Raw genomic sequence first — 111,520 nt, 5'->3', positions numbered from 1 at the left:
GTCCGCCGCCTCGTACAGCTCGCGCGGCACCTGCTTGAGACCGGCCAGGAAGATGACCATCGGGGCGCCGAACTGCCAGACGGTCAGGGCCACCAGGCTGTAGATGATCAGGTCCGGGTCGCCGGTCCAGCCGCCGGCGTCGATCCCGAAGAGCTGTTGCGTACGGTCGACGACCGCGTCGTCGGAGAAGATCGCCTTCCACACGATGGCGACGGACACGCTCGCGCCGATCAGCGACGGCGCGTAGAAGGCGGCCCGGTAGAAGGCCTGTCCGCGCCGCTTCTGCGCCAGCAGCAGGGCGACGCCGAGCGCCGCGATCAGCTTGATCGGGGTGCCGACGACGACGTACCACAGGGTGACCTGGACCGAGTGGCGCCAGCGCGGGTCGCCGAACATCTCGGAGAAGTTGTCCAGGCCGATCCACCGGGGCGCGTCGAACAGGTTGTAGTCGGTGAACGCGAAGTAGAGCGATGCGGCCATCGGCCCCGCCGTCAGCAGCAGGAATCCGGCGATCCAGGGGGACATGAAGAGATACCCGGCCAGGTTCTCCCGGCGGCCCCGCCGCTTCAGTTCGGCGGGGCGCGCGGGCTTCACCGGCCCGTGCCGCGGCTCGGAGCCCTTGGCCAGGTCCTCCATCGCAGGGGCGTGTGTCACGGCGGTCCCCATCAGCCGGCGAGAGCCGTCTTCGACTCGGAGAAGAACTGCTTCACGGCGTCCCCGACGGACCGCTCGCCGAGCGCCATCTCCTCGGCGATGCGCAGGAAGGCGGCCTCGCAGATGTCGGCACCGTTCGGGTGCGGGGTGATCGTCTCCAGGACGCCCGCCTCGACGAGGGACTCCTCGTAGGCGGCGATCGCCTTGTTGACCGGGTCGGTCGGCCGGTACGCGTCGTACTGGGCCTGCGTCGTCGGGACGCCGCGGTCGTAACCCATGATCTTGGCGACCTCGGGGTCGTGGACCATGAAGTCGATGAACTGGGCGACTTCCTTGGGGTGCTCGGTGCGCTTGTACCCACTGAGCATCAGGGAGCCGAGGTACTGGCCGGTCTTCTCGCCGTCCGTGGTGGGGATCGGCGCGAGACCGTACTCGCTCTTGCCCTCGGAGGTGTAGCGGACGGTGAAGTTGTCCCAGGTGAACTCGCTGCCGGCGAGTTCGGCGGAGAGCGCCGACTTGGGCTTGATCTGGGCGACCTTCTTGGGGTCGGCGAACAGTCCGGACTTCACGCCCTTCTCCGCCTTCGTCCACCACTGGGTCAGATCGGCCTCGGAGAAGCCGAGTCCGTCCTTCGTGAAGAAGGCCTTGCCGTTCTGACGCAGGTACAGGTCGTAGAGGTACATGACGCCGTACATGCCGCTGTCACCGGCCCGGCCCGTCCTGTCACGGATCTTCGTCATCGCCTCGTCGAAGTCGTCCCAGGTCCAGCCCTGTTCGGGCTTGACACCGGCGCGGGTGAAGACGGGCTTGTCGATGACCAGGGCCATCGAGTTCGAACCGACGGGAACGCCGAGGAGTTTGCCGTCGATCTCACCGAACTTCTCCAGTCCGGCCCGGAAGCCCTCCATGGAGAGGTTACCGGCCTCGACCTGCGCGCTCAGATCGAGCAGGACGTTCTTCGCGTCGTATTTGCGGAGAAATCCGATGGCATTCTGGAAGACGTCCGGCGGATTCCCTCCGGAGGCCTGGGTGTTGAACTTCTTCCAGAAGTCGGTGTACGGCTGGAAGTCGGTCTTGACCTTGATCTTCGGGTACTTCTTCTCGAAGAGCGCAATGGTCTTGTTGATGCGTTCGGCCCGATCCTCGGCACCCCACCAGGAGTAACGGATCGTCACCGTTCCGTCCCCCGAGCCGCTGCCGCCGCCGCACGCGGTGGCCGTCGCCCCCAGCCCCGCGACGGCCAGCGAGGCTCCCGCCGCTTTGAGGATCGTCCGCCTCTCCACATTCCCGCCCTGCTGCATATGAGCCTCCCCGCGACGTTGCGTCCGCTTCGTGAATCGTTTCAAGTAAGCGCTTGCTGGCACAAGTTACGGAGGGCCCAGGGGCGCGTCAATGATTCGGACAGGAATTGATGGGCGCCGGGCGCGGACGACAGAGCCGGCCGCTGCGGACACGCCGCCCGCCACGAGGGAAAATCCACAGGTCGGCGCGGTGTGGCCGACGGACCGAACACCGGCGAGCCCGGCGGGGCGGGCGGCACGGAAGGTCACGGTTGGGTGAAGAGACGCTCAAACGGAAGGGCCGCGCGGTCGGCCGGGGCGGGTGGCGCAGTCGACCCGGACAGGCGGCACGGACGGCCGGGGCGGGTGGCGCAGTCGACCCGGACAGGCGGCACGGACGGCCGGAACGGGTGGCACGGCGGGCTCCGAGCGCGTCGCACGGGCCCGTGAAGCCGCCACTGAAGCCGCCGCACAGCCCTTGACCCGAAGCCGCCGCACGACCTCGAGGCGACCGCGCGGGGACCCCGGCAGGCGCTCGGGACCGCCCTGGCGCAGCCACGACAAGGCGGCCCGGCTCACGATGGTGAGCCGGGCCGCCTGATGATCCGGTGGGCGATACTGGGTTCGAACCAGTGACCTCTTCGGTGTGAACGAAGCGCTCTCCCACTGAGCTAATCGCCCGGACGCAGGAAGAACATTACCCCATGTCAGGGGGTGCCCGTGACCAGCGGGGGCCGGGTCGCCGCACCCCCGCGTCGGATCACTGGTCCTCGATCTTCCAGGGCATCTCCAGCCCGAACTTGTACAGGTAGACCCCGGCCAGCACGGCCACGATCACCACGCCGATCGCGGTGAGGGTGAGGTTCCGGCGCCGCACCTTGGGATCGAGGGCACGCTGCGCCGCCTCGGTGACCTTGCGCTTGGTCCAGCGCAGGACGATCTGGGCCCAGACGAACTCGGTCGCCCAGATCGCCATGCCACCGAAGATCACCACCCAGCCCGGTCCGGGCAGCACCAGCATGGCGGCGCCGGCCACCACGACCGCGAGGCCGACGATGAAGACGCCGACCTGCCAGCTCAGGTGCAGGGCACGGCGCGCCTTGACGAAGTCCGGTGCCCGCGAACCGAGCGCACGCCCGGCCGCGGCCTCGTCCGTCCCCGAACGGTCTTCCGCCACGGCCGCCTCGCCGGGCTTGTTACTCCCCGTGTTCATACGGCCAAACACTACCGGAGCGAAACCTGTCACCGGAATGGACGCACGGCCCGAGCGATCTCTCGGCCGGAAGAGTTACGTAAACACACGCAAAACACTCAGAGGGGTTTACAACGGCACCGTAGGTGGCATGTCGATTTCGCCGACGTGCGAATCCCCGAGCGCACACTGAGCGAAAGGCCCTGGCGCTTATGAACACCACGGTCAGCTGCGAGCTGCACCTGCGCCTCGTTGTGTCGAGCGAGTCCTCCCTGCCTGTCCCCGCAGGCCTGCGGTACGACACGGCCGACCCCTACGCCGTGCACGCCACCTTCCACACCGGAGCCGAGGAGACCGTCGAGTGGGTGTTCGCCCGCGACCTCCTCGCCGAAGGTCTCCACCGCCCCACCGGCACCGGCGACGTCCGCGTCTGGCCGTCCCGCAGTCACGGCCAGGGCGTCGTGTGCATCGCCCTGAGCTCTCCGGAGGGCGAAGCGCTGCTCGAGGCCCCGGCACGGGCCCTGGAGTCCTTCCTGAAGCGCACAGACGCCGCCGTGCCGCCCGGCACGGAACACCGGCACTTCGATCTCGATCAGGAGCTCTCGCACATCCTGGCGGAGAGCTAGGGCGAAGCCCCGTGAAGCCGCCCGTCGCCGTCGACTCGGGGTGACGGCACGGGCCCGGACAACCGCATACGGCACACACCGGCGTCGCCGCCGCGGATCTCCGCGCCGGCGGCGCCGGTGCGTGTGCGGCGGCGGAGCCCCTCACGGCCGACGTCCCTGGCGCCTCCCGCCGCCTCCCGCCGCCTCCCGCCAGGGAACCAAGGCCGGCCGGTCTCCGTTGTTACCGGCAACCGACGGCCGGGACCGCGCTCGGAGCCGGTTGGCCCGGCGCGGAAGCCACTACCATCGGCCAGCATCGGCGGGCGCCCGCCCGACCCCAGGCCAGGGAGCGAAATGTGCTGATCACCCACGACACCCGGTGCGCCCTCGACACCGTGGTGGATCTGGTGAACACCATGCCGGAGGACGAATCGGCGCCGGACGGGCTGCCGGATGTCGCGGGCCTCCAGGAATTCGTGGGAACGCACGAAATCAGCGACGTCGGTGTGCTCTCCGAGCTCGATCTCTCGGCGGTGCGCAAGATCCGTGGCCGGTTCGCGGCGGTCTTCGCGGCCCCCGAGGCGCGGGCCGCGGCGGGACTGATCAACGACCTGGTCGCCGCTGCCGGGACCACGCCCCGGCTCACCGACCACGACGGCTACGACTGGCACATCCACTACTTCGCGCCCGGTGCCTCCGTCGCCGACCACCTGGCCGCCGACTGCGGAATGGCCCTCGCGTTCTTCGTGGTCGCCGGGGAGCAGGAGCGGCTACGCCGGTGCGAGGCACCCGACTGCCGCCGCGCCTTCGTCGACCTCTCCCGGAACCGGTCGCGGCGGTACTGCGACAGCCGCACGTGCGGAAACCGCTTGCACGTGGCCGCGTACCGGGCACGACGCAAAGAGGCGGCTCGCTGACGCCGTCCTCTCCCGCGGGCGCGCCACCTGTGTCCTGGGGTGACGCGGCCCCCGGCGGGTGGCGCCGGGGAACGCGGGTACGGCTCACAGCAACAGCAGATCGTGCAACGAAGCCATGAGCAGCAGACACCCGATCACCGCAAGGAAGATCATGAGCGGTGGCTGGGAAAGGGCGAAGAGGCAGCCACGCGGTTCGCACTGCGCCCGCGCGGTTTCGCTCTGTCTCGTGTCCGGCTGGGTATCCAGCCGAGTGGTGTCCGGCATCTCGCCGCGATGATGACGCAGTACGCGGGGCCTACGCGATCAACACGCTCGTAAGGACCGGGAGTTCGTTGAATGTCGCAATGTCCGGTCGGATCGTGATCACTCCGGAGCGCGCGCTGACGCCCTCGGACCGCTGTGTCGTTTCAGTGCGGGACCCTCCGAGGACAGCAGGCGGTCCGTCGGCGTCAGGTCAGATCCCGTGCTTCTTGAGGATCGCCTCGATGTCGCTGAAGTCGTCCTCACCACGGGAGGTCGTCGCGGGCCGGGAGGCGGGCCGGGCGGCCGGAGGGGTACCGGAGCCCAGTGAGGGGTCCGAGGCCGCCGGGGCGACCGCGTCGCGCTGTGCGGCGGCGCGGGCCTCCTTGCGCTCCTTGCGGGTGCCGCCGCGGCGGCGTTCCACGGTGCGCGTGGTCATGAACAGCACCCAGGACACGCCCAGCACGGCGAAGCCGGCCCAGGCCACGGGGCTGAAGGCCGTGTCGGCCAGCCACTCGACGACCCCCGTCATCACCAGGCCGACCGGGACGAGGGAGTAGGCGGCGATGCGGGTCGCGGTGAGGAAGCGCCTGCGGTACGCGGTGACCGCCGCGATGCCCAGGCCCGCCGCGGACACCGCGGAGCAGACGGTCTCGGCAATCATCCGGTCCTCCAGGCTGGGCTCGGTCGGGCATGAGTACTTCTGTCCCTTCCATCCTGCACCGTCCGGACGCCTTGAGGCCATGCTCCGGCCCGAGATCAGGGTGATCTCCGGGTCGGCTCCTCCCCAGGTGCCGGTGACCGTCCTGCGACCGGGTGCGGGTGACCGTCTCACGACAGGTGCCGGTGACCGTCTCACGGCGGTGGTCCGGGTGCCGTCCCGCGGGCTGGGAGAATGGCCCCCATGAGCGACTCCTCCCCCGTCCGTCCCGCCGCGCCCGTCCTCGACGTCTGGTGCGAGCTCCAGTGCCCGGACTGCCACACCGCCCTGGACGACATCCGCGCCCTGCGCGCCCGCTACGGCGACCGTCTGGAGCTGCGGCTGCGGCACTTCCCCCTGGAGAAGCACAAGCACTCCTTCGCCGCCGCCCAGGCCGCCGAGGAGGCGGTGGCACAGGGACAGGGGTGGCAGTACGCCGAGGCCGTGCTGGACCGGGTCGCGGAGCTGGACCGTGCGGGAGAACCCCTCCTGGTGTCGGTGGCCCGGGAACTGGGACTGGACGCGGAGGAGTTCGACACCGCGCTGATCGACGGCCGGCACATCCTGATCGTCGATGCCGATCAGGCCGAGGGCAAGGCCATCGGCGTGACCGGCACCCCCACCTATGTGATCGGCGGCGAGCGCCTCGACGGCGGCAAGAGCCAGGAGGGGCTGCGCGAGCGCGTCGAGGAGATCGCGGACCGGCTGCTCGCCGAGCAGCGGGACTGATCCGGGAGGACCCCCGGCCGGCCCTGCTGCCGTCCCGCCCGCTGCCGGAGCAGCGGTTCGCAGGGGGTCAGAGCAGCGGTTCGCGCAGAAGGTCAGAGCAGCGGTTTGTAGAAGCTGTACCGCGTGGTCGCGTAGCCGAGCGACTCGTAGAGCCGCTCGGCCGCGGTGTTGCCCGCGAAGACGTTGAGCCCGATCAGCGGCCGGCCGGCGGCGATCGCCTGCGCCTCGGCCAGCAGCATCAGCGTGCGGCCGTGCCCACGGCCCCGGTGGGCGGCGTCGACCTCGACGTCGAAGACGAAGGCCCGGTCCTCGCGCAGCGCCAGCCACAGGACGCCGACCCGCGTCCCCTCCTGCTCCACCACGCTGAACAGCATGTTCTCGGTGTCCAGCCCTTGCGGCAGGAGCACCTCGTGATCGCTGCGCGCCTTCGCGTACGCCTCGGCCTCGGGCACTCCCCGCTCGATCCAGGTACGGGCGTACTGCTCCGACTCGTACTCCTGCCACAGGTCGAACTCGTGTCGCGTCATGGACCGCGCGCGGCTGCCCGCGGGCAGGGCGGGCGGGGTGGCGCCGAGCGGCTTGGTCATGCCGCGGGTGCGCAGGACGTAGCCGAGCGCCTGGGTGAGCCGCAGGCCCGCCTCGGCGTCGGGGGCGACGCTCGCCTCGATCTGCCGGCAGCCCCAGCCCCGAGCGACCTCCTCGGCCGCGAGGGCGGCCACCGTGCCCCGGCCGCGCCGGCGGTCGGGTTCGTCGACGCGCAACTCGTGGATCACGGCCACCGAGTCGCCGAAGGCTCGCGAGGTGCCGAGGTGTATCGCGCCGACGGGACGGCTGTTCACGCACACCTGGTAGCGGCGTGAACGCGTCCCGTCGGCGGCGCGCTGAAGCGGCTCGGTCGGCCGCAGGGTCGTGGTCATCACGGGTGTTCTACCCGCCGCGGAGGCGAAGGGCAGCCGAATATCCGGCAGCCGTGCGTCCACGGTGGTCCGTTGCCCCCGGTCGTGCCCCCGGTCACGGATCCAGGTCGTCCCCGGACCGCTCCTCGAAGATCCGCATGGCCTTCGCGGTCACCGGCCCCGGAGTGCCCGGCAGCTCGCGGTCGTCGACGCGGTGCACGGCCTGCACGTCCCGCAGCGTGGAGGTCAGGAAGACCTCGTCGGCGCGGTCCAGGACGTCCAGCGGGAGGTCGGTCTCGCGGGCGCCGGTCCACTCGACGGCCAGGGCCCGGGTGATCCCGGCGAGGCAGCCGGAGGCGACCGGCGGGGTGTGGATCTCGCCGTCGAGGACGACGAAGACGTTCGACCCGGTGCCCTCGCACAACTGCCCCACCGTGTTGCCGAACAGCGCCTCCGACGCGCCCCGTTCGCGGGCGCGGGCGAGGGCGACGACGTTCTCGGCGTAGGAGGTGGTCTTCAGGCCGGTGAGCGCGCCGCGCTCGTTGCGGGTCCAGGGCACTGTGATCACGGCCGTGGAGTCGGGGCGGCGGCCGGTCTCGCCCAGGGCGACGACGAGGGTCGGGCCGTGCTCGCCGCGGTCGGAGCCGAGCGGGCCGTGGCCGCCGGTGTAGGTGACGCGCAGCCGGCCCAGCGGCATGGGGTTGACCTCGAGGACGGCGGCGCAGGCGCGGCGCACCTCGTCGAGGTCGGGATCGGGCAGCCCCAGGCCGCGGGCCGAGCGGGTCAGCCGGTCGAGGTGCCGGGTCAGCGCGAACGGCCTGCCGTCCACCGCCTTCACCGTCTCGAAGATGCCGTCGCCCACGGTCAGCCCGTGGTCGAGGACGGAGACGCGGGCGGACTCGATGTCCTGCAGCCCGCCGTCGAGCCAGATCTTCACGTCAGTAGCGCCTCTCCGCTTCCGTTCGCCTCGTACGCGCCCGACGCTACCGCGAGCAGCCGGGACGCCTTCAGTTCGGTCTCCCGCCACTCCCCCTCGGGATCGGAGCCCCAGGTGATGCCGGCGCCGGTGCCGAAGCGCAGCAGTCCCGCGGCACGGTCGGCCCAGAAGGTGCGGATGCCGACGGCCAGCTCGCCGGTGCCCCGGTCGGCGTCGACCCAGCCGATGCCCCCGCAGTACGGGCCCCGGGGCGCGGTCTCCAGCGCGTCGATGATCCGCAGGGCGCTCGACTTGGGCGCTCCGGTGACGGACCCGGGCGGAAAGGCCGCGTCGAGCAGCTCCGGCCAGCCGGCGCCCGCGCGCAGCTCGCCCCGTACCGACGACACGAGGTGCACGAGACCCGGATGTTTCTCGACCGCGCACAGGTCGGGCACCGTGACGGTCCCCGTGGCGCAGACCCGGCCGATGTCGTTGCGGACCAGGTCCACGATCATCACGTTCTCGGCGTAGTCCTTCTCCAGCAGGTCGGCCTCGGTCCGCCCGGTGCCCTTGATCGGCCCGGACTCGACGATCCTGCCGTCCCGGCGCAGAAAGAGCTCGGGCGACGCGGTGGCGATCTCGACGCCGTGCCCGGGCAGCCGAATCGTTCCGGCGTACGGCGCCGGGTTGCCGCGGGCCAGCAGCGCGGTGAGGGCGTCCACGTCGGCCCCTGGCGCGACGGGCGCCGAGAGCACCCGGCACAGGTTGGCCTGGTAGACCTCCCCGGCGGCTATGTGCTCGCGGATGCGGCGTACGGCCGCCGTGTACGCGGCGCGGTCGAGCGAGGACGTCCAGTCACCGACGGCGGGCCCCCGCCACCGGCCCGGGGCGGGCGCCGGCACCGGCCGCGTCCGGGTCTCGGCGAAGCGTGCGCAGGTCAGGCGCCCCTCGAAGTCCGCGCAGACGGCCCAGAAGCCCTCTGATTCCAGAGCGGAGGGGTCGTTCGTGACGTCGAGGAGACCGGTGGCGAGGCGGTCGCCGAAGCGGGCGAGGGGAGGGTGGTCGGGCACGCTGTCGAGTCTAGGCCGGTGTCCCGGAGGCGACCCGGACCTGTCCTTCCGGTGCCCTGACCAGGTCCACGAGCGGACGCACCGCAGCACGCTGCACAAACGCGTTTTTGTACTGGCCCCGGAATCCGCTAGAGTTCATGACGTCGCCGGGACGCGGAAGCGGACCGAACCGACAGGCGGACGTAGCTCAGTTGGTAGAGCGCAACCTTGCCAAGGTTGAGGTCGCGAGTTCGAACCTCGTCGTCCGCTCGCAGGAAGAGGGGGCCTCCCGGGTCCCCGCACTCCTGGTGGAGTGGCCGAGAGGCGAGGCAACGGCCTGCAAAGCCGTCTACACGGGTTCAAATCCCGTCTCCACCTCCAAGGACGATTAGCTCAGCGGGAGAGCGCTTCCCTGACACGGAAGAGGTCACTGGTTCAATCCCAGTATCGTCCACTGATCCGCGAGGATCCCCGCGCGATTAGCTCAGCGGGAGAGCGCTTCCCTGACACGGAAGAGGTCACTGGTTCAATCCCAGTATCGCGCACGCAGTGTTCGCAGCACTCCCAGGACGATTAGCTCAGCGGGAGAGCGCTTCCCTGACACGGAAGAGGTCACTGGTTCAATCCCAGTATCGTCCACATCACCGGAGCCCCCGGCCGTCTCGTACGGTCGGGGGCTCCGTCGTGTCTGCGCTCTGCAGGAGCTACTGGAACCGCTGGATCAGCTCGAGAAGAGCATGCGGCCGAAGCCCTTCTGACGGTGGTGGCCGTGGTGGCCGTGGTGGCCGTGCGGGGCGCCCCAGGCGGGGGCCGGAGCGGCCGGGTAGGCCTGCGGGGCGGCGGGCGGGGCCGGCGGCGGAGCGGACTGGGACCACTGGGCCTCCAGACGGGTCAGCGACTCGAGCTCGCCGTAGTCGAGAAAGATCCCGCGGCAGCCGCTGCACTGCTCGATCTGAACGCCGTTGCGGTTGTAGGTGTGCATCGGTGCGTGACACTTGGGGCACTGCATGCTCGGCTCAACTCCTCGCCGGTCGGTCCTGCTTCGCGTATCGCCAGGACAGACTCTGTCCGGCCGCGGGTCGGTTGCACCCTACTGCGGGAAACTTCGGCTCAGCCGCGTGGGGCGGAGGGGCCGGCGGAGGCTATCCGGGCGCAGGCGTCGACCAGGGGCTGTTCCACCTCGTCCAGGGGCCGGCCCGCCGCGACCGCCTTGGTGACGGCCCGGGCGGCGGTCTGCGTGGTGAGGGCGCGGGCCGGGGCGTCGAGGGCGGGCCAGGGATCGCCGTGCGACGGGACGGCCGGGCCGCCGGCCGCGCGGTAGGCGGTCAGGAAGCGGTGCCAGTCGTCGGGCGGGAGCAGACCGCAGGCGTACCAGGCAGCCGGGCGGGCCAGGTCCCAGCCCGGGACGCCGGTGCCGAGGTCGTCGACGTCTATCAGCAGCCAGGGGCCTTCGGGCGCGGGGTGGCGTATGAGCTGGCCGAGGTGGAGGTCGCCGTGGCAGAGGGTGGTCGTGTCCGGCATCGGCGCCTCGCCGCGTGCCCAGGCGGGGAGGGTGGCCCAGGCGTGCAGCACGGGGGCGGTGGCGGGGTGGTGCGGGGCGGCGGTCCGGAGGCGGGCGACGGCCTGCGCGGCCTTCGCGGGGCCGCGCATGGGGGGTACGGCGGCGGGGGCGGGCGTCCGGTGGAGGCGGGCGAGGAGGGTGGCCGCTGACTCCCAGGGCGCCGCGTCCGGGTTCTCCGGGTCCACGGGGGTGCCGTACGGCCAGTACGTGACGAGCCGTCCGTGCACGGTGACGGGCGCCGGGCCGAGCGGGGGCAGGAGGATGCCGGGGAGCCGGGCGGCGACGGTGACACGGAGGGCCAGCTCGGCCGGGTCGGCGTCCGCCGCGTGGGCCTTGGCGACGGTGCCCGCGTGCCGGACGACGGTGGAGTCGGGGCGGTCGGCAAGGGTCGCGTCGGGGCCATCCGCGGCGGTGGCGTCGGTGCGGTCCGCGGCGGTGGATGCGGCGCCGTCCGTGAGGGTGGAGACGGGACGGTCCGCGACGGTGAAGGCAGCGCCGACCGCGACGGTGGAGGCGGCGCCGTCCGTGAGGGTGGAGACGGGACGGTCCGCGACGGTGAAGGCAGCGCCGTCCGCGACGGTGGAGGCGGCGCCGTCCGTGAAGGTGGAGACGGGACGATCCGCGACGGTGGAGGCAGCGCCGTCCGCGGCGGTGGAGGCAGCGCCGTCCGCGGCGGTGGAGACGGGACGGTCCGCGGCGGTGGAGGCAGCGCCGTCCGCGGCCGTGGCCGCGCCGCAGGGGCAGGCCGGGGTGCGGGCGTGCGCCGTTGCCCTGACGCGGGCTGTCAGGGCGGGCAGGAGGTGGTCCGTTGTCACGGGGTGAGGGTACGCAGGGGTCGTCCGCCCGCCCTCGCCCCGCGGGCCCGGGAGGCCGTCAGCCCTGGAGGCCGTGAGCCCGAAGGTCCTCGGTCCGGGGAAAAGCAATGCCGGCGCAGCTCCCCAGCTACGCCGGCATTTTGCCGTCCGCCGCACCCCCGTCCCCACGGGGTTTCATGGGTGGATGTCCCCGCCCGGACCGCTCTTCCGGGCCTGGGGTCGCCGCTCAGCGCCCCAGCATCACACCCACGGACGACGCCTGTGTGGCCACTGTCTCCCACCCGTCGAAGACGAGGAGGAGCAGGGCCGCCAGGGGCAGGGCCATGAGCGTCGCCACCACGGGGTGGCGACGTCCCTGACGGCGGCTTTGCCGTGTGCGGACCAGCGTCCGCGGTGCCGTCTGGGCCATGGTCCCTCTCCTGACCGGTTCCGTTGTCTTTGGCAGCGGCGGGCGTCTGACCTCGGGGGACGAGTGCTGCACCCGCCGCTTGACCTCAAATCTAGGCGTCCGGCGCTCCCCGGACGTCATGCCCTCGTACCGATTGCCGGGCCTCCCGGAGGATGAGCCATGACCAGCGGTGTACTCCCCTGGGTGGAGACCGGGACCTGGGTCTCGGGGTCTTCCCGGAGGGGGCGCCCGCCGTGCCCCGGTATCTCCGCGCCGTCCGGTGACTTCGCTCACTTCCGCCGGTTCCGTACGCACCCCCGTCTCCGCCCTGTGCACGGCCTCGTCGGCCACCACGCCGCAGGCACGGGGCGCCTCCCCGGCGTCCTTTGGCGCCGCCACCAGCTTCTCCTCTCCCGGTCCAATCGCCGCCCCATGGGGCGCGGTTGGGGAACCGTGCGGGTCGGGGCAAGCTCGCCCTTCCGTTCCCTGACCGCCCCTCAACTCTCGCACCCGGCACTGACAATCCGTCGTTGCGAGAGGGCGCGGCCTCTGCGCGCGGGCGGCTGTGGAAACGTAAGCTGTGGCTCGTCACAGGGACCGGGCAGCGGGGATGAACATGGCGATGATGCGCCTGAGGCGCGAGGACCCGCGCGTCGTCGGCTCGTTCAGGCTTCACAGGCGGCTCGGCGCGGGTGGGATGGGCGTGGTCTACCTGGGCTCCGACAAGAAGGGGCAGCGGGTCGCGCTGAAAGTCATCCGGCCGGACCTGGCCGAGGACCAGGAGTTCCGGTCGCGGTTCGCCCGTGAGGTCTCGGCGGCACGGCGGATCCGCGGTGGCTGCACCGCGCGGCTGGTCGCCGCGGACCTGGACGCGGACCGGCCCTGGTTCGCCACGCAGTACGTGCCCGGCCCCTCCCTGCACGACAAGGTCGTCGACGGGGGCCCGCTCGGCGCGGCTGACGTCGCCGCCGTGGGCGCCGCCCTCTCCGAGGGACTGGTCGCGGTGCACGAGGCCGGGGTGGTGCACCGGGACCTGAAGCCGTCCAACATCCTGCTGTCCCCGAAGGGGCCGCGCATCATCGACTTCGGCATCGCCTGGGCCACGGGGGCCTCGACGCTCACGCACGTCGGCACCGCGGTCGGCTCCCCCGGGTTCCTCGCGCCGGAGCAGGTGCGCGGGGCGGCGGTCACACCGGCCACGGACGTGTTCTCGCTCGGGGCCACTCTGGCGTACGCGTCGATGGGCGACTCGCCCTTCGGGCACGGCAGTTCCGAGGTGATGCTGTACCGCGTGGTGCACGAGGAGGCCCAGCTCCACGGGGTTCCCGACGCCCTCGCGCCGCTGGTGCGGGCATGCCTGGCCAAGGACCCCGAGGAGCGCCCCAGCACGCTGCAGTTGTCGCTGCGGCTGAAGGAGATCGCCGCGCGGGAGGCCCAGGGGCTGGCCGACGTACGGCCGCCCGCGCCGCGCAGCGCGGAGGCGGACCTGCCCACGGGACGGCTCGCCGACACCTACCCGGAGCGTACTCAGCGGCGTCCGCAGGGCCGGCCGGGCGCACCGGGCACCCCCGCGCCGCGGAGCACGTCGGGGGGCCGGGGCCCGGCGTCCGCGCGCGGCGGCGCACCCTCCCGCGGTGGCACGCCGTCCCGCAACGGATCCGCGGGCCGGGGCGACAGCGCCTCGCGCGGCGGTGGGGCGCGGTCCGGGTCCCGGCCCACGCCCGCGTCCCGCGACACCACCGGCCGGAACACCTCCCGCAACAGCGGCGGCAGGCCCGCGCCGCGCAGCGGAGCCGGCCGTACGGCGCCGAGGACCACGGGGACCCGTTGGCGACGGCCCGCGAATCCCCGGCTGTTGCGGCAGCGTCTGTTCGTGTTCGTGGTCGTGACGCTGCTGGTCGCGCTGGGCATCGCCGCCGCGCAGGGCTGCCAGGGGCCGGCGCGGGGCCTCGGCGGCAACGACCGGGACGGCGTACGGACGCAGCAGGGGCAGGAGCGGGTGCTACAGGTGGACGTGCGGAGCGACGCTCCCGGACGCCGGGCGCCCGGGCTGTAGGCGCGTCGCGGACGTGGCCGACGGCCGCCCACCGGCCGGACGCCAGGCACGTCGGCCACGCGGGCGGGCTCCTCTGATGGGGGAACGGCTCGTCGGCACACGCTCGGCCGGGGTACGGCGCGGTGGCGCACCCCGGGCTGAGGGAACGGCTCGATGGCACCTCCGCGGCCGAGGGAACGGCCCGCCGGCACACCCCTCGGTCACGGCAACGACCGGACGGGCACACCCTCGGCCGTCCAACCGCACCCACGCCGGGAGAAGGCCCGCCGACACACCCTTCCGTCACGGCAGCGACCGGACGGGCACAACCCCGACGCGTCCAGCACGCCGCCGCAACCGGGACAAGGCCCGCCGACGAGCCCCGCGCCCGCGCCCCGCGCCCGCGTGCAATCCGGCCCGGCGGACGGGCCCTACGCCGAAGGCCGGCCCGTCGCCACCGCGTAGAAGGCGACCGCTGCCGCCGCGCCCACGTTGAGGGAGTCGACGCCGTGGGACATCGGGATGCGGACCCAGTCGTCGGACGCCGCGAGGGCCCGCCGGGACAGGCCGTTCCCCTCGGCGCCCAGCATGAGGGCCACCCGGTGCATCCGGTGCGGGGCGACCTCGTCGAGGGCCTTGGCCCGGTCGTCGGGGGTGAGGGCGAGGAGCGTGAAGCCCGCCTCGCGGACCGTCTCCAGGCCGGCCGGCCAGGTGTCGAGGCGGGCGTACGGGACGGAGAAGACGGCGCCCATGGAAACTTTCACGCTGCGCCGGTACAGGGGGTCCGCGCAGTCCGGGGAGAGCAGGACCGCGTCCATGCCGAGGGCGGCGGCGGAGCGGAAGATCGCGCCGATGTTGGTGTGGTCGTTGACCGACTCCATGACGACGACGCGGCGGGCGGACACCAGGAGGCCGGCCGCCGTCGGCAGCGGCTTGCGCCGCATGGAGGCGAGCGCGCCGCGGTGGACGTGGTAGCCGGTGACCCGTTCGGCGAGCGCCGGGTCGACGACGTACACCGGGGCCGGTGCCTCGTCGATGATGTCGCGCATCGTGTCGACCCACTTGGCGGAGAGCAGCATCGACCGCATCGCGTAGCCCGCCTCGCCGGCGCGCCGGATGACCTTCTCGCCCTCGGCGATGAACAGGCCCTCGGCGGGCTCGCGCCTGCGGCGCAGTTCGACGTCGGTCAGGCCGGTGTAGTCGTGCAGGCGGGGGTCGTCGGGATCGTCGATGGTGATGGGGCCGGCCATGTCACGCCGTCCCGTGCGGGCCGACGCCGACGACCTCGCCGACGACGATGACGGCGGGCGGCCTGACCTCCTGCGCGACGACCGTCTCGGCGACCGTGGCGAGGGTGGCGTCCACCCGGCGCTGCGCGGCCGTCGTGCCCTCCTGGACGAGGGCGACCGGGGTCCCGGGCGACCTGCCGTGTGCGACGAGGGTCTCGGCGATCTTGCCGATCTTGTCGACGCCCATGAGGATCACGAGCGTGCCGGTGAGCTTCGCCAGAGACGACCAGTCGACCAGGGAGCGCTCGTCGTCGGGGGCGACGTGCCCGCTGACCACGGTGAACTCGTGGGCGACGCCCCGGTGGGTGACCGGGATGCCGGCCGCGCCGGGGACCGAGATGGAGCTGGAGATGCCGGGGACGACGGTGCACGGGATGCCCGCCTCGGCCAGTGCCCGCGCCTCCTCCATGCCCCGGCCGAAGACGAACGGGTCGCCGCCCTTCAGCCGTACGACCGCCTTGCCCTGCTTGGCGTGCTCGATCAGCGCGTTGTTGATGGCCTCCTGGGCCATGAAACGGCCGTACGGGATCTTGGCCGCGTCGATGACCTCGACGTGCGGCGGCAGCTCGGCGAGCAGGTCGCGCGGGCCCAGCCGGTCGGCGATGACGACGTCGGCCTCGGCGAGCAGGCGGCGGCCGCGGACGGTGATCAGGTCCGGGTCGCCGGGTCCGCCGCCCACCAGGGCGACTCCGGCGGTGCGGGTGCGGTGGTGCGGGGCGACGAGGGTGCCGTCGCGCAGTCCCTCCACGACCGCGTCGCGGATGGCGGCGGTGTGGCGGGGGTCGCGGCCGCGCGCGTCCGTGGTGAGCACGGCGACCGTGACGCCCTCGCTGTGGCCGGTCGCCGGGGTCCACGCCGTGGCCTGGTCGGCGTCGTCGGAGCGCACGCACCACACGCGGTGCCGCTCGGCCTCGGCGGAGGCGGCGGCGTTGGCGTCGGTGTCGCTGGTGGCGATCAGGGCGTACCAGGCGTCGGCGAGGTCGCCCTCCGCGTAGGGCCGCCGCTCCCAGGCGATCTCGCCCGCGTCCGCCATGGCCTCGACCGAGGGGGTCGCCTCGGGGGAGACGAGGCGGACGTCCGCGCCCGCCGCGATCAGGGCGGGCAGGCGGCGCTGGGCGACCTGGCCGCCGCCGAGGACGACCACGCGGCGGCCGGTGAGGCGGAGGCCTACGGGGTAGGCGGGGTGTTCGGCCATGAGGGAGGGCTCCTCGTCCTGGCGGTGCGGTGGGCGCTGCGGCTCTGGAGCGGCCCTGACGTGGGGATACGTGCGGATTCTAGGAGACGTGCGGAGGTGGCACGAGGTCGGTCCAGCGTACGGCGGGGTGCGGGACGCGTACGGCGGGGCGGAGCGCGGGACTCGATGGCGGGGCGAGGACAGGGCGGCGGCGACGGTCTCCGATCTCCGCCGCGCCGCTCCTGCCCCGCCGCCGGGCTACTTCTCGGTGACGCCCGCCGAGTCGAACGTCGCCACCTCGTGCATCGCCCGCGCGGTGCTCTGCACCATCGGCAGGGCGAGCAGCGCGCCGGTGCCCTCGCCGAGGCGGAGGTCGAGGTCGACCAGCGGGCGCAGGCCCAGCCTGTTGAGCGCGGCGACGTGGCCGGGCTCGGCGCTGCGGTGGCCGGCGATGCAGGCCGCGAGGACCTCGGGGGCGATGGCGCGGGCCACCAGGGCGGCCGCGCCGGCGCTGACGCCGTCCAGGATCACCGGCGTACGCAGGGACGCGCCGCCGAGCAGCAGACCGACCATGGCCGCGTGCTCGAAGCCGCCGACCGCGGCGAGGACGCCGATCGGGTCGGCCGGGTCGGGCTGGTGCACCTCGATCGCCCGGCGCACGACCTCGGTCTTGCGGACCAGGGTCTCGTCGTTGATCCCGGTGCCGCGGCCGGTGACCTCGGCCGGGTCCGCGCCGGTGAAGACGGAGATGAGCGCGGCGGACGCGGTGGTGTTCGCGATGCCCATCTCGCCGGTGAGCAGCGCCTTGTTGCCGGCCGCCACCAGGTCGCGGGCGGTCTCGATGCCGACCTCGATGGCCTGCCTGGCCTCCTCGCGGGTCATCGCGGGGCCCGTGGTCATGTCGGACGTGCCCGCGCGGACCTTGCGGGGCAGCAGGCCGGGCGTGGCGGGCAGGTCGGTGGCGACTCCGACGTCCACGACGCACACCTCGGCGCCGACCTGGGTGGCGAAGGCGTTGCAGACCGCTCCGCCGCCCAGGAAGTTGGCCACCATCTGGGCGGTGACCTCCTGCGGCCAGGGGGTGACGCCCTGGGCGTGCACCCCGTGGTCGCCGGCGAAGACCGCGACGGCCGCGGGCTCCGGGATCGGCGGCGGGCACTGGCGGGACAGGCCGGAGAGCTGTGCGGAGATGATCTCCAGCATGCCGAGCGCCCCGGCCGGCTTGGTCATGCGCTTCTGCCGCTCCCAGGCCTCGCCGAGCGCCTTGGCGTCCAGCGGGCGGATCTGTGCGACGGTCTCGGCAAGCAGGTCGTGGGGGTCCTCTCCGGGCAGGGCGCGTCGGCCGTACGTCTCCTCGTGCACGACCCACGACAGCGGGCGGCGCTTGGACCAGCCCGCCTGCATCAGCTCGGGCTCGTCCGGGAACTCGTCGACGTAGCCCACGCACAGGTACGCCACGACGTCCAGGTGCTCGGGCAGGCCGAGGGCACGGACCATCTCGCGCTCGTCGAAGAAACTGACCCAGCCGACGCCGAGGCCCTCGGCGCGGGCGGCGAGCCAGAGGTTCTCGACGGCGAGCGCGGAGGAGTACGGCGCCATCTGCGGCTGGGTGTGCCGGCCCAGGGTGTGCCGGCCGCCGCGCGTGGGGTCGGCGGTGACGACGATGTTGACCGGGGTGTCGAGGATGGCCTCGATCTTCAGTTCCTTGAACTGCTTGGCCCGGCCCTTGGGGAGGGACTTGGCGTACGCGTCGCGCTGGCGCATCGCCAGTTCGTGCATGGCGCGGCGGGTGTCGGCGGAGCGGATGACGACGAAGTCCCAGGGCTGCGAGTGGCCTACGGAGGGCGCGGTGTGGGCGGCCTCGAGGACGCGGAGCAGCACCTCGTGCGGGATGGGGTCGCTGCGGAAGCCGTTGCGGATGTCGCGGCGTTCGCGCATGACCTTGAGGACGGCTTCGCGTTCGACGTCGTCGTAGGCGGGCGCCGCCGGGCCGGTGGACTGCCGTACTTCCGCCGCGGGGGCCGTGCTCACGTCGTGCTGGTCTTCCTGGTCGGCGGCGCGGGTCTCCAGGTCGTCGGCGTTCTGGGCGACTTCCGGGTCGGCCTCGCGTGGCGCGGGGACCACGGCGACGTGGTCCGGCGCCTGCGCGTCGGCCTGGGGCTCCGGGGGGAGGAGTACGGACTCGGGCGGTGTCGGGGCGAGGTGCGGGGTGATGGGCACCTGCCCGCCGTCGACCGGCACGAACTGGCCGATGGGCTGGCCGGGGTGCTCGCCCACGGGCTGGTCGGACCGGGGCTCTGCCGCTGCTTCTGCTTCTGCTTCTGCTTCTGCTTCTGCTTCTGCTTCTGCTTCTGCTTCGACGGTGCCCGTCGGAGTCGCTTCGGGTCCCATGGGCTCGGGCACGTTGTGCGGCGCGTCCGCTTCCTGCGGTACGGCGGCATTCACGAGGGACTGGGGGCCCTGGGCGGGCTGTGGGGCGTCCGGGGCGGACTGGACGTCCGGCCGCGGTGCGGCGGCGGGCTGGGCATCGGGCTGCGGTACGGCGTCCTGAGCGGCGGGCTGCTCAGCAGGCTGCGGGTGTGCCGCCACCGACTGTGCGGGCTGCTCGCCGGGCTCGGGCCCCGCGTCCGGCTGCGGGCGTGCCGGTACCTGCACGGGCTGTTCGACCGTTTCCCCTGCCGCCGGTACCCGCACCGGCTGTTCGACCGTTTCCCGTGCCGGTGCGGGCTGCTCGGTGCCGGCCGACGGGACCGGCGGCTCCGGGGACGGCTCGGGTGCGGCGTGCTCGGAGGGCGCGGCCGTGTCGGGTGCCTGGGCGACTTCAGGTACCCCGGGTGCCTGGGCGGCCGCGGTCACCCCGGGTGCCTGGACGTCCGGGGTCACGTCGGGTGCCTGGACGTCCGGGGCCGCGGGTGCCTGGACGTCCGGGGCCGCGGGTGCCTCGGCGAGCGGGGGCTCGGGAGCTCCGGCCGGCTCGACACCCTGGACGGGCCCGGGCGCGGGCGCGGGTGCCTCGGTGGCGTCGGCGACCTGCGGGTTCACCGACACCGGCTGTTCGAGGACCTCTTGGACGGGCTGAACCGGTTGGCCGGGCTGAACTGCCTGGTCGGGCCGAACTGCCTGGACAGGCTCCGGCCCGGGCTCCGCAGTGACCGCTTCGGGGGCCGGTACGGCTGCCTCCTCGGGGTCGGGCAGGGTTCCCGGGTCGGTTTCGGCGAGCTGCTCCGCCTCGGCCTCGGGGGCGGGCGCATCCCCCGCCCCGGCCTCGGGCGCCACTACGACCTCTTGGCCCTCGCCACCGGCGTGGGGCGTCTCCGGGCCGGGCGTCGCCTCGTTGCCCGGCAGGGCGTCGGCACCGACGGCCCCGGCGGCGTCGCCGGTCACGGGCTCGGGCTCGGGCTCGGTCTCGGTCTCGGTCTCGGTCTCGGTCTCGGTCTCGGTCACAGGCTCGGTTACGGCGGGGGTTTCGGGAGTTTCGACAGCCGGCAGCCCCGCCTCACCGGATTCGCCGGATTCGCCGGACTCCCCGGCTTCCCCGCCCGTAGCCGCCACGGCGGCCTCCGTCGCCACGCGGGTCACGAGCGCCTGGGCCGCGCCCACCGGCTCGGGCACCTGATCCGGTGCCGGAATAACCGTTTCCGCATGCACCGCCCCGGCGTTCACCGGAGCCTCCGAAAGCGATGGGGCCTGCGGAGCCGCCTGCGCGCCCCACGGCGCCGCCCCCTGCGGCGGCATCGTGGCGGCCTGCGGGCCGTCGAGGTACTCGGGACCGGCGGCCGGCGGGCCGGCGGGCCGGGACGGCGCGTCGGCCGGGCCACGGTCGGCGAGGGAGCGGACCGGGCTCGCGGAGGTGTCGGGGATCGGCGGACCGAGGTGCAGGGGCCTGCGCGGCGGAACCGGCGCGGCCGCGGGTTCCGGTGCCGCTTCCGGCTCCGGCAGGCGGACGCCACCGAGGTCGACCGAACCGCTGTCCCGGCCGGACATCTCGTGCGGCCCCGGCTGGTGCACGGTCTCGACGACCGGCTCCGGCGCGGGCGGCGCGACCTCGTTGCCCCAGGCACTCTGGGCTCCCGGCAGCAACAGCAGGTCCTCGTCCTCGGCGGTGGTCTCGGAGAGGTAGGTGTACGCGCCGGGTGCGGGGACGCCCGGCTGCTCCACCATGCCTGCGTTCTCCGGCAGCCCCTCGCCCGGGATCTGGCCGGTGTCGGTCATGCGTAACCCCTCGCCCATCGGTTAGTGCTTCTACGACCAGCTACACCCGGGACGGCGCACCGACCGCCCCGTAGTGAAGAACGAGCGTGCGTGCCCAGCGGCACGAACGACCCGCCGGAAAAGACGACAAAGCCATTGAGTGGCATTGTCGCGGTCGTTCCCCCGTCACGACAGCTTGATCCGCGACAGCCCGCTGTGGACTGCGCCACGTTGCGCGTCCTCCGGTTCTGCCGTACCACACCCAGCCCGGATCGGACGGGTTTTTATGGACATTGGCCGACGAAGTGCCGGGTGTCCGAGTGCGGTACAACAATCCGCCAGCCTACCCCGCGCGGTACGACAACCCGATCACGGGGCGCGGTCCGGGAGAGCCCCGCTGAGCAGGAACGCGACGCTCCGCTCGGTCTCCGTCCAGGCCCGGGTATCGAGCCCGACGGACTGCAGCAGGGCACATTCGACCCGGTATCCGTGCTCCGACAGATCCCTGCCCACGAGTTCGGCCGCGTCGCGGGTCGCGGCATGCGCGACGATGCGCTGCGGCCGCCGGTCGGCGACCGCGGAGACCACGGCGGCTCCCCCGCCGCCGACCCGGACGACGTCGGGTTCGGGGAGGTTCTCCAGGATGTACGGAGCGGTGCCGTGCACGACCTGGAGCTGGGCGCCGAAGTGACGTGCGGTGGCCTCGGTGCGGGCGCAGGCGTCCGGGTCGCGGTCGACGGCGATGACCGCGGCGCCCGCGCGGGCGGCCTCGGTGGAGAAGGCCCCGCTGCCGCAGCCGATGTCCCACACCAGGTCGCCGAGGCGCGGGCCGAGCCGGGCGAGTTGGGCCGTGCGGAGCAGGTCGGTCTCACCCTCGCCGAGTTCACCGCCGTACGCCTCGGCGGACAGGGCCCAGCCGCGCGGCCCGGCGGCGGGGTCGCGTCCGGCGATCCAGCCCGTGCCGTCGGTCGTGATGCCGGGTCCGACGGTCCCGCCGGCGACGATGACGACGTTCGGGTCGCGCCAGGTGTGGTCGGCGGCCTTGTCGGAGGTGACGACGGTGACCCGTTCACGGGCGGTGCCGAGTTCCTCACAGATGACGAAGGTGCGGTGAATGCCCTCCATCAGCAGGCCGAGTTCGGCGGGCCCGGCGCCGGGAGAGGTGAGGACGGCGACCTTGGTGTGGGCCCGGCATACGTTCACCGCGCGTCGCAGGGTGCGGGGGTGGGCGACGACCACATGGGCGTCGTCCCAGGGCATACCGGCCCGGGCGAAGGCCGCGGCCACGGAGGAGACCGCCGGAACGACTTCGACCTCCAGGCCGAACTCGGGGGCGCGCAGCGTGCGTACGACGCCGAAGAAGCCGGGGTCGCCGTCGGCGAGGACGACCGCCGTGCCGCGGTGGGCGGCGATGCGGCGGGCGGCGAGGGCGACGCTGCCGAGGCGGATGCGTTCGGCGGCGGGCGGTACCTCGGGAAGTGCCAGGTGGTGGGCGGCGCCGGCCACCAGTGTGGCGGCGCCCAGAGCGGAGCGTGCCGCGGCGGTCAGCGGCGAACCGTCCCAGCCGATCACCGTGACCCGGTCGGCCATCGTCGTCAGTCTCCAGGGTTTCGCAGGTCGTGGTCGCGGAACCGTTCGCGGCGTGCCCCGAGAGAGTACCTGGTGCCGCCTCGTAGTGAGGCGGTGGCGCGGTCGGGGGCCGGGGGGATCAGTTCCAGTCGGTGAAGTTGGTGAAACCGTCGCTGTCGGCGAGCTGCCCGGTCGCGCCCTCGAGGTCCTCCGGCAGCAGGCTCCACACGATGAAGTCGGTGCGTACGTCCGTCCAGACACCGTCGTCGGTGCGGACGCGGGCTATGCAGGCGTTGCGCAGGACGCCCTCGCTGATGCAGCCGATCTTCTGGGCGACCTGCTGGGAGGCGGTGTTGTCGGCGGCGGTGCGCAGCTCGACGCGTTCGAACTTCTGGTCGCCGAAGAGCCACTGGGCGGTGGCGAGCGCCGCCTCGGAGGCGTAGCCCTCGCCCCGGGCCCAGGGGGCCACGATGTAGGACAGTTCGGTGGACCGTACATGCCAGTTCGTCTTGGTCAGTTGGATGATGCCGACCAGCCGCTGGGTGAGGAACTCGGTGACCGCGAGGTCGAGTCCCCGGCCGGACGTGCGCTCGGCGGGGGCGTACTCGTCGGTCCAGGCGCGGGCGGCCCGCTCGGTGAAGGGCTGCGGGACGTGGGTCCAGGCGCCGACCTGCTCGTCGTTCATCATGGCGGTGAGGGCGGGGACGTCGTCCTCGTCGAGGGGGCGCAGCACCAACCGCTCCGTGCTGATGGAGATGTTGGGGAAGGTGCTCGTCATGCGCCGCTCCGTAACCTGTGTAACCGTCAGGGCCTGCTCGAACTGCCCAGCATGCAGCATGAAAGCACTCAACCACACCACGGGGTCCGCCCCGGTGCGGAGCGGACCCCGTGCGCAGCGGACCCGTGTGGCGCGGACCCCGTCGGGGACCGGCGGTGTGCTCAGAAGGAGGGCAGGACGGCGCCGGCGTACTTGTCCTCGATGAACTTCTTCACCTCGGGCGAGGTGAGGAGCTCGGCGAGCTTCTGCACGCGCGGGTCGTCCTCCTGGCCCTCCTTGACGGCGAGGAGGTTGCTGTTCGGGTTGCCCTTGGCGGACTCCAGGACGAGGGCGTCCTCGGCCGGCTTCAGGTCGGCCTCGATGGCGTAGTTCCCGTTGACCACCGCGGCGTCGACGTCGTTCAGGGAGCGCGGCGTGGTGGCCGCCTCCAGCTCCTTGAACTCGAGGTTCTTCGGGTTCTCGGTGATGTCCGCGGGGGTCGCCGTGGTGCCGACGCCGTCCTTGAGGGTGATGAGCCCGTTCGCGGCCAGGAGCTGCAGGGCGCGGCCCTCGTTGACGGTGTCGTTCGGGACCGCGACGGTCGCGCCGTTCTTCAGGTCATCGGCCTGGTCGACCTTGTCGGAGTAGAGGCCGAGCGGCTCCAGGTGCACGTCGACGACGGACACGATGTGCGTGCCGCGCTTCTTGTTGAAGTCGTCGAGGTACGGCTTGGTCTGGAAGAAGTTGGCGCCCACCGAGCCGTCCTCCGTCGACGTGTTCGGCGTGACGTAGTCGGTGACCTCCTTCACCTCCAGGTCGAGGCCCGCCTTCTTCGCCAGGTTGTCCTTGACGTAGTTGAGGATCTCGGCGTGCGGGACGGGGCTGGCGGCGACGACCAGCGGACCTGAGGTGTCGGAGGCGGTGTCCTTGTCCGAGCCGCAGGCGGAGAGCCCGAGGGTGAGGGCTCCGGTGGCGAGGACGGCGGTGGTGATCTTGGCGGTGTTACGCACGAAAAGTGCCTTTCCTGAGGTGGTGCGACCCCGTCTCGGGTAGCTACGGGGGGTATGGGGGCGTGAGCGGCGGCTTACGCGACCTTGCTCACGTCGGCCGCCGCCGGCTCCTCGGCCTTGAGCAGCCGCAGCCGGGGCGCGGCGCCCGAGCGTCCGCCGCGGCGGTGCAGGGCCCGGGCGGTGGCGTCGCCGGCGAACTGGATGAGGGAGATGACGACGGCGAGGATCGCGACGGTCACCCACATCAGGCCGGACTCGAAGCGGTTGTATCCGTAGCGGACGGCGAGGTCGCCGAGGCCGCCGCCGCCGACGGTGCCGGCCATGGCGGAGTAGCCGATGAGGGCGATGATCGTGGTCGTGGTGCTCGCGATCAGGGACGGGAGCGCCTCGGGTACCAGGACCTTGCGGACGATGGTCCAGGTGTTGCCGCCCATGGCCTGCACGGCCTCGACGAGTCCGCCGTCGACCTCGCGGACGGCCGTCTCGACCAGGCGCGCGAAGAAGGGGATGCCGCCGATGGCGAGCGGCACGATCGCGGCCTCGCTGCCGATGGTCGTACCGGTGATCCAGCGGGTGAAGTTCATCAGCGCGACCATGAGGATGATGAACGGCAGCGAGCGGCCGATGTTCACGACCTGGCCGATGACCTTGTTCACCACGGTGTTCTGCAGCAGGCCGCCCTTGTCGGTCAGCACGAGCAGGATGCCGAGCGGGAGGCCGCCGACCACGGCGATCAGGGTGGACCAGCCGACCATGATCAGGGTCTCCTGACAGGCCTGCTCCAGCAGGGGCTGCATCTCGGACCAGGTCACTTGGCACCTTCCTTCACCAGCAGCGGCTGGTCCTCGTGCGCCGTGTCGCCGTTCAGCACGTCGATCTGCAGACCCTGTTCGCGCAGGAAGCCGACGGGCACCACGTTGTCCTCGTAGCGGCCGGGCAGTTCGATGCGCATCCGGCCGACCTGGAGGCCGCCGACGGTGTCGATGGCGGCGCCGAGGATCGATATGTCGATGTTGTAGGTACGGGAGAGCTGGGAGATGACGGGCTGCGTGGCGGCTTCGCCGTGGAAGGTGACGTCGAGGACGGTGCGGTCGTCGCCGGACGCGTCGCCGCCGACCGGGAAGAGGGCGGCGGCCAGCTCGGAGCCCGGGGTGGCGAGCAGTTCGCCGACCGTGCCGGACTCGACGATGCGGCCCTCGTCCATGAGGGCGGCCGAGTCACAGACGCTCTTGACGACGTCCATCTCGTGGGTGATGAGCAGGACGGTCAGGCCGAGCTGCCGGTTCAGGTCGCGCAGCAACTGGAGGATGGAGCGGGTGGTCTCCGGGTCGAGGGCGCTGGTCGCCTCGTCGGAGAGCAGGACCTGGGGGTCGCCGGCCAGGGCGCGGGCGATGCCGACGCGCTGCTTCTGGCCGCCGGAGAGCTGGGCCGGGTAGGCCCCCGCCTTGTCGGCGAGACCGACGAGGTCGAGGAGTTCCAGCGCCTTGCGGGAACGTTCCTTCCCGGATTTGCCGAGGATCTCCAGCGGTAGTTCGACGTTCTCCCGCACGGTCCGGGAGGAGAGCAGGTTGAAGTGCTGGAACACCATGCCGATACGGCTGCGCGCCTGCCGCAGCTCCTTGCCGGCGCGGGGGCCGCGGCCGGCGAGCGCGGTGAGGTCCTGGCCGGCGACGGTGACCGTGCCGGCGGTGGGGCGCTCCAGGAGGTTGACGCAGCGGATGAGCGAGGACTTGCCGGCGCCGGACTGGCCGATGACGCCGTACACCTCGCCCTCGCGGACGTGCAGATCGACGCCGTCCAGGGCGGTGACCTCGCGGCCGCCCGAGCGGTAGACCTTGGTGAGGCCCGATGTGGTGATCACGTGGGTTTCCGTCACTGTCGAGTGCGCGGCGCGGTGGTGTGCGCCGGGCACGGGGCGTTGTTCTTCGGGGTCTTGGGGGTCCTTCGGAACGCGGCACGGTTCTCGCGGTGGCGATGCGCGGTGGCGGTGGAACCGGGGAGAAACGTGTGCGCGGGGCGTGGCTCGGCCGCGCGCGCGGGGCGCTGTGGCGGATACGAGCGGCGCTCGCTTCGGGGCGCGAGACTCAGGTGGTGCAGGGGCCCTCTAGAAGGCGCACATTCGGCACATACAACGAGCACCGGGCGTCATCGTCGCCTCGGTCGCAGGGGTGCGGTCGCTCGTCGTGCTCATGCGAGCAGTAAAGCAGACGCGTGCTCCTGACCGGACACCGCTGTCCGCATGCTGGACAGCGATGGACGGTGGCCGGCCGGTGACCGGTCGCGGGGGCGCGGGTCAGCCCCGGACGGAGAGCTCCACTCCGGCACCGGTGACCAGTGCCGACAAGGCCGACAGGTCGGTGACCACCAGGTCGGCGTCGAGTTCGTCGGGCCGGTGGGTTGTGGCCAACGCCACGGTGGTCATGCCGGCGGCTCGGCCGGACTGGAGTCCGGCGGGGGCGTCCTCGAAGACGACGCAGGCGGCCGGGTCGACGCCCAGGGCGCGGGCGCCGAGCAGGTAGGGCTCGGGGTCGGGCTTGCCGCGGGTGATGTCGTCGGCGGCGACGAGCGTCTTGGGCAGGATGCCGACGGCGCCGAGCCGGGCCTCGGCGAGCCGGCGGGTCGCCGAGGTGACGACGGCCCAGCGGTCGGCCGGCAGCGCGTCGAGGAGCTCCCTGGTGCCGGGCAGCAGGTGCACGCCCCCGCCCGGTACGTCCTCGACCTCGAGCTGCTCGATCCGCGCGACGGCCTCGGGCACCACGCCCGCCGGCAGCAGGTCGGCGGCTATCTCCGCGGCCGGCCGTCCGTGCAGCTCGACCCGCGCGAACTCCTGAGCCGTGATCCCGTACTCACCGGCCCACCGCGTCCAGCAGCGGCGCACGGACTCGAGGGAGGAGACGAGGGTTCCGTCGTTGTCGAACAGGAGGGCCTGGGCGTGGATCTTCATGTCCCCGACCCTACGGCGCGCCCGGTCGTCACCGGACGGGGCCGGGGGCGGCGGGCCTTTTGGGCCGTAATAGGGTCACTGCCATGCTTGACGTCCTGACGCTGGTGACCGGGGTCGCCGCGCTGCTGCTCGCCGCCTGGTGCGGCTGGGCGGCCTACCGTGACCAGCCCACGAAGGACTGGCACTTCATCGGCATGGCCGTGGTCTCGGTGCTGGCGCTGATCCAGCTCGTGGTCGGGATCGTGCAGCTCGCGCGGGGCGAGGAACCGGGCCAGGGCACGACGATCTTCGTGGCGTATCTGCTGGGCGCCTTCGCCTGTGTCCCGGCGGCCGGGTTCATGTCGCTGGCCGAGCGCACCCGCTGGGGCTCGGTGACGGCCGCCGCCGGCGGTGTCGTCCTCGCCGTCCTCGAGGTGCGGCTGTATGACATCTGGGGAGGCTGAGGTGGTGGCCACGGAGGCGAAGACGGGCCGGAAGCGACTGATCGGCGGCCCCGGCATCCTGCTGGTGTGGCTGTACGGGGTGATGGTCGTCGGCGCCGTGTCGCGGTCCGCGTACCAGATCGCCACCGAGTTCGACCGGGCGCCGCTCCCCTATACGCTGTCGGCCGTCGCGGGCGTCGTCTACGGGTTCATCACCTACACCCTGGTGCGCGGCGGCGAGACGGCCCGCAAGGCCGCGCTGGTGTGCTGCGCCGCCGAGCTCGTGGGCGTCCTGACGGTCGGCACCTGGACGCTGGTGGAGCCGTCCGCCTTCCCCGACGCCACCGTGTGGTCGGACTACGGGATGGGGTACCTCTTCATCCCCGTGCTGCTGCCGTTGTCGGCCGTGTACTGGCTGCGCCGGGCCCGCACCGCGTAGCGGCGGCCGGGCCCGGCTCCCGCCGGAGCCTCAGGCCGTGGTCGCGTACGCCCCGGCCGGCTTCTCCAGGACGATCATGGGGACGCCGTCCGCGCCCTGCGCGGTGCCCACCGTCTCGTAGCCGACCCGCCGGTACAGCCGCAGGTGGCTCTCGCTGCGGTGCCCGGTGTGCAGGCGGAAGCGCTTGGCGCCGCGCTCCTCGACGAGCGCCGACTCGGCGGCCCGCAGCAGGCGGGCCCCGATGCCGTGTCCCTGGAGCCGCGGATGGACGCACAGCTTGCCGATGGACGCCGCCCCGTCCTCGGTGGCCCGGCCGTGCACCGAGCCGACGACCTCGTCGCCGAGGCGCGCCACGAAGACGCAGTCGGCACGGACCTCCTCGCGCACCGAGTCGAGGGTCTGGACGAGCGGGTCGATGCGGTAGTTGCCGTACAGCGCCGCCTCGCTCTGGAAGCAGAGGTACTGCAGCCGGAAGATCTGCTCGGCATCCTGGTCGGTCGCCGCCGAGATGGTCACACTCATGCCCATGTGTGCATGCCTCCCGCTCACCTGATCCGCTGTGGTCCCCCACTCCTATCCCCGCCCTCAGCGTGCCGCAACCTCCGGCGTCAGCAATCGCCGCAGACATCCCAGACATCGGGAGCGTTCCGGGCCAAGACTGCCTTGTGAGATACCCAACTCCCCCGCGATTTCCCGGTATGTGAGGTCCTGTGGTGACAGCAGGGCCTCCAGCAGCCGGGGGCAGCGGCCGGGCAGCCGGCGCACGGCGTCGCGCAGGGCGCGGTGCCGGGCCGCGGTGAGGGCCAGCTCCTCGGGCTCGTGTTCGGCGGCGCCGGCGGGTTCGGTCTCGTACGACCGCTCGTTGCGCGCCGTGCGCCGGGTGCGGCGGGCCTCGGTGCGCACGGCGCTGCGCAGCCAGCGGTGCGGGTCGTGCGGCGGGCCGTCGGCCTCCAGGCGTTCCAGCAGGCGCAGCCAGACCGCCTGTTCGAGATCGCCGGGCTCCGCCCCGGATGCATATGCCTCGGCCGATGCCTCGGCGGTGAGCAGCGGGCGCAGGGAGGTGACCAGGTCGTGCGTCATATGCGGGCTGACGCGGCCGCCCGGGCGGGCGGTTGCCCGGACGGCCGAAGCTCACCCCAACCGGGGTCGGCCCCTCAGTTGTTGACGAAGTCCTCGCGTGCCAGCACGCCCGTGTCCGGGTGGTCGGTGAAGACACCGTCGATGCCGGTGGCGAAGTAGGTCCGGAACGCGCCGAAGACGTCGCCGTAGGCGTCCGGGCCGCCGCCCTCACGGAAGTCCGCGGGGAGGAAGGGATTCTCGTTGCGCATCGTGTACGGGTGCAGGATCAGGCCCGCGCGGTGCGCGTCGCGGACGAGCGTGGTCGGCTCGGTGAGCCGGCCGGCGGAGTCCTTCGGGATGATCAGGTCCAAGGTGGGACCGATGCCCTGCGCGTAGGAGGCGATCTCCTTGAGGCCCTCGGGCGTGATGAGGTCGGCCGTGGTGCGCGGGTCGCCGGTCTCGACGAAGTCCCAGGGGCGGCTGTTCGCGCCGGACAGCAGGACGGCGAGGGGGTTGCCGACGAGCCTGTTCATCCGCTGGATGCTGGTGGGCTCGAAGGACTGGATGATGACGGGCGAGTTCTTCCGGTCCTTGCCGTACTTGCGCAGCAGCCGCGCGAGGCGCTCCTCCGTCCCCAGGCCCAGTTGGCGGAAGTAGGTGGGGTGCTTGAGCTCCGGGTAGATCCAGACCTGCTTGCCGCGCCTGCGGGTCTGCTCGTTCTGCCAGCGCAGCACCTCCTCGAAGGTGGGGATCTCCCAGCGGCCGTCGTAGAGGGTGTTGTGCGGCCGGTTGGCCGGGATGCGCTCGGTCGCGCGGAGCGTCTTGAGCTCGGCGAGTGTGAAGTCCTCCGTGAACCAGCCGGTGACGGAGACGCCGTCGAGCGACTTGGTGCGCCTGCGGTCGGCGAACTCGGGGTGGTCGGCGACGTCCGTGGTGCCGCCGATCTCCGGCTCGTGCCGGCAGACCAGGTGGCCGTCCCTGGTGGGGACCAGGTCACCGGCCTCGACGATGTCGGCGCCCATGTCGAGGGCCAGCTCGTAGGAGCCGAAGGTGTGCTCGGGGCGGTAACCGCTGGCTCCGCGGTGGCCGATGACCGTCGGCACGGGCAGGCTCCGCACGCCGCCGCGTCCGCCGCCGTGCCGGCTGTCGGCGGCTCTCGCCGTGCCGGACAGGCCGAGTACGGCTCCGCCCGCGCCGAGCACCGCCGCTCCGAGGAGCGCCCGCCGTCCGGTGCCGCCACCCACCTGCTCGTCCGACTCCTGCGTTCCCATCAGGGCCTCCTGTCGTTGACCGTCGGTGCGGGCCGATCGTAGGGGCGCGTACATGGCGAGCGGGAGACCACGGCCGGAACACGCGGGTGCCTGGGGATGTCGTATGGGCGCGGAGGCGCCGGTGGGGCGGGCGGGACGGTGGCGCGGGGCGGTGGCTGTGGCTGTGCTGTGGCGGAACAGGCAAGGCGGTGACGGGCGGGCCGGTGACGGAGCAGGCAGGACAGTGAGGCGGCGAACGGGCGACGACGCCTGACGGGGCGTCGGCGTGGCGGCCGCTGACGGAGTGTCGGCTTCACGACCGCCGGGCGGGGTACGCGGACAGTGACCACGGGCGTCGTCGCGGCGGTGCTCGACGAGGCCCGTGGCCACGGAGAAGGGGGCGGCGGCACGGCTCCAGCGGCGCGCCTCGCGCGGTCCGCGCGTCGCGTGTGCTTCGATCCGGGCCGTGTCCGGGCTCCCGGACCAACGACGCCGGTCCCTGCGGACCAGGACGGTGACGGCGGCGGCCATGACGACACGGAGCACGGCGAGTGCGGCGAGGATCGGCACGCGGTTCCCACCCCGGGGACGCGACCTGCCTCACATCCTCGCGTGGGTGTCACGGCGGCGCGGCACCCCCGCACCGCAGGTGAACGCACGTCAACACCGTGTAAGACCCGGGTGACCCGACGTGCGTGACACCCCCGGCCGCGAGTAATGTCCTCACCTGCACAGACTCATACCGCATCCCCGACACCGGAGGACCCGTTGTCCCGCTTCGCGCTCATCAAGGCAGTGCTCGGCCCGATCATGCGCCTGATGTTCCGCCCACAGGTGGAAGGCGTGGAGAACATCCCGGGCGACGGCCCGGTGATCCTGGCCGGCAACCACCTCACCTTCATCGACTCGGTCATCATGCCCCTGAGCTGCGACCGGCAGGTCTTCTTCATCGGCAAGGACGAGTACGTCACCGGCAAGGGCCTCAAGGGGCGGCTGATGGCCTGGTTCTTCACCGGCGTCGGCATGATCCCGGTCGACCGGGACGGCGGCCGGGGCGGGGTCGCGGCCCTGATGACCGGCCGCCGCGTGCTGGACGAGGGCAAGGTCTTCGGCATCTACCCGGAGGGCACCCGCTCCCCCGACGGCCGTCTCTACCGCGGCCGCACCGGCATCGCCCGGCTCACCCTGATGACCGGCGCCCCCGTCGTGCCGTTCGCCGTGATCGGCACCGACAAGCTCCAGCCGGGGGGCGCGGGTCTGCCCCGGCCGGGCAAGGTCACGGTCCGCTTCGGCGAGGCGATGGAGTTCTCCCGCTACGAGGGCATGGACCGCGACCGCTACGTCCTGCGGGCGGTGACCGACTCCGTGATGACCGAGGTCATGCGGCTGTCCGGGCAGGAGTACGTGGACATGTACGCGAGCAAGGCCAAGGCGGCGTAGGGCCGCGGGACTTCTGGACGGCGGGCCGCTTCCCGGGCGGCCCGCCGTCCGCGTCCCATCCGGCGGGTGCCGCCGCCGCGGGGCGGGACCGCCCGCCGGAGTGGGCCGCGAGTGCGGGGGAGGTCCGCCCTCCGCGGCCGGTCACCGTCGTACGGCACCTTCGGCGCCCGCCCCCCGACGTGCGCGTGCGGCTAGGGGTGCTGCACCCCGTCTTCCAGGCGCTGTCCCCGCAGCAGGAACCAGGAAGCCGCGGCGGCGGCCAGCAGGACGGCCGCGCCGACGCCCGCCGCGAGGGTCAGCCCGTCGACGAAGGCCTGGCGGGCGGCGTCCAGCAGGGCTCCGGCCGTGTGCGCGGGGAGGTCCGAGGCGGCCTCCACCGCGCCGCCCAGCGACTCGTGAGCCGCGGCCGGGGTGCCCGCCGGGCCGGTGAAGTCGCGGTAGACGCCGGTCACGATGGAGCCGAGCACCGCGATGCCGAGGGCGGCGCCGAGTTCGTACGCCGTCTCGGAGACCGCGGAGGCGGCTCCCGCCTGTTCGCCCGGCACGCTGGACAGGATCACGTCGGCGGTCACGGTGAACGAGAATCCGGCGCCCACACCGACGACGAGCAGGACCGCGCCGAGCAGCGGGTAGCCGGTGTTCTGGCCGACGACGGTCAGCGCGGCCAGCGCCAGACCGATGGCGGCCAGTCCGCCGCAGACCACGGCACGGACCGAGAAGCGCCGGGCCGCGCGACCGGCGATCAGGCCTGCCGCCACAGCTCCGACGGCTGCGGGCAGTTCGGCCAGACCCGCCTCGAGCGGCCGCCTGCCCTGCACCAGTTGCAGGTACTGGGAGAGGAAGAACACCAGCCCCGACAGGCCCAGGATGGTCAGCAGGTCGGCCAGCACCGCGCCGCTGAAGCCGCGGCTGCGGAAGAGCCGCATGTCGAGCAGCGGGGTCGGCATGGTGAGCTGGCGGCGGACGAATCCGTAGAGCGCGGCGGCGCCCAGCAGGCCCGCGGCGAGCGTGGCCCAGGCGAACCCGTGCGCGGCGGCCTCCTTGACGGCGTACACGACACCGACCATGCCGACCAGGGAGAGGGTGACGCTGAGCAGGTCCCAGGGGCCCGGGTCCGGGTTGCGGGACTCGGGCAGGAGTTTGCTGCCGACGACGACCAGGACGACCATCACGGGCAGGTTGATGAGGAAGACGGAGCCCCACCAGAAGTGCTCCAGCAGGAATCCGCCGACCACCGGACCGACCGCCGCACCGGCCGAGGCGGCGGCGCCCCAGATGCCCACGGCAAGGCTGCGTTCGCGCGGGTCCTGGAAGAGGTTGCGGATCAGGGCGAGGGTGGCGGGCATCAGGGTGGCGCCCGCGACGCCGAGCAGGGCCCGGGCGACGATCATCAGCTCGGGCGTGGACGCGTAGGCGTTGAGGACCGATATCGCGCCGAACGCCGTGGCGCCGATGAGCAGGATCCGCTTGCGGCCGATGCGGTCGCCGAGGCTGCCCATGGAGACGAGGAGACCGGCGATGACGAAGGAGTAGACGTCGCCGATCCAGAGCAACTGGGTGCCGGAGGGCGCGAGATCCTCACTGATGTAGGGGGTCGCGAGACCGAGAACGGTCGCGTCGACGGCCACCAGCAGCACGGCCAGCACGAGGACGGACAGCGCGAGCCAGCGGCCGGGGCGCTTCACCGCCTCGGTCGTGTGCGCCGACTGCAGGGTGCGGGTCATGGTTCCTCTCTTCGGACGGCGCCGCCGAGCAGCAGCTCGACGACCATGTGGGACATGTCATTGCGGGCCACCCGGCCCTCGGTCACGGCCCAGGCGCCGGAGGCCAGCAGGCCGTAGAGCGCCTCGGTGAGCCAGGCCGGGGTGAGGTCGATGCGGAACTCGCCGTTCTCCTGGCCGCGGCGGAACACCGCGGCCATCCGGGCGTCGAGGCGGGCCCAGCCCTCGTTCTGCTCCTCGCCCTCGAAGAGCTGGTTCTCGGTGTAGAGGAAGGCGAGCAGGCCGGCCGCGGGTTCGATCTCGCGCACGAGCCGGCGCACCGCGCCGGCCGCCGGTCCGTCGTCGAGGCGGGCCGCGTCCAGGGCGGCCTCGCACACGGCGATGCCGAGCGACTCCAGCGCCCGCACGAGGGCGTCACGCCCGGCGAAGTGCCGGTGCAGCGTGGCCCGGCTCAGTCCGGCCGCCCTGGCGACCTCGTCCATGGTCGCGGTGGGTCTGCGGGTCAGCAGGGCCGCGGCGCTGCGCAGTACCTGGTCACGATCAACAGCCATGAGACAACAGTAACCCACATGAGACAGCTTCGTCTCACACAGGGCATGCGTGACTCAGCTCACGGTGCGGTCACGGCTTCTCGGAGTCGGTGGCGGGGATGGCCGCCCGCTTCGACGGGGGCCGGCGCCGGGACGAGGGCCGCTGTCCGGACGGCCGCCCGCTTATTGGACGAGGGCCGGTGCCGGGACGGCCGCCCGCCTCGGCGGGGTCAGTGCCAGGGCAGCCGCGCGCGCCGCTCCCAGTAGGTGTGCGGGTCCTCGACGAGGGCGCCCAGGCGCGCCACCTGGTCCTCGTCGAAGTCGACCACGGCGGCGTGCAGGTTCGAGCCGAGCTGGTTCACGGTCGCGGCGCCGGAGAGGACGACTCCGGTCCAGGGCTGCCGCAGGACCAGCGCGAGAGCGACCGCGTCGCACCCCAGGGCGGTTTCCTCCGCCACGGCCTTCAGGGCTTCCGGCGCATGCGGCTCCGCGAGGCGCCCGTTGGCCATGCCCTCCTTGACGATCACGGTGAGCCCGGCCTCGTGCGCCTCGGCCAGCGCGGGCCCGGCGGAGGTCTCCAGCGCGTTGTACGTGGACTGCACCGTGCGGAAGAGGGGTTCGCCGTCGACGGTCACGGCGAGCGCGGCGCGGATGGCGTCGGCCTGGGCGGGTCCGCTGGTGGAGAAGCCGACGGTGACGCCCCGCGCGGCGGCCTCGGCCAGTTTCGCGTGCAGGTCCTTGTCGGTGAGCGCCGGGCTGTCGGGGGTGAGGGAGTGGATCTGGTAGAGGTCGAGCCGGTCGCCGAGCAGGGCGTCGGTCTCGGCGCGCTGCCGTTCGAACGTCGCGACGCCGTGGTCCTTGACCTCGTGCTGCTCGGCGTCGGCCGTCCAGTCGGCCGTGTAGGTGTAGCCCCACTTGCTGCCGACGACGACGTCGTCGACGTCGGGGCGCTCCCGGAGCCAGCCGGCGAGGAACTCCTCCGAGCGCCCGTAGGAGCGGGCCGCGTCGAAGTACCGGACCCCCTGCGCGTAGGCGGCGTCGAGGAGGTCGTGGGTGCGCTCGCGCATCGCCTCGACGCTGCGGTCGGCCGGCAGGTCCCGGTCACGGCCGAGGTTGATGTAGCCGGGGCGGCCGACGGCGGCGAGGCCCAGGCCGATGTGGCACGTGGGGGTCGTCGCCGCGGCCAGGCGGGCGAAGGGCATCGCGGGCTCCGTTCGGTCGGCTGTGAGAGCTGTTGACCAACGTAACCGCGATGCCCCTCGGGCACACCGGGTGCTACTTCTTCGCGCTCGCCCACGCGTGCTGGCCGGCCACGTCCGCCTTCACCTCGGCGAGCTGGACGGCGACCGCGCCGGGGGCAGTACCGCCGCGGCCGCTGCGGGAGGCGAGGGCGCCGGGGACGTTGAGGACGGTGCGCACCTCGGGGGTCAGGTGGGCGGAGATCTTCGCGAACTGCTCGTCGGTCAGCTCGTCCAGTTCCTTGCCGTCGGCCTCGGCCACCTTCACGCACTCGCCGGCGACCTCGTGCGCGACGCGGAACGGCACGCCCTGCCTGACCAGCCACTCGGCGATGTCGGTGGCGAGCGAGAACCCGGCCGGGGCCAGCTCCTCCATCCGCTCGCGGTGCACGGTCAGGGTGGCCATCATGCCGGTGAAGGCGGGGAGCAGGATCTCCAACTGGTCGATGGAGTCGAAGACCGGCTCCTTGTCCTCCTGGAGGTCGCGGTTGTACGCGAGCGGGAGGGCCTTGAGGGTGGCCATCAGGCCGGTCAGGTTGCCGATGAGGCGGCCGGACTTGCCGCGGGCCAGCTCGGCGATGTCCGGGTTCTTCTTCTGCGGCATGATCGACGAACCGGTGGAGAAGGCGTCGTGCAGGGTCACGAAGGAGAACTCCTTCGTGTTCCAGATGATGATCTCCTCGGCGATCCGGGAGACGTTCACTCCGATCATCGCGGTGATGAAGGCGAACTCCGCCACGAAGTCGCGGGAGGCCGTGCCGTCGATGGAGTTGCCGGCGCTGCCGTGCTCGAAGCCGAGGTCCTCGGCGACCGCCTCCGGGTCCAGGCCGAGGGAGGATCCGGCCAGGGCGCCCGAGCCGTACGGCGACACGGCCGTGCGCTCGTCCCACTGGCGCAGCCGCTCCGCGTCCCGGGACAGCGCCTGGACGTGGGCGAGGACGTGGTGCGCGAAGAGCACCGGCTGGGCGTGCTGGAGGTGGGTACGGCCGGGCATCGCGACGTCCGGGTGGGCCTCGGCGAGGCCGATCAGCGCGTCCTGGAGGTCGGCGATCAGGCCGCCGACGGTCCGGGCGTGGTCACGCAGGTACATGCGGAACAGGGTCGCCACCTGGTCGTTGCGGGAGCGCCCGGCGCGGAGCTTGCCGCCCAGGTCGGGGCCGAGCCGCTCCAGCAGGCCGCGCTCCAGGGCGGTGTGGACGTCCTCGTCGGCGATGGTGCCGGTGAAGGAGCCGTCGGCGACGTCCGCTTCGAGCCGGTCGAGCCCGGCGGTCATCCGGGCCAGCTCGTCCTCGGTGAGCAGCCCCGCCGCGTGCAACACGCGCGCGTGGGCACGCGAACCGGCGATGTCGTAGGGCGCGAGACGCCAGTCGAAGTGGACGGACGCGGACAGCTTCGCCAGTGCCTCGGCGGGCCCGTCGGCGAAACGGCCGCCCCAGAGCCGGACGTCACCGCTGTTGCTGCTCACTTGGGTCGCTCCTCAGGGCCGTTGATGTGCCACCGCCTCCGCACGGTACCTCCGGTGGCATGCATGAGTATGCAGAGCATTGCATGATTCGTCAATCTGGCGGGCGCCTGAACACGAGAGACCACCCTTCCGTACCCCTGGCCGGGGACTGGATCCCCCCGGCCGCCTGCACGCTCACCGAGTGACGTGACAGGCGCCGTGGCCGCCCCGTGGAACGCCGGCCGGGGCGGCCACGGGTGGGCCGGAGCGCGGAATCCGCGTCCGCATGGCGGGACCACCGGAGATTCTTCGGACAGGCGCTCGAGCGGCACCCATAATCCTTAGACATGGGAAAGACTTATGAACGCATAGACGGCAGACTCCGCACCTTCATCGAGGCGCAGCCCCTCTTCTTCACCGCCACCGCTCCCCTGGCCGGCGACGGCACGGTCAACCTGTCCCCCAAGGGCCTCACGGGCAGTTTCGCGGTGCTCGACGAACTCACCGTGGCCTACCTCGACTTCGCCGGCTCCACCGCCGAGACCGTCGCCCACCTGCGGGAGAACGGGCGGATCACCCTCATGTGGTGCGCCTTCCAGGGACCGCCGAACATCGTCCGGGTGCACGGCCGGGGCGAACCCGTCCTCCGCGACGACCCCCGTTTCCCGGAGCTGCTCACCCACTTCCCGGACATCGACGCCACCCCGCACGGGCTGCGCGCGATCATCGTCGTCACCGCCGAGCTCATCCGCGACTCCTGCGGTTACGCCGTCCCCTTCATGTCGTACGACAGCGACCGCGACCTGCACGGCAAGCGATTCGCACGCGAGGACGACGCCTCGCTCAGCGCGTACTTCGCCAAGAAGGACCACATCGCGACGAGCCTGGACGGCCTTCCCGGGCTGCCGTTGCCGCTGCCCCCGTCTACCGTCTGAGCCATGCGCCCCGGTGTCGTCGCCGCCCTCGTTTCCGCCACCCTCCTCGTGCTCGGTGCCGCGCCCGCCGGCGGGCCCCCGCCCCGGCCGCTGCCGGCCCGGATGGCGGAGACCGGCGGCGGCAGCCAGTTGATCACCGCGGTCGCGCCGGAGACCGGTTCGACCGAGGGCCGGGTCACCTGGTGGGACCGCAGGGGCGGCGCGAGCGGCGGGCGGTGGGTGCGGGCGGGTTCCGCGCCGGCCCGCTTCGGCGCCGGCGGACTGGCCGACGGGGCGACGCGCGTCCAAGGCACCAACACCACTCCGACCGGCCTGTACGACCTGCCGTACGCCTTCGGCATCGAACCGGCGCCGCGCGGGACGGCGTACCGGTACCGCCCGGTGCGCCAGGACTCCTGGTGGTGCCAGGACAACGCCTCCCGCTCCTACAACCGCTGGACCGAACCCCGCCCCGCCGACTGCCGCGCCGCCGAGGCCGAGCACCTGATCACCTACCCGGCGCAGTACGCGCACGCCCTGGTCGTCGGCTTCAACTACCACCGTCCGGTGCGCGGACGTGGCGCGGGCATCTTCCTGCACGTCGACGGGCGCGGGGCGACGGCCGGTTGCGTCTCGGTGCCCGCGGAGGCGATGCGCCGCGTCCTGCGGTGGGCCGACCCGGCGGCCCGGCCGCACATCGCGATCGGCACCTCGGGCGGGGCGACGGCGATCACTCGCTACTGAACAGCGGCGGGAGTACCGGCGGGGGCTGAACGCTCGGCAGGCGCGGCGCGTATCTGTGGGCCAAGGGTCAAGTCCCACGGAGGAACCGTGACCACCACGCTCGCCGGCGGCCGTGCCGCCCGCCGTCAGACGATGCGGCGCATCCGTCCGCGCCGCTCCCCCGCCGTCCCCCTGCTGCTCGCCGTGTGGGCGGGCGCGGCGGGCGTGTTGTGGCTGTGGTGGCGCAACACGCCCGCCATCTCCGACCAGACCGGCATGCTCCTGAACGCGGGCCGGATCACCGGCCTGCTCGCCGGGTACCTGATGGCGCTGGTGGTGCTCCAGATGGCGCGCGTGCCGGCGCTGGAGCGGCGGGTGGGCTCCGACCGGGTCGCCCGCTGGCACGCCATGACCGGCCGCTACACCCTGTGCCTGGTCCTCGCCCACGTCTTCCTGATCATGTGGGGGTACGCCGCCCAGGCCGGCAAGGGCCTCGGCGACATCGTGCAGCAGACGGTCGGCTCCGTGAACCAGTTGCCGGACATGGGCAAGGCCGCCGTCGGCACCGGGCTGCTGGTCCTCATCGGAGTGCTGTCCATCGGCCCGGTCCGGCGCCGGATCCCGTACGACGCCTGGTACCACGTGCACCTGCTCACCTACGCGGCGGTGTTCCTGACCTTCTGGCACCAGCTCACCACCGGTAACGACTTCGCCGTCGAGCCGGTCGCGAAGACCGTCTGGTACGCGCTGTACGGGACGGTGACCGCGCTCGTCCTCTGGTACCGGGTCCTGACCCCCCTCCGCCTCAACCTGCGGCACCGGATGCGGGTCGAGGCGGTGATCGAGGAGACGCCCGGGATCGTGTCGGTGCTGATCGGCGGGCGCAGGCTGCACCGGATGGGCGCGGAGGCCGGGCAGTTCTTCCGCTGGCGGTTCCTGGCACCGGGGATGCGGTTCAGCTCCCACCCGTACTCGCTGTCGGCGGCGCCGCGCCCGGACATGCTGCGGATCACCGTGAAGGCGATCGGCGACCACAGCGCCCGGCTGCGCGAGCTGGAGCCCGGCACCCGGGTGTGGGCGGAGGGCCCGTACGGCGCGCTGACCGCCCAGCGCCGCAGCCGGGGCAAGGTGCTGCTGGTGGCGGGCGGGGTGGGGATCACGCCGATGCGGGCGCTGTTCGAGACGCTGCCCGGCGCGTCCGGTGACATCACCCTGCTGTACCGGGCCAACAGCACCCAGGACCTGGCCCTGTGGGACGAGCTCGCCGGGATCGCCGAGGAACGCGGGGCCCGGCTGATGTACGCGGTCAACAGCCCGGACGGGGAGCGCCCCGACATCTCGGCGGAGAGCCTCAGCCGCAAGATCCCGGACGTCGACCGCCACGACGTCTTCCTGTGCGGGCCGCCCGGCTTCGCCCAGTCGGTGTACGAGGCACTGCGCGGCGCGGGAGTCCCCGCCCGCCGTATCCATCACGAGTCGTTCGAGATGTGAGCGACGGACATCAGGAGTCCAGGACAGATGAGGAAAAGCCACCCCGTTCGGCGTGCCGTGCTCGCCGGCGCCGCGACCGTGTCCGGGATCGTGCTGCTGCTGTCGTTGAAACCGGCGTCCGACCCGGGCTCCGCCTCGGCGGCGGGCGGCGCGGCCCCGCCCGTGGCCGCGCAGTCGCCGCAGGGCGGCCGGGGCGCGGGGGCCGGCACGGTGACGGGCGACGCGGCCAGTACCCAGTACGGCCCCGTGCAGGTCCGGCTCACGGTGAACGACGGGAAGATCACGGGCGCCGAGGCCGTGCAGGCGCCCAAGGGCGGGCAGAGCGACCAGGTCACCGCCGACGCCGTACCCAGACTCAACCAGGCCGCCGTCACCGCCGGCAACGCCGACATCGACGCCGTCTCCGGCGCCACCTACACCAGCGCCGGATACAAGCAGTCGTTGCAGTCGGCACTGGACAAGGTGGCCGCCGGATCCGCCGGACAGGGCTCGGGCGGACAGGGCTCGGGCGGTGCGGGCTCAGGCGGACCGGACGCGGGCGGTGCGGGCTCGGGCGGTGGCGCCCAGGGAACTCAGACGCTCACCGGCGCCGTCGCGCGCACCCAGTACGGGCCCGTACAGGTCCGGGTCACCGTCAGCGGCGGGAAGATCACGAACGCCGAGGCCCTCCAGGCGCCCGAGGGCGGGCAGAGCGACCAGGTCACCGCCGACGCCGTACCCAGACTCAACCAGGCCGCCGTCACCGCCGGCAACGCCGACATCGACGCCGTCTCCGGCGCCACCTACACCAGCGCCGGATACAAGCAGTCGTTGCAGTCGGCACTGGACCGGGCCGGTGGCTGACACCGTGACCGAGCCGGCACGGGCTCCCGCCGCGGTACGTCGGGTGGAGGAGACGATGGGGACCGTCTTCTCCTTCGACGTCCGCGGCGGGGAACCCACGGCCGTACGGGCGGCACTGGACGAGGCGGTCGCGGGGCTGCGCCGGGTCGACGAGGTGTTCAGCACCTACCGGGAGGGCAGCCAGGTGTCCCGTCTGGCGCGCGGCGAACTGACCGTCGACGCGTGCGCGCCCGAGGTCGCCGAGGTGCTGGAACTGGCGGCCGAGGCGGAGCGGGTCAGCGACGGCTGGTTCCGCACGTCGTACCGGGGCGGGCTGGACCCGACCGGGATCGTCAAGGGCTGGGCCGTGGAGCGCGCCGCCCGGCGGGTCGCGGCGGCGGGCGCGAGTGGCGTCAGCGTCAACGGGGGCGGGGACGTGCAGTTGCTCGGAACGCCGGGGACGGGGCGGCCGTGGCGGGCCGGTGTGTCGGACCCGCTGCGTCCGGGCGGGCTGGCGGCCGTCGTCTCCACCGCCGGGGCGGCCGAACTGGCCGTGGCGACCTCCGGCAGCGCGGAGCGGGGTGCGCACATCGTCGATCCGCGCACCCGGCGCTCCGCGGTGACCGACCTGGTGGCGGTGACGGTGGTGGCGCCGCGGCTGACGTGGGCGGACTGCTGGGCGACGGCGGCGTTCGCGATGGGTTCGCGGGAGGGGTTGCGGTGGCTGGAGTCCCTCGACGGGGTCGAGGGACTGTTGGTGACCGCGGGGGACGAGGTGCGGTGCACGGGGGGACTTGCGGGGTGGCTGGGGTGAGCGGCGCCTTGTGCGACCGTCGCCGCTGCTGACGTTCCGGGGTGCCGCTCACCCGCGTCGGCGGTGTGCCTCCCCCCGGAGCGGTACCCCCGGTTTCCCACCGCGCCACCCGTACCGCCCCGGGGCACCGCCTCCCGAGCCGTTCAGACAGTCGGGAAGGCACGACTGCCCGCGGCCGCGGGGGGCTCGGTCGGCCGTACCGCAACGCGTTCAGGGGCGCGGGGAGCCGCGCGACCAGCCGTGGACCGCCCGCGCCCGCCCGCGGCACGAGCCGCCGGGGCGCTCAATGCCCGTTCTGGGCCAACCTCAGCAGATGATCGGCCAGTGCCTGCCCGCCCGTCGGCTCCCTGCTGATCAGCATCAGCGTGTCGTCCCCCGCGATCGTCCCCAGGATGTCGTGCAGTTCCGCCTGGTCGATGGCCGAGGCGAGGAACTGCGCCGCTCCCGGAGGGGTCCGCAGGACCACGAGGTTCGCGGACGCCTCCGCGGAGATCAGCAGTTCCGCGGAGAGCCGCCGCATCCGCTCCTCCTTCACCGACTCCCCGAGCGGGGCCCGCGGGGTGCGGAAACCGCCCTCACTGGGCACCGCGTAGATGAGGTCGCCGTCGGTGTTGCGGATCTTCACCGCGTTCAGCTCGTCCAGATCCCGGGAGAGCGTCGCCTGCGTGACGGTCAGCCCGTCGTCGGCGAGCAGCTTGGCCAGTTGGCTCTGCGAGCGCACCGCCTGGCGGTTGAGGATGTCCACGATCCGGCGGTGGCGTGCGGTGCGGGTCTGCGGAAGGGCGGGCCCGGCCGTCTGCTCGTGCTCCTGCGCATGGCTCATCGTCGTCTCATTCTCCGGATCGTCCGTCCCCGTGGGCCGCGTCGGCGGCCTGGTCAAGGATGCCGGGCAGCGCCCCGAGGAACGCGTCCACCACGTCGTCGCCGAGGTTCAGCGCGGGCATCAGCCGTACGACATCGGGCGCGGGCACGTTCACCAGGATTCCGGCGTCCTGAGCCGCCTGCTGCACCTGGGGTGCGAGCGGCTCGGTGAGCACGATACCCAGGAGGAGACCCGCGCCCCGGACGTGGCCGACCAACGGGTGGCCGAGCGCCTCGACCCCGCCGCGGAGCTTCTCGCCCTGCCGCTTGACGTTGTCCAGCAGTCCCTCGCCCGCGATGGTGTCGAGGACGGCGAGTCCGGCGGCGCAGGCGACCGGGTTGCCGCCGAAGGTCGTGCCGTGCTGGCCGGGCTGGAGGAGGTCGGCGGCGCGGCCGAAGGCGACGGTCGCGCCCAGCGGCAGGCCGCCGCCGAGGCCCTTGGCGAGGGTGACGACGTCCGGCAGGACGCCCTCGTGGGCCTGGTACTCGAACCAGTGGCCGGTCCGGCCGACGCCGGTCTGCACCTCGTCCAGGACGAGCAGCGCGCCGGTGGCGGCGGTGATGGCCCGGGCCGCCTTCAGATAGCCGGGGGGCGGGACGACGACGCCGTTCTCGCCCTGGATCGGCTCGATGACGACGAGGGCGGTCTCCTCGGTGACCGCGGCGGCCAGCGCCTGCGGGTCGCCGTACGGTACGTGGGTGACGTCGCCGGGCAGCGGCAGGAACGGCTCCTGCTTGCCGGGCTGGCCGGTCAGCGCCAGGGCGCCCATGGTGCGGCCGTGGAAGCCGCCGTGGGTGGCGACCATGTGCGGCCGCCCGGTCAGCCGGCCGATCTTGAAGGCACCCTCGTTGGCCTCGGCGCCGGAGTTGCAGAAGTAGACCTTGCCGTCGCGGCCGAAGTGCTGGAGCAGCCGTTCGGCGAGCACGACGGGCGGCTCGGCGACGAAGAGGTTGGAGACGTGGCCGAGGGAGGCGATCTGCCGGCTCACCGCCTCGACCACCGCCGGGTGGGCGTGGCCGAGCGCGTTGACCGCGATGCCGCCGACGAAGTCGAGGTACTCCCTGCCGTCGGCGTCCCAGAGCCGGGAACCCTCGCCGCGTACCAGGGGCAGGCGCGGGGTGCCGTAGTTGTTCATGAGCGCGCCCCGCCACCGCTCGGTCAGTTCTTCGTTGCCCACGGCTCCCCCTGTGTTGCTCACGACTCCCCCTGTTCGTCCGGCACGACCATCGTGCCGATGCCCTCGTCGGTGAAGATCTCCAGCAGGATCGAGTGCTGGACCCGGCCGTCGATGACGCGGGCGGTGGTGACTCCGCCCCGCACGGCGTGCAGGCAGCCCTCCATCTTCGGCACCATGCCCGAGGAGAGGTCCGGCAGCAGCTTCTCCAGTTGGGAAGCGGTGAGGCGGCTGATCACCTCGTCGGAGTTCGGCCAGTCCTCATAGAGACCCTCCACGTCGGTGAGGACCATGAGAGTCTCGGCGTCGAGCGCCGCAGCGAGTGCCGCAGCCGCCGTATCAGCATTGACGTTGTAGACATGGTGATCGTCCTGGGAGCGGGCGATCGACGAGACGACCGGGATGCGGCCGTCGGCGAGCAGCGCCTCGATGGCGCCGGTGTCGATCTCGGTGATCTCACCGACCCGTCCGATGTCGACGAACTCGCCGTCGATCTCGGGCCGGTGCCTGGTGGCGGTGATGGTGTGCGCGTCCTCGCCGGTGAGGCCGACGGCGAACGCTCCGTGGCGGTTGAGCAGCCCGACCAGCTCGCGCTGCACCTGCCCGGCCAGCACCATGCGTACGACGTCCATGGCGTCCTCGGTGGTGACGCGCAGGCCTGCCTTGAACTCGCTGACGATGCCGGCCTTGTCGAGCGCGTGGCTGATCTGCGGGCCGCCTCCGTGCACGACGACCGGCTTGAGGCCCGCGTGGCGAAGGAAGACGACGTCCTGGGCGAAGGCGGCCTTCAGGTCCTCGTCCACCATGGCGTTGCCGCCGAACTTGATGACGACCGTCTTGCCGTGGTGCCGGGTCAGCCAGGGCAGCGCCTCGATGAGGATCTGGGCCTTGGGGAGCGCGGTGTGCTTCCTCGTCGTACTCATGAGCTGTACGCGCTGTTCTCGTGGACGTAGTCGGCCGTGAGGTCGTTGGTCCAGATGGTGGCGGTCGCGTCGCCGGCGGCGAGGTCGGCGACGACGTGCACCTCCCGGTAGCGCATGTCGACCAGCTCGCGGTCCTCGCCGACGCCGCCGTTCTTGCAGACCCAGACGCCGTTGATGGCGACGTTGAGGCGGTCGGGCTCGAAGGCGGCGGAGGTGGTGCCGATGGCGGAGAGGACGCGGCCCCAGTTGGGGTCCTCGCCGTGGATGGCGCACTTGAGGAGGTTGTTGCGGGCGATGGTGCGGCCCACCTGGACGGCGTCCTCCTCGGTCGCGGCGTTCACGACCTCGACCTTGATGTCCTTGCTGGCGCCCTCCGCGTCCCGGATGAGCTGCTGCCCGAGGTCGTCGCAGACGGTGCGTACGGCCTCGGCGAACGCGGCGTACTCCGGGGTGACGCCCGAGGAGCCGGAGGCGAGCAGCAGCACCGTGTCGTTGGTGGACATGCAGCCGTCGGAGTCGACGCGGTCGAAGGTGACCCGGGTGGCCGCGCGCAGCGCCCGGTCGAGCGCCTCGGCCTCCAGGTCGGCGTCCGTGGTGACGACGACCAGCATCGTGGCGAGGCCCGGCGCGAGCATGCCCGCGCCCTTGGCCATGCCGCCGACGGTCCAGCCGTCCTCGGTCACCACGGACGTCTTGTGCACGGTGTCGGTGGTCTTGATGGCGATGGCGGCCTTCTCACCGCCGTGCTCGGAGAGCTGAGCGGCGGCCGTCTCGACGCCCGGGAGCAGTTTGTCCATGGGCAGCGTTACGCCGATGAGTCCCGTCGAGCAGACGGCGACCTCGCCCGCGCCCGTCCCGAGCACCTCGGCGGCCTTCTCGGCGGTGGCATGGGTGTCCTGGAAGCCCTTGGGACCGGTGCAGGCGTTGGCACCGCCGGAGTTGAGGACGACGGCGGACACCTGCCCGCTCTTCAGCACCTGCTCGGACCACAGGACCGGCGCGGCCTTGACGCGGTTGGAGGTGAAGACGCCGGCGGCGGCGCGCCGGGGGCCGGTGTTGACCACGAGGGCCAGGTCGGGGTTGCCGCTGTCCTTGATCCCGGCGGCGATACCGGCCGCCGTGAACCCCTTTGCTGCCGTCACACTCACGGCGCGACTCCGATCGTCGTCAGTCCGGTGGTCTCGTCGAGACCCAGGGCGATGTTCATGCTCTGGACGGCACCGCCCGCGGTGCCCTTGGCCAGGTTGTCGAGGGCGCTGATGGCGATGATGCGGCCCGCGTCGGCGTCGTACGCGACCTGGACCGATACGGCGTTGGAACCGTGGACGGACGCGGTCGCGGGCCACTGGCCCTCGGGCAGCAGGTGCACGAAGGGCTCGTCGGCGAAGGCCTTCTCGTAGGCGGCGCGCACGGACTCGGCGGTGACTTCGGGCTTCGCCTTCGCGGTGCAGGTGGCGAGGATGCCGCGGGGCATCGGCGCGAGGGTCGGGGTGAAGGAGACGGAGACCGGTTCACCGGCGACCGCGCCGAGGTTCTGGACGATCTCGGGGGTGTGCCGGTGGCCGCCGCCGACGCCGTACGGCGACATGGAGCCCATGACCTCGCTGCCCAGCAGGTGCGGCTTGGCCGCCTTGCCCGCGCCGGAGGTGCCGGACGCGGCGACGATCACGGCCTCGGGCTCGGCGAGCGAGGCGGCGTAGGCCGGGAAGAGCGCCAGGGACACGGCGGTCGGGTAGCAACCGGGCACCGCGACGCGCTTGGACCCCTCCAGCGCGGCTCGGGCACCCGGCAGTTCGGGCAGGCCGTAGGGCCAGGTGCCGGCGTGCGGGGAGCCGTAGAACTTCTCCCAGGCACCGGCGTCCACGAGGCGGAAGTCGGCGCCCATGTCGATCACCAGCACGTCCGGGCCGAGCTGCTCGGCCACGGCGGCGGACTGCCCGTGCGGCAGCGCCAGGAACACGACATCGTGTCCGGCGAGGATCTCGGGCGTCGTCGCCTCCAGGACCCGGTCGGCCAGCGGCAGCAGATGCGGCTGCAGCGTGCCGAGCCTCTGACCCGCGTTGGAGTTGCCGGTCAGAGCGCCGATCTCGACCTCGGGGTGCGCGAGGAGCAGACGCAGCAGCTCACCGCCCGCATACCCGCTCGCTCCGGCCACCGCCGCACGTACTGCCATGACATCCTCCTCCTTGATGGCATGACTATACGTATCGCTGCACGTTTATGCAATCGAAGATCGGTGAAGAGTGCCCATGACGAACCACGGCGGACCACGGCGGACCACGGCGGACCACGGCGGACCGTGTCGGCCGGTCTCCGCGCGCCTGTCGCGCCGACGGCCCGGTCAGGACGGACTCAGCGGCCGGCCCCGGGTGACGACGGGGGAACGCGTGGTGCGGAGCCGCCCGGTTCCGGTGCCGTGCCGGGCGCCGGCGGCTGGACGGCCGCGGTGCGGATCTGCCGGTCCAGTCGGCGCCGCTCCTGCCGCGTGTACCGCGTCGTGTACTCGAGCGGGCCTTTCCGGGCCCCTCGCCACAGCCGGTAGGACCCGCGGGCCACCGGCTCCAGCACGAGGAGGACGATGCCGGCGCATGTCGCGAGGAAGCACCGCCTGGCCAGCCCCGGGTCCGGCTCGGCATCCGCCGTCCCCGCCCACGCCAGGATCTGCAACTGGTGCACGATCAGCAGCACGCAGACCACGCACCACACGCTGCCCGCGACGAGGTTGGCCGAGGTCCGTCTGCGCAGGTCTCGGCGTTGACTTCGGAGCTGGACGAGTGCCCCGGGCGAGGGCTCGACGCCCTGGCGCCGCTGTTCGATCAGGTGCCCCTTCGCGGCCGCCTGCTCTCGCTCGGACGAGAAGACCCGGTCCCCCACCCGCCTCGAGAGCCCTGTGTACTGCACGGTCCCGACCAACAGCACCGCGGCATTGACCGTGGTCAGGGTCGCCGCGTAGTCGTCACTCATCGCCCAGGCCATCCGTCCCCCGCCGCTCGACCGCCAACTGGCACAGTGGCCCTACGTATACCGGGTCCGAGCATCCCGCCGGCGCCCGGGACCGGTGACCGCGCGGGCCGGCCCGGCAAGGGGCCCGCACGGTCACCGGCCCCCGGGCTACCGCTGCTGCCTGATCCGCAGGAACGTCACCGAGTTCGCCGGGAAGGTGTACGTGAACTCGCTCGCCACCCCCGAGAAGGTCGACCGCACCGGGGTGACCGGCGTGTCCGTCTCGGTGTTGACCGCGTCCTGGCCGGCGGCCAGCGTGGTGACGCGGGCCTTGGGGGCGACCTTGGCGCCGCCGAGGTCGACGGCCGTGCGGGCCGCCGTGTCCTGGGCGTTGACGACCTTGACGATCAGCTCGCCGGTCCGCGCGTCCTCGGTGACGATCTGGCGGAACGGCTCGGCCGGCTTGTCGTCGGTGAAGCTGCCCCACTCCTCGCCGTCGAGGTACAGGGTCACCTGGCGGCCCCGCACCTTGATGTCGATGTCGTAGGCGCGGCCCGTCTCGATCGACCCGGCCTTGGAGATCAGCGTCGACTTGCCGCCGTCCGAGGCCTGTTCGACGGCGGACTGGGTGTTGTTCCAGCCGCCCAGGTTCCACCAGTAGTAGTTGCCGGTGTCCTGGACGCCGAAGGCGACGAGGAAGCCCTCCTTGCCGGACTTCTTCGTGGCCTTCACGTGCAGGTCGTAGTCCTTCCAGGCCGGGTCGCCCGCCGTGACCAGGGTGTTCTCGGCGGCGGCGTCGGTCTGGACGTACTGGCCGTCCTGGACGGTCCAGCTACCGGCACCCGAGTGGGTCCACTGCGACGCGTCACCGGAGAAGTCGTCGGTCAGGAGGCTCTCCCCCTCGGCCGAGGTGACCTTCACGTCGTCGTAGGCCGCGCTGGTCGCCCAGGTCGACAGGCCGACGGCGCCGGCGATGGGGCCGCTGACGGCCGGTGTACCGGTCGCCTTGGAGGGGACCACGTGGTCACCGGTGTTGTTCATGAAGAGCTTCTGGACCTCGTAGTTGGCCGAGTTCCAGGACGCGTGGTTGTTGAACCAGATCATGTCCGGGCTCCACTGCACGTAGTCCTCGTTGGCGAGCAGCGGGGCGTAGGAGGCGAGCTTGACGATGTCCGCGTTGCGCTCGAGGCCGGTCATGAAGGCGGCCTCGGACAGCGCGTTCTTCCAGGTGTTGCCCTGGGAGGCGTACTCGCCGAGGAAGACCTTGGGGCCGTTCCTGTCGTACGAGTCGTAGCGGTCGTTGTTCTGCAGGAACCACTGCGGGCTGTTGTAGTAGTGCTCGTCGACCATCTCGACGCCGGCCTCGCGGTTCAGCCGCCAGGCGGTGTCGAAGGTGGTGCCGGAGTCGTCCGGGCCGGAGTTGGAGACGACGGTGATGTCCGGGTACTTCGCCTCGATCGCCGCGCGGAACTCCTTGAAGCGGGCCATGAACTCCCGGGGCAGGTTCTCCTCGTTGCCGACGCCTATGTGGGTGAGGTGGAAGGGCTTGGGATGGCCCATCTCGGCCCGCAGGCCGCCCCACTCGCTGGTGCGGGGACCGTTGGCGAACTCGATGAGGTCGAGGGCGTCCTGGATGTGCCGCTTCAGCAGCGCGTCGTCGTCGGTGGCCTTGTTCTGGCCGCAGCCGGTGACCAGGGCGGGCACGACGGGCAGCGGCATGGCGCCGATGTCCTCGGCGAAGCGGAAGTACTCGTAGTAGCCGAGACCGTAGCTCTGGTTGTAACCCCAGAAGTTGGCGTTGGTGGCGCGCTCCTCGACCGGGCCTACGGTGTCCTTCCACTGGTAGCTGCGTTCGCGCTGCCAGCCGCTCGCCTCGCTGTAGTCCTCCATGGAGCCGGTGTTGACCAGGCAGCCGCCGGGGAAGCGCAGGAAGCCGGGGTTCAGGGCCTCGATCTTCTCGGCGAGGTCCTTGCGCAGGCCGTTGGGCTGGTTCCGGTAGGTGTCCCGCGGGAAGAGGGACACCATGTCGAGAGCGGCCGGCGCGGTGGTGGCGACGGCGAGGCGGCCGCGGTTGCTGGTGCGGGTCGCCTTGAAGGTGGCGGTGTACTTGCGCCACTCCCCCTTCGCGGCGACCTGGCGCACCTTGGCGAGCGTGCCCGCCGCGTCCCGGAGGGTGACGGTGAGGGTGGTGCCGCCCTCGGCCCGGGCCCACACCGAGAAGTCGTACTTCTCGCCCTCCTCCACCCGGATACCGGTGTTGTAGCCGGCGTTGGTGACGGACGAACCGGCGCCCAGGGAGAGGTAGTTGCGGTTGCGCTCGTTGAGGCGGCCGTCGTCGTTCACCACCTCGGCGGTGCCGTCGGCCGCCCAGGAGGTGAGCGGTGTGTAGGAGGCGTTGTCGGCGGTGGAGTACTCGAAGGAACGGTTCTGCACGAGTTCGGCGTACAGGCCGCCGTCGGCGGCGCGGTTGATGTCCTCGTAGAAGACGCCGTACATCGTGTCGTCGATCGCGGCGCCCTCGGCGGACGGGTCGACGGTGATCGCGTAGTCGGTGACGGCCTCCGCGTGCGCCGGTGACGGCAGCAGGGCCGAGGCGGTCAGGAGGGCGGTGACGCTGAGACCGAGTCTCCAGCGGGTGCGTGACATGGATACTCCGCGGCTCTCGCTAGGTCGTTCGAAATATCGGACATTGGTCAGCACTTCGAACGGCAAGATAGGGAGGGGGCCACGGCGCGTCAATGGGTCGCGCAGCAACCAGTGGGCCGGAGACGGAAAGCGGGTGGAAATGGGCGAGTTGTGGCCGGTGCCGGACGTGCTGGCGTTTCTCGCGGGCCGGTGGCGCACCGAGCGGTCGGTGCGGGATCTGGCGAGCGGCGCGGAGGGCCGCTTCGAGGGGACCACGGCGTTCGACGCGCTCGACGGCGACGGGCTGCTCGGCCGGGAGACCGGCGCCTTCACCTGGCAGGGCGTGACCCGCCCCGCCGAGCGGACGCTGCGCTACGCGCCGGGGCCCTCGCCCGGCATCTGCGACGTGTACTTCGCGGACGGCAGGCCCTTCCACGGCCTGGATCTGACCTCGGGCCACCACGTGGCCGACCACCCGTGCGCCGCCGACCTCTACCGCGGCGAGTTCACCGTCCGGGACGAGGACCACTGGCGGACCGTGTGGCGCGTGGGCGGCCCGGCGAAGGACCTGCTGCTCACGACGGACTACCTTCGCGAGACGCCGGATTCCTGAAAGCTCTGGGGTTCCCGGGACGCCAGGGCGACTGGGCCTCCACGGCTCCTGGACGCCTGGGGCTTCGCGGCCCCCAGGCCTCCGGGGCCACTTGAGCCACTTGAGCCACCTGGGGGTTGGTCCCTTGGACCTCTAAACCCTCTAGGCCTCTAGGCCTCTAGGCCTCTAGGCCTCTAGGCCTCTAGGCCTCTAGTATTGCTACGGTGTTTGTGCTGATTGCTGACCAGTTCAGGGACTGTGTCCGCGTCGTTTGTAGTGACTGAGCCGAGCTCGACACTGCCGTCTGCGGCGCCATGTCGACCAGTGCAGGACGTGGTCGACCGGGGTGGGACGGCGGTCGGTGAGTCGGGTGATCAGGCGTCGGATCTCGGCGAGACTGAGGTGCTTGAGCGGGGAGGATCCGTTTCTGCTTTGTCCGCATCCAACTGGCGGGCGCGCAGGACGGTCAGGCAGGCGTGGGCGGCCATGGCCAGGGTCATGTGGCGGTGCCAGCCGGGATAGCGGGGACCTGGTAGTCGTCCAAGGCCGCACTCCTGCTTGGCGGTCTGGAAGCATTCCTCGACCGCCCACCGGCTGCCGGCGATGCGGATCAGCTCGTCCAGCGTGGTGCCGGCGGGGCAGTAGGCGATGTAGTAGGAGATCTCCTCGGGCCTGCTGACGCTGCGGCGGGCGGGAACCCAGTGCCAGCGGTCCTCGCGGTGCCACGGCCGCGCTTCGACGCGGGCCCAGTCGTGAATCCGCCGGCCGTGGGCTCCCTCGCCGCAGGAACGACGTTTCCACTTCTGCCGTGGCAGGCCGGGAAACAGGTCGTGGACGGGGTGGTCGAGGGCGAAGCAGGTGACGACGGTGTCGTGGCGGGTGGTGGCCATGACGTGGCGATGCGTCGAGTCCGTCGCGTCGGGCGATGAAAACGCCCAGCTCGTGTCGGCTGAGAGCCTGGTTCCCGCCGAGGTGGTGGACGCCGCACCTACGAGCGCGGTGCGGCGAGCGACTGGAGCGACCTCCTCCGTCGTCCCCCAGGAGCCGGAACTCGACCTGCAGGGAGACGAGAGCCTCCTCGAAGCAGCGACGCCGGAAACCTACGTGGCTGTCAGCCGGTACGACCTTCCCGCCGCACGCGCCTAGCGTCCCATGCCAGTGAACCTTGACCGATTGCCACTGAAGATTGACCGCTGCCCAGTTCGTGCCATCGAACCGTGACTGACTAAGTCAGCGCCCCGTCCGACAGTTCACCCGATAGAAGGCATCTCCGATCTTCACGCAGTATCGTCGGCCAGGCGTCCTTACAGTCTGCATGCCGTCCGGATGAGATGGCATGCGTCGCTGACACATGGGAGTGGGACGTGAGGTCTTCGGGTATGGCTGTCTCGGCAATGGCCGTGGCTATGGCGGCGCTGGGAGTAGGAAGTGGTGCCCCCGTGTCCGCTGCCCCCACGGCTACGCCGTCGTGCGGCGGGGCGGAGTGCCCCAGTTTGAAGCCGACCAGGCTCACGGCCAGCCAGGCCAGCCTGAACGTCACGCAGATGCAACTGGAAAACATCAACGCGATGGCGACAGACGCGGTGACCGGGGAGCCCATCCGCGGCGCGAAGATCGTGTTCGCCACCATTGGCGGCCGGACGCTGGGGATGGCCTACACGGACTACTACGGCATCGCTGCGATCACTGCGCCGGAGAATTTCGGCCCCGGAACCCTCCAGGAACTGCTGGGCGGCTATGAAGCCGCGATGATCGGCGACGGCATTCACGCCCCGGCCGGAGCCCACGGAGCGATCACGATTGGCACGGACCAAGGCCCTGGTGTTCCAGGCGGCCCCTGCTCCGTCTGCAGTGACCGTGCGCTCAAGCAAGACGTGGTCCCGGTCGACTGGAGCCGGTAGCGGTGGGGATCTTCCGTCGGCGGTCCCGGGCGGCTGACCACGGCGCCTCGGCACGGCTTCGAGCTGAGGCCCGGGAGCTCAGCGACGTGGTATCGGCCAGCCCGGTCAACGGTTACGCGGTTCTGGAGACCGTGGCCGCGCTGCCCGTCAGTACCTGGCGCTACCTCTGGGAGCCCGAAGGCGTGCGTCACCTGGGGCCGATGGCCCAGGACTGGCACGCCGCCTTCGGCTTGAACCCCGACGACACCACCATCCCCGTCGTCGACGGCCTCGGCGTCGCCCTGGTGTGCATCCAGGCACTGGACCGCCGCGTGGAAGAGCTCACGGCCGAAGTGGATCGTCTGCGAGAAGCCGCGAGCCCGAACACGCCCGGCGCCGCGTGACGCGCCAGATGGCCTGTTGCGATGCTCCAGCGCTCGGCTGGGGAAGGCCGGTTGCCGCAGTCGCCGTCCCCGCTGAGCGCGGCCCGTGGTGGCCATCCCTTCCCTCGGATAGTGGGGGAGTCGGTCCCTGCGGAACTCAGCGTGATCCAGAAGGCAAGACACGATGACAAGGCAGGACACCTTGACACGACACGAGACCGTAACGGGATCATCCCAGGGGATGGATCTGCGGTCACCGGTGTGTACGGACGCAGTCTGGCGGCTCCCGGTGACGGTCTGTCGCATCACCCAGTTCCTGGGTGAGCAGACGGCCGGCGCCCTACTGGAGCGCGCCATCGCCTCCGCCAGCGACACGTTGAAGCCCTCCATGATTCGCGACCGGGAAGTGGTCCCCGACTTTCGCCGGTCCCGCTCGCGCCAAGACTTCGCCGCGCCTGAGCTGATCGCGGCCATGTACGAGGTGCTGGAGGGGGTCGAGCACACTCTCGGAGTCTCCTGCCAGCACACCGAACCCAGCTACAGCCTCAACGCGCACAACGACGGCGACTTTTACCGGCCGCACCAGGACACCGGCGTCGAGTTCGCCCCCCGGCGCCTGCTCACATTCGTGTACTACCTGCATCGCACACCCCGGCCTTTCGATGGGGGCGAGCTGCGTGTGTTCGACGCGGCTCTGCCCCTGCACACCGAGACGGCCGGGAGATGGCAGGAGCGCACCTGGCGGGACTGGGAGCCCGAGCACGACAGCATCGTCTTCTTCCTACCCACCGCCTGGCATGAGGTAAGGCCGGTCAACTGCCCGAGCAAGCAGCACGCGGACAGCCGCTTCGCCGTCAACGGCTGGCTGTGCAGCCCCGACCCCGCGCACCGTGGGAATGACGCGAGCCCGTGAAACACATCGTCCCCGAGTCCGACCGGCGGGGATGCGTCCCCTCAGTCGGACTCGTTCGCGCTCGAGCCGGCTCGTGCTGGCACTGATGCCACCGACCGGCTGTGGATCGAGGACGGCACCCTCGTCCCGGTCCGCGACCGCAACGTCGGAGCGTCTTCGCGCAACTACCGGTTCTCGGCGAACGTGCAGGTCATCGTGGCCGCCAAGACGCGCTTGGTAGTGGCCGCGGCACGTCCGGTGCCCGGCAACACGGCGGACGCGAAAGTCTGGCGGGACTCCGGCCTGGCTGCACACTGCGAGGGCGTGACGGTCCTCGGCGACGGCGCTTACATCAACACCGGGCTGATCGTCCCACACCGCAAACGCCCCGGACACCCCCTGTTGAAAGGCGAGGAAGAAGACAACGCCCAGCACCGCAAGGTCCGCGCCCGCGTCGAGCACACCTTCTCCCGCATGAAGAACTACAAAATCCGCCGCGACTGCCGGCAACGCGGCGACGGTCTCCACCACGCCGTCCAGGCCGTCGCCCGCATACACAACCTCGCCCTCGCCGCATGACCACACCGCCCCGGACACCCGCTCCGACCTGCCTGATCACGGCCTTCTGCAACACCCTTTAGGACCTCGAGGCCGACGCCCCTTCGAAGCGGAGGTTCCAGCGGCCCGCGCGCCCCGTGACGGTGGCCGTCGACAGGGGGCGGACGTCCAGGTTCCAGTACGTCGCGGGCGGCGCTTTCAGGACGTACACCAGCGCGGCCCGGATCACGGACGGCTCGGCCACGGCGACGATGCGGTCGCCGTCCTCGCCGGGGCGGGTGTCGAGCCAGTCGCCGACCCGGGTGATGAAGGCCAGCAGCGGCTCCCCGCCGTGCGGTGCCGTCCGCGGGTCGGCGAGCCAGGCGTCCACGGCGGCCGGCTCGCGGGCCATGGCCTCGCCGAGAGTCAGTCCGCGCCAGCGGCCCATGTCACAGTCCCGCAGGGCGAGTTGCACCAGCGGCACGCAGCCGATGGCGTCCCCGGTGGCGCGGCTGCGGGGCGTGGGCGAGCAGTAGCGCAACTCGGCCGCCGCGAGCGGCAGCAGCTCGCCCCCGGCGCGCAGCACCTCGTCCCAGCCACCCTGGTCGAGCGGCCGGTCGTCGTCGAAGCGCTCCGCGAGCAGCGACGAGCTGCGTGCGGCCGCGACAAACGTGACCCGAAGCGCCATGCGGTGATGGTGCTGCGCCAAGGTACGCAGGTCAAGGGGTGTTACCTCTGGGTTACCCAGGGTGTGCCACGGCTCACGGGCCGAAGGCGGGAACCAGCCACCGCTCGGGCCGGTCCGGGGCCGCGGAGCCGAGTTTCCGGTAGGCGCCGTACGCGTCGTGCACGTGCACCGTCACGCGAAGGTCACCCGGTCGGTGCTCCGCGCCGGCCTGCCCGCACCAGCCGTGAGACCGCGTCGCCCCGTCATGAGCGGCTGCCCCACACCTCCGCGCAGGCCGTGCGCAGGCGCCGTACCCCTTCCGCGATCTCCCCGACGCCTCCGACCGCCGCGAAGCTCAGCCGGAGGTGGGCGGCCGGCGGTTCGGCGCTGAAGTAGGGCCGGCCCGGGGTGACGGCGACGCCCGCGCGCAGGGCGGCCGCGGTGAGGGCGGTCTCGTCGGTGCCGTCGGGCAGGCGCGGCCACAGGTGGTAGCCGCCGGAGGGTACGTGGGACAGGGCGACCTCGGGCAGGTGCCGCAGCAGTGCGGACGTCATCGCGTCCCGGCGGGCCCGCAACTCGGCCGAGACGGCGCGCAGATGGCGGGGCCAGGCGGGCGAGCCGACGAGCTCCAGCGCCGCTTCCTGCAGGGGCCGGGGCACGAAGAAGGTGTCGACGACCTGGATGGCGCGCAGCCGCTCCAGCACCGGTCCGCGCGCGGCCAGGGCGCCGACCCGGAAGCTGGGCGAGGTCGCCTTGGTCAGCGAGCAGACGTGGACGACGACGCCGTCCGGGTCGTCGGCGGCGAGCGGGGCCGGCAGCGGGCCCGCGTCCTCGTGCACCAGCCGCCGTACGAAGTCGTCCTCGACGACGAAGGCGCCCGCCGCGCGGGCGATGCGCAGCACCTCACCGCGCCGCTCGGGGGCGAGCACGGCGCCGGTCGGGTTCTGGAACAGGGGCTGGCAGACGAAGATGCGGGCGCCGGTCGCCCGGAAGGCGTCGGCGAGCAGGGCCGGCCGCACGCCGTCCGCGTCCACGGGCACCGGTACCGGGCGCAGGCCGGCCGCACGCGCGATGGCCAGCATGCCGGGGTAGGTCGGGGACTCGACGAGGACGGGAGCGCCGGGCGGGGCGAGGGCGCGCAGCGCGGTGGTCAGCGCGGACTGGCCGCCCGCGGTGATCAGCACCTCCGCCGCCGTGATGGCCCCGCCGATACCGCGCGCGAACCACTCCCGCAGCTCCGGCAGCCCCTCCATCGGCGGCCGGCCCCACGCGCCGGGACGTCGCCCGGCCCGGGACAGCGCCGCCGCCATCGCCCGCTCCGGCTGCAGCGACGTGTGCAGGTAGCCGCCGTTGAACTCCACGACCCCGGGCGGCGGCGCGGACAGCGAGACCAGCACCCCGGAGGCGTCCACCGAGCGCGGTACGAGGTCGGCGGCGCCGTCGGCGCTCAGCGCGACCTCCTGCCACGAGGTGTCCCCGGCGGGCGCGGCCGACTCGCGTCGCCGGGCGCGGAAGGCCCCGGCGCCGGGGCGGGTGACCACCAGCCCCTCGGCGGACAGTTGCGCCAGGGCGCGGGAGACGGTCACCGGGCTCACCCGGAACCGGTCGACGAGGGCACGGCTGGACGGGAGCTTTCCGCCGGGTGAGTAGCGGTCGAGCTCCCGCCGCAGTTGGTTCGCCAGGTCAGCGACACTGCTACGCTCTTGCATGAGAGCAGAGAGTAGCGCTATCAGCTCATCGACGATAGCGGTCGGCGGTTCGGACACGGCACCCCGCAGGAGCTTGTCCGGCACCCTCCAAGCCGCCCTCGGTGTCGTCGCCTTCTCCCTCACCTTCCCCGCCACCGCGTGGGGCCTCGAGGGCTTCGGCCCGTGGTCGCTCATCGCCGTGCGCAGCGTCCTCGCCGCGGTGATCGCCGGTGGCTGTCTGCTGGCGGTGCGCGCGCCGCTGCCCGAACGGCGGCACTGGTTCGGGCTCGCGGTGGTGGCCGGCGGCGTCGTCCTCGGCTTCCCGCTGCTGACCACGCTCGCCCTGCGGACCTCGACCACCGCGCACGCCGCCGTCGTGGTCGGCCTCCTCCCCCTGACCACCGCGCTGCTGTCCGCCCTGCGCATCGGCACCCGCCCCTCGCGCACCTTCTGGACGGCGGCCCTGGCGGGTGCGGCGGCCGTGCTCGCCTTCACCGTGCAGCAGAGCGGCGGCGCCCTGACCACGGCGGACGCCTTCCTCTTCGCGGCGCTGGTGGTGTGCGCGGCCGGCTACACCGAGGGTGGCCGGCTGGCCCGGGTCATGCCGGGATGGCAGGTCATCGGGTGGGCGCTGGTGCTGAGCCTGCCGCTGACCGTGCCGATGGCGGCCGTCGCCCTGTCGTTCGAGCCGGTGCACCTGACGGCGCACAGCGTGACCGGGCTGCTGTGGGTCGCGGCGGGTTCGCAGTTCCTGGGCCTGGTCGTCTGGTACCGGGGCATGGCGGCCATCGGCATCCCCAAGGCCAGCCAGTTGCAGCTCGCCCAGCCGCTGCTCACACTGGTGTGGTCGGTACTTCTCCTGGGCGAGCACCTGACGGTGGCCGCTCCGCTGACGGCCGCGGCGGTATTGGTGTGCATCGCGGTCACCCAGCGGGCCCGGGGCTGAGCGGCACACACGTGAGGAGGCCTCACAGATGCACGCAACCAAGGGCGACAAGCTCATCCAGCACGGCCGGGTCGTCGGTGAGCACGACAAGGTGGCGGAGATCGTCGAAGTCATGGGCGAGGAGGGTGCTCCCCCGTACCGGGTCCGGTTCGAGGACGGGCACGAGGCGGTGTGCTCGCCCGGCCCCGACTCCGAGATCCGGCACAGGGAGATCCAGCTCTAGCCGGGTTCCGTCCTAGCGCGAGGTGCCGGCCGGCTGTGTGTAGTGGTCGGCACTCACCCGCGCCATCGCGCCGATCCGGTCGTCGGCCACCTCCTTCGCGGAGAAGAAGACGTGACCGCGCACCTCGGGATGGTTCCGGGCCAGCGTGAGGTGCCGGGACAGTTCGGCCGGGTCCTGCCAGGCGGCGGGCTGCGCCGGGTCGCCGGCCTTGTACAGCGCCTCGCCCACGTAGAGCTGCGTCCGGCTGCCCCGGGCGACCTCGGCCCACCAGGGGAGCAGTCGCGCGTAGTCGGCGGCGTCCAGGCCGATGTTCCAGTAGAGCTGCGGCACGATGTAGTCGAGCCAGCCCTCGCGCACCCACTTGCGGGTGTCCGCGTGCAGGTCGTCGTAGGTCTGCACGCCCGCCCTGGTGTCCGAGCCCTTCGGGTCGGTGGCCGCGTTGCGCCACACCCCGAAGGGGCTGACCCCGAAGCGGGCGGCGGGCCGGATCCTCTTGACGCGTTCCGCGGTCTCGCGCACCAGCAGGTCGATGTTCTCCCGGCGCCAGGCCGCCTTGGTGGCGAAGCCGCTGCCGTAGGTGCCGTAGGTGCCGCCGTCGTCGAAGCTCCGGCCCGCCACCGGATAGGGGTAGAAGTAGTCGTCGAAGTGGACGCCGTCCACCGCGTACTTCTCCACCGCGTCCATCATCGCGTCCTGGACGAAGGCCCGGACCTCGGGCAGCCCCGGGTTGTAGTAGAGCTTCCCGCCGTAGGGCACCACCCACGCGGGGTTCCGGCGCCCGGGGTGGGAGGGCACCAGGCGGGCCGGGTCGTCGTGCGTGGCGACGCGGTACGGGTTGAACCAGGCGTGCAGTTCCAGGCCGCGGGCGTGGGCCTCCTTCACGGCGGTGCCCAGCGGGTCCCAGCCGGGGTCGCGGCCCTGGCTGCCGGTCAGGTACTCCGACCAGGGCTCGAACGCCGAGGGCCACAGCGCGTCCGCCGTCGGTCGCACCTGGAAGATCACGGTGTTGAGACGGTGCCGCACCGCGTTGTCGAGGTGCTCGATCAGTTCCGCACGCTGCTCGGACGCGCGCAGCCCCGCACGGCTGGGCCAGTCGCGGTTGGCCACCGTGGCCAGCCACATGCCCCGCATCCCGGTGACGGCACGGCGTGCGGGCCGTTCCGGGGCGGGGAGCGGCGCCGGCGGCGTCGGTGCGTCCGACGGAACGGGTGCCGCCGACGCCCGGGGCGCCATGGTGAACGCCGACAACGCCGCCACCGCGAAAGCACGACGCGAGACACGGCCCATGGAATGACCTCCTGAACACTGTGGATCCGCACGGTCACGGATCGTGAGGGGATACCCAGCATGCCCGACCCTGAGGACGGATCCGTGGCCATTCGGGGGTAACGTGCTCGATCGGAGCAGGCGCCGGGGACCCCGGCAGGCCTGCTGCCACGGCAGTGGAGTCAGCGAAAGGGACGATGTGACCGGCATCTCGGGAGATATCGCACGCGTCGGCGTGGTGGGCTGCGGTCAGATGGGGGCGGGCATCGCCGAGGTGTGCGCCCGCTCCGGTCTGGAGGTGATGGTCGCCGAGACCACCGGCGAAGCCCTGGAGATCGGCCGGACCCGGTTGTACAACTCGCTCGCCAAGGCCGCCGAGCGCGGCAAGATCACCGAGGAGGAGCGGGAGGCGACGCAGGCGCGCCTGAGCTTCACCACCGACCTCGGCGAGTTCGCCGACCGTGATCTGGTGATCGAGGCCGTCGTCGAGAACGAGCAGGTCAAGACCGAGATTTTCCAGGTGCTCGACCAGGTCGTGACCCGGCCTGACGCGATCCTGGCCTCCAACACCTCCTCGATCCCGCTGGTGAAGCTGGCGGTCGCCACCTCGCGGCCCGACCACGTCATCGGCATCCACTTCTTCAACCCGGCCCCGGTGCAGCAGCTCGTCGAGCTGATCCCGGCGCTCACCACCTCCGAGGGCACCCTCAGCCGGTCGCAGCTCTTCACCGAGAAGGTGCTGGGCAAGCACTCCATCCGCGCCCAGGACCGCTCCGGCTTCGTGGTCAACGCGCTGCTGATCCCCTACCTGCTGTCCGCGATCCGGATGTTCGAGTCGGGCATCGCCAGCCGCGAGGACATCGACAACGGCATGGAGATGGGCTGCGCCCACCCGATGGGGCCGCTGAAGCTGGCCGACCTGATCGGCCTGGACACGGTCGCCTCGGTCGCGTTCTCGATGTACGAGGAGTACAAGGAGCCGCTGTACGCCGCTCCCCCGCTGCTCCAGCGCATGGTCGACGCGGGCCGGCTGGGCCGCAAGAGCGGCTCGGGCTTCTACTCGTACGGCTGACACGCAGCGTGACATCGCACGGGCCCGGCACCTGACGAGGTGCCGGGCCCGCGGCGTTCACACGGCGTGTGCGCGCCGGGCTCGCATATGCCGCCCGCACACTCTCCCCACGCGCCCACCAGGCGGGTTGACTCACCATGCACATGCAAGGGATGTGAGACGACTACGGAAAGGAGCGGTTCGTGACCGCCGATCCCGAGCATTCCGTCGTCCAGGGAGAACTCGCAGAGTTACGACGCCGGCTCGACGTGGCCTACGCCCGCGTCGAGGGCGGACTGGCCCTGCTCTCCCACCGCACCGAGGAGACCGCCAAGGAGCTGGAGGATCTGAACACCCGGCTGACCGCCCTGGAGCACGCCCGCTGGCCGCTGCCCTCGGTCGCGGTCGTCACCGCCGTCGGCGCCCTGGTCGTGGCGGTCTGGCAGGCCCTCGGACACTAGGCACCGCCGACCCGGCCGGGCGGGGTGTCCTGTCCGAGCCTGAGGTGGTGCAGCAGGAGTAGCGCGGCCGCCATGTTGGCGGCCGGGACCTCCCCGCGGGCGACCAGGTCGGGAACGAGTTTGAGGGGGACCCATTCCCGGCGGTCCGACTCGAAGTCGTCCACGGGGTGTCCGACGTACGCGCCCTCGTCGGCCCAGTAGATGTGGTGCCGGGCGTCGGTGAGACCGTTGGACGGCTCCACGCTCATGAGGTGGTGCAGCGGTCCCGGCCGCCAGCCGGTCTCCTCCTCCAGTTCCCTGGCCGCCGCCACCGCCACGTCCTCGCCGTCCTCGACGACGCCGGCCGCCAGTTCCCAGCCCCAGCTATCGGTGATGAAGCGGTGCCGCCACAGCAGGAGGACCTCGCCCGCGTCGTTCACGACGGTGGCCACGGCGACGGGGCGCATCCGTATGAGGAAGTGGTCGATATGCCGGCCGTCCGGTAGCCCGACGTCGGCGAGATTGACGCTGAACCAGCGATTCGAGTACACAGTTTGCTCGTTCTCTTTCGTCCACTGCACGGTTCTGCCACCTTTCCTGGAGTAGGTGGCAATATCGCAGCAGTGGCGTCCCGGCAGCAGGCGCACGTGGCCGCTCACGGCGCGGCGGTGGGCGCAGGGCGCCCGGGGACCGGACGGTCACAGCGGCACGCGCAGAGCCCCGTCGATGAGTTCGGCGGCCTCGGCGGTGCCCGCGCCACCACTGCGCACGAGGTGCTCCCGGACCGCGCGGAGTCTGTCGCGCAGGCGCCGGGACTCCATGCCGCGGGCCTGTTCGGCCATCTGCACCGCGGTGGCCACCGCCTTGTCGGCGTTGCCCCGGCGCAGTTCGATCGTGCTGAGCATGGCGAGCCGGTGCACGCGGCCCCGGTCGTGCGCCGGGTTGTCGACGGCGGCCGCGGCGTGCTCCCCCGCCGCCGCGAGCTCACCGAGGCTGAGCAGCGCCTCGGCGACCTGGACGTTGACCAGGCCGGGCTGGACGTACCCGGTCTCGGCGGGCTCGTAGCCCCGCCGGATGCGCTCGGCGGCCTGCTCGGCCCGCCGGATGCAGGACAGGGCACCGGTGCCGTCGCCGAGATGGGCGTACGCCTTGGCCTGCATCGCGTAGAGGTCGGAGGCGAGCGCCGGGGTGATCTGGCGGCCGGCGGCGCGCAGCGCGGCCTCGGCGAAGGCGACGGCCTGCCGGTTCTCCCGCATGAACAGGGCCTGGTTGACGAGGAGCGCGATGACGTAGGCCCCCAGACCCCGGTCACCGCTGGCCTTCGCGAGCCGGAGCGCCTGGTGGAAGTAGCGCTGGGCGAGACCGTGCGCGTCGGAGTCGTACGCGCAGATGCCGGCGACCGCCACCAACCCGCCGGTGGCCCGGTGCAGTTGGCGGCCGGTGGCGTCCGGGTAGCTGCCGCGCAGCAGCGGGGCGGCCTCCGAGTTGAGGAAGCCGACGATGCGGGCGCGGGTCGCCAGGCCGCCGGCCTTGCGGTACATCTGCTCGTAGTGGGCGCGCGCGCAGCGCAGCGTCTCCAGGTCGGACGCGGTGACCCGGTGCCTGCCGCCGCGGGAGACGTCCACGTCCTCGGGCGGGTTCTCCCACTCCCACACCGGCATCACGGCGGGCGTGCCGGTGAGTGCGGGGGCGCCGAGGATGTGCGGGCGCTGCTGCTGGTCGGAGCGCCACAGGGCGGTCGCCCGCTCCACGAACCCGGACAGCGAGCCGGTGTGCGGGGCGGCGGCCGGCTCACCGGGCATGCCGAGGCCGATGTCGTCGAGAGTGACGGGGCGGTGCAGCCGGGACGCGAGGACCTCGCAGATCAGGTCGGGCACCTGGCCGCGTGGCCGCTGCCCCTTCAACCACCGCGCGACGGCGGTGTGTTCGTATCTCAGCGCGAGTCCGCGCACCCGTCCCGCCTGGTTGACGTGCGCGGCCAGTCCGGCGTGCGAGATCCCGGCCTCGTCCAGGATCGCGTCGAGCAGGGTGTTGGGCTGCATGGGTGCCCCCCGGTGACTCGGTGCCGACAGCGTAGTGCGTCGGTCTTCACACGGGGTGTGAACCGAGTACGCGCTTTCGTACCGTGTGCGCGCTGTCGCGGAGAGTCCCGGACCGGTTGACTGAACTGCCTCGAAAGAGGCCGGCCGGGCCGCCGGCTCCCCCTCGTACAGTGCGGCGGCCCGATTCGACGCCGTCCGCCCGGCCGCCTGCCCGACACTCCGTGGCGGGGCGGACGGCTCCGCCGGCCCCACGGCGCGACCGGCTCCGCCGGTCGCGCGGAGGATCGCGGTGCGTTGTCGACCGCGGGTGCGTCGTGGCCGCTCGCGCAGTTCCCCGCGCCCCTGGAGGGGCGTTGCGCTGACGCCCTCAGGGGCGCGGGGACTGCGCGACAAGCCACGACGCGCCCGCAGTCGCCGATCGGCACGAACCCCCCGCCCCTTGGGCGAACCGTCAGCTCCGGAGTGCCGCTCCAACACGTTCGCCCGCGAGGGCGACCGCCGCGTCGCGGGCGGCGGAGGCCTCGTCGACCGTCAGCGTCCGGTCCCCCGCACGGAAGCGCAGCGCGTACGCGAGGGACTTGCGCCCCTCACCCAACTGCTCCGCGTTGTCGTAGACGTCGAACAGCCGGATGGACTCCAGCAGTTCACCCGCGCCGTCGCGCAGCGCCGCCTCGACCTCGCTCGCCGGGACGAACGCGTCGACCACCAGCGCGACGTCCTGCGTGGCGACCGGGAAGGTGGAGATGCCCGGCGCCCGCGGGGTGTCGTCGCCGACCCGGTGCACGGCGTCGAGGTCCAGCTCCATCGCACAGGTGCGCGCGGGCAGTCCGAGCGCCTTGAGGACCCGCGGGTGCAGCTCACCCGCGTGCCCGACGACCCGCTCCGTACCGTCGACCGCGATCAGCAGCTCGGCGCAGCGCCCGGGGTGCCACGGCCCGTACTGGCCCTTGCGGACGATCAGGTCGGCTCCGGCTTCCCGCGCGGCGAGACGCGCCGCCTGGACCGCGTCGGCCCAGTCGGCCGGACGGCCCTTGCCCCACCAGCCGGCCTGCTCGCGGGCGCCGGTCAGGACGACGGCGACGTGCCGCGGCTGGTCGGGCAGCGCGGCGTCCAGCGCGGCGAGGTCGTCCTCGCCGGGACGCCGGTCCACGGGAAGGTTCGCGGCGATGCGCTGTTCGTCGCGCGGGTGGAAGACCAGGCCGGTCTCGAACAGCGCCAGGTCGTGCGAGCCCCGCCCGTCGTTGCGGCGCAGCGCGCCGAGCAGGCCCGGCAGCAGTGAGGTCCGCAGCGCGGGCTCCTCGTCGCTGAGCGGGTTGACCAGCTTGACGACCCGGCGGGCCGGGTCGTCCGCGTCCAGCCCGAGCTGGTCGAAGACCTGCTCGCCGACGAACGGGTAGTTCAGCGCCTCGACGTAACCGGCGCCGGCCAGCGCCCGGCCGACCCGGCGGTGCAGCCGCTGCCGGGAGGTCAGGCCGCGGCCCGCCGGGGGCCTGGGCAGCGTGGAGGGCAGGTTCTCGTAGCCCTCCAGGCGGATGACCTCTTCGGCCAGGTCGTTCGGGTCGGTGAGGTCGGGCCGCCAGGACGGCACGGTGACGATCAGCTCGTCCTGCCCGCCCGTCGCCCGACCGCCACCCCCCATCGACGCGTTCCACGCGGCAGGATTTCCATAGACGTCGCAGCCGACCTGCTGGAGGCGGCGTACGACGGTCTCGCGGCCGTACTCCACGCCCGCGACCTTGTCCGGGTGGTCGGCCGGGACGCTGATGGTGTGCGGTGCGGACGGGGCGCTGATCTCGGTGACGCCGGCCTCGGCGGTGCCGCCCGCGAGCAGCACCAGCAGGTCGACGGTGCGCTGCGCGGCAGCGGCGGCGGCCTGCGGGTCCACGCCGCGCTCGAAGCGGCGGGAGGCCTCGGACGAGAGCTTGTGGCGGCGGGCGGTGCGCGCGATGGCCACCTGGTTGAAGTGGGCGGCCTCGATGACCACGTCGGTCGTCGCGTTCCCCCCGTTCCCGGCGGCGGCGTGGTCGGCGATCTCGGTGTTGGCGCCGCCCATGACGCCGGCGAGCCCGATCGGGCCCCGGTCGTCGGTGATGACCAGGTCCTCGGCGTGCAGCTTCCGCTCGGTGCCGTCGAGGGTGACGATCTTCTCGCCCTCCTCGGCCCGGCGCACGCCGATGGTGCCCTGCACCAGGGCGCGGTCGTAGGCGTGCAGCGGCTGGCCCAGCTCCATCATCACGTAGTTGGTGACGTCGACGGCGAGCGAGATCGGGCGCATGCCGACCTTCTGCAGGCGCCGCTGGAGCCAGATCGGGGAGCGCGCCTCGGCGCTGAGGCCGGTCACCGTACGGGCGGTGAAGCGGTCGCAGCCGGTGGGGTCGGCGATCTTCACCGGGTAGCCGAAGGCGTTCGGGCCGGGCACGTCGAGGAGGGCCGGGTCGCGCAACGGCAGGCCGTAGGCGATGGCGGCCTCGCGGGCGACGCCGCGGATGGACAGGCAGTCGCCGCGGTTGGCGGTGACGGCGATGTCCAGGACCTCGTCGACCAGCTCCAGCAGCTCGATGGCATCCTTGCCGACCTCGGTCTCCGGCGGCAGCACGATGATGCCGTGCGTGCCGTCGTCGCCCATGCCCAGCTCGTCGCCGGAGCAGATCATGCCGTGGGACGTCTTGCCGTAGGTCTTGCGGGCGCTGATCGAGAAGCCGCCCGGCAGCGTGGCGCCGGGGAGGACCACGACGACCTTGTCGCCGACGGCGAAGTTCCGGGCGCCGCAGACGATCTCCTGGGGCTCACCGGTGCCGTTGGCCTGCCCGACGTCGACGGTGCAGAAGCGGATCGGCTTCTTGAAGCCCTCCAGCTCCTCGATGGTCAGCACCTGGCCGACGACGAGGGGGCCCTTGAGGTCGGCACCGAGGTGCTCGACGGTCTCGACCTCGAGTCCGGCCGAAATGAGCTTGGCCTGGACGTCGCGGCCGGTCTGCGTGGCCGGCAGGTCGACGTACTCCCGCAGCCAAGAAAGCGGGACCCGCATCAGATCTCCATCCCGAACGGCCGGGTGAAGCGCACGTCACCCTCGACCATGTCTCGCATGTCCTCGACGTTGTGGCGGAACATCAGCATCCGCTCGATGCCGAACCCGAAGGCGAAGCCGCTGTACTTCTCCGGGTCGACGCCGCAGGCGGTGAGCACCCGCGGGTTGACCATGCCGCAGCCGCCCAGCTCGATCCAGCCCTCGCTGGAGCAGGTGCGGCAGGGCCGGTCGGGGTTGCCGACGGACTCGCCCTTGCAGACGTAGCAGAGCATGTCCATCTCGGCGGACGGCTCGGTGAAGGGGAAGAAGTTCGGCCGCAGCCGGGTCTTCATCTCCGCGCCGAACAGCGACTGGACCATGTGGTCCAGGGTGCCCTTGAGGTCCGCCATGGTCAGGCCCTCGTCGACGGCGAGCAGCTCGACCTGGTGGAAGACGGGGGTGTGCGTGGCGTCCAGCTCGTCGGTGCGGTACACGCGGCCGGGGCAGATCACGTAGACCGGCGGCTCGCGGTCGAGCGCGGAGCGGATCTGCACGGGCGAGGTGTGGGTGCGCAGCACGACGCCGGACTCGGAGCCGCCCTCGGGGCCTGCCACGAAGAAGGTGTCGGCCTCGCCCCGGGCCGGGTGGTCCGGGCCGATGTTGAGGGCGTCGAAGTTGAACCACTCGGCCTCGGCCTCGGGGCCCTCGGCGACCTCGTAGCCCATGGCCACGAAGATGTCCTCGATGCGCTCGGAGAGCGTGGTGAGCGGGTGGCGGGCGCCGGCCGGTACGCGGTCGTAGGGCAGCGTGACGTCCACGGCCTCCTCGACCAGGACGCGCGCGTCCCGTTCGGCCTCCAGCTCCTCCTGGCGGGCGGCCAGCGCCTTGTTCACGGCGCCGCGGGCCATGCCGACGCGCTTGCCGGCCTCGGCCTTGGCCTGCGGGGGCAGGGCGCCGATCTCTCGGTTGGCCAGCGCCAGCGGCGAGGCGCCGCCGGTGTGGGCGACCTTGGCCTCCTGGAGCGCGTCGAGGGAGTCCGCGGCGGCGAAGGCGGCGAGCGCCTCGTCCCGCATGCGCTCGATCTCTTCCGGTTTCAACGCCTCGACCTCGACAGGGTCGTACGACTTATTCGGTGCCGACATCTCTTCCCGTGCTTCCGATTGTCCCCCAGCTATCGCTGGGAGGTGTCCCCATGCTGATGGTCCCCGTCACCGGCTCGTGGACGAAGCGTCTGGGTCTGCGCGTCTTCGTCTGCGGGACACAAAGGTGCCAAAGGCCGAGTCTAACGGGGTGGAGGAAGGCGAATGCGCCCGTGGGGGTCCCGGACCGTCTCAGGTGAGATACGCGGGAGCCGCCACGGGCAACGTAAATCGGAACTCGGCGCCGCCGCCCGGAGCGCGGCCGACCGTGATGGTGCCGCCGTGGGCCTCGACGATGCCCTTGACGATGTACAGCCCGAGGCCGGTGCCGCCGCGCTTGCTGCCACGCCAGAAGCGGGTGAAGACGCGGTTCATGGACTCCTCCGGGATGCCGGCCCCTTCGTCGCTCACCGTGACCGACGTGCCGGTGTCCTCCCCTTCGCGGGGGGACGCCGTGGGCGTGATGTCGATGGTGACGGTTCCCTCACCGTGCCGCACGGCATTTTCCAGCAGGTTGCTCAGTACCTGGTCGATCTTGTCGGGGTCGGCCCACAGGTCGGGCAGCGGCTGTGCGAGGCGGAGCAGGAAGCGGTCGGCCTCCTGGCCGGCGGCGACGTACGCCTGGATGTGGCGGCCGACGGCGGCGCCGATGTCGACGGGCTGGCGGCGCACCTCCAGCCGGCCCGAGTCGATGCGGGAGATGTCCAGCAGCTCGGCGATGAGCCGGGTGACCCGGTCGGCGTCGGCGTCGACGGTCTCCAGCATCAGCCGCTTCTGATCGTCGGTGAACCGCTCCCACTTGGCCAGCAGCGTGGCCGTGAAGCCCTTGACGGAGGTGAGAGGGGAGCGCAGTTCGTGGGCGACGGTGGCGATCAGCTCGGCGTGGCTGCGCTCGGTGCGGCGGCGGGCCTCGGTGTCCCGGAGGGTGACGACGACGCGGTGGACGGGGCCGAGGCGTTCGGTGCGGACGTAGCGGGCGGACACGAGGACCTCCCGGCCGCCGGGGAGCAGGAGGTTGCGCTCGGGCTGCCGGACGCGGATGGCGAGCCCGCCGTAGGGGTCGGTGAGCTGCCACCAGCGGCGGCCCTCGAGGTCCTCCAGGGGCAGCGCCTTGTCCAGCGGCCGTCCGAGGGCTTCGGCCGCCGGGGTGGCGGTGATGCGGGCGGCGGCCGCGTTGAAACGGACGACGCGGCCGTTTTCGTCCGCGACGACCAGGCCGTCGGGCAGTTCGTCCGGGTCGATGCCGAGGTCGGCGGGATCGCCGGGCGTGCGGGGCGCGGGCGGACGCGGCGCCTGCCGTGCTCCCGGTGCGCTGCTCGTGCCGACGCTCATCCCCGTACCCCACCTCTCAACCGCGCAGGGGCCTTGAGCTGGTCACCCTACTAGCTCTCGGTGACGGAGCGGCACCCTGTGGCGGCGCGCTGTGCACGCGCCGACGCGTAGAGACATACGGCGGCGGCGGTGGCGAGGTTCAGACTCTCGGCCCTGCCGTGGATCGGGACGCGCAGGACGGCGTCGGCGAGGGCGCGGGTCTCCTCCGGCAGCCCCCAGGCCTCGTTGCCGAACACCCAGGCGGTGGGGCCGCCCATGGTGCCGGCGTCCAGCTCGGCGTCGAGGTCGTGCTCACCCGCGCCGTCGGCGGCCAGGATCCGCACCCCGGCGTCCCGCAGCCCCGCGACGGCCCGCTCCACGGGGACGCCGACGGCGACCGGCAGGTGGAACAGGGAGCCGACGGAGGCGCGTACGGCCTTGGGGTTGTACAGGTCGACGGAGGCGTCGGTGAGCACGACGGCCTCGGCTCCGGCGGCGTCGGCGCAGCGCAGCACGGTGCCGGCGTTGCCGGGGTCGCGGACGTGGGCGAGGACGGCGACGAGCCTGGGGCGGGCGGCGAGGATCTCGTCGAAGGGGGTGTCCAGGAACCGGCAGACCCCGACCAGGCCCTGCGGGGTGACGGTGGTGGAGATGTCCTCGATCACCTGTTCGGCGGCGAGGTGGACGCGGGCGCCGGAGTCCCGGGCCGCGCCGATGATGTCGGCGTGGCGCTCGGCGGCCCCGACGGTGGCGAACACCTCGACCAGGGTGTCCCCGTACCCCGCGGCCTCCCGCACGGCCTGCGGCCCCTCGGCCAGGAACAGCCGCTCCTTGCCCCGGAAGTTCCGCTTGGCCAGCCGACGAGCGGCGGCGACCCGGGGAGAACGGGGGGAGATCAGCTCGGGGCTGGCGGGTCGCACTCTTGCTCACCTTCACGTTTTGATCGACGGGAACTACAACGCGCCCCCAGGGGCGCGGGGCTGTAGCACCGTGCGGCTCCGCCGCGTGGGCGCGACCAGCCACAACGCGCCCGCGGTGGACAACGAACCGAACGACGGCAATCGAAGGGACCCGCAGGCTTCAAGCCTGCGGGTCCCTTCGACGACGGCTCAGAGCCAGCGCGGCGTCACGCGGCCTTCGGCGCGTTGACGTCGCTCGGCAGCGCCTTCTGGGCGACCTCGACGAGCGCGGCGAACGCGTTCGGGTCGTTGACGGCCAGCTCGGCGAGGATCTTGCGGTCGACCTCGACGTTGGCGGCCTTCAGGCCCTGGATGAAGCGGTTGTACGTGATGCCGTTGGCGCGGGCAGCGGCGTTGATGCGCTGGATCCAGAGCTGACGGAAGTCACCCTTGCGCTTCTTGCGGTCGTTGTAGTTGTAGACCAGCGAGTGGGTGACCTGCTCCTTGGCCTTGCGGTACAGGCGCGAACGCTGACCGCGGTAGCCGGAGGCCTGCTCGAGGATCGCCCGGCGCTTCTTGTGGGCGTTGACTGCCCGCTTGACGCGTGCCACTTGTTAACTCCTTGTAGCGGGGCCGCGGTGGTCGTCACGCGGCCCGGTATCGATTGGGTCCCGGTCCTGCCGTACGGCGCTCGGTGGGCGCCCGTACGTCACTTGCCGAGAAGCTTCTTGATCTTCGCGGCGTCGCCCGGGGCCATCTCGGCGTTGCCGGTGAGGCGACGCGTCACGCGGGACGACTTGTGCTCGAGCAGGTGGCGCTTGCCGGCGCGCTCACGGAGCACCTTGCCGGAGCCGGTGATCTTGAAGCGCTTGCTGGCACCGCTGTGCGACTTGTTCTTCGGCATAGCGCCGTTCTCTCCTCGTCGGTGGCGCTCCGATGCCCGGTCGTGAAACCGGGCACGGTGGAGCGTCGCTTGTATCGGTTACGTCCTGGGGACGGTGTCCCCGGGAGTCACGCGTCGGCGGAAGCCTCGGCCGGGGCCTCGGCGTCCACGTCTTCGGTCTCCGCGGCGTTCTGCGACTTGCCGGGGTTGGCCTTCGCGTCCGCCTTGCGGGCTTCCTGCGCCTGGCGAGCCTCGGCCATCGCCTCGGTCTTCTTCTTGTGCGGACCGAGAACCATGATCATGTTTCGGCCGTCCTGCTTCGGGTTCGACTCCACGAACCCGAGGTCGGCCACGTCCTCCGCCAGACGCTGCAGCAGTCGGTAGCCGAGCTCCGGCCGGGACTGCTCGCGACCACGGAACATGATCGTGATCTTGACCTTGTCGCCCTGCTTGAGGAACCGGACGACGTGACCCTTCTTGGTGTCATAGTCGTGCGGGTCGATCTTCGGCCGGAGCTTCATCTCCTTGATGACCGTGTGCGCCTGGTTCTTGCGCGCCTCACGGGCCTTCATGGCCGACTCGTACTTGAACTTCCCGTAGTCCATGAGCTTGCACACGGGCGGACGGGCGTTCGCCGCGACCTCGACGAGATCGAGGTCGTACTCCTGCGCAAGCTCCAGGGCCTTGGCAAGCGGGACAATCCCGACCTGCTCGCCGCTGGGACCGACAAGTCGCACCTCGGGAACGCGAATCCGGTCGTTGATGCGGGGCTCGGCGCTGATGGATCCTCCTCGGTAGCACCACGCGACGGTCTGGCGGACAGCCGCGTAACGTCTGTGTTCGATAGACCTAACCGCGCCGGCGCAACAAAAATGCCCCGGGACGATCACAGGCGGGGCTCCTCGAACTACTACCGGAGCACCGTCGCGATGGCCGCGGGGCGCGATTTCGGGCCGGTCTCCGCCGCTGGGACGGGACCGCCTGACCGGTGACCCGCCGTCCTGAGGACGGCCAGGTGGGAGTTCGAAAGCCTCCACTTGTGGGCCGGGCCCGCTGCCGTGGGGGCGTGCGTGTCCGACCGGTCGTTACACAAGGTTAGCAGCTCGGCGGGGGAAGGGCTAACCGAGACCGAGTGGGGCCGTCCACCGTCCTGCGCCTATCGTGTGCGGCATGAGTGACACCCCTCCCGAGACGCCCGACTTCGACGCCATGACCCGCGACATCGCCGAGGTTCCGGCGGTCGAGGTGATCGTGACGGTCGCCGTCAACCTGATGAGCGCCGCCGCCGTGAAGCTGGGCCTGACCGAGGAGGGCGAGGCGCACAAGGACCTGGACGAGGCCCGCAAGCTGGTGCACGCGCTGGCCGGTCTGCTGGACGCGACCGCGACGGAGATCAGCTCGTTCCACGCGGCGCCGCTGCGCGACGGTCTCAAGTCGCTCCAGCTCGCCTTCCGCGAGGCCTCGCTCGTCCCGGACGAGCCGGGCCAGGGTCCGGGCGAGAAGTACACGGGCCCGGTCTACGGCTGAGCCGTCCCCGCTACCCCCGCACGTACAAGGGCTCGCCCGGCGGCGTCGCCCCGGCCGGCAGCAGTGCCAGGTCGAGGCCCCGCACCAGGCGGGCCCTCAGTGTCTCGTCGGCGGCCAGGCGCCCGGCCACGGCGCGGGCGGCCTTCGCCGGGTCGGCGTCGGGGGCGAGTTGCAGCGCCAGGGTGCCGTCGGCCCGGCCCGGCCCGAGGTGCGCGCGGAGCACGGCGGGCTCGGCGGCCACGGCGGCGCGGACGGCGTCGGCCACGGCGGGGTCGGCGAGCGGGTCGGTCGTCGTACGGCCCTCGGCCAGGGCCAGCAGCACCGCGCCGGTCAGCTCGAACGGCACCGGTCCGGCCAGGTCCAGTACGACCGTGTCCGCCTTCTCGTGCGCGGCGGCCTGCAGCGCCTGGTGCACCGGTACGGCGACGGGGCGCGCGCCGGGGTCCCAGCGGGCCAGCGACTCGGTGGACGTGAAGGCGGGCAGCGCGGTGCGGTCCCCGGCCTTCAGCCTCGGCACGGCCATGTCGCTGGTCTTCTCGCGGCGCAGTCCGCCCTCCCGTCGCCCGCCGCCGCCCTCCCGGGGAGCTTCGCGCCCCTCCTGACCGACCTCCTCGGCCTCACCGAGGACGGCCACCACCGGCACGAGCAGCCGCGCGCCCTTGAGCGCCTCCAGCACGGGTGCCAGGGCGGTGCGGTCCTCGGCCCAGGCGGCGAGCGCCGCGCTCAGCCGGGGGTCGGCGGAGCCGTCGTCGTCGGAGTAGCCGGAGTCGGGGATGTTCTTGTTCGCCACGGTCCCCGACCCTATCGGGGGGTGGGCGGCGCTCCTCACCGGCCTCTCAGGGGGCTCTGACCCGCTTCTGACCCCGGTCCCACGGACCGCACGGCCACTGCCTGAAGGCTCACGGGCATGGAGTCCTCCAGAGTCCTCCAGAGCCCGGCCGGCCCGGCGAGCCCGAAGGCCGCGGCGACGGCGCGCGCCGGTGTGTGCCGCCCTGATCGCGTTCGCCGTCGCCGGTGCGGCCACCGGGGCGCCGTACCGGCAGGGGCGGGGGCACGCGCGCCCCGGCGGGGGCGGCGCCGTATCGTCGTCGGCCTCGGCACCCTCGGGCGGGGAGGCATCGGTGGAGACGGTCGGGCCGGTCGTGGACCGGGACGCGCTGCTGGCCGAGGCCATGGCGCGGGTTTCCGTCGCGGACGGCGCCGAGGTGTCCGTGGCGGTGCTCGACCCGGACTCGGGCGAGAGCGCCTCGTACGGCACGGGTGTCTTCGACACGGCGAGCATCGTCAAGGTCGACATCCTGGCGGCGCTGCTGCTCCAGGCACAGGACGCGGGGCGCGCGCTGACCGCGGCCGAGAAGGCGTACGCCGTCGCCATGATCGAGCACAGTGACAACGACTCCGCGTCGGCACTGTGGCGGACGATCGGGACGGCGGAGGGGCTCGACGCCGCGAACGAGCGCTTCGGGTTGACGGGGACCGACGGCGGCGACGGCCCGCTGTGGGGGCTGACCCGGACCACGGCCGCCGACCAGGTCACGCTGCTGCGGCAGGTGTTCGTGGCGGACGGTTCCGAGCTGAGCGCGGCCTCACGGGCGTATGTGCGAGGGCTGATGGCAGGGATCGCCGACGGTCAGCGCTGGGGTGTGTCGGCGGCGGCCGACGGCGGCTCGGGTGGCGGCGGCTCGGGTGGCGACGGCTCGGGTGGCGGCGGCTCGGGTGGCGGCGGCTCGGGGTGGGCGCTGAAGAACGGCTGGCTGCGGCGCAGCACCACCGGGCTGTGGGTGGTCAACAGCATCGGGCGGGTCACGTCGGGTGGTCACGACCGCCTGGTGGCGGTGGTGTCGCGGGGCAGCGCGACCCGGGCGGAGGGGGTCTCGCTCACCGAGGCGGCGGCGCGGGCGGCGGTGTCCGTGTTCGCCGGGAAGGGCGGCACGGCCGACGGCGCCGCCCGGAGTCAGAAGGCGTCGTAGCGTTCGCGGCGGCCCCGCCACAGGACGACGGCCGCGACGATCATGACGCCGCCCGCGCTGCCGGCCAGCGGGGCCGCCCAGGCGGAGGTGTCGTCGTCGGAGGCGGGGGCGTCGGGGCCGGGGCCGAAGTACTTCTCTCCGTACGCCGCCGGCTTCAGCCCCTCCGGCTTCAGCCGTCCGGCCGCCTCGATGGCTGCGGCGGGGTCGACGAAGCCGTAGCCGCGGGAGTCGTCGCGGCCCCCGGCGGGGGCGTTACGGGCCGTGTCCTCCAGGAGACTCTTGACCTGGGCCGGGGTGAGGTCCGGGTGGGCGGACTTCACCAGGGCGGCGGCTCCGGAGATGAAGGCGGAGGCGGCGCTGGTGCCCCAGCCCTCGTAGTAGCGGTGGTCGGGGTCCGCGATGATCACGTCGACGCCGGGGGCGCTGACCGTGGCGTACCAGCGGCGGGTGGAGAAGGAGGCACGGGTGCCGTAGCGGTCGACGGCGGTCGCGGCGATCACGCCCGGGTAGGCGGCCGGGTAGGAGATGTGGTCGCCCTTCTCGCCGCCGTTGCCGGCCGAGGCGACGACGACCACGCCCTTCTTCAGGGCGTACTGGATGGCCTCGTCCTCGGCGGGTTCGGGGTGGGCGGAGGCCGAGTCGTCGCCGAGGGAGAGGTTGATGATGTCGGCGCCGTGGTCGGCCGCCCAGCGGATGCCCTCGGCGAGGGCGTTGCCGCGGGTCTTGCGGGCCTTGGCGCGGGACGGGTCGCCGTCCTCCAGGATCACGCGCAGGGGCAGGATCTTCGCCTGAGGGGCGATGCCCATGACGCCGTCGGCGCGGCCCGCGCCGTGACCGTGCCCGGCGATGATCCCGGCCATGGCGGTGCCGTGCCGGGCCCAGGCGCGGTCTCCCTCGCTCGCGCCGAAACCGACCAGGTCCTTGCCGGGGAGGACGTTGCCGGTCAGGTCGGGGTGGTCGGCCTCGACGCCGGTGTCCAGGACGGCGACGGTGACGCCTGCGCCCTTGGTGGTCCGCCACGCCTCCTGGGTGTGCATGGCGTCCAGCGCCCACTGCTGGGCGCGGATGCCGTCGGCGTGCGCGGCGGGCGCCGGGACGAGGACGAGGGCGGCGGCGACGAGGAGGCTCAGGGCGCCTGTCCCGCGGCGGGTTCGGGCGGCGGTCACGACGGGCGCTCCGTGGCCGGGCCGACGTTCTTGCGCAGGGCGCGTTCGACGCGGTCGGCGAGGCCCTGTGCCTCGTGGCCGAGGCCGGCCTGGGCGGGGGCCGACGTGGCGCCGGACTCCATGGCCTGCTCGGCGGGCTCCGGCTCGTCGACGGTGCGGGCGTCGGCCCAGCCGGACACGGCGTAGACGACGACGGGGGCGTCGGTGAGGACGGAGACGGTCCACGAGGCCCGCTGCCCGGTGCCGAATCCGGCGGCGACGGTGTCCTTCGCGGCGTACGGCAGCGGCATGAGGTCCTCCCGGCGGCCCAGCCCCTCCTTCTCGAACCGGCCCGCCAGTGAGGTCATGGCGGCGGCGTCGGCCTTGGCGAAGAGCAGGCCGACGGTGGTGACGTAGCTCCGGGTGGCGTCGGTGTAGGTCGCGCGCAGCAGGCGCCGGCAGCCGATCGGGTCGAGGACCTTGGCCAGCAGCGGGTCGAAGGCGCCCGCGCAGTCGCGGTCCGGGGCGACGGCGACCCGCGTCCAGGTGCGGTCGGCGCCGCCGGGGCCCGCGCCCTGTCCCCGCACGGTGGCCGGGAAGAGCTGGTCGACCGGCACGCTGTGCCACAGCTCCCCGGCCTCGGCGAACGCGCCGCGCGCGCCGCCGTCCCCGGAGTCCCCGGCGAGCCAGCTACCGGTGACGGCACCGGTGACGAGGCCCGTCCCGAGCACGAGGCAGACGGCCGCGGCGACGGCCTGGGGCCGCAGCCGCCCGCCGAGCGGACGCGGCCGGGCGAGCTCGTCGTACCCCTCGGGCTCCCCGAACGACACACGCGGCCGCCCGTCGCCGGGCGCCGCCGGGGCGCTCCAGGAGAAGGCGGGGTCCGGCGTGGCGGCGCTTGGAGAGAGGGCCGCCGGGTCGGAGGACGGGGTGGGCGCCGGTCGCCGTCCCGGCTGCGGTGCTTGCGGTCGCGGTCGCCGCTCCGGTTGTGATGCTTGCGGTTGCGGCCGCCGCTCCGGACCTGATGCTTGCGGTCGCGGTCGAACGTCCGGTCCTGATGCTTGCGGTCGCGGTCGAAGGTCCGGCGCCGGAACGGGTGCCGGTTCGGCCGGGATCGGACGCAGGCGGGTGGTCGTCTCCGTCGAGGTCTCCGCGGGGGCGCCGGGGCGGCGGGGCGGTGTCTCCGTCGGGGTCTCCGGCGTGCCGCTCCCGCCCGGGGTCGCGCGACCGGCGGTCGGCGGGACGTCGGGGAAGCGGGCGGAGGCACGGGGCGGCGGGGCCGCGGGGTCGGCGCGTCGGGAGTCGGTGAGGCGGAAGCGCGGGTAGCGGGGCCGGGCGCCGCCACCGGCGCCGGGGGCCTCGGGGGCGCCGTCCCCGTCCGGCGTGGACGTACCGGCGTCCCGGGCGCCGCCCGCGGAGGCGGTCGCGTCCACCCGCCCCGCCCCCGCCGTACGCCGCTGCGGGGCGTCGTCGCCCTCCGGCGCCGAGGGCGCGCCGGTACCGCGGTGGGAGGCGGAGTGCGGGATGTGCGTGTCGCTGCCACGCGCCGCCGGCGCCTGTCCCGGGCGGGGCGGGGTGCCGGGACGTGGCGGTGCCTCCGGGCCGGGCGGCGTGCCCGGGCGGGGCGGGGCGCTCGGGCGGGGCGGGGTCTCGGGGTGCGGGGGGACGGAGGCGCGGCGTGCTTCCGTGCTCATGCGCCCCCCGTCTCCTCTTCCTCGGGCCCGGCCCGTTCTCCGACGCGGGCCGGTGATGTCGTCTCCCGCCCCGGCGCGGACCGATCCGTCCCGGGCACGCGTACCCGCACGGGTGGAACGCCGTCCCGGCGTGGACCACGGGTCCTGCCGCCCGGGTCGTTCCACCGTGCGTGCGCGTCACTCTACGGCGTGACCCCGCCCCGCGGGGAACCAGTCCGCGCGCCCGTGGCATTGGCCCGGAACGTCCCCCTACCCTGCGGTATTCCTGTCTGGCAGGCTGCCTCCATGACTGCGCGCGCCGCCGACCGGGCCCGTTACGACCGGGCCACCGCCCATCTGGACGCCCCCGTGGCGATCGTGGACCTGGAGGCCTTCGACGCCAACGCGGACGATCTGGTCCGCCGGGCGGGCGGCAAGCCGATCCGGGTCGCCAGCAAGTCCGTACGCTGCCGTGCGCTGCTCGAACGGGCCCTGGCCAGGGACGGTTTCGCGGGCCTCATGTCGTTCACGCTGGCCGAGTCCCTGTGGCTGGCGCGCTCCGGTTTCACGGACGTACTCCTCGCCTATCCGTCGGCGGACCGCGCCCGGTACGCCGAGCTGACCGCCGACCCCAAGCTCGCCTCCGCCGTGACCGTCATGATCGACGACCCGGCGCAGTTGGACCGCATCGACGCCGCGCGCGACGGCGGCCGGGAAGTCGTGCGGGTGTGCCTGGAGTTGGACACCTCGCTGAAGCTGCTCGGCGGGCGGGTGCGGGTCGGGGCCCGGCGCTCCCCACTGCACTCCCCCGCCCAGGTCGCCGACCTGGCCCGCGCGGTGGCCCGCCGGCCCGGGTTCGAGGTCGTCGGCATCATGGCGTACGAGGGCCATGTCGCCGGGGTCGGGGACGCGGTGGCCGGCCGGCCGCTGCGGTCGCGGGCGGTGCGGCTGATGCAGGCCGCCGCCCGCCGGGAACTCGCCGAGCGGCGTGCCGCGGTGGTGCGGGCGGTCCGGGCCGTGGTGCCCGGCCTGGAGTTCGTCAACGGCGGCGGCACGGGCAGCGTGCAGCACACCGCCGCGGAGGACGCGGTCACCGAGATCGCCGCCGGTTCCGGGCTGTACGTGCCGCGGCTGTTCGACAACTACACGTCGTTCCGGGGCCGTCCGGCGGCGCTGTTCGCCCAGCCCGTCGTGCGCCGGCCGGGGGTCGGCGCCGTTGCCGTCCTCGGCGGCGGCTATCCGGCCTCCGGCGCGCCCGGCGCCGACCGGCTGCCGGTGCCGTACCTGCCCGAGGGCCTGCGCTACGACTCCCAGGAGGGCGCCGGGGAGGTGCAGACGCCGCTGCTCGGGTCGCCCGCCGACGACCTCCTCATCGGCGACAAGGTGTGGTTCCGGCACGCCAAGGCCGGTGAGCTGTGCGAGCGGTTCGACGCGCTGCACCTGGTGGAGGGGGACGCGGTGACGGCGACGGTGCCGACGTACCGGGGCGAGGGGCACACCTTCCTGTAGCCCGTGGCCCGTGGCCCGTGCCGGTCAGTTCGAGGGGCCGATACCGCTGCCCACGCCGCCGCCCGTGTCCGCGTCGCCGACGGGCCGGATGCCCTCGGTGATCCGGTCCATGTCGTCGAGCGGCGGTCCGTCCTCGCCGGCGTCGAAGACGTAGCGGACGAGGATCGGGGACTCGGTGCCGACGGTGGAGGGGAACACCATCGACTGCACGTAGCCGCCGGGGCCCTTGGCCGTCTTCACCCGCCAGCGCACGTAGTACCCGGCGCGGCCGGCGACCGCGACCGGTCCGGACGCCACCTGCTCGTGGGACTCGAGGCCGCCGAAGGGCTTGTTGCCGATCAGGTCGCGGTCGTAGGCGTCGTCGGCCGCGTCCTCGATGTCCTGCTCGGCGAGGACCTTCGGCGAGGACTCGGCGTTCGCCGTGACGGTGCGGGAGATGACCAGGCCGTGCCGGCACACGCCGCCGTCGCCGGGGCAGTCGTAGGTGCCGTCCGTGGTCATCATGACGTCGTCCTCGGTGACGTACTTCGGCAGGACCCAGCCGTCCGGCAGCGGGAAGGTGATGCCGTTGAGCTGGTCCTCGACCACGGCCGGGGTGTCGGCGGAGGATTCGGTGGGCGTCGGCGAGGGGGTCGGTGTCGCGGTCACCGGTTCCGGGACGGTGGACGTGGCCGTGGCCGGTGGGGTCCGTGCCTCGGGGCCGTCGTCGTCGCCGAGGACGAACACGCCGGTGACGATCGCCGCGACCAGCACGGCCGCCGCGGTGGTGAGGGCGACGGCCTTCCCGCGCCCGCCGCCGCCCGCGGACCGCTGCTGTCCGGGGCCGGCGCCCGTGACCAGCGGCACGGTCGACGCCTGCCCGGGCCGCATGTGAGGCACGGCCTGCCACGGGTCCATCGGCTGCTGGTACCGCACCGGCTGCTGGGGTACGGGCTGCTGCGGGGGCGGGGGCGCTCCGAACCCGGTGGGCTCGGGTGCGCGCCGGTGCTCCGTCCAGGCCGTGCCGTCCCACCAGCGCTCCTGGTGCGGGGCCGACGGATCGCGGTACCAGCCGGGCGGCGGCGTCATGCTCATTCCGGCACTGTAGGACGCCGCCCGCGGCGATCTACAGCGGTGTGACGTACGCCCCGGAAATCCCGCCGTCCACCAGGAAGTCGGTGGCGTTCACGAAGGAGGAGTCGTCGCTGGCCAGGAACGCGACGGCGGCGGCGATCTCCTCGGCCTCGGCGAACCGTCCTGGCGGGATGTGCACGAGGCGGCGCGCGGCCCGCTCCGGGTCCTTGGCGAACAGCTCCCGCAGGAGCGGGGTGTTGACCGGGCCGGGGCAGAGGGCGTTGACGCGGATGCCCTCCCGGGCGAATTGCACGCCCAGTTCACGGGACATCGCGAGGACGCCGCCCTTGGAGGCGGTGTACGAGATCTGCGAGGTGGCCGCGCCCATCCGGGCCACGAAGGACGCGGTGTTGATGACGGACCCCCTGCCCTGGCGCCGCATGTAGGGGATGGCGGCCTTGCAGCACAGGTAGACGGAGGTGAGGTTGACCTCCTGGACGCGCTTCCACGCCTCCAGTCCCGTCTCCAGGATGGAGTCGTCGTCGGGCGGCGAGATACCGGCGTTGTTGAACGCGACGTCGACGCTGCCGTAGGTGTCGTACGCCGCCCTGAACAGCGCCTCGACCTGCTCGGGGTCGGTGACGTCGGCGTGGACGAAGGTGCCGCCGGTCTCCTCGGCCGCCGCCTTGCCCCGGGTCTCGTCCACGTCACCGCAGACGACGTGCGCGCCCTCGGAGGCCAGCCGGCGGGAGGCGGCGAGGCCGATGCCGCTGCCCGCTCCGGTGACGACGGCGGTACGGCCGACGAGCCGGCGGCAGACGATGTCTTCGCTCACTGTGCGGGGTCCTCCGTGCTCGACGGGACGTTACGGGACGTTGCTGATGAAGACGTTCTTGGTCTCGGTGAAGGCGGTCAGCGCGTCCGGGCCGAGTTCGCGGCCGAGGCCGGACTGCTCGAACCCGCCGAACGGCGTCCAGTAGCGGACGCTGGAGTGGGAGTTGACGGACAAATTCCCGGCGCGGACCGCGTTCGACACGCGCAGGGCGCGGCCGACGTCCCGGGTCCACAGCGAGCCGGACAGCCCGTAGTCGGTGGCGTTGGCCAGGCGGACCGCGTCGGCCTCGTCGTCGAAGGGCAGGACGACGGCGACGGGCCCGAAGACCTCCTCGACGGCCACGCGCGCGTGGGCGTCGACTCCGGTGAGGACGGTGGGCGGGAACCAGAAACCGGGTCCGCCCTCGGGGGCCTTGCCGCGGATGCCGTCGGCGTCGGCGGGGACGTGGGAGCGGACGCGGTCCAGTTGGGCGCGGGAGATCAGCGGGCCCATGTCGGTGCGCTCGTCGGCCGGGTCGCCGACGAGGACGGACTCGATCGCGGGGGCCAGGAGGGCGAGGAAGCGGTCGTACACCGTGCGCTGGACGAGGATGCGGGTGCGGGCGCAGCAGTCCTGGCCGGAGTTGTCGAGGAAGGACATGGGCGTGGCCGCCGCGGCGGCCTCGATGTCGGCGTCGGCGAAGACGATGTTGGGGCTCTTGCCGCCGAGTTCGAGGGTGACGGGCTTGAGGAGCGCCGCGCCCTTGGCCGCCACCCGCCGGCCCACCCGGGTCGACCCGGTGAACACGATCTTGGCCACGCCCGGATGCCCGACGAGCGCGTCGCCCGCGACCGGACCACGGCCGGGCAGCACCTGGAAGAGGCCTTCGGGGAGGCCGGCCGCCAGGGCGAGTTCGGCCAGGCGCAGCGCGGTCAGCGGGGTCGTCTCGGCGGGCTTGAGCAGGACGGCGTTGCCCGCCGCCAGGGCCGGTGCGGTGCCCCAGGCCGCGATCGGCATCGGGAAGTTCCAGGGCGCGATGACGCCGACGACGCCGAGCGGTTCGAGGATGGTCACGTCCAGGCCGCCGGCGACCGGGATCTGCCGTCCGCAGAGCCGCTCCACTCCCCCGGCTGCGTAGTCGAGCAGGTCGCGGACGTTGCCGGCCTCCCAGCGGGCGTTGCCGATGGTGTGCCCGGCCTCCCGGACCTCCAGTCCGGCCAGCTCCTCCAGGTGCTCGTCGACGGCGGTGGCGAACCGGCGCAGCAGCCGGGCGCGGTCGCCGGGGGCGAGGGCGGCCCAGGTGGTCTGCGCCCGGGCGGCCCGTACGACGGCGGCGTCGACGTCGGCCGCGGTGGCGGCGGGGACGGTGGCGAGGGTCTCTTCGGTGGCGGGGTTCAGTACCCGCAGCCGGTCGGGCGACGCGTCGGACAACTGGTGCCTCACATCCGTTCGAAGGAGCGGCGCAGCTCCCAGTCCGTGACGGCGGCGTCGTAGGCGTCCAGTTCGACGCGCGCCATGTTGCGGTAGTGGGCGACGACGTCGTCCCCGAAGGCGGCCTTGGCGAGGGTGCTGTTCTCCCACAGCTCGGCGGCCTCGCGCAGGGTGGTGGGGACGTGCTCGTAGTCGGCGGTGTAGGCGTTGCCGGCGCAGGCGTCGGGCAGCTCCAGCCGTTGCTCGACGCCGTGCAGACCGGCCGCGACCATGCCCGCCACCGCGAGGTACGGGTTGACGTCGCCCCCGGGGAGCCGGTTCTCGAAGCGGAGCGAGCGGCCGTGGCCGACGACGCGCAGGGCGCAGGTGCGGTTGTCGTGGCCCCAGGCGACGGCGGTCGGGGCGAAGGAGCCGGGCTGGAAGCGCTTGTACGAGTTGATGTGCGGGGCGTAGAGGAGGGAGAACTCGCGCAGCGCCACCAGTTGTCCGGCGAGGAAGTGCCGCATGACCTCGGACATGCCGCCCGCCCCGTCCCCGGCCATGGCGCTGTTGCCGTGGGCGTCGGCGAGGGAGAGGTGGATGTGGCAGGAGTTGCCCTCGCGCTCGTTGTACTTGGCCATGAAGGTGAGGGACATGCCCTCCTGGGCGGCGATCTCCTTGGCGCCGGTCTTGTAGACCGCGTGCTGGTCGCAGGTGACCAGGGCCTCGTCGTAGCGGAAGACGATCTCGTGCTGGCCGGGGTTGCACTCGCCCTTGGCGGACTCGACGGTGAGGCCGGCGCCGGCCATCTCGTTGCGGATGCGGCGCAGCAGGGGTTCGACGCGGCCGGTGCCGAGGACCGAGTAGTCGACGTTGTACTGGTTGGCCGGGGTCAGGCCGCGGTAGCCGGCGTCCCAGGCCTGTTCGTAGGTGTCCCGGAAGACGATGAACTCCAGCTCCGTGCCGGCCCGCGCGGTGTAGCCGTGGCCGGTGAGGCGTTCCAGTTGGCGGCGCAGGATCCGGCGGGGCGCGGCGAGCACCGGTGTGCCGTCCTCCCAGGCGAGGTCGGCGACGACCATCGCGGTGCCCTCGTTCCACGGCAGGCGGCGCAGGGTGTCCATGTCGGCGTGCATGGCGAAGTCGCCGTAGCCGCGGTCCCACGAGGACATCGCGTAGCCGTCGACGGTGTTCATGTCGGCGTCCACGGCGAGGAGGTAGTTGCAGCCCTCGGTGCCGTGCCGGAGGACCTCGTCGAGGAAGAAGCGCGCGGCGAACCGCTTGCCCTGGAGGCGGCCCTGCATGTCGGGGAAGGCCAGGACGACGGTGTCGATCTCACCGCCCGCGACGAGGGCGTGCAGTTCCTCGACCCCGAGCGGGGGTGTGCGGTCTGGCACGGGGAGAGCCTCCTTGTGACCGGGAGCCATAAGGTATTGCCGGGAACCATTGCTTGGGAAGGGGGCGCGGCCGCATGCCGGAGGAAACCGGCGGGAGCGTGACGGACCGGCTCGCACCGGTGCTGCGGACGGTGCGGGCCGGCAACGGCTTCGAGGAGGCACTGGAGCAGATCCTCCAGGTCGTCAGGCTGGGCCTGGTGTCGGGGGGCGAGCGGCTGCCGGCCGAGCGGGAGCTGGCGGAGCGGCTGGGGATCAGCCGGGTGACGCTGCGCGAGGTGCTGAGGGTGCTCCAGGACCAGGGGCTGGTGGAGGCCCGGCGCGGCCGGTACGGCGGAACGTTCGTGCTGCCGCGTGCGGACGCGGGCGGCGAGGACGAGCTGCGGCGCCGGGTCGCCGGGGTCGACCTCGAGGACGTGTTGCGCTTCCGGGAGGTGCTGGAGGTGGGCGCGGCCGGGCTGTGCGCGGCGCACGGGCCGGCGGACGCGGACGCGGGGGCGGCGCGGCTGCGCGAGGCGCTGGCCGGCACGCGGGACGCGCCGCTGGCGGAGTACCGCCGGCTGGACACGCGGCTGCATCTCACCCTCGCCGGGCTGTGCGGCTCACCGGCCCTGGCGGCGCAGTACGCGGCCGTCCGCGCCACCCTCAACGACCTGCTGGACTGCATCCCGCTGCTGGTGCGCAACCTGGAGCACTCCCAGCGGCAGCACACCGCGCTGGTGGAGGCCGTGCTCGACGGGGACGCGGACGGGGCGCGGGAGATCGCACGGGAGCACTGCGCGGGGACGGCGGCGCTGCTGCGCGGGTTCCTGGCGTGAGCGGCTTGCCGCGACGATGCCGTGCGGCAAAGGTATGTACACGTCCATTGATGGTCCTCACCGGGAGGTCGGATGGCGGGCAGGCCGCTGATCGGCGTCAGCACGTACCTGGAGTCCGGGGCGCGCTGGGGCGTGTGGGAGCTGGAGGCGGCACTGCTGCCGGCCGGATATCCGCGGCTCGTGCAGCGGGCGGGGGGACTGGCCGCGATGCTTCCGCCGGACGCGCCGGAGCACGCCGCCGCCGCCGTCGCCCGCCTCGACGGGCTGGTGATCGCGGGCGGTCCGGACGTGGAGCCGGTCCGCTACGGCGCCGAACCCGGCCCGCGCACCGGCCCGCCCGCCCGGGCCCGGGACACCTGGGAACTGGCGCTCATCGAGGCGGCCCTGGCCACGCACGTCCCGCTGCTGGGCATCTGCCGGGGCATGCAGCTCCTCAACGTCGCCCTGGGCGGGACCCTCGTCCAGCACATCGAGGGCCACGCCGAGGCGGTGGGCGTGTTCGGCGGCCACCCGGTCAGGCCGGTGCCGGGATCGCTGTACGCCGGCGTCGTGCCCGAGGAGCTGTTCGTGCCGACCTACCACCACCAGGCGGTGGACCGGATCGGCGCCGGTCTCGTCGCGTCGGCCCACGCCGCGGACGGCACCGTGGAGGCCCTGGAGCTGCCGTCCGGGCCGGGCTGGGTCCTCGGCGTGCAGTGGCATCCGGAGATGGGCCGGGACGTACGGGTGATGCGAGCCCTGGTGCAGGCGGCGGGCCCGGCCTGAACCGAACCGGCCCGGCGACGGCGCGGGCCCCCCGGCCGAGCCGGCTCCGCCCCGGTGTGGCCGGGCGGGGCGACCGGGAACCGGTACGGGCGGGCCGGGCAAGCGCGGCTCCGGGAGCACGCGGCCCGGCCACGGACGGACCAGGGGCACACAGCCCTGCCACGGACAGACCGCGGGGGTCGGCCTACGCCCGCGTCAGTGACAGCAGTTGCCGTGCGGGGCCCGTCGGGCGGTGGCCCGTGGGCCATACCGCGCGCAGGTCGCGGGCCAGGGCGACGTCCGCCACGGGCACGCTCACCAGGCGCCGGGTGGCGAGCTCCTCGCCGACGGCGAGTTCGCTGAGGACGGACGGGCCCGCGCCGCTGACGGCCGCCGCCTTCACCGCCGTGGTCGACGACAGTTCGATGAGGGGGCGGGCCAGACCGCCCAGGGCCGCGTCCAGGACCTGCCGGGTGCCCGACCCCTTCTCCCGCAGGATCAGCGGGGTGGCCGCCAGTTCCGCCGCCGCGAGCGGGCGCCGGCGACGGGCCCACGGGTGGCCCGGTGCGGTCACGACGATCAGCCGGTCATGGGCGATGACGGCCGAGTCGAGGCCCGCCGGGACGCTCACCCCCTCCACGAAGCCCAGGTCGGCCTCACCGGACAGCAGGCGCTCCGCCACCACCGTCGAGTTCCCGGCGAGCAGCGACACCGCCGTGTCCGGCAACTGGGCGCGCAGCGCGACCAGCCAGCCCGGCAGAAGGTACTCGGCGATCGTCATGCTCGCCGCCACCCGCAGCCGGGAGTCCCGCCGGTCCCGCAGCGCCTGCGCGCCCGCGTCGAACGCCTCGGCCGCCTCCACGATGCGGCGCGCCCAGTCCGTGACCAGCGCACCGGCGTCGGTGAGCCGGGAGCCTCGCGGCGAACGGTCCACCAGGGCCACCCCGAGCTGGCGCTCCATCGAGCGGATGCGGCTGCTGGCGGCCGGCTGCGTGACGCCCAGCTCGCGCGCCGCCCCGCCGAGGCTGCCCAGGCGCGCCACCGCCAGCAGCAGCTCCATGGCCCCGAGATCCGGCACCCGGTGCGCCAGTGACCCCGCCGCGTGCCGCCCCGGTGCGTCCTGCCCGCCCTCCGTACCGCCCGCACTGCTGCTCATAACCTCAGCTTATGCCCTCATAGAGACATGGTCCCTGGTCAGGGGCGCCGGGCACCGAGATCGTGGTCGCATGGTCACCGCAGCCCAGCCTCTGTCTCCCCCCGCCGCTCCGGCCCGGCGCGTCCCGTCCGTCCGTCATCTCGGGCCCAACTGGTACGCCTGCGTCATGGGCACCGCCGTCGTCGGTACCGCGGGAGCCGGGCTTCCTTGGCGGGCACCCGGACTGGGCGCCGTCTGCACCGCGCTCTGGGCGCTGTCCCTCGTCCTGCTGGCGGTCCTGCTGGTGGCCCGGTCCCTGCACTGGCGCCACCACCGCGACCAGGCCCGCACCCACCTGCTCGACCCGGCGGCGGCCCCCTTCTACGGCTGTCTGTCGATGGCCCTGCTGGCCGTCGGCGGGGGCGCCCTGACCGTCGGGCGGGACTGGATCGGCACCCGGGCCGCGGTCGCGCTGGACACCGTGCTGTTCGGCGCCGGTACGGTCATCGGGCTCTCGGCGGCGGTCGCCGTGCCGTACCTGATGGCCGTACGCCACCGGACAGAGCCGGGGCAGGCCAGCCCCGTGTGGCTGCTGCCGCTCGTCGCGCCGATGGTGTCCGCGGCCGTCGGACCGCTGCTGGTCCCGCACCTCCCGCCGGGGCAGTCCCGAGAGACGCTGCTGCTCGCCTGTGTCGCGCTGTTCGGGGCGAGTCTGCTGGCGACCCTGGTGACGCTGCCGGTGATCTTCGGCCGGCTGCTCACCGGCGGTCCGCTGCCGCTGGCGCTCACTCCGTCGCTGTTCCTGGTGCTGGGACCGCTCGGGCAGTCGACCACCGCCGTCGGGCAGTTCGCGGACGTGGCCCCGGGGGTGGTCCCGGCCCCGTACGCCGAGGGCTTCGGGGTGCTCGCCGTCCTGTACGGCGTTCCGGTCATGGGTTTCGCGCTGATGTGGCTGTGTCTCGCCACCGCGCACGTCGTGCGGGCCCGCCGGGAGGGCATGGGCTTCTCGATGACGTGGTGGTCGTTCACCTTCCCGGTGGGCACCTGTGTGACCGGCTCGCAGGCGCTGGCACGGCACACGGGGCTCACCGCCTACGACGGGCTCACCGTCGTCCTGTACGCCGTCCTCGTCGCGGCCTGGGCCGTCGCCGCCGTGCACACCGCGCGGGGCGTGGTCAGCGGCGCGCTGCTCGCAGGGCCGCGCCCAGCACCCGGGGCGCCTCGGCCAGCGACGGCCCGTACCACGTGAGGTGCCGTCCGTCGACGAGGGCGCAGGACAGGCCGGGGAAGGCCTCGGGGCCGTCGTCGGCGGTGAAGCGGTACGGCTCGTCGGGCAGGACCACGACGTCGGGGCGGGCCGCCCGCAGCTCCTCGACGGGGATCCTCGGGTAACGCTCGGTGTGATCGGCGTACAGGTGGTCGACGCCGAGGCGGGCCAGGACGTCGCCCGCGAACGTGTCGCGTCCCAGCACCATCCAGGGCCTGCGCCACACCGGCACCACGGCCGTGGAGCGCCTCTCCGGCGACGGGGCCGGCGGGGCCGACCAGGCCGCCTCCGCGTCGTCCAGCCACCGGGGCCGGGACGCCGCACCGCAGGCGGCCAGTACCCGGTCCAGCTCGGTGAGGGCCTGCGGCACGGTGCGCACCTCGGTCACCAGCACCTCGACACCGGCCGCGCGCAGCGTGTCCAGGTCGGGGGCGCGGTTCTCCTCCTCGTTGGCGATCACGAGGTCGGGGGCCAGGGCGACGATCCGCTCGGTCCCCGGGTTCTTCGTGCCGCCGACCCGTACGACGTCGAGGCCCGCCGGGTGGCTGCACCAGTCGGTGGCGCCCACCAGGGCGCCGGGAACCGTACGGGCCACCGCCTCGGTCAGCGACGGCACCAGGGAGACCACTCTCACCGGCACCTCCTCACCGGCGCGGCCCCTCCCGGACCGCCTCGATGTGCTCGGCGACGGCGACCACGATCAGCCGGGTGTCGGGCACCGTGGCCCGCCACCGGTGCCGCACGCCACCGGTGAGGTACAGCGTGTCGCCGCGCCCCAGCCGGTAGGCGCGGCCCTCGGCCTCGATCTCCACGGCACCCTCGGTGACGAACATCAACTGGTCGTTGCGGTGCTGCAGTTCCCGGCCCACGTCGTGGTCACCGGTGAACTCGGAGGCGTGCATCTGGTGGTGGCCGCGCACCAGGGAGCGCATCTTGGGCGCCAGCTCGGGGTCGGGGTCCTCGGCCCGGACCACGTCGACGCTGCATGCGGGGTCGGCGGCGGCGAGCAGTTCCACGGCGGTGGTGCGCAGGGCGTCGGCCACCTTCTCCAGGGAACTCTGGCTGGGCCGCGCCCGGTCGTTCTCGATCTGGCTCAGGAAGGGCACGGACAGGCCGCTGCGCTCGGACACGACGGCGAGGGTCAGTTCGAGGGACCGGCGTCGCCGTCGTACGGCAGCGCCCACCCGGAGGTGCTGATCTTTGTGGTCGCCCATCGCTCCGGCTCCCTCCTTCACCCGTCGTCGTACCGTCGCCGCGCCCCGTTCGGGGCACCGTTCCCCTGATGGGTTCTCTGCACCCTACGCATGTTCGGCAAACCGTTTCATGCGGCCGTCACATCGACGTCACGGTGCGGTGGCCGGGATCTCACGGTTCTCGCCACCCGACGGCCCGGCCGTCCGCGGTGCCGGAGGCCTTACCGGTTCAAGGCTCGGACGGCTCCGCGTGTTCCCGCCCGCCCCTCCCGCCCCGGCGAAGAGCGGCTCAGGCAGGGGGTTGGCGCTCCGTGGTTGGCCGAATCCATACCGTGCCCCGGCATGAGACGACCCGAGGGGTGGGCCCGGACCGCGCTCCGTCGCGAGGCGCCGTCGGACCCACCCCTCGGGGTGGCCGGCACGACGAACGCGTGCCGGTCTTCGTGCTACTGCGGGGTCATCCGCCCGACCATGTCCGGGTGCTCCTCCAGCCAGGCCGCCACGGCTTCCTCCTCCTGGCCCTGACCGCGGTTCTTGATCTCGGCCTCCAGGCTGCCGAGCTCGTCCTCACTCATGTGGAAGCCCTTGATCCACTCGGTGAGCTGCGGGTACTGCTCGGGGAACGCCTTGCTGGAGATGGTGCGGATCGTGTTGCCCTCGCCGAAGGCCTTCTTGGGGTCCTTCAGCTTGGTCAGCTCGTACTCGCTGTACGCCCAGTGCGGCGACCAGAGGGTGACCGCGACCGGCTCCTTCTTGGCCAGGGCGCGCTTGAGCTCGGCCAGCATCGCCGGCGTGGAGCCGTCGACGACCTTGTACTCGTCCTCCAGGCCGTAGCCCGGCATGACCTCGTTCTTGAGGAGCTGCATCTCACCGGTGCCGGGCTCGATGCCGATGATCCTCCCGTCGAAGAGGTCGGCCTTGCCCTTGAGGTCCGCGAGCGACTTGACGTCCTTCACGTACGAGGGAACGGCGATCTCCAGGGAGGTCGGCTCGTACCAGGTGCCCAGGTCGGTGAGGTTGTCCTTGTGCTTGTCCCAGTAGTTCTTCTGGGCGTACGGCAGCCAGGCGTCGAAGTTGAGGTCGAGATCGCCGGAGGCCAGGCCGGTGTAGACCGGGCCGACCTCCATCTGCTTCAGGTTCAGCTCGTAGCCGCGCCGCTCCAGGACGTTCTTCCACAGGTACGTGACGGCGATGTCCTCGTCCCAGGGGAACCAGGCGATGTCCAGCGGGCGCTCGGCCTCGGCCGGCGTGGCGCCGGCGCCGCCCTTGACCGGGGCGAGCTTGTCGACGACACCGGGGTTCGACTTGAGCCAGGTGCGGACGGCGTCCTGCTGGTTGCCCTTGCCGGCCTTGTTGATCTCGGCCTCGAGGCTGGTGAGCTGCTTCTCGGTCATCGAGAAGTCCTTCAGCCACTTGGTGACGACCGGGTTGTCGTCCGAGAACCCCTTGCGCGACAGCGTGTGCACGCCGTCGCCCTTGCCCCAGGCGCCCTTGGGGTCCTTGAGCTTCTTCAGGTCGTAGTCGTTGTACGCCCAGTGCGGGGACCAGAGCGGGACGACGATCGGTTCCTGCTTGCTGTAGGCCCGCTTCAGCTCGGCCAGCATCGCCGGCGTGGAGCTGTCGACGACCTTGTACTCCTTGTCGAGACCGTACTCCTTGAGGATCTTGGTCTTGAGGAGGTGCGTCTCACCGGCGCTGGGCTCGATGCCGGTGATCTTGCCGCCGAAGAGGTCGCCCTTGCCCTTGAGGTCCGCGAGGGAGTCGATGTCCTTCATGTACGCCGGGACGGTCAGCTCCAGCGACGTCTCGTCGTACCAGGAGCCGAGGTCCTCGAGCTGCTTGCCGTACTTCTTCCAGTACTGCTCGTGGGTGGTCGGCAGCCAGGCGTCGGTCTGGAAGTCGATGTTGCCCTGCGCGAGCGCGGTGTAGAGCGGGCCGGCCTCGAACTGCTTGGCCTCGACCTCGAATCCGCGCTGCTCGAGGATCTCCTTCCACAGGAAGGTGGAGGCGACGCCCTCGTCCCAGGGGATGTAGCCGATGGAGACCTTCTTGCCCTCGCCGACGTTCTTGCCTCCGGCGACCGTCTGGGAGTCGTCGGCGTTGCCGCCGAAGACGCCCATCCCGCCGGCCACCAGGCCGAGGATCACGATGCCGATCACGGCGACCTGCGGCTGCGGCCGGTAGGACCAGATCTTCAGGCCCTTGGCGGCGCGGGCCTTGGCGGCGGCGCGGCGGCCCAGCGGAGAGACGTGCGTGCCCAGCGCGCTGGTCATGCGGTCCAGGTAGATCGCGAGGATCACGATGGCGACACCGGCCTCGGCGCCGAGGCCCACGTTGAGCTGGCCGATGGACTCCATGACGTCGCCGCCCAGGCCACCGGTGCCGACCATGCCGGCGATCGCGGCCATGGACAGACCGAGCATGATGACCTGGTTGACGCCGGCCATCACCGTGGGCAGCGCGAGCGGGAGCTGGACCCGCAGCAGCGTGTTGCGGGGAGTGGTGCCGAATGCCTCGGCGGCCTCGACCAGTTCCTTGTCGACCTGGCGGATGCCCAGCTCGGTCATGCGCACGCCCGGGGCGAGCGCGAAGATCAGGGTGGCCACGATGCCCGGGGCGGAACCGGTTCCGAAGAACAGGATGGCCGGGATGAGGTAGATCATCGCGGGCAGCGTCTGCATGAAGTCCAGGACCGGCCGGACGACGGAGCTCACCCGGTCGGAGCGGGCCGCCCAGATGCCGACCGGCACCGAGACCACCAGGGCGATGATCGTGGCGACCAGCAGGAGCGCCAGGGTCACCATCGCGTTCTCCCACAGACCGAGGGACTCGATGAAGGCGAACCCGGCGAAGGAGAGGACACCGGCGAACGCGCCGCGCAGCCAGAAGGCCACCACGGCGAAGATGCCGGCGAGCAGCAGCGGCTCGGGAGCCTGGAGGACGGCGTTGATGCCGTCGTAGGCGCCGGTGAAGATGCTCTTCAGGAAGGTGAAGAGCCAGGAGACGTTGTCGAGCAGCCAGTCGACGGCGCTGTTGACCCAGTCGCCGAGGGGGATTCTAGGCACGGGACATCACCTTCTCGCCGCCCTTGTCCCGCGGGGTGTCGCAGACACCGGGGACCGTGTCCTCGTCGTCGCCGAGGAAGCCGACGAGCCGCCGGGCCGGGACGACGCCGACGAGCCGGCGGTCGGCGTCGAGCACCGCCACCGAGTGGGACACGCGGGCGCTGATCGCGCACAGCTCCGCGAACGACGTGTCGGGCGTGGCGGTCTCGCAGCCGCAGTCGGCCTCGTCGCCACGCAGCTCCGTCTCCATGACGGTGCTCGTGGTGAGCACGCGCGAACGGTCGACGTCCTTGGTGAAGGAGGCGACGTATTCGTTGGCGGGGCGGATCAGGATGTCCTGTGCGGTGCCTATCTGCACGATCCGGCCGTCGCGCATCACGGCGATGCGGTCGCCCAGGCGCATGGCCTCGTTCAGGTCGTGGGTGATGAAGACGATGGTCTTCTTCAGGGTCTTCTGCAGGTCGAGCAACTGATCCTGCATGTCGCGGCGGATCAGCGGGTCGAGGGCGCTGAAGGACTCGTCCATCAGCAGCAGGTCGGCGTCCGTGGCGAGCGCGCGGGCGAGACCCACACGCTGCTGCATACCGCCGGACAGCTCGTCGGGCCAGGACTTCTCCCAGCCGGCCAGGCCGCACAGGGCGAGCGCCTCGTCGGCGCGGCGTTCGCGCTCGGCGCGGGGCACGCCCTGCACTTCGAGACCGTAGGCAGCGTTGTCACGGACGCTGCGGTGCGGGAAGAGCGCGAAGTGCTGGAAGACCATGCTGATCTGCCTGGAGCGGACCTCGCGCAGTCCGCGGTCGCTGAGTTCGGTCAGGTCCTGTCCCCCGAAGCGGACACGCCCGGCGGTCGGCTCCGACAGACCGTTGAGCATGCGCAGGAGCGTGGACTTGCCGGACCCGGACAGGCCCATGACCACGAAGATCTCGCCGGGTTCCACGGTGAAGGACGCGTCGATGACGGCGGCCGTGGTGCCGTCGGCGCGCAGCTCCTCCCGCTCGGTTCCCTGGCGCAGTCGCTCGACTGCCTGGTCCGGTTTCTTGCCGAAGACCTTGTACAGGTTTTCGGCCTCTAGCCTGGCTGACACGCTTACCTCTTGCATCGGGGACAGGGGCCCGGGCGTGGTACTCGCTGATACGGAATCGCTGATACGAAGACTCGCTAACAGTTGAAAGCATCAACCAGCTTCGGCCCGGCTGCGCGCCTGCCCTGATCATCCCGACCCAAACACATGAGTGACCTAGTTCACACGTCCTCCATCTCCTCGCCACACGGCCTGCGGCATGATGCGAGGCGTGACCGGACGACTGATGCTTCTCGACACCGCCTCCCTCTACTTCCGCGCCTACTTCGGCGTACCGGACTCCGTGAAGGCCCCCGACGGCACGCCGGTGAACGCCGTGCGCGGACTCCTCGACTTCATCGACCGCCTGGTGAAGGACCACCGGCCCGACCACCTGGTCGCCTGTATGGACGCCGACTGGCGCCCGCACTGGCGGGTGGAGCTGATCCCCTCCTACAAGGCGCACCGCGTCGCCGAGGAGCGCCCGGCGGGCCCGGACACCGAGGAGGTGCCGGACACGCTCTCCCCGCAGGTGCCGGTCATCGAGGCCGTCCTCGACGCGCTCGGCATCGCCCGCGTCGGCGTGGCCGGGTACGAGGCGGACGACGTCATCGGCACGTACACGGCGCGGGCGACGGGCCCGGTCGACATCGTCACCGGCGACCGGGACCTCTACCAGCTCGTCGACGACGCCCGCGGCGTGCGCGTGCTGTACCCGATCAAGGGCGTCGGCACGCTCGCCCTCACCGACGAGGCGACGCTGCGCGAGAAGTACGGCGTCGACGGCCGCGGGTACGCCGATCTGGCGCTGCTGCGGGGCGACCCGAGCGACGGCCTGCCGGGCGTCGCGGGCATCGGCGAGAAGACGGCGGCCAAGCTGCTGGCCGAGTTCGGGGACCTGGCCGGGATCCAGGCGGCCGTCGACGACCCGAGGGCGAAGCTCACGCCCTCGCAGCGCAAGCGGCTGACCGAGGCCCGGCCGTACCTCGCGGTCGCCCCGAAGGTCGTCCGGGTCGCCGACGACGTCCCGCTGCCGGACGTCGGCACCACGCTGCCGCGCGCTCCGCGAGACGCCGCGGCGCTGGACGCACTGGCGGCCCGCTGGGGTCTGGGCGGATCCCTGGAGCGACTGCTGACGACACTCACCACCTGACCCCCGCGCCCCGCGCCCCGCGCCCCGGGCAGGCAAAGCCCGCGCGGTGCATCGCAGACGTGACGAGGGGAAGTCGTACTCTGCGCGCGGTCACGTCACGGAGCCCCCTCCATGACGTGACAAGTGGGGCGGGGATGCTAACTTAGGTAAACCTAAGTCAGGTAACCCTCACGTAGGGAGCAGGGAGGCCGTCATGGCAGACCGTCCGGGACGCACGCCACGCAAGCCGCGCACCGCACAGGTCGTCCGCACCGAGCGGCTGACCCCGCACATGCAGCGCGTGGTGCTCGGCGGCGAGGAACTCGCCGGGCTGCCGGCGCAGACCTGCACCGACCACTACGTGAAGCTGCTGTTCCCCGCCGAGGGCGTGACCTACCCGGAGCCCTTCGACATGGAACGGATTCGCGAGGAGTTCCCCCGCGACCAGTGGCCGGTGACCCGGACGTACACGGTGCGCCACTGGGACGCCGAGCTGCGCGAGCTGACCCTGGACTTCGTCATCCACGGGGACGAGGGCCTGGCCGGCCCCTGGGCCAAGCGCGTCCAGCCGGGCGAGACCGTCCGCTTCATGGGCCCCGGCGGCGCCTACGCCCCGGACCCCGCCGCCGACTGGCACCTGCTCGCCGGTGACGAGAGCGCGCTGCCCGCGATCGCGCGGTCCCTGGAGGCCCTGCCCGACGGCGCCCGCGCCTTCGCCTTCGTCGAGGTCGACGGCCCCCAGGAGGAGCAGAAGATCGACTCCGACGTGGAGGTCGTCTGGCTGCACCGTGGCGACCGGCCGGTGGGCCGGGCCCTGGTCGAGGCCGTACGGGGCCTGGACTTCCCCGACGGCCGGGTGCACGCCTTCGTGCACGGCGAGGCGGCCTGCGTGAAGGAACTGCGCAGGCTCCTCCGGGTGGAGCGCGAGATCCCCCGCGAGGACCTCTCCATCTCCGGGTACTGGCGCCTGGGCCACAACGAGGACGGCTGGCAGGCGTCGAAGCGGGAGTGGAACGCGCGCATCGAGGCGGAACAGGAGGACACCGCCCCGGCCGCGTAGCGAGCCTCGCCAGCCGCGAAGCGGGCCGCACCAGCCAAGTGACGGGCCCCGCCGACCACGTAACGAGCCTGGCCGACCGCGTAGTGAGCCTGGTCGGCCACGTGACAAGCCTGGCCGACCGCGTAACGAGCCCGGCCGACCACGTGACGGGCCGCGCCAGCCGCGTAGCGAGCCGCGCCGGCACGCGCCCACGCGCCCGTATCGGCCCGCACACGGCCGGCCACACAGTGCGCACCCCACCGGGCACCTCCGCACACGGGACTGGCACCGCGCGGCCACCAGCCCCGCCACATCGCCCGCCCGGCGTGCGCGGCCCCAGGGGCCGGGCCGGCATCTCACGCGTACCGCGCGCGGGGCACTGCGCGGGCTCCGTGGCGCGATGGCGCACCGCACAACGCCGGCCGTCGAGGCCGCGCCTCAGTCGCCGCGTACCCGTGCGTGCAGGTGCATGTCGTGCCAGCCGTCGGAGTGGAGCAGGGCGCTGCGCTTGGTGCCCTCCAGGGCGAAGCGGGTCTTGCGGGCGACCCGGCAGGAGGCCTCGTTGGCGACGGCGTGGGTGAGTTCCAGGCGCTGGAAGCCGATCTCGTCCAGGGCCCAGCGGGCGATCGTGTCGGTGGCCCGGGCGGCGACGCCACGACCGCGGGCCGCCGCCGCGGTCCAGTAGGCGACCTCGGCCACCCCGTCGCCGAGCAGGACCTCACGGAGGGCGACCCGGCCGAGGAGCCGGTCGTCGGCCGCGTCGGCGACGGCCCACTGGATGTTCCGCTCCCCGGCCCAGCCCTGCTGCCACTCGGCGATCCAGCCGCGCACCTCCTCCTCGGAGTCGGCGGCCCGGATGTGCCACTGGTGCATCACCGGGTCCTGGAAGGCCGCGTGCACGGCGGGCGCGTCCTCGGTGCGCCACGGGCGCAGCACCAACCCGTCGCCCGTGGGGATCGTGGGCTGCGGGGTACGGGAGAGGGAGCCTGCGGGAAGGACCGGGCGCGTCAGATAGGGCATGTGCCGCATCCTGCCAACGCGGCCGGGCCGCGGCCCACCCGTTTTCCGGCGCCCGCCGCCGCCTCGTACGCTGGCAGGCGATGAGACGCCGTACCCCTCCCCCACCCTCACCCCTCCCGCAGCGCGACGGCATCGACGCGGTGCGGGTGCGGCTGCCCGTGGCCGGGGGGCCGTGGTCCACGGTGCGCGAACACCTGGCGGAGCGGCTGTCCGGTGCGGGGGCCGGCGTCGTCGACGGCATGTTCGACACGGGGCGGTTCGTGGGGGCGGACGGGCGTGCGGTGCCGGGGGACGCGCCGTACGAGCCCGGGATGTTCGTGTGGTTCCACCGCGACCTGCCCGCCGAGGTACCCGTGCCCTTCCCGCTGGAGGTCGTGTACCGCGACGAGCACATCGTCGTCGCCGACAAGCCGCACTTCCTGGCCACCACCCCGCGCGGCGGCCACGTCACCGAGACCGCGCTCGCCCGGCTCCGCCGGGAGCTGGGCGTCCCGGCGCTCGGCGCCGCGCACCGCCTGGACCGGCTCACCGCCGGACTGCTCCTGTTCACGGTGCGCCCTGAGGAGCGCGGCGCGTACCAGGGCCTGTTCCGCGACCGGCTGGTCCGCAAGGAGTACGAGGCCGTGGCCCCCTGTGATCCCGCGCTCGGCCTCCCCCGGACCGTACGCAGCCGGATCCTCAAGGAGCGCGGGGTGCCGGCCGCCCGGGAGGTCGGGGGCGAGCCGAACGCCGTGAGCCGTGTCGAGCTGATCGGGCACCGGCCGGGCACCGGCCTCGGACTGGGCCGGTACCGGCTGGTGCCCGGCACCGGGCAGACCCACCAGTTGCGCGTCCACATGAGCGCGCTCGGCGTGCCGATCCTGGGCGACCCCCTCTACCCCGAGGTGGCCGCCCCCGTGCCGGCCGGCGACTTCCGGCGCCCGCTGCAACTGCTGGCGCGGGAGCTGGGGTTCACCGATCCGGTCACGGGGCGGGAGCACCGCTTCCGCAGCGGACGGTCCCTGCAGGCCTGGACGGCGTACGAGGAGTGGGCCGGCCGTCAGTAGCCGCGCCACCAGAGCAGGAAGCGCTGCCAGGCGCCGCGGGGACGCGGCTGCTCGGGCACCGGCTGGGGCTGCGCGGCCGACACCGACACCGGCTCCGGCGGGTACGGCGGGACCTGTGGCGCGGGCCGGCTCTCCGGTCGCGGGATGCCGACGTGCCAGGCGGTGCGCTGCGCCGAGGCCGGGGCGTGGCTCGGCTGCTGCCTGATGTCCTGCTGCGCCTTGGGCTCGAACCGCACCGGCAGCTCCACCAGGTGCCGTGACGCGATCGACGACCGCCACCGCAGCTCGTCCTCGTCGCAGGCGAGCTGGACGTCCGGCAGCCGCATCAGCAGCGCGTCGATCCCGGCGTCGGCGATGGCACGCCCGATGTCCTGGCCGGGGCATTCGTGCGGGCCGCCGCCGAAGGCGAGGTGGGCGCGGTTGCCCTGCATGCTCGCGGCCAGATCGGGCCGGATGCGCGGGTCGACGTTGCCCGGCGCGATACCCAGCAGCAGCCCGTCGCCCGCGCGGATGCGCTGGCCGCCCAGTTCCGTCTCCTGCTTGGCGAAGTAGGCGAAGACGGTGCTGAACGGCGGCTCGTCCCACAGGGACTGCTCGACCGCCTCGGGCACCGTCATCTGGCCGCCGCTGAGCTGGGCGCGGAAGCCCGGGTCGGTGAGCACCACGCGCAGCACGTTGCTGATGAGGTTGACGGTCGCTTCGTAGGCGGCCAGGAGGACCACCCGCAGGTGCTCCCTCACCTCGTCGTCGGTGAGCCCGGCCGCGTGGGTGACCAGGCGCCCGGCGATGTCGTCCTCGGGCTTGGCCCGGCGGGCGGTGGTGAGGCGGTCCAGGGCGTCCATGACGTAGGCGTGGCTGGCGATCGCCGTCTCGGTGCCCTTGAGCGTGTCGCGGGCGGCCTCCACCATCCGGTCGTTGTACTCGTCCGGCATGCCGAGGAGGTGGCACATCACGCCCATCGGCAGGTGCTCGGCGAACTGGCCGACGAGGTCGGCACGGCCCTCCTCGCAGAACCGGTTGACGTGGCGCTGGGTGTACCGCTTGATGTGGCGGCGCAGCTCCCGGTAGTCGATGCCGGACATGGCGCTGGTGACCGCGCCGCGCAGCCGCTTGTGCTCCTCGCCCTCGGCGTGGGAGCAGATGGGCTGCCAGGCGATGTGCGGCATGAGCGGGTGGTCCGGCTTGACCACGCCCTCGTTGAGCGGGGTCCAGATACGGCTGTCGCGGCAGAACTGGGCGGGCGTGCTCACCATGTGCAGGTTCTCGGCGTGCCCGAGGACCACCCACATCGGTACGTCGTCGTGGAGCAGCGCCGGAGCCACCGGCCCGTGCTGCTCGCGCAGTTGCTCGTACAGCTCCTCCAGGTCGTCCGCCTCGTGCAGCCGGTGCAGTCCACCCGGTCCGAGGCCGTGCGCGGGGCAGCCGGGCGGCGGTTCGAGCAGGGGGTCGCCCGTTCCGGTCAGGGAGTGGCGTTCAGGCGTCACAGTGTCGCTCCGCAACAGAAGTGTGGGTCAGGAGTGTGGGTCGAAAGGGTGAGCCGGCCGCGGCCGGCTCACCTGACCCGGCCGCGGCCGGGTCAGGTGAGCGCGCCCTTCATGGCGATGGAGTGCAGGAAACGCGTCAGTGTCAGCAGAACGTCCCGGCTGGAGGCCCGGCGCCGCACGTCGCAGTCGAGGATGGGAATTTCCTCGGCCAGGTCGAGCGCTCCCCGCAGCTCCGCGACGGGGTAGCGGGGCGCGTCGGGGAAGGTGTTGACGGCGACCACGAAGGGGACACCGCGCTCCTCCAGGCGTCCCATGACGTCGAAGCTGACGTCGAGGCGGCGGGTGTCGACGAGTACCACCGCGCCGAGGGCGCCCTCGAACAGGCCGTTCCACAGGAACCAGAAGCGCTCCTGGCCGGGCGTGCCGAAGAGGTACAGCACCAGTTGGTCGGTGATGCTGATGCGGCCGAAGTCCATGGCCACCGTGGTCGCCGTCTTGGAGGCGGAACCGAAGTTGTCGTCGACCCCGATGCCGGCCTGGGTCATCGTCTCCTCGGTGGTCAGCGGTCTGATCTCGCTGACCGAGCCGACCATGGTCGTCTTTCCGACCCCGAAACCGCCCACGATGACGATCTTCACGGCGGCCTCGGCCGTGTGCGGCAGCCGGTCCTCCGTCCGCGGGCCCGGGATCGTGTCAGAGTTTTTGGAGTCCATGCATCACCGCTTCGAGGAGGTTTCGGTCGGCGACCTGCTGGCGGACGATCGGGGCGCGGGCCTGCACCAGTTCCGTCGCCAGCAGGTCGGTGAGCAGCACGGTCACCACACTGAACGGCAGGCTCAGGTAGGCCGACAGCTCGGCTACGGACAGGGGCGCGGCGCACAGCCGCAGCAGGGCCGCCTGTTCCGGTGTGGCGGACACCGGCGGGTCCGCGCGGGCCACGATCAGGGTGACCAGGTCGATGTCGGCGCGTTCGCCGCTCCCCTCCCCGCCGATGACGAACAGCCGCTCGGGGTTGGGCGTGCCGTCGTCCTTGCGGGGCTGTTCGGCTGAGGGGGTCGCGGTGGACGGCTCCTGCCCGGGAGTTCGCCTCTGGCGCTGGGGACGAGTCATACGGTCTGCCCGTTGCGCCGGGCGGGACTGGTGAGATGGGGCCCGATACGCGCGACCAGGTCGGCCATGCTGAGACCCATCCGCCCGGGCTCGCAGCGGACGTCGGAGAGCACCGCGAGGTAGGCGTTGGGTCCGGCGGCCATCAGGTAGAAGTAGCCGCCGTTCATCTCGATGAGGACCATCTTCATGTCGCCGTCGCTGGTCGGGATCTCCTGGCTGACGGCACTCGCCAGGCTCTGCAGGCCCGCGCAGGCCGCGGCGACCCGGTCGGCGGCGTCGGGGTCACCGGAGTAGCGGGCGATGCGCAGGCCGTCGGCGGAGAGCACCACGATCATCTCGATGCCCGGGACGCCGTCGTAGAGATCCCGGAGCATCCAGTCGAACTTGCCTTGCTGCTCGATCACTTGAGGTTCCCCTCGTCGTCTGCCGGGGCGTGGGCCGGCTCGCTGCTGCTGGACTGCTGGTGGGCCTGACTGCTGCCCGGGTGCTGCTTGAGGCCCTCCCAGAAGGCACCGATGAAGTGCCCCGGCGGGAGCCCCTGGTCCTTCTCCGGCTCGGGCTCTTCGGCCGCGGCCGCCGGGAAGCCGTTGCGGGCACGCTCGGCGGCCTCGCGGGCCTCGCGCTCGGCGTCCTCCCGCTCCCAGACCGCCTGTTCGGCGAGGCGTTGGCTGAGCGGCATCTTGACCCGGCTGCGGCGCTGCGGGAGGCCGCCCGCCGTCCACTCGGTCACCTCGGGAACGTCGTCCTCCAGCAAGACCGTGTCCGGGATACGCGGGCTGGTGGGGCGGCGCTTCTTGGGCGTGCGCTTGGGGCCGGGGAGGGCGTCCGGGCCCGGGTGGGGGATCGACGTCGCGCCGATGCCGTGGGCGAGTCCGACCCCGGGCTCGGTGGTCATCATCTTGCTGGGCACGATGAGGATGGCCCGGACACCGCCGTACGCGGAGGCCCGCAGCGACACGTCCATGCCGTACTGCGTGCACAGCCGGCCCACCACGGACAGGCCCAGGCGCGGGTGGTGGGCGAGGTCCTGGACGTCGGTGCCGCGCTTGGCGTCCTCCAGCAGCCCTTCGATGCGGGCGCGGGACTCCTCGCTGAGGCTGACGCCGGCGTCCTCGATCTCGATGCAGACACCGCTCTGCACCTCGGTCGCGGTGACGTGCACCTTGGCACCGGGCGGCGAGTAGCGGGTCGCGTTGTCGAGGAGCTCCGCCGCGGCGTGGATGACCGGCTCGACCGCGGTGCCCTTGATGTTGACCTTGGCGATCGAGGCGAGGTTGATCCTGCGGTACTCCAGGATGCGGGACATGGCGCCGCGCAGCACGCTGTAGAGCGCCACGGGCTTGGGCCACTGGCGTCCGGGCCGGCCGCCGCCGATGACGGAGACCGAGTCGGCGAGGCGGCCGATCAGGGCGGTGCCGTGGTCGATGCGCAGGAGGTCGTCGAAGACCTCGGGGTTGCGCCCGTGGTCCTCCTCCATCTCGCGGAGTTCCTTGTTCTGCTGGTGGACGATCGCCTGGACGCGGCGGGCGATGTCGACGAAGGAACGTTCGGCGGATTCGCGCATGGAGTCCTGGTGGTCGACGATGTCGCACACCATGCGGATCATCTCGCGCTGCGGCTGGCCGAGTTCGGGGTAGGAAGGGTCGACCTCGCCGAGGCGGCGCATCACCTCTTCGGGCGTGCTCCCCCGGCGCATGAAGTCCAGGATGTTGGGGAGTACTTCGCCGCCGAGACGGACCATCTCCTCGTGGTGGCTCGCGGCCCGGCGTTCCAGATACGCGCTGTGACGGGCGTGCTCGGCACGCATGAGCCGCAGCGCACGGCCGCGGCGTGCCGCTTCGGCCGCCGCGATGATCACCAGCAGGGTGGCGACGGCACCGCACAGGCCGACGGCGAGCCGGGCCGGTTCCGTCACCAGGGCGACGGCGGCCCCGGTGGCCGCGGCCATCAGTATGGCCGGCAGCAACAGGGTTCGCACGTACGGAAGTTCACGGCGACCTGGAGGGGAATCAACACTCACCATGTAGGCCCTCTGAAAACGAATCGGCTGGGATGGGGGAGCTTGCGGCGGGGTATGTCTGGGAGTTGTCGGGATCTTCGGCGCACTGGGAACAAGCGCGCGATTTCACCCCAACTCGGTGCGCTGCGGGCGAGCTTAGTCCGGGGGGATCATCGCCGTGTCATATTCAGCAAGCACCTGAAACGGACACCGGGACTGGAGTAGTCTCGGGCCCATTTGCACGCCGGGGAGCCGTTCGAACACAGTGCGTAATTGGCGATGGGCGTACGAAACTCACTCACCGTGATGAGGGAAAGAGGCGCCGCGGGCACCCGTCAACGCGAGCGGGCCCGGCGGAATACCGCCGGGCCCGCGAGAAGAAGGGCTAGCCCACGGACGAGTAGGCGACCACCCCGCGCAGCAGTCCGTCAACCGCCTTGCGCGCGTTCTTCGGGACCGTCGAGCCCTCGCCGGGTGCGGCGGCCGAGATCTGGCCGAGGACGTCGATGACCTGCTTGCACCAGCGCACGAAGTCGCCGGCGGGCATCTCGACCTCGCGCAGCACCTCGTCGAGGCCCTTGCCCGACGCCCACATGTACGCGGCCCAGGCGAAGCCGAGGTCGGGCTCTCGCTGGCCGACGCCCTCGGTCTGGCTGATCCGGAAGTCCTCCTCCAGGGCGTCGAGGCGACCCCAGATGCGGACCGTCTCACCGAGCGCGGCCTTGGCCTTGCCCGAGGGCAGCTTCGGCGCCATCGCGTCGTCGGCGGCCCGGGACTCGAACACCAGGGCCGAGACGCAGGCGGCGAGCTCGGCCGGGGACAGACCCTCCCAGACGCCCTCGCGCAGGCACTCGCTGGCGAGCAGGTCCAGTTCGCCGTACAGCCGGGCGAGGCGCTTGCCGTGCTCGGTGACCTCGTCGCCGCGCAGGTAGTCCATCTCCGTCAGCAGCGCCACGATCCGGTCGAAGGTGCGCGCGATGGTGTTCGTCCGGCCCTCGATCCGGCGCTCCAACTGCGAGGTGTCACGCAGCAGCCGGTGGTAGCGCTCGGCCCAGCGGGCGTGGTCCTCGCGGTCGTCGCAGCCGTGGCAGGGGTGCGCGCGGATGTCCTTGCGCAGCCGGGCGATCTCCCGGTCGTCGGCGGCCTGGGAACGCTTCTTGCGGGCCCGTTCCGGCGGGATGTGCCCGGCCTTGGTGCGCAGCGCGGAGGCGAGGTCGCGGCGGGACTGGGGCGAGCGCGGGTTGAAGGACTTCGGGATGCGCATCCGCTCCAGCGCCTCGACCGGCACCGGGAAGTCCATCGACGCCAGCCGCTTGACCTGCCGCTCGGCGGTCAGCACCAGCGGGCGTGGCCCGTCGTGGTGCTCGAAGCCGCGGTGGCCGTTGGACCGGCCGGCCGGCAGGCCCGGGTCCAGCACCAGGGCGAGGCCCGCGTACTTGCCCGTCGGCACGTGGATGACGTCGCCCGGCTTCAGCTTCTCCAGCGCCACGGCGGCCTCGGCACGCCGCTGGTTGGCGCCCTGCCGGGCCAGCTCGGTCTCCCGGTCCTTCAGCTCGCGGCGCAGTCGCGCGTACTCCTCGAAGTCGCCGAGGTGGCAGGTCATGGAGGCCTTGTAGCCCTCGAGACCCTCCTCGTTGCGCTGGACCTGCCGGGAGATGCCGACGACGGACTTGTCCGCCTGGAACTGCGCGAAGGAGGTCTCCAGCAGCTCCCGGGAACGGTGCCGGCCGAACTGCTCGACCAGGTTGACCGCCATGTTGTACGACGGCCTGAAGCTGGAGCGCAGCGGATACGTGCGCGTGCCGGCCAGCCCCGCGAGGTGCTCGGGGTTCATGGCGCGCTGCCACAAAACGACGGCGTGGCCCTCGACGTCGATGCCGCGCCGGCCGGCCCGGCCGGTGAGCTGGGTGTACTCACCGGGGGTGATGTCGGCGTGCTGCTCGCCGTTCCACTTGACGAGCTTCTCCAGCACGACCGAGCGGGCGGGCATGTTGATGCCGAGGGCGAGCGTCTCGGTGGCGAAGACGGCCTTGACCAGTCCGCGGACGAACAGCTCCTCGACGACCTCCTTGAAGGTCGGCAGCATGCCCGCGTGGTGGGCGGCGATGCCCCGCTCCAGGCCCTCCAGCCACTCGTAGTAACCCAGGACGTGCAGGTCCTCGGTCGGGATGGAGGAGGTCCGCTCCTCGACCAGGGAGCGCACCCGCTCCCGCGCGTCCTCGTCGTTGAGCCGCAGCCCGGCGTACAGGCACTGCTGGACGGCGGCCTCGCAGGCGGCGCGGCTGAAGATGAAGGTGATCGCGGGCAGCAGGCCCTCGGCGTCGAGCCGCTCGATGACCTCCGGCCTGCTCGGCGTCCAGACACGGGAGCGCTGTCTGCGCTCGCGCTCCCGGTCGGCCTCCTTCATGGCACGACCGCGCCTGCGGTCCTGGTAGGACGGGCGGCTCGCCTCCAGGCGGGCCATGCGCGTGAGGTCGGGGTTGACGGCCTTCTTGTGACCCTCGCCCTCCTCGAACAGGTCGTACATCCGGCGCCCGGCCAGCACGTGCTGGAACAGCGGCACGGGCCGGTGCTCGGAGACGATCACCTGAGTGTCGCCGCGCACGGTGTCGAGCCAGTCGCCGAACTCCTCCGCGTTCGACACGGTGGCCGACAGTGACACCAGGGTCACGGATTCGGGGAGGTGGATGATGACCTCCTCCCACACGGCGCCGCGGAAGCGGTCGGAGAGGTAGTGCACCTCGTCCATGACGACGTAACCGAGGCCGAGGAGGGTCTGGGAGCCGGCGTAGAGCATGTTCCGCAGGACCTCGGTGGTCATCACGACGACCGGGGCATCGGAGTTCACGCTGTTGTCGCCGGTGAGCAGGCCGACCTTGTCCGTGCCGTAGCGGCGGCACAGGTCGGCGTACTTCTGGTTCGACAGCGCCTTGATGGGCGTCGTGTAGAAGCACTTCTTGCCCTGCTGGAGGGCGAGGTGGACGGCGAACTCGCCGACGATCGTCTTGCCGGAGCCGGTGGGCGCGGCCACCAGCACGCCCTTGCCCGTTTCGAGTGCCTGGCAGGCCTCGATCTGGAAGGGGTCGAGGCCGAAGTCGTACATCTCGCGGAAGGAGGCGAGCGCGGTGGCCTGCTCGGCAGCGCGCCGGCGGGCTGCCGCGTACCGCTCGGCCGGAGAGAGATCCTCTGTCATCGTGCTTTCGAGCGTACCGGGCCGCACTGACAACCGGACGATCATTATCGTGATCGGTCCCGTTGAGGACTCCGTGAGGGCTTGCTCGGGGCGGCGACGCGTGCCGTCACCGCCCCGCTGTGCCTCAGGTCACGTCGTCGTAGCCGTTGACCCGGTCCTTCGTGGCCTGTTCGGGCAGGGCGCGGGCGGTGGTCACGGGCTCGATCTCGCCGATGTCATCGGGGGCGAGGTCCAGTTCGGAGGCCTCGTCGTCGTCGGGCTCAAGGGCCTCACGACGGCGCCTGCGGCGGTCGTTCAGCAGGGAGACGCCGACCGCGACGAAGTACAGGACCCAGATCGGACCGGCCAGCCACATCATGGTCAGCGGGTCGGTGCTCGGCGTGGCGATGGCCGCGAACAGCGTGATGCCCATGATCATGCCGCGCCACCAGCCGAGCATCCGCTTGCCGGTCAGCGCCCCGGTGAAGTTGAGCATCACCAGCAGCAGCGGCAGCTCGAAGGAGAGGCCGAAGACGACGACCATGCGCGTGACGAGGTCGAGCAGGTCGTCCAGCGGAAGCAGGTTGTCGACGCCGAACGGTGTGAACTCGATCAGCACCTTCGCGGTGGTGGGCAGCACCACGTAGGCGAAGTAGGCACCGAAGAGGAAGAGCGGCGCGCCCGTGGCGACGAAGGCGTAGGCGTACTTCTTCTCGTTCTTGTGCAGGCCCGGGGCGACGAACGCCCACAACTGGTAGAGCCAGACCGGCGAGGCGAGCACGACACCGGCCATCAGGGACACCTTCAGCGCCAGGGTGAAGGGGCCCAGCAGACCGTTGATGGTGATCTGGGCGCACCGCTCGTCCTCGGGCAGCTTGGCCAGTTCCTCGAACGACTTCGGGCAGCCGACCGAGTCGAGGACCGGGTCGGTGAAGATGTTGATGATGTCGTTGTAGAAGAAGGCGGCGACGACGGTGACGGCGACGATGGCCAACAGCGCCTTCGCGAGCCGGTTGCGGAGCTCACGAAGGTGCTCCGCAAGGGGCATCCGCCCCTCCGGATCCTTCTCCTTGCTGCGGGCAGGCTTCAGCAACCCACGTTCCCATCTCGTGCGGCGGGCCGGAGGTCACCGGCCCTGCGTCAGCGCTTGGTCGTGTCCGTCGGCTCGGTGACCGGGCGGGAGCTGGTCACATCGCCGGGAGCCGCCTGGATGGTGCGCTGCGCCGCGGCCTGCTCGGGGTTGGGCGGGTCGGCGGGAGCGGAGTCGTCGGACTTGCTCTCGCTCTTCATCGCCTTGGCCTCGCTCTTGAGGATGCGCGCCGACTTGCCGAGCGACCGCGCCATGTCCGGAAGCTTCTTCGCGCCGAACAGCAGGATGATGACGACGAGGATGAGAATGATCTCGGGGGCTCCGAGCCTTCCGAACATAAGTCTTTACCTTCTCACCGAGGCGGCTGGGTGGGGGTGCTGTCCGACCGGTCGAACATAGGTCCGATCGATCGTCTTGTGCAGCGATCGTAACGCTCAGGGGTAAACGTGAGGCAATCCCCGTGCGTACTCCCGTCCGCGACCGGGCCTCGTTTTCCGGGCCGCGAGCAGCAGCGTACCTTCAGGGGCACGCGGGGTGACAGGGCGAAGCGCCCCGGAACGCGGCTCACAGGGCGTCCACGGCGCGGGCGGCGCTCTCGGTCGCCCGCTCCAGATCCTCCGCGGCCCGGCTGATCCGGTCGGCCGAGTCCGTCACCTGCCGGCCCAGACGCCGCGCCTCCACGAACACCTGCACGGCGAACACCGCGAGCACGGCGAGACCCACAAAACCCACGGCAACCGCGAACATCGGCCAGAACATGACGCCGAGCCTAGACGGTGGAGTGCAGCCGCAGGGTCCTGACCCCGCCGCCGGTGAGCAGCTCCACGACCCGCTCCCCCGCCGGCTTGCGCACGGCGGACCCGCACTCGGGGCAGGTGAACGAGTAGAACGTGGTCCGGCTGGTGGCGCCGATGGCGAGGCGCAGGGCGCTCGCGGCGAGCTCGAAGCGGCCCCGGCACTCCGGGCAGCCGGCCTTGAACACGACCGGGGAAACGCGCCGCATGCCGGCGAACGCGGACGCCGCCGTCATGCCCGGCGCACCCGGCCCCACGGACTCGCTCACAATCCTCGCTCCTGCCTGTCGTGCCCTTGCGGCCCCTCGCCCGGCCCGTCGTGCGCCCCGACCGCCTCCATGCCGTCGTAGGCCGCCAGCGCCTCGCGGGCCGCCTGCCGGGCGCTGTCGGCGAGTCCGGGCGGGGAGACGATACGGCCGTCGCGCCCGAGCCGCAGGCCCAGCCGCCGCAGGGACGCGGGGTCGGGGGTGCGCAGGGTGATGCGCAGCCCTCCGTCGGCCAGCTCCTCCGCGCTGTCGTGCGGGTAGTACTCGGCGACCCAGCGTCCGCCGGGGCCGACCTCCACCACGACCTCGGGGTCCTCGGCGGCGGGCTGCACCAGCCCCTCCGACAGGTCCCGCAGCTCCACCTCGGGCGGCGCGGACGGCTCGTCCAGGATGCGGATCTCGGCGACCCGGTCGAGGCGGAAGGTGCGCCGGGCCTCGGAGCGGCGGCACCAGGCCTCCACGTACGTGTGCCCGACGCTGACCAGGCGGATGGGGTCGATCTCGCGCTCGGTGACCTCGTCGCGGGCCGGTGAGTAGTAGCGGATCCACAGCCGTCGGCGCTCCGAGATCGCCCGGTCGACGTCGGCGAAGACACCGCCCTCGGACTCGAAGGTGACGGACAGGCGCGAGCTGGCGCCCGCGGCCTCGCCGGCCGAGGTCTCCACCTTGGCGGTCGCCCTCAGCAGCGCCTGCCGGTCACTCTCGCGCAGACCGGGCAGGGTCGCCACGGCCCGGGCGGCGACGAGCAGCGCGGTGGCCTCGTCGGCGGCGAGCCGCAGCGGCTCGGCGGCGTCCGCGCCGAGGGCGGCCGGGTTGTGCCACCAGATGCGCTCGCCGTCGGTGTCGATGTCGAGCAGGTCGCCCCCGCGGAAGCTGGTGCCGCACATGGGCAGCACGTCGAGGTCGGAGACCAGCTCGTCCTCGGTGATGCCGAAGGCGCGCGCGACGTCCTCGACCCGGGCGCCGGGGCGCTCCCGCAGATACGTCACCAGGGACAGCATCCGTCGGGTCTGGTCGATGGCGTTCACGGGCCTGACCGGTTTGCCTGCCACTTTGTTGTCCGCTCCCCCTCAGCCCTTGGCCACGGCACGCAGCCGGTCCACCACGTCCGCACGCAGCTCCACCGGCTCCAGCACCACCACGTCCGGCCCGAACTCCACCAGCCAGGCGTCCAGGCCGTGCCCGTACGGAATCTCCAACTCGTCCCAGCCGTCACCGAGTTCCCGGACACCGGTGGCCTTCGCCCGAAGGGGGTACCCCGCGCCCGTACGCAGCCGGATCAGCGCGGAACGGTCGGCGGTCTCCCCCGCCCAGCTCGCGACCGTCTCGCGGACGGTGACGACATCGGGCACGGGCGCGGTGAACCGCGCGCCGCGCGAGCGCACCCGGCCCGTGATCCGGGACAGCCGGAAGACCCGCTCGGCACCGCGGTCGCGGTCGAAGCCGGCCAGGTACCAGTGGCCGCGCCAGCACTCCAGCGCCCACGGTTCGACGTGGCGGGGCTCGGGTTGGGCGGCGTTGGCCTTGCGGTAGTCGAAGACGACCGGCCGGCGGTCTCGGCAGGCCAGCATCAGCGGCTCGAACGCGGCCTCGTGCACCGGGATGCGGGGCTCCAGCGCGCTGTGCGCCTCGTACGGGTCGACGTCCTCGGGCAGCCCGGCCGCGCGCAGCTTCTGCAGCGCGCCGCTCGCGGCGCCGGCCAGTCGGGCCTGCTGCCACACCTTGGCGGCGAGCCCGAGCGCGGCGGCCTCCTCGGCGTCCAGGGTGATGGGCGGCAGGCGGTTGCTGTCGCGGCGGGCCAGGTAGCCGACCTCGCCGTCGAGGCTCTCCACGGTCTCGATGACGAGCCCGAGTTCTCGCAGGTCGTCCTTGTCCCGCTCGAACATGCGGTTGAACGAGTCGTCGGAGCCCGCCGCGCCCTGGCCCGGCCTGGAGGCCTCTACATATGCCTCGATGGAATCGCGCAGCTCGCGCTTGCTGAGTGGCCGCCGAGTCCCGAGCAGACACAGCGCCAGGTTCATCAGCCGCTCGGCCTTGGCAATGGCCATCGACGCCCTTCTCCCTATGGTGCTTACGACGGATGACCGTACCGCTCCCCGGTGGCCCGGCAAAAGCCGAGGGCCCATGCCCGGACAGGCATGGACCCCGGATGACCGGCTCTGATCGCCGTCCCTTCGGACTTCGATCAGACTCCGAGCAGGTCGACCACGAAGATCAGCGTCTCGCCGGGCTTGATCGCCGGGGTCGGGCTCTGGTCGCCGTAGGCGAGGTGGGCCGGGACGGTGAGCTGGCGGCGGCCGCCGACCTTCATGCCCTGCACGCCCTGGTCCCAGCCGGCGATGACGCGGCCGCCACCGAGCGGGAAGCGGAACGGCGTACCGCGGTTCCAGCTGGCGTCGAACTCCTCGCCCGTGCTGAACGCCACGCCCACGTAGTGGACGGTCACGGTCTGACCGGCCTGCGCAACCGGGCCGTCGCCCTCCCAGATGTCCTTGATCTCGAGGTCCGCCGGGGGCTCGCCGCCCGGGAAGTCGACCTCGGGCTTGTCGATGCTCACGTGTTTCAGCTCCTGCTTGTCTGCGGAAAGGCAACGGCCCAAGTCTTACATCTCCGGGGCGTCACATCTTCGCCAGGATGTCGACGGAGAAGACCAGAGTGGAGTCCTTCTCGATGCCGCTGCCCTCCGGCGGGCTGTCGCCGTACCCCAGGTCCGGCGGGATGACGATGAGGACGCGGCTGCCGACCTTCTTGCCGGTCAGGCCCTGCGACCAGCCCTTGACGACCTGCTGGAGCGAGAACGACGTGAGCTGCTTCCTGCCGTACGTCGAGTCGAACTCCTTGCCGCCGTCCCAGACCACGCCCTTGTACTGCACGAGCACACTGTCCTGGGCGTCGACCTCGGCGCCGTCGCCCTCGAGGACGTACTCGGCCGCGAGCTTCTTCGGCGCGTCGGACTTCGGCACCTCGATGGCGGGCGCCTTGCCGTCGGTGTTGGTGCCGACCTTGGGCAGGGCGGCGTCGTCCTGGGGGACTTCCTTGCCCTTGGCGGAGCTCTTGGCGTTGAAGGTGTCCTGCACGTCGACCACGAACACCAGCGTGTCGGAACCCTTGATGCCCACCTGCTCGTTGCCCTGCTCGCCGTAACCCCAGGTGGGCGGTACGGAGAACTGGACGCGGCTGCCGGTCTTCTTGCCGATGAGGGCGTACCGCCAGCCGTCGATGACGCCGCCCTGGGCGAGCTGGATGACCAGGGGGGTCTTGCGGTCGTAGGAGTTGTCGAAGACCTTCGCGCTCTCCCAGATCTGGCCCAGGTAGTTCGCCGACACGAAGTCGTTCTCGGCGACGGCCCTGCCGCCACCGGCGATGACCGTCTTGACCGCGAGGTCCTTGGAGGGCTCGCCGCCGCCCTTGGCGACGGTCGGCTTCTCGTCGAACTTCGTCCCCGCGGTGATCGCCGGCAACGGGCCGTCGACGATCTTCGGCGGCGGTGCCGACGTGGCCGACGCCTCGGGCGTCGCGCTGTCGCCGGCGCTGCTCGATCCGGAGTCGTCGCCGTCACCGCATGCGGCGAGCGTGACCAGTCCGGCGGGGACGGCGATGAGGAGTGAGCGTCGGCGCACGGTGGGGGCCTCGTATCGGTATCGGTCGGTCCTGGGGAAGTGCGCGCAACTCTACGGCGTGAGACGGGCACCGTACGGCTAACGTACGGTGCCCGTGTGGCGTTCCGCCCTTTCGTGCGCAAACGCGTGTCCCACCTCGTCCGGCTCACATACCGGCGATCAGCTTCTCCACCCGGTCGTCCACCGAACGGAACGGGTCCTTGCACAACACGGTGCGCTGCGCCTGGTCGTTGAGCTTGAGATGGACCCAGTCGACGGTGAAGTCCCGGCGCTGCTCCTGGGCCCGTCGGATGAAGTCGCCGCGCAGCCGGGCCCGAGTGGTCTGCGGAGGCACGGACTTGCCCTCGAAGATCTTCAGGTCGTTCGCGACCCGGGCCGCCTGGCCCTTCTTCTCGAGCAGGTAGTACAGGCCACGACGGCGGTGGATGTCGTGGTAGGCGAGGTCTATCTGCGCGACCCGCGGGTGCGACATGGTCATGTTGTGCTTGGCCCGGTACCGCTCCAGGAGCTTGTACTTCATGACCCAGTCGATCTCGGTGTCGATGCGGTCGAGGTCCTCGGCCTCGATGGCGTCCAGGGTGCGGCCCCACAGCTCCAGCACGCGCTCGACGGTGCCGGTGCGGATGCCGCGGCGCTCGCAGAAGTCCACGGCCTTCTCGTAGTACTCCCGCTGCACCTCCAGCGCGGACGCCTCCCGGCCGCTGGCCAGGCGCACCTTCCGGCGACCGGTGATGTCGTGGCTCACCTCGCGGATCGCCCGGATCGGGTTCTCCAGGGTGAGGTCGCGCATCACCGTGCCCGCCTCGATCATGCGCAGCACCAGGTCGGTGGCGCCGACCTTGAGCAGCATGGTCGTCTCGGACATGTTCGAGTCGCCCACGATGACGTGCAGGCGCCGGTAGCGCTCGGCGTCGGCGTGCGGCTCGTCGCGGGTGTTGATGATGGGCCGGGAGCGGGTGGTCGCCGAGGAGACGCCCTCCCAGATGTGCTCGGCCCGCTGGCTGACGCAGTACACGGCGCCGCGCGGTGTCTGCAGCACCTTGCCGGCGCCGCAGAGCAACTGCCTGGTCACCAGGAACGGGATGAGGATGTCCGCGAGCCGCGAGAACTCCCCGTGCCGGGCCACGAGGTAATTCTCGTGGCAGCCGTAGGAGTTGCCGGCGGAGTCGGTGTTGTTCTTGAAGAGGTAGACGTCGCCCGCGATTCCCTCCTCGTGCAGGCGTCGTTCGGCGTCCACCAGGAGTCCTTCGAGAATGCGCTCGCCCGCCTTGTCGTGGGTGACGAGTTCGATCACGTTGTCACATTCGGGTGTGGCGTATTCCGGATGTGATCCGACATCGAGATAGAGGCGGGCCCCGTTGCGCAGAAAGACATTGCTGCTGCGGCCCCATGACACGACACGGCGGAAGAGGTACCGCGCCACCTCGTCAGGCGACAGGCGGCGCTGTCCCCTGAACGTGCACGTGACGCCGTACTCGTTCTCCAGCCCGAAAATGCGGCGGTCCATGACTGAACATTACGCCTGATGACCCGAACTGAAACGGGGTTCGACGGCACGGTTTGGATCATTTTCCGATGAAGCCGCAACCACCGCCGCCCTGGCGGGAGCTGCGAGGACCCGGCCCGTGCACGCCAGCACGAGCAGGGACACGGCCCCGGCCGCCCCGGGCACCGCGAACCCCCACAGCGCCCCGCCGTGCTCCACGACGGGCCCCGTGAGGCCCGTGCCCACCGAGGCACCCACGGTGAACGTCGTCACCAGCCACGAGAACGCCTCCGTCACCGTGCCGCGCGGCGCGTGCAGGTCGACGAGGACGAACGCGCAGGCGATGCACGGCGCCAGGAAGACCCCGGCCACCACCGTGAGCAGCACCATGGCGACCGCGCCCGGCATCAGCGTCAGCGGCAGGTAACACACCGCCAGCAGGGCCACCAGCACCCGCAGTCGCCGCGCCGGGTCGCCGCTCCACTGCCTGGCCCCGTAGACGGCCCCGCCGACGAGCGCGCCGAGCCCCAGGGCGGCCATCAGCCAGCCGTAGACGGCGTCGCCGCCGTGCTCGTCGGCGTAGGGCACGGCGGCGACGGTGATGGACCCGAGCGCCATCCCGACGAACAGGAAGGCGCCCAGCAGCGCCAGCAGCCCGGACGAACGCAGCGCCCCGAGCCAGTGCGCCTCGCGCGGCGCCGACCGCCAAGCGCGCGAGGGGGGCGACGCGACCACGGACAGAGCACCCAGCACACCCACCGCGTTCAGCACGAGCAGGGCGACCAGCGGCGACCACAGCGACACGCACACCGTCACGAGCAGCGGCCCGACGGTGAACATGACCTCCTGCGCGATGGCGTCCATGGCGTACGCCGTGTGCACCTGGTCCTCCTTGCG

The 111,520-nt window shown here is 72.4% G+C and carries 103 protein-coding genes, 6 tRNA genes and 4 pseudogenes (2 of these 113 running past the window's edge); 36 read left to right on the top strand and 77 right to left on the bottom strand.

Translation table 11 applies throughout. The features are described 5' to 3' along the window. From B1H29_RS29890 to B1H29_RS29875, 4 genes are all read right to left on the bottom strand, one after another. Positions 1–666, bottom strand: partial view of a carbohydrate ABC transporter permease gene (locus B1H29_RS29890; RefSeq protein WP_055415970.1) — the 5' portion only. It extends 336 nt beyond the left edge of the window; 666 of the gene's 1,002 nt are visible here — the first part of the coding sequence; its start codon is at positions 664–666; its stop codon lies off the left edge, out of view. Then, entirely contained in the window at positions 666–1,955 is a 1,290-nt protein-coding gene (locus tag B1H29_RS29885; RefSeq protein WP_055415971.1) for an ABC transporter substrate-binding protein, read from the bottom strand. The genes B1H29_RS29890 and B1H29_RS29885 overlap by 1 nt, the downstream gene beginning before the upstream one ends. A 588-nt stretch (positions 1,956–2,543) precedes the next feature. Then, a tRNA-Val gene (locus tag B1H29_RS29880) sits at positions 2,544–2,615 on the bottom strand. A 79-nt stretch (positions 2,616–2,694) separates the two neighbouring features. Next, positions 2,695–3,147: a TIGR02611 family protein gene (locus B1H29_RS29875; protein WP_055415972.1), complete on the bottom strand. Its 453-nt coding sequence runs from the start codon at positions 3,145–3,147 to the stop codon at positions 2,695–2,697. Positions 3,148–3,338: 191 nt separating this feature from the next. Between B1H29_RS29875 and B1H29_RS29870 the strand changes: the two genes are divergently transcribed. Further along, positions 3,339–3,752 carry an SsgA family sporulation/cell division regulator gene (locus tag B1H29_RS29870; RefSeq protein ID WP_004002642.1) on the top strand — a complete coding sequence of 138 codons (414 nt, stop codon included), beginning with the start codon at positions 3,339–3,341 and terminating at the stop codon, positions 3,750–3,752. A gap of 335 nt (positions 3,753–4,087) precedes the next feature. After that, the gene (locus tag B1H29_RS29865; RefSeq protein WP_055415973.1) at positions 4,088–4,648 is read left to right on the top strand and encodes a CGNR zinc finger domain-containing protein; all 561 of its coding nucleotides are present in this window, start codon (positions 4,088–4,090) and stop codon (positions 4,646–4,648) included. 84 nt (positions 4,649–4,732) lie between these two features. On the opposite strand, the gene B1H29_RS29860 is transcribed toward B1H29_RS29865, so the two are convergent. Then, positions 4,733–4,912, bottom strand: coding sequence for a hypothetical protein (locus B1H29_RS29860; protein ID WP_055415974.1), 180 nt, complete (start codon positions 4,910–4,912; stop codon positions 4,733–4,735). 190 nt (positions 4,913–5,102) lie between these two features. Then, positions 5,103–5,552: a hypothetical protein gene (locus tag B1H29_RS29855; RefSeq protein WP_055415975.1), complete on the bottom strand. Its 450-nt coding sequence runs from the start codon at positions 5,550–5,552 to the stop codon at positions 5,103–5,105. 240 nt (positions 5,553–5,792) lie between these two features. Between B1H29_RS29855 and B1H29_RS29850 the strand changes: the two genes are divergently transcribed. Then, positions 5,793–6,317 (top strand): DsbA family protein, encoded by a 525-nt coding sequence (locus B1H29_RS29850; protein ID WP_055415976.1) that lies wholly within the window; start codon positions 5,793–5,795, stop codon positions 6,315–6,317. A gap of 92 nt (positions 6,318–6,409) precedes the next feature. Here B1H29_RS29850 and B1H29_RS29845 read toward each other — a convergent pair whose 3' ends face one another. The 3 genes from B1H29_RS29845 to B1H29_RS29835 all read right to left on the bottom strand — a co-directional run bounded on the left by B1H29_RS29845 (position 6,410) and on the right by B1H29_RS29835 (position 9,199). Then, positions 6,410–7,234: a GNAT family N-acetyltransferase gene (locus B1H29_RS29845; RefSeq protein ID WP_055415977.1), complete on the bottom strand. Its 825-nt coding sequence runs from the start codon at positions 7,232–7,234 to the stop codon at positions 6,410–6,412. A gap of 94 nt (positions 7,235–7,328) precedes the next feature. After that, positions 7,329–8,150, bottom strand: coding sequence for an aminotransferase class IV (locus B1H29_RS29840; protein WP_055415978.1), 822 nt, complete (start codon positions 8,148–8,150; stop codon positions 7,329–7,331). Further along, positions 8,147–9,199, bottom strand: a complete 1,053-nt coding sequence (locus B1H29_RS29835) for a chorismate-binding protein (RefSeq protein WP_055415979.1) — start codon at positions 9,197–9,199, stop codon at positions 8,147–8,149. The genes B1H29_RS29840 and B1H29_RS29835 overlap by 4 nt, the downstream gene beginning before the upstream one ends. Positions 9,200–9,375: 176 nt before the next feature. On the opposite strand from B1H29_RS29835, the gene B1H29_RS29830 reads away from it, so the two are divergent. From B1H29_RS29830 to B1H29_RS29810, 5 genes are all read left to right on the top strand, one after another. Then, positions 9,376–9,448, top strand: a tRNA-Gly gene (locus tag B1H29_RS29830). Between the two features lie 37 nt (positions 9,449–9,485). Beyond that, positions 9,486–9,559, top strand: a tRNA-Cys gene (locus B1H29_RS29825). A 1-nt stretch (position 9,560) separates the two neighbouring features. Then, a tRNA-Val gene (locus B1H29_RS29820) sits at positions 9,561–9,632 on the top strand. 19 nt (positions 9,633–9,651) lie between these two features. Next, positions 9,652–9,723: transfer RNA gene (locus B1H29_RS29815), tRNA-Val, on the top strand. A 22-nt stretch (positions 9,724–9,745) separates the two neighbouring features. Continuing rightward, positions 9,746–9,817: transfer RNA gene (locus tag B1H29_RS29810), tRNA-Val, on the top strand. Between the two features lie 82 nt (positions 9,818–9,899). On the opposite strand, the gene B1H29_RS29805 is transcribed toward B1H29_RS29810, so the two are convergent. The 3 genes and pseudogenes from B1H29_RS29805 to B1H29_RS29795 all read right to left on the bottom strand — a co-directional run bounded on the left by B1H29_RS29805 (position 9,900) and on the right by B1H29_RS29795 (position 11,963). Then, the gene (locus B1H29_RS29805; protein ID WP_079160537.1) at positions 9,900–10,187 is read right to left on the bottom strand and encodes a zf-TFIIB domain-containing protein; all 288 of its coding nucleotides are present in this window, start codon (positions 10,185–10,187) and stop codon (positions 9,900–9,902) included. 101 nt (positions 10,188–10,288) lie between these two features. Next, positions 10,289–11,176 (bottom strand): annotated as a pseudogene (locus tag B1H29_RS29800) (phosphotransferase family protein); the annotation flags it as partial. A gap of 604 nt (positions 11,177–11,780) precedes the next feature. Next, positions 11,781–11,963, bottom strand: a complete 183-nt coding sequence (locus B1H29_RS29795; RefSeq protein WP_055415981.1) for a hypothetical protein — start codon at positions 11,961–11,963, stop codon at positions 11,781–11,783. A 589-nt stretch (positions 11,964–12,552) separates the two neighbouring features. On the opposite strand from B1H29_RS29795, the gene B1H29_RS29790 reads away from it, so the two are divergent. Further along, complete coding sequence (locus tag B1H29_RS29790) at positions 12,553–13,998, top strand: serine/threonine protein kinase (protein WP_055415982.1); 1,446 nt, start codon at positions 12,553–12,555, stop codon at positions 13,996–13,998. Positions 13,999–14,408: 410 nt separating this feature from the next. On the opposite strand, the gene B1H29_RS29785 is transcribed toward B1H29_RS29790, so the two are convergent. The 9 genes from B1H29_RS29785 to B1H29_RS29745 form a co-directional block, all read right to left on the bottom strand. Continuing rightward, positions 14,409–15,227, bottom strand: coding sequence for a TrmH family RNA methyltransferase (locus B1H29_RS29785; RefSeq protein ID WP_055415983.1), 819 nt, complete (start codon positions 15,225–15,227; stop codon positions 14,409–14,411). Position 15,228: 1 nt separating this feature from the next. Continuing rightward, positions 15,229–16,461, bottom strand: a complete 1,233-nt coding sequence (gene cobA, locus B1H29_RS29780; RefSeq protein ID WP_055415984.1) for a uroporphyrinogen-III C-methyltransferase — start codon at positions 16,459–16,461, stop codon at positions 15,229–15,231. Between the two features lie 237 nt (positions 16,462–16,698). Beyond that, positions 16,699–20,652 carry a nicotinate-nucleotide--dimethylbenzimidazole phosphoribosyltransferase gene (gene cobT, locus B1H29_RS29775; protein ID WP_055415985.1) on the bottom strand — a complete coding sequence of 1,318 codons (3,954 nt, stop codon included), beginning with the start codon at positions 20,650–20,652 and terminating at the stop codon, positions 16,699–16,701. A gap of 348 nt (positions 20,653–21,000) precedes the next feature. Continuing rightward, positions 21,001–22,221, bottom strand: coding sequence for a precorrin-6y C5,15-methyltransferase (decarboxylating) subunit CbiE (gene cbiE, locus B1H29_RS29770; protein WP_055415986.1), 1,221 nt, complete (start codon positions 22,219–22,221; stop codon positions 21,001–21,003). Between the two features lie 118 nt (positions 22,222–22,339). Beyond that, positions 22,340–22,978 carry a GNAT family N-acetyltransferase gene (locus B1H29_RS29765; RefSeq protein WP_055415987.1) on the bottom strand — a complete coding sequence of 213 codons (639 nt, stop codon included), beginning with the start codon at positions 22,976–22,978 and terminating at the stop codon, positions 22,340–22,342. A gap of 161 nt (positions 22,979–23,139) precedes the next feature. After that, entirely contained in the window at positions 23,140–23,967 is an 828-nt protein-coding gene (locus tag B1H29_RS29760; RefSeq protein ID WP_055415988.1) for a MetQ/NlpA family ABC transporter substrate-binding protein, read from the bottom strand. A gap of 74 nt (positions 23,968–24,041) precedes the next feature. Beyond that, on the bottom strand, positions 24,042–24,779 hold the full coding sequence (locus B1H29_RS29755; RefSeq protein WP_055415989.1) for a methionine ABC transporter permease: 738 nt from the start codon (positions 24,777–24,779) through the stop codon (positions 24,042–24,044). Then, positions 24,776–25,828 (bottom strand): methionine ABC transporter ATP-binding protein, encoded by a 1,053-nt coding sequence (locus B1H29_RS29750; RefSeq protein ID WP_055415990.1) that lies wholly within the window; start codon positions 25,826–25,828, stop codon positions 24,776–24,778. Before B1H29_RS29750 ends, B1H29_RS29755 begins: the two co-directional genes overlap by 4 nt. 432 nt (positions 25,829–26,260) lie before the next feature. After that, a complete protein-coding gene (locus B1H29_RS29745; protein ID WP_055415991.1) occupies positions 26,261–26,911 on the bottom strand; it encodes an HAD family hydrolase in 651 nt (216 codons plus the stop codon). Between the two features lie 83 nt (positions 26,912–26,994). Here B1H29_RS29745 and B1H29_RS29740 point away from each other — a divergent pair, with 83 nt between their 5' ends. Continuing rightward, positions 26,995–27,354: a hypothetical protein gene (locus B1H29_RS29740; protein WP_055415992.1), complete on the top strand. Its 360-nt coding sequence runs from the start codon at positions 26,995–26,997 to the stop codon at positions 27,352–27,354. Continuing rightward, the gene (locus B1H29_RS29735; RefSeq protein WP_199832262.1) at positions 27,335–27,772 is read left to right on the top strand and encodes a hypothetical protein; all 438 of its coding nucleotides are present in this window, start codon (positions 27,335–27,337) and stop codon (positions 27,770–27,772) included. Before B1H29_RS29740 ends, B1H29_RS29735 begins: the two co-directional genes overlap by 20 nt. Positions 27,773–27,802: 30 nt before the next feature. Here B1H29_RS29735 and B1H29_RS29730 read toward each other — a convergent pair whose 3' ends face one another. The 3 genes from B1H29_RS29730 to B1H29_RS29720 form a co-directional block, all read right to left on the bottom strand. Further along, positions 27,803–28,300 (bottom strand): GNAT family N-acetyltransferase, encoded by a 498-nt coding sequence (locus B1H29_RS29730; RefSeq protein ID WP_055415994.1) that lies wholly within the window; start codon positions 28,298–28,300, stop codon positions 27,803–27,805. Positions 28,301–28,357: 57 nt separating this feature from the next. Beyond that, on the bottom strand, positions 28,358–28,852 hold the full coding sequence (locus tag B1H29_RS29725) for a sigma-70 family RNA polymerase sigma factor (protein WP_055415995.1): 495 nt from the start codon (positions 28,850–28,852) through the stop codon (positions 28,358–28,360). 74 nt (positions 28,853–28,926) lie between these two features. Beyond that, positions 28,927–30,102, bottom strand: coding sequence for a glycerophosphodiester phosphodiesterase (locus B1H29_RS29720; RefSeq protein ID WP_055415996.1), 1,176 nt, complete (start codon positions 30,100–30,102; stop codon positions 28,927–28,929). A gap of 674 nt (positions 30,103–30,776) precedes the next feature. Between B1H29_RS29720 and B1H29_RS29710 the strand changes: the two are divergent. Then, positions 30,777–31,521, top strand: a pseudogene (locus B1H29_RS29710) (lysophospholipid acyltransferase family protein). 191 nt (positions 31,522–31,712) lie between these two features. Here B1H29_RS29710 and B1H29_RS29705 read toward each other — a convergent pair. The 4 genes from B1H29_RS29705 to argH form a co-directional block, all read right to left on the bottom strand. Further along, positions 31,713–33,245 (bottom strand): MFS transporter, encoded by a 1,533-nt coding sequence (locus B1H29_RS29705; RefSeq protein ID WP_055415998.1) that lies wholly within the window; start codon positions 33,243–33,245, stop codon positions 31,713–31,715. Beyond that, positions 33,242–33,793, bottom strand: coding sequence for a TetR/AcrR family transcriptional regulator (locus B1H29_RS29700; RefSeq protein ID WP_199832263.1), 552 nt, complete (start codon positions 33,791–33,793; stop codon positions 33,242–33,244). The genes B1H29_RS29705 and B1H29_RS29700 overlap by 4 nt, the downstream gene beginning before the upstream one ends. A gap of 209 nt (positions 33,794–34,002) precedes the next feature. Further along, complete coding sequence (locus B1H29_RS29695) at positions 34,003–34,974, bottom strand: aldo/keto reductase (protein WP_055416000.1); 972 nt, start codon at positions 34,972–34,974, stop codon at positions 34,003–34,005. A gap of 73 nt (positions 34,975–35,047) precedes the next feature. Continuing rightward, positions 35,048–36,475 carry an argininosuccinate lyase gene (gene argH, locus B1H29_RS29690; protein WP_055416001.1) on the bottom strand — a complete coding sequence of 476 codons (1,428 nt, stop codon included), beginning with the start codon at positions 36,473–36,475 and terminating at the stop codon, positions 35,048–35,050. A 326-nt stretch (positions 36,476–36,801) separates the two neighbouring features. On the opposite strand from argH, the gene B1H29_RS29685 reads away from it, so the two are divergent. The 5 genes from B1H29_RS29685 to B1H29_RS29665 all read left to right on the top strand — a co-directional run bounded on the left by B1H29_RS29685 (position 36,802) and on the right by B1H29_RS29665 (position 41,218). Further along, positions 36,802–37,389, top strand: a complete 588-nt coding sequence (locus B1H29_RS29685) for a pyridoxamine 5'-phosphate oxidase family protein (protein ID WP_055416002.1) — start codon at positions 36,802–36,804, stop codon at positions 37,387–37,389. 3 nt (positions 37,390–37,392) lie between these two features. After that, entirely contained in the window at positions 37,393–38,112 is a 720-nt protein-coding gene (locus tag B1H29_RS29680; protein WP_055416003.1) for a L,D-transpeptidase family protein, read from the top strand. 87 nt (positions 38,113–38,199) lie between these two features. Beyond that, entirely contained in the window at positions 38,200–39,582 is a 1,383-nt protein-coding gene (locus B1H29_RS29675; RefSeq protein WP_055416004.1) for a ferredoxin reductase family protein, read from the top strand. Between the two features lie 27 nt (positions 39,583–39,609). Beyond that, complete coding sequence (locus tag B1H29_RS29670; protein ID WP_167392563.1) at positions 39,610–40,425, top strand: FMN-binding protein; 816 nt, start codon at positions 39,610–39,612, stop codon at positions 40,423–40,425. 55 nt (positions 40,426–40,480) lie between these two features. Further along, the gene (locus B1H29_RS29665; RefSeq protein WP_079160887.1) at positions 40,481–41,218 is read left to right on the top strand and encodes an FAD:protein FMN transferase; all 738 of its coding nucleotides are present in this window, start codon (positions 40,481–40,483) and stop codon (positions 41,216–41,218) included. A 283-nt stretch (positions 41,219–41,501) separates the two neighbouring features. On the opposite strand, the gene B1H29_RS29660 is transcribed toward B1H29_RS29665, so the two are convergent. The 7 genes from B1H29_RS29660 to B1H29_RS29630 all read right to left on the bottom strand — a co-directional run bounded on the left by B1H29_RS29660 (position 41,502) and on the right by B1H29_RS29630 (position 49,766). Continuing rightward, complete coding sequence (locus tag B1H29_RS29660; RefSeq protein ID WP_055416006.1) at positions 41,502–42,041, bottom strand: arginine repressor; 540 nt, start codon at positions 42,039–42,041, stop codon at positions 41,502–41,504. A gap of 7 nt (positions 42,042–42,048) precedes the next feature. Further along, a complete protein-coding gene (locus tag B1H29_RS29655; RefSeq protein ID WP_055416007.1) occupies positions 42,049–43,257 on the bottom strand; it encodes an acetylornithine transaminase in 1,209 nt (402 codons plus the stop codon). Between the two features lie 17 nt (positions 43,258–43,274). Then, positions 43,275–44,177 (bottom strand): acetylglutamate kinase, encoded by a 903-nt coding sequence (argB, locus tag B1H29_RS29650; protein WP_055416008.1) that lies wholly within the window; start codon positions 44,175–44,177, stop codon positions 43,275–43,277. Beyond that, positions 44,174–45,325, bottom strand: coding sequence for a bifunctional glutamate N-acetyltransferase/amino-acid acetyltransferase ArgJ (gene argJ / locus B1H29_RS29645; RefSeq protein WP_055416009.1), 1,152 nt, complete (start codon positions 45,323–45,325; stop codon positions 44,174–44,176). Before argJ ends, argB begins: the two co-directional genes overlap by 4 nt. Then, positions 45,322–46,350 (bottom strand): N-acetyl-gamma-glutamyl-phosphate reductase, encoded by a 1,029-nt coding sequence (gene argC, locus B1H29_RS29640; protein WP_055416010.1) that lies wholly within the window; start codon positions 46,348–46,350, stop codon positions 45,322–45,324. Before argC ends, argJ begins: the two co-directional genes overlap by 4 nt. Positions 46,351–46,529: 179 nt before the next feature. Continuing rightward, the gene (locus tag B1H29_RS29635; protein ID WP_159027853.1) at positions 46,530–47,141 is read right to left on the bottom strand and encodes a hypothetical protein; all 612 of its coding nucleotides are present in this window, start codon (positions 47,139–47,141) and stop codon (positions 46,530–46,532) included. A 147-nt stretch (positions 47,142–47,288) separates the two neighbouring features. Further along, positions 47,289–49,766, bottom strand: coding sequence for an alpha-L-arabinofuranosidase C-terminal domain-containing protein (locus tag B1H29_RS29630; RefSeq protein WP_055416012.1), 2,478 nt, complete (start codon positions 49,764–49,766; stop codon positions 47,289–47,291). A 139-nt stretch (positions 49,767–49,905) separates the two neighbouring features. Here B1H29_RS29630 and B1H29_RS29625 point away from each other — a divergent pair, with 139 nt between their 5' ends. After that, entirely contained in the window at positions 49,906–50,358 is a 453-nt protein-coding gene (locus tag B1H29_RS29625; protein ID WP_055416013.1) for a DUF6314 family protein, read from the top strand. 353 nt (positions 50,359–50,711) lie between these two features. Here B1H29_RS29625 and B1H29_RS29620 read toward each other — a convergent pair. After that, positions 50,712–51,236, bottom strand: a pseudogene (locus B1H29_RS29620) (IS701 family transposase); the annotation flags it as partial. Here B1H29_RS29620 and B1H29_RS40250 point away from each other — a divergent pair. The 5 genes and pseudogenes from B1H29_RS40250 to B1H29_RS29600 all read left to right on the top strand — a co-directional run. Then, positions 51,226–51,483, top strand: a complete 258-nt coding sequence (locus tag B1H29_RS40250; protein ID WP_055416014.1) for a hypothetical protein — start codon at positions 51,226–51,228, stop codon at positions 51,481–51,483. The pseudogene B1H29_RS29620 and the gene B1H29_RS40250 overlap by 11 nt on opposite strands. 347 nt (positions 51,484–51,830) lie before the next feature. Next, the gene (locus B1H29_RS29615) at positions 51,831–52,238 is read left to right on the top strand and encodes a hypothetical protein (RefSeq protein WP_234392932.1); all 408 of its coding nucleotides are present in this window, start codon (positions 51,831–51,833) and stop codon (positions 52,236–52,238) included. Positions 52,239–52,324: 86 nt separating this feature from the next. Beyond that, a complete protein-coding gene (locus B1H29_RS29610) occupies positions 52,325–52,621 on the top strand; it encodes a tail fiber domain-containing protein (protein WP_234392933.1) in 297 nt (98 codons plus the stop codon). Positions 52,622–52,859: 238 nt separating this feature from the next. Beyond that, entirely contained in the window at positions 52,860–53,513 is a 654-nt protein-coding gene (locus B1H29_RS29605) for a 2OG-Fe(II) oxygenase (protein ID WP_244209047.1), read from the top strand. Between the two features lie 57 nt (positions 53,514–53,570). Beyond that, a pseudogene (locus B1H29_RS29600) lies at positions 53,571–54,071 on the top strand (transposase family protein); the annotation flags it as partial. Positions 54,072–54,129: 58 nt separating this feature from the next. On the opposite strand, the gene B1H29_RS29595 reads toward B1H29_RS29600, so the two are convergent. Together B1H29_RS29595 and B1H29_RS29590 are read right to left on the bottom strand one after the other, a co-directional pair. Then, positions 54,130–54,717, bottom strand: a complete 588-nt coding sequence (locus tag B1H29_RS29595) for a histidine phosphatase family protein (RefSeq protein WP_055416018.1) — start codon at positions 54,715–54,717, stop codon at positions 54,130–54,132. A gap of 242 nt (positions 54,718–54,959) precedes the next feature. After that, complete coding sequence (locus B1H29_RS29590; protein ID WP_055416019.1) at positions 54,960–56,405, bottom strand: PLP-dependent aminotransferase family protein; 1,446 nt, start codon at positions 56,403–56,405, stop codon at positions 54,960–54,962. Here B1H29_RS29590 and B1H29_RS29585 point away from each other — a divergent pair. Beyond that, positions 56,404–57,330 (top strand): DMT family transporter, encoded by a 927-nt coding sequence (locus B1H29_RS29585; RefSeq protein ID WP_055416020.1) that lies wholly within the window; start codon positions 56,404–56,406, stop codon positions 57,328–57,330. The genes B1H29_RS29590 and B1H29_RS29585 overlap by 2 nt on opposite strands. 28 nt (positions 57,331–57,358) lie before the next feature. Further along, a complete protein-coding gene (locus tag B1H29_RS29580) occupies positions 57,359–57,553 on the top strand; it encodes a DUF1918 domain-containing protein (RefSeq protein ID WP_055416021.1) in 195 nt (64 codons plus the stop codon). Between the two features lie 12 nt (positions 57,554–57,565). Here the strand turns inward: B1H29_RS29580 and B1H29_RS29575 are convergent, their stop codons facing one another. After that, complete coding sequence (locus B1H29_RS29575; protein WP_055416022.1) at positions 57,566–58,840, bottom strand: glycoside hydrolase family 10 protein; 1,275 nt, start codon at positions 58,838–58,840, stop codon at positions 57,566–57,568. A 178-nt stretch (positions 58,841–59,018) separates the two neighbouring features. On the opposite strand from B1H29_RS29575, the gene B1H29_RS29570 reads away from it, so the two are divergent. Both B1H29_RS29570 and B1H29_RS29565 read left to right on the top strand, forming a co-directional pair. Continuing rightward, positions 59,019–59,891, top strand: a complete 873-nt coding sequence (locus tag B1H29_RS29570; protein ID WP_079160531.1) for a 3-hydroxybutyryl-CoA dehydrogenase — start codon at positions 59,019–59,021, stop codon at positions 59,889–59,891. A gap of 182 nt (positions 59,892–60,073) precedes the next feature. Then, complete coding sequence (locus B1H29_RS29565) at positions 60,074–60,331, top strand: hypothetical protein (protein ID WP_055416023.1); 258 nt, start codon at positions 60,074–60,076, stop codon at positions 60,329–60,331. On the opposite strand, the gene B1H29_RS29560 is transcribed toward B1H29_RS29565, so the two are convergent. From B1H29_RS29560 to infC, 9 genes are all read right to left on the bottom strand, one after another. Next, positions 60,328–60,891 (bottom strand): NUDIX hydrolase, encoded by a 564-nt coding sequence (locus tag B1H29_RS29560; RefSeq protein WP_055416024.1) that lies wholly within the window; start codon positions 60,889–60,891, stop codon positions 60,328–60,330. The two genes, B1H29_RS29565 and B1H29_RS29560, sit on opposite strands and share 4 nt — an antisense overlap. A gap of 117 nt (positions 60,892–61,008) precedes the next feature. Beyond that, complete coding sequence (locus tag B1H29_RS29555; RefSeq protein ID WP_055416025.1) at positions 61,009–62,352, bottom strand: hypothetical protein; 1,344 nt, start codon at positions 62,350–62,352, stop codon at positions 61,009–61,011. A 451-nt stretch (positions 62,353–62,803) separates the two neighbouring features. After that, on the bottom strand, positions 62,804–65,380 hold the full coding sequence (gene pheT, locus B1H29_RS29550; RefSeq protein WP_055416026.1) for a phenylalanine--tRNA ligase subunit beta: 2,577 nt from the start codon (positions 65,378–65,380) through the stop codon (positions 62,804–62,806). Further along, complete coding sequence (gene pheS / locus B1H29_RS29545) at positions 65,380–66,501, bottom strand: phenylalanine--tRNA ligase subunit alpha (RefSeq protein WP_055416027.1); 1,122 nt, start codon at positions 66,499–66,501, stop codon at positions 65,380–65,382. The genes pheT and pheS overlap by 1 nt, the downstream gene beginning before the upstream one ends. A gap of 189 nt (positions 66,502–66,690) precedes the next feature. Then, the gene (locus tag B1H29_RS29540) at positions 66,691–67,830 is read right to left on the bottom strand and encodes a sensor histidine kinase (protein ID WP_055416028.1); all 1,140 of its coding nucleotides are present in this window, start codon (positions 67,828–67,830) and stop codon (positions 66,691–66,693) included. Positions 67,831–67,880: 50 nt separating this feature from the next. Beyond that, positions 67,881–68,729 carry a TrmH family RNA methyltransferase gene (locus tag B1H29_RS29535; RefSeq protein ID WP_055416029.1) on the bottom strand — a complete coding sequence of 283 codons (849 nt, stop codon included), beginning with the start codon at positions 68,727–68,729 and terminating at the stop codon, positions 67,881–67,883. Positions 68,730–68,935: 206 nt separating this feature from the next. Beyond that, a complete protein-coding gene (rplT, locus tag B1H29_RS29530) occupies positions 68,936–69,319 on the bottom strand; it encodes a 50S ribosomal protein L20 (protein ID WP_003977226.1) in 384 nt (127 codons plus the stop codon). A gap of 98 nt (positions 69,320–69,417) precedes the next feature. After that, positions 69,418–69,612: a 50S ribosomal protein L35 gene (gene rpmI / locus B1H29_RS29525; RefSeq protein WP_003977225.1), complete on the bottom strand. Its 195-nt coding sequence runs from the start codon at positions 69,610–69,612 to the stop codon at positions 69,418–69,420. A gap of 107 nt (positions 69,613–69,719) precedes the next feature. After that, positions 69,720–70,373, bottom strand: coding sequence for a translation initiation factor IF-3 (gene infC, locus B1H29_RS29520; RefSeq protein WP_079160886.1), 654 nt, complete (start codon positions 70,371–70,373; stop codon positions 69,720–69,722). A 388-nt stretch (positions 70,374–70,761) separates the two neighbouring features. On the opposite strand from infC, the gene B1H29_RS29515 reads away from it, so the two are divergent. Continuing rightward, positions 70,762–71,118 carry a DUF1844 domain-containing protein gene (locus tag B1H29_RS29515; RefSeq protein WP_055416031.1) on the top strand — a complete coding sequence of 119 codons (357 nt, stop codon included), beginning with the start codon at positions 70,762–70,764 and terminating at the stop codon, positions 71,116–71,118. A 10-nt stretch (positions 71,119–71,128) separates the two neighbouring features. Here B1H29_RS29515 and B1H29_RS29510 read toward each other — a convergent pair whose 3' ends face one another. Beyond that, positions 71,129–71,908 carry an SseB family protein gene (locus tag B1H29_RS29510; protein WP_055416032.1) on the bottom strand — a complete coding sequence of 260 codons (780 nt, stop codon included), beginning with the start codon at positions 71,906–71,908 and terminating at the stop codon, positions 71,129–71,131. A 331-nt stretch (positions 71,909–72,239) separates the two neighbouring features. Between B1H29_RS29510 and B1H29_RS29505 the strand changes: the two genes are divergently transcribed. Continuing rightward, a complete protein-coding gene (locus B1H29_RS29505) occupies positions 72,240–73,088 on the top strand; it encodes a hypothetical protein (protein ID WP_324610955.1) in 849 nt (282 codons plus the stop codon). Here B1H29_RS29505 and mycP read toward each other — a convergent pair. Continuing rightward, positions 73,073–74,254 (bottom strand): type VII secretion-associated serine protease mycosin, encoded by a 1,182-nt coding sequence (gene mycP / locus B1H29_RS29500; RefSeq protein WP_055416034.1) that lies wholly within the window; start codon positions 74,252–74,254, stop codon positions 73,073–73,075. The two genes, B1H29_RS29505 and mycP, sit on opposite strands and share 16 nt — an antisense overlap. After that, on the bottom strand, positions 74,251–75,063 hold the full coding sequence (locus B1H29_RS29495; protein WP_055416035.1) for a hypothetical protein: 813 nt from the start codon (positions 75,061–75,063) through the stop codon (positions 74,251–74,253). The genes mycP and B1H29_RS29495 overlap by 4 nt, the downstream gene beginning before the upstream one ends. A 1,149-nt stretch (positions 75,064–76,212) precedes the next feature. Here B1H29_RS29495 and B1H29_RS29490 point away from each other — a divergent pair. Continuing rightward, entirely contained in the window at positions 76,213–77,415 is a 1,203-nt protein-coding gene (locus B1H29_RS29490; protein WP_055416036.1) for an amino acid deaminase/aldolase, read from the top strand. Positions 77,416–77,439: 24 nt separating this feature from the next. On the opposite strand, the gene B1H29_RS29485 is transcribed toward B1H29_RS29490, so the two are convergent. Genes B1H29_RS29485 through B1H29_RS29470 form a run of 4 tightly spaced genes read right to left on the bottom strand, consistent with a single transcriptional unit; the run spans position 77,440 to position 82,086 of the window. Then, positions 77,440–78,483 (bottom strand): DUF2510 domain-containing protein, encoded by a 1,044-nt coding sequence (locus tag B1H29_RS29485; RefSeq protein ID WP_055416037.1) that lies wholly within the window; start codon positions 78,481–78,483, stop codon positions 77,440–77,442. A gap of 37 nt (positions 78,484–78,520) precedes the next feature. Beyond that, on the bottom strand, positions 78,521–79,303 hold the full coding sequence (locus B1H29_RS29480; protein WP_055416038.1) for a 3-oxoacyl-ACP reductase: 783 nt from the start codon (positions 79,301–79,303) through the stop codon (positions 78,521–78,523). Positions 79,304–79,333: 30 nt separating this feature from the next. Next, positions 79,334–80,713 carry an aldehyde dehydrogenase family protein gene (locus B1H29_RS29475; protein WP_055416039.1) on the bottom strand — a complete coding sequence of 460 codons (1,380 nt, stop codon included), beginning with the start codon at positions 80,711–80,713 and terminating at the stop codon, positions 79,334–79,336. A gap of 8 nt (positions 80,714–80,721) precedes the next feature. Continuing rightward, positions 80,722–82,086, bottom strand: a complete 1,365-nt coding sequence (locus B1H29_RS29470; RefSeq protein WP_055416040.1) for a glutamine synthetase family protein — start codon at positions 82,084–82,086, stop codon at positions 80,722–80,724. Between the two features lie 74 nt (positions 82,087–82,160). On the opposite strand from B1H29_RS29470, the gene B1H29_RS29465 reads away from it, so the two are divergent. Then, positions 82,161–82,901, top strand: a complete 741-nt coding sequence (locus B1H29_RS29465; protein WP_055416041.1) for a FadR/GntR family transcriptional regulator — start codon at positions 82,161–82,163, stop codon at positions 82,899–82,901. A gap of 72 nt (positions 82,902–82,973) precedes the next feature. Continuing rightward, complete coding sequence (locus B1H29_RS29460) at positions 82,974–83,666, top strand: gamma-glutamyl-gamma-aminobutyrate hydrolase family protein (protein WP_055416042.1); 693 nt, start codon at positions 82,974–82,976, stop codon at positions 83,664–83,666. A 184-nt stretch (positions 83,667–83,850) separates the two neighbouring features. Here B1H29_RS29460 and B1H29_RS29455 read toward each other — a convergent pair whose 3' ends face one another. Then, positions 83,851–84,801 carry a LysR family transcriptional regulator gene (locus B1H29_RS29455; RefSeq protein WP_055416043.1) on the bottom strand — a complete coding sequence of 317 codons (951 nt, stop codon included), beginning with the start codon at positions 84,799–84,801 and terminating at the stop codon, positions 83,851–83,853. 70 nt (positions 84,802–84,871) lie between these two features. Between B1H29_RS29455 and B1H29_RS29450 the strand changes: the two genes are divergently transcribed. Beyond that, positions 84,872–86,029, top strand: coding sequence for a TDT family transporter (locus B1H29_RS29450; protein WP_055416044.1), 1,158 nt, complete (start codon positions 84,872–84,874; stop codon positions 86,027–86,029). On the opposite strand, the gene B1H29_RS29445 is transcribed toward B1H29_RS29450, so the two are convergent. The 4 genes from B1H29_RS29445 to B1H29_RS29430 form a co-directional block, all read right to left on the bottom strand. Then, positions 85,956–86,681, bottom strand: coding sequence for a helical backbone metal receptor (locus tag B1H29_RS29445; RefSeq protein ID WP_055416045.1), 726 nt, complete (start codon positions 86,679–86,681; stop codon positions 85,956–85,958). The genes B1H29_RS29450 and B1H29_RS29445 overlap by 74 nt on opposite strands. Before the next feature lie 10 nt (positions 86,682–86,691). Next, a complete protein-coding gene (locus B1H29_RS29440) occupies positions 86,692–87,261 on the bottom strand; it encodes a helix-turn-helix domain-containing protein (RefSeq protein WP_055416046.1) in 570 nt (189 codons plus the stop codon). A 425-nt stretch (positions 87,262–87,686) separates the two neighbouring features. After that, complete coding sequence (locus tag B1H29_RS29435) at positions 87,687–90,305, bottom strand: ABC transporter permease/substrate binding protein (protein ID WP_055416047.1); 2,619 nt, start codon at positions 90,303–90,305, stop codon at positions 87,687–87,689. Then, on the bottom strand, positions 90,298–91,389 hold the full coding sequence (locus B1H29_RS29430; RefSeq protein ID WP_055416048.1) for a quaternary amine ABC transporter ATP-binding protein: 1,092 nt from the start codon (positions 91,387–91,389) through the stop codon (positions 90,298–90,300). The genes B1H29_RS29435 and B1H29_RS29430 overlap by 8 nt, the downstream gene beginning before the upstream one ends. 223 nt (positions 91,390–91,612) lie before the next feature. On the opposite strand from B1H29_RS29430, the gene B1H29_RS29425 reads away from it, so the two are divergent. Together B1H29_RS29425 and B1H29_RS29420 are read left to right on the top strand one after the other, a co-directional pair. After that, positions 91,613–92,518 carry a 5'-3' exonuclease gene (locus tag B1H29_RS29425; RefSeq protein WP_079160883.1) on the top strand — a complete coding sequence of 302 codons (906 nt, stop codon included), beginning with the start codon at positions 91,613–91,615 and terminating at the stop codon, positions 92,516–92,518. 193 nt (positions 92,519–92,711) lie between these two features. Continuing rightward, entirely contained in the window at positions 92,712–93,557 is an 846-nt protein-coding gene (locus B1H29_RS29420; RefSeq protein WP_055416050.1) for a siderophore-interacting protein, read from the top strand. Between the two features lie 417 nt (positions 93,558–93,974). On the opposite strand, the gene B1H29_RS29415 is transcribed toward B1H29_RS29420, so the two are convergent. After that, positions 93,975–94,556 carry a GNAT family N-acetyltransferase gene (locus B1H29_RS29415; RefSeq protein WP_055416051.1) on the bottom strand — a complete coding sequence of 194 codons (582 nt, stop codon included), beginning with the start codon at positions 94,554–94,556 and terminating at the stop codon, positions 93,975–93,977. A gap of 80 nt (positions 94,557–94,636) precedes the next feature. Here B1H29_RS29415 and B1H29_RS29410 point away from each other — a divergent pair, with 80 nt between their 5' ends. Beyond that, a complete protein-coding gene (locus B1H29_RS29410; RefSeq protein ID WP_055416052.1) occupies positions 94,637–95,602 on the top strand; it encodes an RluA family pseudouridine synthase in 966 nt (321 codons plus the stop codon). Here the strand turns inward: B1H29_RS29410 and B1H29_RS29405 are convergent. The 16 genes from B1H29_RS29405 to B1H29_RS29330 form a co-directional block, all read right to left on the bottom strand. Further along, entirely contained in the window at positions 95,596–97,086 is a 1,491-nt protein-coding gene (locus B1H29_RS29405; protein WP_055416053.1) for a cytochrome P450, read from the bottom strand. The two genes, B1H29_RS29410 and B1H29_RS29405, sit on opposite strands and share 7 nt — an antisense overlap. Positions 97,087–97,178: 92 nt before the next feature. Then, positions 97,179–97,799, bottom strand: coding sequence for a GTP-binding protein (locus tag B1H29_RS29400; RefSeq protein ID WP_055416054.1), 621 nt, complete (start codon positions 97,797–97,799; stop codon positions 97,179–97,181). Then, complete coding sequence (locus B1H29_RS29395) at positions 97,780–98,196, bottom strand: DUF742 domain-containing protein (protein ID WP_055416055.1); 417 nt, start codon at positions 98,194–98,196, stop codon at positions 97,780–97,782. The genes B1H29_RS29400 and B1H29_RS29395 overlap by 20 nt, the downstream gene beginning before the upstream one ends. Beyond that, positions 98,193–98,570, bottom strand: coding sequence for a roadblock/LC7 domain-containing protein (locus B1H29_RS29390; RefSeq protein ID WP_167308645.1), 378 nt, complete (start codon positions 98,568–98,570; stop codon positions 98,193–98,195). The genes B1H29_RS29395 and B1H29_RS29390 overlap by 4 nt, the downstream gene beginning before the upstream one ends. Before the next feature lie 26 nt (positions 98,571–98,596). Further along, complete coding sequence (locus tag B1H29_RS29385; RefSeq protein WP_055416056.1) at positions 98,597–100,219, bottom strand: sensor histidine kinase; 1,623 nt, start codon at positions 100,217–100,219, stop codon at positions 98,597–98,599. A gap of 361 nt (positions 100,220–100,580) precedes the next feature. Beyond that, complete coding sequence (locus B1H29_RS29380) at positions 100,581–103,433, bottom strand: DEAD/DEAH box helicase (protein ID WP_079160527.1); 2,853 nt, start codon at positions 103,431–103,433, stop codon at positions 100,581–100,583. Between the two features lie 79 nt (positions 103,434–103,512). After that, positions 103,513–104,460, bottom strand: a complete 948-nt coding sequence (gene tatC, locus B1H29_RS29375) for a twin-arginine translocase subunit TatC (RefSeq protein WP_055416058.1) — start codon at positions 104,458–104,460, stop codon at positions 103,513–103,515. A gap of 47 nt (positions 104,461–104,507) precedes the next feature. Further along, complete coding sequence (gene tatA, locus B1H29_RS29370) at positions 104,508–104,795, bottom strand: Sec-independent protein translocase subunit TatA (RefSeq protein WP_055416059.1); 288 nt, start codon at positions 104,793–104,795, stop codon at positions 104,508–104,510. 226 nt (positions 104,796–105,021) lie between these two features. Further along, positions 105,022–105,216 carry a hypothetical protein gene (locus tag B1H29_RS29365; protein ID WP_055416060.1) on the bottom strand — a complete coding sequence of 65 codons (195 nt, stop codon included), beginning with the start codon at positions 105,214–105,216 and terminating at the stop codon, positions 105,022–105,024. Positions 105,217–105,226: 10 nt separating this feature from the next. Continuing rightward, the gene (locus tag B1H29_RS29360; protein WP_055417654.1) at positions 105,227–105,487 is read right to left on the bottom strand and encodes a hypothetical protein; all 261 of its coding nucleotides are present in this window, start codon (positions 105,485–105,487) and stop codon (positions 105,227–105,229) included. Positions 105,488–105,516: 29 nt separating this feature from the next. Continuing rightward, complete coding sequence (locus tag B1H29_RS29355; protein WP_055416061.1) at positions 105,517–106,569, bottom strand: helix-turn-helix transcriptional regulator; 1,053 nt, start codon at positions 106,567–106,569, stop codon at positions 105,517–105,519. Positions 106,570–106,587: 18 nt separating this feature from the next. Further along, positions 106,588–107,565 carry a helix-turn-helix transcriptional regulator gene (locus tag B1H29_RS29350; protein ID WP_055416062.1) on the bottom strand — a complete coding sequence of 326 codons (978 nt, stop codon included), beginning with the start codon at positions 107,563–107,565 and terminating at the stop codon, positions 106,588–106,590. A 137-nt stretch (positions 107,566–107,702) separates the two neighbouring features. Next, a complete protein-coding gene (locus tag B1H29_RS29345; RefSeq protein WP_055416063.1) occupies positions 107,703–108,074 on the bottom strand; it encodes an FKBP-type peptidyl-prolyl cis-trans isomerase in 372 nt (123 codons plus the stop codon). A 61-nt stretch (positions 108,075–108,135) separates the two neighbouring features. Continuing rightward, complete coding sequence (locus B1H29_RS29340; protein WP_055416064.1) at positions 108,136–109,137, bottom strand: FKBP-type peptidyl-prolyl cis-trans isomerase; 1,002 nt, start codon at positions 109,135–109,137, stop codon at positions 108,136–108,138. A 145-nt stretch (positions 109,138–109,282) separates the two neighbouring features. Continuing rightward, complete coding sequence (gene pafA / locus B1H29_RS29335; RefSeq protein ID WP_055416065.1) at positions 109,283–110,644, bottom strand: Pup--protein ligase; 1,362 nt, start codon at positions 110,642–110,644, stop codon at positions 109,283–109,285. Between the two features lie 9 nt (positions 110,645–110,653). After that, positions 110,654–111,520, bottom strand: partial view of an MFS transporter gene (locus B1H29_RS29330; protein WP_055416066.1) — the 3' portion only. The gene runs 393 nt beyond the window's last position; only the last 867 of its 1,260 coding nucleotides appear in the window; the start codon falls outside the window, past its right edge; it ends in the stop codon at positions 110,654–110,656.

The organism is Streptomyces pactum, assembly GCF_002005225.1.
GTDB lineage: Bacteria > Actinomycetota > Actinomycetes > Streptomycetales > Streptomycetaceae > Streptomyces > Streptomyces pactum_A.
This window is presented reverse-complemented; position numbering and strand designations above follow the sequence as displayed.

Coding starts and splice junctions, on each gene's coding strand:
- cobA (WP_055415984.1), bottom strand. CDS start 16,461: ATGGCCGAACACCCCGCCTACCCCGTAGGCCTCCGCCTCACCGGCCGC.
- B1H29_RS29455 (WP_055416043.1), bottom strand. CDS start 84,801: ATGAGCAGCAGTGCGGGCGGTACGGAGGGCGGGCAGGACGCACCGGGG.
- pafA (WP_055416065.1), bottom strand. CDS start 110,644: ATGGACCGCCGCATTTTCGGGCTGGAGAACGAGTACGGCGTCACGTGC.
- B1H29_RS29575 (WP_055416022.1), bottom strand. CDS start 58,840: ATGGGCCGTGTCTCGCGTCGTGCTTTCGCGGTGGCGGCGTTGTCGGCG.
- B1H29_RS29460 (WP_055416042.1), top strand. CDS start 82,974: ATGGCGGGCAGGCCGCTGATCGGCGTCAGCACGTACCTGGAGTCCGGG.
- B1H29_RS29380 (WP_079160527.1), bottom strand. CDS start 103,433: ATGATCGTCCGGTTGTCAGTGCGGCCCGGTACGCTCGAAAGCACGATG.
- tatA (WP_055416059.1), bottom strand. CDS start 104,795: ATGTTCGGAAGGCTCGGAGCCCCCGAGATCATTCTCATCCTCGTCGTC.
- B1H29_RS29695 (WP_055416000.1), bottom strand. CDS start 34,974: ATGCCCTTCGCCCGCCTGGCCGCGGCGACGACCCCCACGTGCCACATC.
- B1H29_RS29440 (WP_055416046.1), bottom strand. CDS start 87,261: ATGGGCGACCACAAAGATCAGCACCTCCGGGTGGGCGCTGCCGTACGA.
- B1H29_RS29485 (WP_055416037.1), bottom strand. CDS start 78,483: ATGACGCCGCCGCCCGGCTGGTACCGCGATCCGTCGGCCCCGCACCAG.
- B1H29_RS29465 (WP_055416041.1), top strand. CDS start 82,161: ATGCCGGAGGAAACCGGCGGGAGCGTGACGGACCGGCTCGCACCGGTG.
- B1H29_RS40250 (WP_055416014.1), top strand. CDS start 51,226: ATGACGTGGCGATGCGTCGAGTCCGTCGCGTCGGGCGATGAAAACGCC.
- B1H29_RS29555 (WP_055416025.1), bottom strand. CDS start 62,352: ATGCAGCCCAACACCCTGCTCGACGCGATCCTGGACGAGGCCGGGATC.
- B1H29_RS29740 (WP_055415992.1), top strand. CDS start 26,995: ATGCTTGACGTCCTGACGCTGGTGACCGGGGTCGCCGCGCTGCTGCTC.
- B1H29_RS29795 (WP_055415981.1), bottom strand. CDS start 11,963: ATGGCCCAGACGGCACCGCGGACGCTGGTCCGCACACGGCAAAGCCGC.
- B1H29_RS29385 (WP_055416056.1), bottom strand. CDS start 100,219: ATGGTGAGTGTTGATTCCCCTCCAGGTCGCCGTGAACTTCCGTACGTG.
- argB (WP_055416008.1), bottom strand. CDS start 44,177: ATGAGTACGACGAGGAAGCACACCGCGCTCCCCAAGGCCCAGATCCTC.
- cbiE (WP_055415986.1), bottom strand. CDS start 22,221: ATGGCCGACCGGGTCACGGTGATCGGCTGGGACGGTTCGCCGCTGACC.
- B1H29_RS29845 (WP_055415977.1), bottom strand. CDS start 7,234: ATGACCACGACCCTGCGGCCGACCGAGCCGCTTCAGCGCGCCGCCGAC.
- B1H29_RS29805 (WP_079160537.1), bottom strand. CDS start 10,187: ATGCAGTGCCCCAAGTGTCACGCACCGATGCACACCTACAACCGCAAC.
- B1H29_RS29680 (WP_055416003.1), top strand. CDS start 37,393: ATGCGCCCCGGTGTCGTCGCCGCCCTCGTTTCCGCCACCCTCCTCGTG.
- B1H29_RS29735 (WP_199832262.1), top strand. CDS start 27,335: ATGACATCTGGGGAGGCTGAGGTGGTGGCCACGGAGGCGAAGACGGGC.
- B1H29_RS29705 (WP_055415998.1), bottom strand. CDS start 33,245: ATGACCCGCACCCTGCAGTCGGCGCACACGACCGAGGCGGTGAAGCGC.
- B1H29_RS29515 (WP_055416031.1), top strand. CDS start 70,762: ATGAGTGACACCCCTCCCGAGACGCCCGACTTCGACGCCATGACCCGC.
- B1H29_RS29850 (WP_055415976.1), top strand. CDS start 5,793: ATGAGCGACTCCTCCCCCGTCCGTCCCGCCGCGCCCGTCCTCGACGTC.
- B1H29_RS29685 (WP_055416002.1), top strand. CDS start 36,802: ATGGGAAAGACTTATGAACGCATAGACGGCAGACTCCGCACCTTCATC.
- B1H29_RS29580 (WP_055416021.1), top strand. CDS start 57,359: ATGCACGCAACCAAGGGCGACAAGCTCATCCAGCACGGCCGGGTCGTC.
- pheS (WP_055416027.1), bottom strand. CDS start 66,501: ATGTCGGCACCGAATAAGTCGTACGACCCTGTCGAGGTCGAGGCGTTG.
- B1H29_RS29590 (WP_055416019.1), bottom strand. CDS start 56,405: ATGCAAGAGCGTAGCAGTGTCGCTGACCTGGCGAACCAACTGCGGCGG.
- B1H29_RS29670 (WP_167392563.1), top strand. CDS start 39,610: ATGAGGAAAAGCCACCCCGTTCGGCGTGCCGTGCTCGCCGGCGCCGCG.
- B1H29_RS29665 (WP_079160887.1), top strand. CDS start 40,481: ATGGGGACCGTCTTCTCCTTCGACGTCCGCGGCGGGGAACCCACGGCC.
- B1H29_RS29415 (WP_055416051.1), bottom strand. CDS start 94,556: ATGCCCTATCTGACGCGCCCGGTCCTTCCCGCAGGCTCCCTCTCCCGT.
- argC (WP_055416010.1), bottom strand. CDS start 46,350: ATGGCAGTACGTGCGGCGGTGGCCGGAGCGAGCGGGTATGCGGGCGGT.
- B1H29_RS29400 (WP_055416054.1), bottom strand. CDS start 97,799: ATGGACTCCAAAAACTCTGACACGATCCCGGGCCCGCGGACGGAGGAC.
- B1H29_RS29395 (WP_055416055.1), bottom strand. CDS start 98,196: ATGACTCGTCCCCAGCGCCAGAGGCGAACTCCCGGGCAGGAGCCGTCC.
- B1H29_RS29625 (WP_055416013.1), top strand. CDS start 49,906: ATGGGCGAGTTGTGGCCGGTGCCGGACGTGCTGGCGTTTCTCGCGGGC.
- B1H29_RS29490 (WP_055416036.1), top strand. CDS start 76,213: ATGACTGCGCGCGCCGCCGACCGGGCCCGTTACGACCGGGCCACCGCC.
- B1H29_RS29540 (WP_055416028.1), bottom strand. CDS start 67,830: ATGAGCGTCGGCACGAGCAGCGCACCGGGAGCACGGCAGGCGCCGCGT.
- B1H29_RS29870 (WP_004002642.1), top strand. CDS start 3,339: ATGAACACCACGGTCAGCTGCGAGCTGCACCTGCGCCTCGTTGTGTCG.
- B1H29_RS29730 (WP_055415994.1), bottom strand. CDS start 28,300: ATGGGCATGAGTGTGACCATCTCGGCGGCGACCGACCAGGATGCCGAG.
- rpmI (WP_003977225.1), bottom strand. CDS start 69,612: ATGCCGAAGAACAAGTCGCACAGCGGTGCCAGCAAGCGCTTCAAGATC.
- B1H29_RS29595 (WP_055416018.1), bottom strand. CDS start 54,717: ATGGCGCTTCGGGTCACGTTTGTCGCGGCCGCACGCAGCTCGTCGCTG.
- B1H29_RS29860 (WP_055415974.1), bottom strand. CDS start 4,912: ATGCCGGACACCACTCGGCTGGATACCCAGCCGGACACGAGACAGAGC.
- B1H29_RS29790 (WP_055415982.1), top strand. CDS start 12,553: ATGAACATGGCGATGATGCGCCTGAGGCGCGAGGACCCGCGCGTCGTC.
- B1H29_RS29660 (WP_055416006.1), bottom strand. CDS start 42,041: ATGAGCCATGCGCAGGAGCACGAGCAGACGGCCGGGCCCGCCCTTCCG.
- B1H29_RS29450 (WP_055416044.1), top strand. CDS start 84,872: ATGGTCACCGCAGCCCAGCCTCTGTCTCCCCCCGCCGCTCCGGCCCGG.
- B1H29_RS29410 (WP_055416052.1), top strand. CDS start 94,637: ATGAGACGCCGTACCCCTCCCCCACCCTCACCCCTCCCGCAGCGCGAC.
- B1H29_RS29785 (WP_055415983.1), bottom strand. CDS start 15,227: ATGGCCGGCCCCATCACCATCGACGATCCCGACGACCCCCGCCTGCAC.
- pheT (WP_055416026.1), bottom strand. CDS start 65,380: ATGCGGGTCCCGCTTTCTTGGCTGCGGGAGTACGTCGACCTGCCGGCC.
- B1H29_RS29885 (WP_055415971.1), bottom strand. CDS start 1,955: ATGCAGCAGGGCGGGAATGTGGAGAGGCGGACGATCCTCAAAGCGGCG.
- B1H29_RS29725 (WP_055415995.1), bottom strand. CDS start 28,852: ATGACGCACGACCTGGTCACCTCCCTGCGCCCGCTGCTCACCGCCGAG.
- B1H29_RS29425 (WP_079160883.1), top strand. CDS start 91,613: ATGCTTCTCGACACCGCCTCCCTCTACTTCCGCGCCTACTTCGGCGTA.
- B1H29_RS29585 (WP_055416020.1), top strand. CDS start 56,404: ATGAGAGCAGAGAGTAGCGCTATCAGCTCATCGACGATAGCGGTCGGC.
- B1H29_RS29765 (WP_055415987.1), bottom strand. CDS start 22,978: ATGACGAGCACCTTCCCCAACATCTCCATCAGCACGGAGCGGTTGGTG.
- B1H29_RS29720 (WP_055415996.1), bottom strand. CDS start 30,102: ATGGGAACGCAGGAGTCGGACGAGCAGGTGGGTGGCGGCACCGGACGG.
- B1H29_RS29635 (WP_159027853.1), bottom strand. CDS start 47,141: ATGAGTGACGACTACGCGGCGACCCTGACCACGGTCAATGCCGCGGTG.
- B1H29_RS29350 (WP_055416062.1), bottom strand. CDS start 107,565: ATGGCCATTGCCAAGGCCGAGCGGCTGATGAACCTGGCGCTGTGTCTG.
- B1H29_RS29700 (WP_199832263.1), bottom strand. CDS start 33,793: ATGGCTGTTGATCGTGACCAGGTACTGCGCAGCGCCGCGGCCCTGCTG.
- cobT (WP_055415985.1), bottom strand. CDS start 20,652: ATGACCGACACCGGCCAGATCCCGGGCGAGGGGCTGCCGGAGAACGCA.
- B1H29_RS29360 (WP_055417654.1), bottom strand. CDS start 105,487: ATGACGGCGGCGTCCGCGTTCGCCGGCATGCGGCGCGTTTCCCCGGTC.
- B1H29_RS29875 (WP_055415972.1), bottom strand. CDS start 3,147: ATGAACACGGGGAGTAACAAGCCCGGCGAGGCGGCCGTGGCGGAAGAC.
- B1H29_RS29745 (WP_055415991.1), bottom strand. CDS start 26,911: ATGAAGATCCACGCCCAGGCCCTCCTGTTCGACAACGACGGAACCCTC.
- B1H29_RS29420 (WP_055416050.1), top strand. CDS start 92,712: ATGGCAGACCGTCCGGGACGCACGCCACGCAAGCCGCGCACCGCACAG.
- B1H29_RS29365 (WP_055416060.1), bottom strand. CDS start 105,216: ATGTTCTGGCCGATGTTCGCGGTTGCCGTGGGTTTTGTGGGTCTCGCC.
- B1H29_RS29390 (WP_167308645.1), bottom strand. CDS start 98,570: ATGCTCCGGGATCTCTACGACGGCGTCCCGGGCATCGAGATGATCGTG.
- B1H29_RS29855 (WP_055415975.1), bottom strand. CDS start 5,552: ATGATTGCCGAGACCGTCTGCTCCGCGGTGTCCGCGGCGGGCCTGGGC.
- B1H29_RS29630 (WP_055416012.1), bottom strand. CDS start 49,766: ATGTCACGCACCCGCTGGAGACTCGGTCTCAGCGTCACCGCCCTCCTG.